This window comes from Micromonospora sp. NPDC051141, from assembly GCF_044455765.1.
Classification (GTDB): Bacteria; Actinomycetota; Actinomycetes; order Mycobacteriales; family Micromonosporaceae; genus Micromonospora.
This window is the reverse complement of record NZ_JBITFD010000011.1, coordinates 56778-167696: the sequence shown is the minus strand read 5'-3', so window position 1 is coordinate 167696 and position 110919 is coordinate 56778. Positions and strand designations below refer to the sequence as shown.

At 74.3% G+C, this 110919-nt stretch carries 105 protein-coding genes, 3 tRNA genes, 2 pseudogenes and 1 riboswitch (2 of these 111 running past the window's edge); of the genes and pseudogenes, 60 read left to right on the top strand and 50 right to left on the bottom strand.

All coding sequences use genetic code 11. The features are described from left to right. The 12 genes from ACIA6B_RS21555 to ACIA6B_RS21500 all read left to right on the top strand — a co-directional run. Positions 1 to 1037 carry the 3' portion of a Gfo/Idh/MocA family protein gene (locus tag ACIA6B_RS21555; protein ID WP_396775898.1) on the top strand. 160 nt of this gene lie to the left of the window's left edge, so the window shows 1037 of its 1197 coding nt (coding positions 161–1197); its start codon lies off the left edge, out of view; the stop codon is at positions 1035 to 1037. 215 nt (positions 1038 to 1252) lie between these two features. Beyond that, complete coding sequence (locus tag ACIA6B_RS21550; RefSeq protein WP_396775721.1) at positions 1253 to 2389, top strand: inositol-3-phosphate synthase; 1137 nt, start codon at positions 1253 to 1255, stop codon at positions 2387 to 2389. Then, the gene (locus tag ACIA6B_RS21545) at positions 2386 to 3390 is read left to right on the top strand and encodes an SCO3242 family prenyltransferase (RefSeq protein WP_396775719.1); all 1005 of its coding nucleotides are present in this window, start codon (positions 2386 to 2388) and stop codon (positions 3388 to 3390) included. Before ACIA6B_RS21550 ends, ACIA6B_RS21545 begins: the two co-directional genes overlap by 4 nt. Further along, a complete protein-coding gene (locus tag ACIA6B_RS21540; RefSeq protein ID WP_396775717.1) occupies positions 3387 to 4325 on the top strand; it encodes a sugar phosphate isomerase/epimerase family protein in 939 nt (312 codons plus the stop codon). Before ACIA6B_RS21545 ends, ACIA6B_RS21540 begins: the two co-directional genes overlap by 4 nt. Positions 4326 to 4363: 38 nt before the next feature. Next, positions 4364 to 4969 (top strand): EboA domain-containing protein, encoded by a 606-nt coding sequence (locus ACIA6B_RS21535; RefSeq protein ID WP_396775715.1) that lies wholly within the window; start codon positions 4364 to 4366, stop codon positions 4967 to 4969. Between the two features lies 1 nt (position 4970). After that, a complete protein-coding gene (locus tag ACIA6B_RS21530; RefSeq protein WP_396775713.1) occupies positions 4971 to 5822 on the top strand; it encodes a TatD family hydrolase in 852 nt (283 codons plus the stop codon). Further along, positions 5822 to 7009, top strand: a complete 1188-nt coding sequence (gene eboE / locus ACIA6B_RS21525) for a metabolite traffic protein EboE (protein ID WP_396775711.1) — start codon at positions 5822 to 5824, stop codon at positions 7007 to 7009. The genes ACIA6B_RS21530 and eboE overlap by 1 nt, the downstream gene beginning before the upstream one ends. After that, complete coding sequence (locus ACIA6B_RS21520; protein WP_396775709.1) at positions 7006 to 8400, top strand: nucleotide pyrophosphatase/phosphodiesterase family protein; 1395 nt, start codon at positions 7006 to 7008, stop codon at positions 8398 to 8400. The genes eboE and ACIA6B_RS21520 overlap by 4 nt, the downstream gene beginning before the upstream one ends. After that, on the top strand, positions 8397 to 9464 hold the full coding sequence (locus ACIA6B_RS21515) for a polyprenyl synthetase family protein (protein ID WP_396775707.1): 1068 nt from the start codon (positions 8397 to 8399) through the stop codon (positions 9462 to 9464). The genes ACIA6B_RS21520 and ACIA6B_RS21515 overlap by 4 nt, the downstream gene beginning before the upstream one ends. 168 nt (positions 9465 to 9632) lie before the next feature. Beyond that, complete coding sequence (locus tag ACIA6B_RS21510) at positions 9633 to 12479, top strand: RICIN domain-containing protein (protein ID WP_396775705.1); 2847 nt, start codon at positions 9633 to 9635, stop codon at positions 12477 to 12479. 20 nt (positions 12480 to 12499) lie between these two features. Further along, the gene (locus ACIA6B_RS21505) at positions 12500 to 14596 is read left to right on the top strand and encodes a ThuA domain-containing protein (RefSeq protein WP_396775703.1); all 2097 of its coding nucleotides are present in this window, start codon (positions 12500 to 12502) and stop codon (positions 14594 to 14596) included. A 172-nt stretch (positions 14597 to 14768) separates the two neighbouring features. Continuing rightward, complete coding sequence (locus tag ACIA6B_RS21500; protein ID WP_396775701.1) at positions 14769 to 15776, top strand: sugar phosphate isomerase/epimerase family protein; 1008 nt, start codon at positions 14769 to 14771, stop codon at positions 15774 to 15776. Positions 15777 to 16517: 741 nt separating this feature from the next. On the opposite strand, the gene ACIA6B_RS21495 is transcribed toward ACIA6B_RS21500, so the two are convergent. After that, complete coding sequence (locus ACIA6B_RS21495; RefSeq protein ID WP_396775699.1) at positions 16518 to 17702, bottom strand: ROK family transcriptional regulator; 1185 nt, start codon at positions 17700 to 17702, stop codon at positions 16518 to 16520. A 125-nt stretch (positions 17703 to 17827) separates the two neighbouring features. Beyond that, a complete protein-coding gene (locus ACIA6B_RS21490; RefSeq protein ID WP_396775698.1) occupies positions 17828 to 18220 on the bottom strand; it encodes a hypothetical protein in 393 nt (130 codons plus the stop codon). A 196-nt stretch (positions 18221 to 18416) separates the two neighbouring features. Here ACIA6B_RS21490 and ACIA6B_RS21485 point away from each other — a divergent pair. The 4 genes from ACIA6B_RS21485 (at position 18417) to ACIA6B_RS21470 (ending at position 22210) form a co-directional block, all read left to right on the top strand. Beyond that, positions 18417 to 18489 (top strand) — tRNA-Asn (locus ACIA6B_RS21485). Positions 18490 to 18658: 169 nt separating this feature from the next. Beyond that, the gene (locus ACIA6B_RS21480; RefSeq protein ID WP_396775696.1) at positions 18659 to 20794 is read left to right on the top strand and encodes an MMPL family transporter; all 2136 of its coding nucleotides are present in this window, start codon (positions 18659 to 18661) and stop codon (positions 20792 to 20794) included. Beyond that, positions 20787 to 22019, top strand: a complete 1233-nt coding sequence (locus ACIA6B_RS21475) for an NAD(P)/FAD-dependent oxidoreductase (RefSeq protein ID WP_396775694.1) — start codon at positions 20787 to 20789, stop codon at positions 22017 to 22019. The genes ACIA6B_RS21480 and ACIA6B_RS21475 overlap by 8 nt, the downstream gene beginning before the upstream one ends. A gap of 114 nt (positions 22020 to 22133) precedes the next feature. Continuing rightward, positions 22134 to 22210: transfer RNA gene (locus tag ACIA6B_RS21470), tRNA-Ile, on the top strand. 77 nt (positions 22211 to 22287) lie between these two features. On the opposite strand, the gene ACIA6B_RS21465 is transcribed toward ACIA6B_RS21470, so the two are convergent. After that, positions 22288 to 23037, bottom strand: coding sequence for an ALF repeat-containing protein (locus ACIA6B_RS21465; protein ID WP_396775692.1), 750 nt, complete (start codon positions 23035 to 23037; stop codon positions 22288 to 22290). 170 nt (positions 23038 to 23207) lie between these two features. Continuing rightward, positions 23208 to 23471: a hypothetical protein gene (locus tag ACIA6B_RS21460; protein ID WP_396775691.1), complete on the bottom strand. Its 264-nt coding sequence runs from the start codon at positions 23469 to 23471 to the stop codon at positions 23208 to 23210. 69 nt (positions 23472 to 23540) lie between these two features. Here ACIA6B_RS21460 and ACIA6B_RS21455 point away from each other — a divergent pair, with 69 nt between their 5' ends. After that, positions 23541 to 24131, top strand: coding sequence for a DinB family protein (locus ACIA6B_RS21455; protein ID WP_396775689.1), 591 nt, complete (start codon positions 23541 to 23543; stop codon positions 24129 to 24131). Positions 24132 to 24333: 202 nt separating this feature from the next. Here ACIA6B_RS21455 and ACIA6B_RS21450 read toward each other — a convergent pair whose 3' ends face one another. Then, a complete protein-coding gene (locus ACIA6B_RS21450; RefSeq protein ID WP_396775687.1) occupies positions 24334 to 24957 on the bottom strand; it encodes an NAD(P)-dependent oxidoreductase in 624 nt (207 codons plus the stop codon). Positions 24958 to 25059: 102 nt separating this feature from the next. Here ACIA6B_RS21450 and ACIA6B_RS21445 point away from each other — a divergent pair, with 102 nt between their 5' ends. After that, a complete protein-coding gene (locus ACIA6B_RS21445) occupies positions 25060 to 25449 on the top strand; it encodes a winged helix-turn-helix transcriptional regulator (RefSeq protein WP_396775685.1) in 390 nt (129 codons plus the stop codon). A 205-nt stretch (positions 25450 to 25654) separates the two neighbouring features. Further along, positions 25655 to 26029, top strand: a complete 375-nt coding sequence (locus ACIA6B_RS21440; protein WP_396775684.1) for a VOC family protein — start codon at positions 25655 to 25657, stop codon at positions 26027 to 26029. Between the two features lie 50 nt (positions 26030 to 26079). Here ACIA6B_RS21440 and ACIA6B_RS21435 read toward each other — a convergent pair whose 3' ends face one another. Then, positions 26080 to 26547: an SRPBCC family protein gene (locus ACIA6B_RS21435; protein WP_396775682.1), complete on the bottom strand. Its 468-nt coding sequence runs from the start codon at positions 26545 to 26547 to the stop codon at positions 26080 to 26082. A gap of 39 nt (positions 26548 to 26586) precedes the next feature. Here ACIA6B_RS21435 and ACIA6B_RS21430 point away from each other — a divergent pair, with 39 nt between their 5' ends. Both ACIA6B_RS21430 and ACIA6B_RS21425 read left to right on the top strand, forming a co-directional pair. Continuing rightward, entirely contained in the window at positions 26587 to 27171 is a 585-nt protein-coding gene (locus tag ACIA6B_RS21430) for a GNAT family N-acetyltransferase (RefSeq protein WP_396775681.1), read from the top strand. Positions 27172 to 27239: 68 nt separating this feature from the next. Next, complete coding sequence (locus ACIA6B_RS21425; RefSeq protein WP_396775679.1) at positions 27240 to 30398, top strand: BTAD domain-containing putative transcriptional regulator; 3159 nt, start codon at positions 27240 to 27242, stop codon at positions 30396 to 30398. A 138-nt stretch (positions 30399 to 30536) separates the two neighbouring features. Here ACIA6B_RS21425 and ACIA6B_RS21420 read toward each other — a convergent pair whose 3' ends face one another. Together ACIA6B_RS21420 and ACIA6B_RS21415 are read right to left on the bottom strand one after the other, a co-directional pair. After that, positions 30537 to 31361, bottom strand: coding sequence for an ABC transporter permease (locus ACIA6B_RS21420; RefSeq protein ID WP_396775677.1), 825 nt, complete (start codon positions 31359 to 31361; stop codon positions 30537 to 30539). Next, a complete protein-coding gene (locus ACIA6B_RS21415) occupies positions 31358 to 32314 on the bottom strand; it encodes an ATP-binding cassette domain-containing protein (protein WP_396775676.1) in 957 nt (318 codons plus the stop codon). The genes ACIA6B_RS21420 and ACIA6B_RS21415 overlap by 4 nt, the downstream gene beginning before the upstream one ends. 110 nt (positions 32315 to 32424) lie before the next feature. On the opposite strand from ACIA6B_RS21415, the gene ACIA6B_RS21410 reads away from it, so the two are divergent. Then, on the top strand, positions 32425 to 32982 hold the full coding sequence (locus ACIA6B_RS21410) for a Uma2 family endonuclease (RefSeq protein ID WP_396775674.1): 558 nt from the start codon (positions 32425 to 32427) through the stop codon (positions 32980 to 32982). Between the two features lie 61 nt (positions 32983 to 33043). Further along, positions 33044 to 33637, top strand: a complete 594-nt coding sequence (locus tag ACIA6B_RS21405) for a biliverdin-producing heme oxygenase (protein WP_396775673.1) — start codon at positions 33044 to 33046, stop codon at positions 33635 to 33637. Positions 33638 to 33640: 3 nt separating this feature from the next. Here ACIA6B_RS21405 and ACIA6B_RS21400 read toward each other — a convergent pair whose 3' ends face one another. After that, a complete protein-coding gene (locus ACIA6B_RS21400) occupies positions 33641 to 34171 on the bottom strand; it encodes an SRPBCC family protein (protein WP_396775671.1) in 531 nt (176 codons plus the stop codon). Between the two features lie 2 nt (positions 34172 to 34173). Further along, positions 34174 to 34482 (bottom strand): ArsR/SmtB family transcription factor, encoded by a 309-nt coding sequence (locus ACIA6B_RS21395; RefSeq protein ID WP_396775670.1) that lies wholly within the window; start codon positions 34480 to 34482, stop codon positions 34174 to 34176. A gap of 65 nt (positions 34483 to 34547) precedes the next feature. On the opposite strand from ACIA6B_RS21395, the gene ACIA6B_RS21390 reads away from it, so the two are divergent. Further along, positions 34548 to 35477 (top strand): LLM class F420-dependent oxidoreductase, encoded by a 930-nt coding sequence (locus ACIA6B_RS21390; RefSeq protein WP_396775668.1) that lies wholly within the window; start codon positions 34548 to 34550, stop codon positions 35475 to 35477. A gap of 31 nt (positions 35478 to 35508) precedes the next feature. On the opposite strand, the gene ACIA6B_RS21385 is transcribed toward ACIA6B_RS21390, so the two are convergent. After that, entirely contained in the window at positions 35509 to 35874 is a 366-nt protein-coding gene (locus tag ACIA6B_RS21385) for a hypothetical protein (RefSeq protein ID WP_396775667.1), read from the bottom strand. Positions 35875 to 35941: 67 nt separating this feature from the next. On the opposite strand from ACIA6B_RS21385, the gene ACIA6B_RS21380 reads away from it, so the two are divergent. Beyond that, positions 35942 to 37168: an FAD-binding protein gene (locus ACIA6B_RS21380; RefSeq protein WP_396775666.1), complete on the top strand. Its 1227-nt coding sequence runs from the start codon at positions 35942 to 35944 to the stop codon at positions 37166 to 37168. A gap of 18 nt (positions 37169 to 37186) precedes the next feature. On the opposite strand, the gene ACIA6B_RS21375 is transcribed toward ACIA6B_RS21380, so the two are convergent. Next, positions 37187 to 38326, bottom strand: coding sequence for a site-2 protease family protein (locus ACIA6B_RS21375; RefSeq protein WP_396775664.1), 1140 nt, complete (start codon positions 38324 to 38326; stop codon positions 37187 to 37189). Between the two features lie 61 nt (positions 38327 to 38387). Between ACIA6B_RS21375 and ACIA6B_RS21370 the strand changes: the two genes are divergently transcribed. Together ACIA6B_RS21370 and ACIA6B_RS21365 are read left to right on the top strand one after the other, a co-directional pair. Next, complete coding sequence (locus ACIA6B_RS21370) at positions 38388 to 38672, top strand: hypothetical protein (protein WP_396775662.1); 285 nt, start codon at positions 38388 to 38390, stop codon at positions 38670 to 38672. Further along, positions 38669 to 39082, top strand: a complete 414-nt coding sequence (locus tag ACIA6B_RS21365) for a PIN domain-containing protein (protein WP_396775660.1) — start codon at positions 38669 to 38671, stop codon at positions 39080 to 39082. The genes ACIA6B_RS21370 and ACIA6B_RS21365 overlap by 4 nt, the downstream gene beginning before the upstream one ends. On the opposite strand, the gene ACIA6B_RS21360 is transcribed toward ACIA6B_RS21365, so the two are convergent. The 4 genes from ACIA6B_RS21360 to ACIA6B_RS21345 all read right to left on the bottom strand — a co-directional run bounded on the left by ACIA6B_RS21360 (position 39079) and on the right by ACIA6B_RS21345 (position 41088). Further along, positions 39079 to 39492 (bottom strand): VOC family protein, encoded by a 414-nt coding sequence (locus ACIA6B_RS21360; RefSeq protein WP_396775659.1) that lies wholly within the window; start codon positions 39490 to 39492, stop codon positions 39079 to 39081. The genes ACIA6B_RS21365 and ACIA6B_RS21360 overlap by 4 nt on opposite strands. A 39-nt stretch (positions 39493 to 39531) precedes the next feature. Then, positions 39532 to 40392: an alpha/beta hydrolase gene (locus tag ACIA6B_RS21355; protein ID WP_396775657.1), complete on the bottom strand. Its 861-nt coding sequence runs from the start codon at positions 40390 to 40392 to the stop codon at positions 39532 to 39534. A 70-nt stretch (positions 40393 to 40462) separates the two neighbouring features. Continuing rightward, positions 40463 to 40882 carry a PIN domain nuclease gene (locus ACIA6B_RS21350; RefSeq protein ID WP_396775656.1) on the bottom strand — a complete coding sequence of 140 codons (420 nt, stop codon included), beginning with the start codon at positions 40880 to 40882 and terminating at the stop codon, positions 40463 to 40465. Further along, a complete protein-coding gene (locus tag ACIA6B_RS21345; RefSeq protein ID WP_396775654.1) occupies positions 40879 to 41088 on the bottom strand; it encodes a type II toxin-antitoxin system VapB family antitoxin in 210 nt (69 codons plus the stop codon). Before ACIA6B_RS21345 ends, ACIA6B_RS21350 begins: the two co-directional genes overlap by 4 nt. A gap of 139 nt (positions 41089 to 41227) precedes the next feature. Here ACIA6B_RS21345 and ACIA6B_RS21340 point away from each other — a divergent pair, with 139 nt between their 5' ends. The 4 genes from ACIA6B_RS21340 to ACIA6B_RS21325 are packed head-to-tail and all read left to right on the top strand — an operon-like array spanning position 41228 to position 44734. Next, on the top strand, positions 41228 to 42115 hold the full coding sequence (locus tag ACIA6B_RS21340; RefSeq protein ID WP_396775652.1) for an ABC transporter ATP-binding protein: 888 nt from the start codon (positions 41228 to 41230) through the stop codon (positions 42113 to 42115). A gap of 18 nt (positions 42116 to 42133) precedes the next feature. Further along, positions 42134 to 42940, top strand: coding sequence for an ABC transporter permease (locus ACIA6B_RS21335; RefSeq protein WP_396775650.1), 807 nt, complete (start codon positions 42134 to 42136; stop codon positions 42938 to 42940). Positions 42941 to 42968: 28 nt separating this feature from the next. Continuing rightward, positions 42969 to 44117, top strand: coding sequence for a sensor histidine kinase (locus ACIA6B_RS21330; protein WP_396775649.1), 1149 nt, complete (start codon positions 42969 to 42971; stop codon positions 44115 to 44117). Beyond that, positions 44114 to 44734 (top strand): response regulator, encoded by a 621-nt coding sequence (locus ACIA6B_RS21325; protein WP_396775647.1) that lies wholly within the window; start codon positions 44114 to 44116, stop codon positions 44732 to 44734. Before ACIA6B_RS21330 ends, ACIA6B_RS21325 begins: the two co-directional genes overlap by 4 nt. Before the next feature lie 47 nt (positions 44735 to 44781). Here ACIA6B_RS21325 and ACIA6B_RS21320 read toward each other — a convergent pair whose 3' ends face one another. Both ACIA6B_RS21320 and ACIA6B_RS21315 read right to left on the bottom strand, forming a co-directional pair. Next, positions 44782 to 45669 carry a L,D-transpeptidase gene (locus ACIA6B_RS21320; protein ID WP_396775645.1) on the bottom strand — a complete coding sequence of 296 codons (888 nt, stop codon included), beginning with the start codon at positions 45667 to 45669 and terminating at the stop codon, positions 44782 to 44784. Between the two features lie 78 nt (positions 45670 to 45747). Beyond that, positions 45748 to 47193, bottom strand: coding sequence for an alpha-amylase family protein (locus ACIA6B_RS21315; RefSeq protein WP_396775644.1), 1446 nt, complete (start codon positions 47191 to 47193; stop codon positions 45748 to 45750). 241 nt (positions 47194 to 47434) lie between these two features. Here ACIA6B_RS21315 and ACIA6B_RS21310 point away from each other — a divergent pair, with 241 nt between their 5' ends. From ACIA6B_RS21310 to ACIA6B_RS21295, 4 genes are read left to right on the top strand one after another with little or no spacing between them, the layout of a single operon-like run. Beyond that, a complete protein-coding gene (locus tag ACIA6B_RS21310) occupies positions 47435 to 49225 on the top strand; it encodes a hypothetical protein (RefSeq protein ID WP_396775643.1) in 1791 nt (596 codons plus the stop codon). After that, positions 49222 to 50688, top strand: coding sequence for an NADH-ubiquinone oxidoreductase-F iron-sulfur binding region domain-containing protein (locus ACIA6B_RS21305; RefSeq protein WP_396775641.1), 1467 nt, complete (start codon positions 49222 to 49224; stop codon positions 50686 to 50688). The genes ACIA6B_RS21310 and ACIA6B_RS21305 overlap by 4 nt, the downstream gene beginning before the upstream one ends. Positions 50689 to 50710: 22 nt before the next feature. Then, a complete protein-coding gene (locus tag ACIA6B_RS21300; protein ID WP_396775639.1) occupies positions 50711 to 51340 on the top strand; it encodes a redoxin domain-containing protein in 630 nt (209 codons plus the stop codon). Next, positions 51337 to 52353: a cytochrome c biogenesis CcdA family protein gene (locus ACIA6B_RS21295; RefSeq protein ID WP_396775637.1), complete on the top strand. Its 1017-nt coding sequence runs from the start codon at positions 51337 to 51339 to the stop codon at positions 52351 to 52353. Before ACIA6B_RS21300 ends, ACIA6B_RS21295 begins: the two co-directional genes overlap by 4 nt. Here ACIA6B_RS21295 and serS read toward each other — a convergent pair. From serS to ACIA6B_RS21270, 5 genes are all read right to left on the bottom strand, one after another. Then, a complete protein-coding gene (serS, locus tag ACIA6B_RS21290; protein ID WP_396775636.1) occupies positions 52337 to 53623 on the bottom strand; it encodes a serine--tRNA ligase in 1287 nt (428 codons plus the stop codon). The two genes, ACIA6B_RS21295 and serS, sit on opposite strands and share 17 nt — an antisense overlap. A 119-nt stretch (positions 53624 to 53742) precedes the next feature. Beyond that, positions 53743 to 54831: a MerR family DNA-binding transcriptional regulator gene (locus tag ACIA6B_RS21285; RefSeq protein ID WP_396775634.1), complete on the bottom strand. Its 1089-nt coding sequence runs from the start codon at positions 54829 to 54831 to the stop codon at positions 53743 to 53745. Between the two features lie 90 nt (positions 54832 to 54921). Next, positions 54922 to 56097, bottom strand: coding sequence for a saccharopine dehydrogenase family protein (locus ACIA6B_RS21280; protein WP_396775632.1), 1176 nt, complete (start codon positions 56095 to 56097; stop codon positions 54922 to 54924). A gap of 29 nt (positions 56098 to 56126) precedes the next feature. Further along, entirely contained in the window at positions 56127 to 57263 is a 1137-nt protein-coding gene (locus tag ACIA6B_RS21275; protein ID WP_396775630.1) for an alcohol dehydrogenase catalytic domain-containing protein, read from the bottom strand. After that, positions 57260 to 57706 (bottom strand): hypothetical protein, encoded by a 447-nt coding sequence (locus ACIA6B_RS21270; RefSeq protein ID WP_396775629.1) that lies wholly within the window; start codon positions 57704 to 57706, stop codon positions 57260 to 57262. The genes ACIA6B_RS21275 and ACIA6B_RS21270 overlap by 4 nt, the downstream gene beginning before the upstream one ends. Before the next feature lie 161 nt (positions 57707 to 57867). Between ACIA6B_RS21270 and ACIA6B_RS21265 the strand changes: the two genes are divergently transcribed. Then, the gene (locus ACIA6B_RS21265) at positions 57868 to 60780 is read left to right on the top strand and encodes a LuxR C-terminal-related transcriptional regulator (RefSeq protein ID WP_396775626.1); all 2913 of its coding nucleotides are present in this window, start codon (positions 57868 to 57870) and stop codon (positions 60778 to 60780) included. Positions 60781 to 60805: 25 nt separating this feature from the next. On the opposite strand, the gene ACIA6B_RS21260 is transcribed toward ACIA6B_RS21265, so the two are convergent. The 3 genes and pseudogenes from ACIA6B_RS21260 to ACIA6B_RS21250 form a co-directional block, all read right to left on the bottom strand. Next, positions 60806 to 61357 (bottom strand): DsbA family protein, encoded by a 552-nt coding sequence (locus ACIA6B_RS21260; protein ID WP_396775623.1) that lies wholly within the window; start codon positions 61355 to 61357, stop codon positions 60806 to 60808. Further along, positions 61354 to 61851 (bottom strand): redoxin domain-containing protein, encoded by a 498-nt coding sequence (locus ACIA6B_RS21255; RefSeq protein WP_396775621.1) that lies wholly within the window; start codon positions 61849 to 61851, stop codon positions 61354 to 61356. The genes ACIA6B_RS21260 and ACIA6B_RS21255 overlap by 4 nt, the downstream gene beginning before the upstream one ends. Before the next feature lie 65 nt (positions 61852 to 61916). Then, positions 61917 to 62372 (bottom strand): annotated as a pseudogene (locus tag ACIA6B_RS21250) (BON domain-containing protein); the annotation flags it as partial. Positions 62373 to 62629: 257 nt separating this feature from the next. On the opposite strand from ACIA6B_RS21250, the gene ACIA6B_RS21245 reads away from it, so the two are divergent. Then, a complete protein-coding gene (locus tag ACIA6B_RS21245; RefSeq protein WP_396775619.1) occupies positions 62630 to 65386 on the top strand; it encodes a cellulose binding domain-containing protein in 2757 nt (918 codons plus the stop codon). A gap of 137 nt (positions 65387 to 65523) precedes the next feature. On the opposite strand, the gene ACIA6B_RS21240 is transcribed toward ACIA6B_RS21245, so the two are convergent. Next, positions 65524 to 65928, bottom strand: a complete 405-nt coding sequence (locus ACIA6B_RS21240; RefSeq protein ID WP_396775617.1) for a hypothetical protein — start codon at positions 65926 to 65928, stop codon at positions 65524 to 65526. A gap of 440 nt (positions 65929 to 66368) precedes the next feature. On the opposite strand from ACIA6B_RS21240, the gene ACIA6B_RS21235 reads away from it, so the two are divergent. Together ACIA6B_RS21235 and ACIA6B_RS21230 are read left to right on the top strand one after the other, a co-directional pair. Further along, a complete protein-coding gene (locus tag ACIA6B_RS21235) occupies positions 66369 to 66728 on the top strand; it encodes an STAS domain-containing protein (protein ID WP_107155819.1) in 360 nt (119 codons plus the stop codon). A gap of 64 nt (positions 66729 to 66792) precedes the next feature. Next, the gene (locus ACIA6B_RS21230; RefSeq protein WP_281937002.1) at positions 66793 to 67305 is read left to right on the top strand and encodes an SRPBCC family protein; all 513 of its coding nucleotides are present in this window, start codon (positions 66793 to 66795) and stop codon (positions 67303 to 67305) included. On the opposite strand, the gene ACIA6B_RS21225 is transcribed toward ACIA6B_RS21230, so the two are convergent. The 5 genes from ACIA6B_RS21225 to ACIA6B_RS21205 all read right to left on the bottom strand — a co-directional run bounded on the left by ACIA6B_RS21225 (position 67199) and on the right by ACIA6B_RS21205 (position 73442). Beyond that, a complete protein-coding gene (locus ACIA6B_RS21225) occupies positions 67199 to 67759 on the bottom strand; it encodes a hypothetical protein (RefSeq protein ID WP_396775615.1) in 561 nt (186 codons plus the stop codon). The two genes, ACIA6B_RS21230 and ACIA6B_RS21225, sit on opposite strands and share 107 nt — an antisense overlap. Positions 67760 to 67936: 177 nt before the next feature. Further along, positions 67937 to 69013, bottom strand: coding sequence for a coiled-coil domain-containing protein (locus ACIA6B_RS21220; protein ID WP_396775613.1), 1077 nt, complete (start codon positions 69011 to 69013; stop codon positions 67937 to 67939). 4 nt (positions 69014 to 69017) lie between these two features. After that, positions 69018 to 69148, bottom strand: a riboswitch (cyclic di-AMP (ydaO/yuaA leader). A 142-nt stretch (positions 69149 to 69290) separates the two neighbouring features. Next, a complete protein-coding gene (locus ACIA6B_RS21215) occupies positions 69291 to 70205 on the bottom strand; it encodes a cation diffusion facilitator family transporter (RefSeq protein ID WP_281936996.1) in 915 nt (304 codons plus the stop codon). 77 nt (positions 70206 to 70282) lie between these two features. After that, complete coding sequence (locus ACIA6B_RS21210; protein WP_396775611.1) at positions 70283 to 72400, bottom strand: HelD family protein; 2118 nt, start codon at positions 72398 to 72400, stop codon at positions 70283 to 70285. 115 nt (positions 72401 to 72515) lie between these two features. Continuing rightward, entirely contained in the window at positions 72516 to 73442 is a 927-nt protein-coding gene (locus ACIA6B_RS21205) for an alpha/beta fold hydrolase (RefSeq protein ID WP_396775609.1), read from the bottom strand. A gap of 153 nt (positions 73443 to 73595) precedes the next feature. On the opposite strand from ACIA6B_RS21205, the gene ACIA6B_RS21200 reads away from it, so the two are divergent. Continuing rightward, entirely contained in the window at positions 73596 to 74231 is a 636-nt protein-coding gene (locus tag ACIA6B_RS21200) for a carbonic anhydrase (protein WP_396775607.1), read from the top strand. 39 nt (positions 74232 to 74270) lie between these two features. On the opposite strand, the gene ACIA6B_RS21195 is transcribed toward ACIA6B_RS21200, so the two are convergent. Then, complete coding sequence (locus ACIA6B_RS21195; protein WP_281936990.1) at positions 74271 to 74600, bottom strand: hypothetical protein; 330 nt, start codon at positions 74598 to 74600, stop codon at positions 74271 to 74273. A gap of 328 nt (positions 74601 to 74928) precedes the next feature. On the opposite strand from ACIA6B_RS21195, the gene ACIA6B_RS21190 reads away from it, so the two are divergent. Both ACIA6B_RS21190 and ACIA6B_RS21185 read left to right on the top strand, forming a co-directional pair. After that, positions 74929 to 75420, top strand: a complete 492-nt coding sequence (locus ACIA6B_RS21190; RefSeq protein ID WP_107155828.1) for a DUF3145 domain-containing protein — start codon at positions 74929 to 74931, stop codon at positions 75418 to 75420. Positions 75421 to 75453: 33 nt separating this feature from the next. Next, on the top strand, positions 75454 to 77184 hold the full coding sequence (locus ACIA6B_RS21185; RefSeq protein WP_396775604.1) for a glycoside hydrolase family 3 protein: 1731 nt from the start codon (positions 75454 to 75456) through the stop codon (positions 77182 to 77184). An 89-nt stretch (positions 77185 to 77273) separates the two neighbouring features. Here ACIA6B_RS21185 and fabF read toward each other — a convergent pair whose 3' ends face one another. The 5 genes from fabF to ACIA6B_RS21160 form a co-directional block, all read right to left on the bottom strand. Beyond that, a complete protein-coding gene (gene fabF / locus ACIA6B_RS21180; RefSeq protein ID WP_396775603.1) occupies positions 77274 to 78500 on the bottom strand; it encodes a beta-ketoacyl-ACP synthase II in 1227 nt (408 codons plus the stop codon). 2 nt (positions 78501 to 78502) lie between these two features. Beyond that, on the bottom strand, positions 78503 to 78742 hold the full coding sequence (locus tag ACIA6B_RS21175; protein ID WP_013735281.1) for an acyl carrier protein: 240 nt from the start codon (positions 78740 to 78742) through the stop codon (positions 78503 to 78505). A gap of 87 nt (positions 78743 to 78829) precedes the next feature. After that, a complete protein-coding gene (locus ACIA6B_RS21170) occupies positions 78830 to 79774 on the bottom strand; it encodes a beta-ketoacyl-ACP synthase III (protein ID WP_396775600.1) in 945 nt (314 codons plus the stop codon). Next, positions 79775 to 80947, bottom strand: coding sequence for an acyltransferase domain-containing protein (locus tag ACIA6B_RS21165; protein WP_396775598.1), 1173 nt, complete (start codon positions 80945 to 80947; stop codon positions 79775 to 79777). Between the two features lie 78 nt (positions 80948 to 81025). Further along, positions 81026 to 82330: a helix-turn-helix domain-containing protein gene (locus tag ACIA6B_RS21160; RefSeq protein ID WP_308447825.1), complete on the bottom strand. Its 1305-nt coding sequence runs from the start codon at positions 82328 to 82330 to the stop codon at positions 81026 to 81028. 140 nt (positions 82331 to 82470) lie between these two features. Between ACIA6B_RS21160 and ACIA6B_RS21155 the strand changes: the two genes are divergently transcribed. Then, positions 82471 to 82782, top strand: a complete 312-nt coding sequence (locus tag ACIA6B_RS21155; RefSeq protein WP_396775597.1) for a hypothetical protein — start codon at positions 82471 to 82473, stop codon at positions 82780 to 82782. Positions 82783 to 82827: 45 nt separating this feature from the next. Further along, complete coding sequence (locus ACIA6B_RS21150; RefSeq protein WP_396775595.1) at positions 82828 to 83745, top strand: NADP-dependent oxidoreductase; 918 nt, start codon at positions 82828 to 82830, stop codon at positions 83743 to 83745. Between the two features lie 62 nt (positions 83746 to 83807). Here the strand turns inward: ACIA6B_RS21150 and ACIA6B_RS21145 are convergent, their stop codons facing one another. Then, positions 83808 to 84467, bottom strand: coding sequence for a hypothetical protein (locus ACIA6B_RS21145; protein ID WP_396775594.1), 660 nt, complete (start codon positions 84465 to 84467; stop codon positions 83808 to 83810). A 190-nt stretch (positions 84468 to 84657) separates the two neighbouring features. On the opposite strand from ACIA6B_RS21145, the gene ACIA6B_RS21140 reads away from it, so the two are divergent. Continuing rightward, the gene (locus tag ACIA6B_RS21140) at positions 84658 to 85278 is read left to right on the top strand and encodes a copper resistance protein CopC (RefSeq protein ID WP_396775592.1); all 621 of its coding nucleotides are present in this window, start codon (positions 84658 to 84660) and stop codon (positions 85276 to 85278) included. A gap of 277 nt (positions 85279 to 85555) precedes the next feature. Here ACIA6B_RS21140 and gltX read toward each other — a convergent pair whose 3' ends face one another. The 3 genes from gltX to ACIA6B_RS21125 are packed head-to-tail and all read right to left on the bottom strand — an operon-like array spanning position 85556 to position 89602. Beyond that, a complete protein-coding gene (gene gltX / locus ACIA6B_RS21135) occupies positions 85556 to 86965 on the bottom strand; it encodes a glutamate--tRNA ligase (RefSeq protein WP_396775591.1) in 1410 nt (469 codons plus the stop codon). Positions 86966 to 87014: 49 nt separating this feature from the next. Next, positions 87015 to 88292, bottom strand: a complete 1278-nt coding sequence (locus ACIA6B_RS21130; RefSeq protein ID WP_396775590.1) for an MFS transporter — start codon at positions 88290 to 88292, stop codon at positions 87015 to 87017. Further along, positions 88289 to 89602 carry a GH1 family beta-glucosidase gene (locus ACIA6B_RS21125; protein ID WP_396775897.1) on the bottom strand — a complete coding sequence of 438 codons (1314 nt, stop codon included), beginning with the start codon at positions 89600 to 89602 and terminating at the stop codon, positions 88289 to 88291. Before ACIA6B_RS21125 ends, ACIA6B_RS21130 begins: the two co-directional genes overlap by 4 nt. A gap of 203 nt (positions 89603 to 89805) precedes the next feature. On the opposite strand from ACIA6B_RS21125, the gene ACIA6B_RS21120 reads away from it, so the two are divergent. Further along, the gene (locus ACIA6B_RS21120) at positions 89806 to 90252 is read left to right on the top strand and encodes an SRPBCC family protein (protein ID WP_396775588.1); all 447 of its coding nucleotides are present in this window, start codon (positions 89806 to 89808) and stop codon (positions 90250 to 90252) included. A gap of 138 nt (positions 90253 to 90390) precedes the next feature. On the opposite strand, the gene aceE is transcribed toward ACIA6B_RS21120, so the two are convergent. Beyond that, positions 90391 to 93135, bottom strand: coding sequence for a pyruvate dehydrogenase (acetyl-transferring), homodimeric type (aceE, locus tag ACIA6B_RS21115; RefSeq protein WP_396775586.1), 2745 nt, complete (start codon positions 93133 to 93135; stop codon positions 90391 to 90393). Between the two features lie 183 nt (positions 93136 to 93318). On the opposite strand from aceE, the gene ACIA6B_RS21110 reads away from it, so the two are divergent. The 7 genes from ACIA6B_RS21110 to ACIA6B_RS21080 all read left to right on the top strand — a co-directional run bounded on the left by ACIA6B_RS21110 (position 93319) and on the right by ACIA6B_RS21080 (position 98675). Further along, positions 93319 to 93660: a hypothetical protein gene (locus tag ACIA6B_RS21110; RefSeq protein WP_396775585.1), complete on the top strand. Its 342-nt coding sequence runs from the start codon at positions 93319 to 93321 to the stop codon at positions 93658 to 93660. Positions 93661 to 93683: 23 nt separating this feature from the next. Then, positions 93684 to 94088: a YjbQ family protein gene (locus ACIA6B_RS21105; RefSeq protein WP_396775584.1), complete on the top strand. Its 405-nt coding sequence runs from the start codon at positions 93684 to 93686 to the stop codon at positions 94086 to 94088. A gap of 211 nt (positions 94089 to 94299) precedes the next feature. Further along, positions 94300 to 94782, top strand: a complete 483-nt coding sequence (locus ACIA6B_RS21100; protein ID WP_396775582.1) for a MarR family winged helix-turn-helix transcriptional regulator — start codon at positions 94300 to 94302, stop codon at positions 94780 to 94782. A 247-nt stretch (positions 94783 to 95029) separates the two neighbouring features. Continuing rightward, positions 95030 to 97498 carry a transketolase C-terminal domain-containing protein gene (locus ACIA6B_RS21095; protein ID WP_396775896.1) on the top strand — a complete coding sequence of 823 codons (2469 nt, stop codon included), beginning with the start codon at positions 95030 to 95032 and terminating at the stop codon, positions 97496 to 97498. A 111-nt stretch (positions 97499 to 97609) separates the two neighbouring features. Continuing rightward, on the top strand, positions 97610 to 98047 hold the full coding sequence (locus ACIA6B_RS21090; RefSeq protein WP_107155847.1) for a DUF3052 domain-containing protein: 438 nt from the start codon (positions 97610 to 97612) through the stop codon (positions 98045 to 98047). Positions 98048 to 98055: 8 nt separating this feature from the next. Next, positions 98056 to 98523: a peroxiredoxin gene (locus tag ACIA6B_RS21085; protein WP_281936959.1), complete on the top strand. Its 468-nt coding sequence runs from the start codon at positions 98056 to 98058 to the stop codon at positions 98521 to 98523. Positions 98524 to 98600: 77 nt separating this feature from the next. Continuing rightward, positions 98601 to 98675 (top strand) — tRNA-Val (locus tag ACIA6B_RS21080). On the opposite strand, the gene ACIA6B_RS21075 is transcribed toward ACIA6B_RS21080, so the two are convergent. The 3 genes from ACIA6B_RS21075 to ACIA6B_RS21065 form a co-directional block, all read right to left on the bottom strand. Then, a complete protein-coding gene (locus ACIA6B_RS21075; RefSeq protein ID WP_396775894.1) occupies positions 98632 to 99063 on the bottom strand; it encodes an NUDIX domain-containing protein in 432 nt (143 codons plus the stop codon). The genes ACIA6B_RS21080 and ACIA6B_RS21075 overlap by 44 nt on opposite strands. Before the next feature lie 173 nt (positions 99064 to 99236). After that, entirely contained in the window at positions 99237 to 101084 is a 1848-nt protein-coding gene (locus tag ACIA6B_RS21070) for a glycoside hydrolase family 15 protein (RefSeq protein WP_396775579.1), read from the bottom strand. 54 nt (positions 101085 to 101138) lie between these two features. Then, the gene (locus tag ACIA6B_RS21065) at positions 101139 to 102119 is read right to left on the bottom strand and encodes an NAD(P)/FAD-dependent oxidoreductase (RefSeq protein WP_396775578.1); all 981 of its coding nucleotides are present in this window, start codon (positions 102117 to 102119) and stop codon (positions 101139 to 101141) included. Positions 102120 to 102198: 79 nt separating this feature from the next. On the opposite strand from ACIA6B_RS21065, the gene ACIA6B_RS21060 reads away from it, so the two are divergent. The 3 genes from ACIA6B_RS21060 to ACIA6B_RS21050 all read left to right on the top strand — a co-directional run bounded on the left by ACIA6B_RS21060 (position 102199) and on the right by ACIA6B_RS21050 (position 105017). After that, positions 102199 to 102783 carry a helix-turn-helix domain-containing protein gene (locus tag ACIA6B_RS21060; RefSeq protein ID WP_396775576.1) on the top strand — a complete coding sequence of 195 codons (585 nt, stop codon included), beginning with the start codon at positions 102199 to 102201 and terminating at the stop codon, positions 102781 to 102783. 40 nt (positions 102784 to 102823) lie between these two features. Further along, complete coding sequence (locus ACIA6B_RS21055) at positions 102824 to 103621, top strand: alpha/beta fold hydrolase (protein ID WP_396775575.1); 798 nt, start codon at positions 102824 to 102826, stop codon at positions 103619 to 103621. Between the two features lie 184 nt (positions 103622 to 103805). Next, positions 103806 to 105017, top strand: coding sequence for an ROK family protein (locus tag ACIA6B_RS21050; RefSeq protein ID WP_396775892.1), 1212 nt, complete (start codon positions 103806 to 103808; stop codon positions 105015 to 105017). A gap of 111 nt (positions 105018 to 105128) precedes the next feature. Here the strand turns inward: ACIA6B_RS21050 and ACIA6B_RS21045 are convergent, their stop codons facing one another. Together ACIA6B_RS21045 and ACIA6B_RS21040 are read right to left on the bottom strand one after the other, a co-directional pair. Further along, positions 105129 to 106067, bottom strand: a complete 939-nt coding sequence (locus ACIA6B_RS21045; RefSeq protein WP_396775573.1) for a phosphotransferase family protein — start codon at positions 106065 to 106067, stop codon at positions 105129 to 105131. Between the two features lie 122 nt (positions 106068 to 106189). Continuing rightward, complete coding sequence (locus ACIA6B_RS21040; RefSeq protein ID WP_396775572.1) at positions 106190 to 106786, bottom strand: dihydrofolate reductase family protein; 597 nt, start codon at positions 106784 to 106786, stop codon at positions 106190 to 106192. A 64-nt stretch (positions 106787 to 106850) separates the two neighbouring features. On the opposite strand from ACIA6B_RS21040, the gene ACIA6B_RS21035 reads away from it, so the two are divergent. Both ACIA6B_RS21035 and ACIA6B_RS21030 read left to right on the top strand, forming a co-directional pair. After that, positions 106851 to 107435 (top strand): TetR/AcrR family transcriptional regulator, encoded by a 585-nt coding sequence (locus ACIA6B_RS21035; RefSeq protein ID WP_396775570.1) that lies wholly within the window; start codon positions 106851 to 106853, stop codon positions 107433 to 107435. 105 nt (positions 107436 to 107540) lie between these two features. Next, positions 107541 to 108686 (top strand): polysaccharide pyruvyl transferase family protein, encoded by a 1146-nt coding sequence (locus tag ACIA6B_RS21030; RefSeq protein WP_396775568.1) that lies wholly within the window; start codon positions 107541 to 107543, stop codon positions 108684 to 108686. Positions 108687 to 108696: 10 nt separating this feature from the next. Here ACIA6B_RS21030 and ACIA6B_RS21025 read toward each other — a convergent pair whose 3' ends face one another. Further along, entirely contained in the window at positions 108697 to 108903 is a 207-nt protein-coding gene (locus ACIA6B_RS21025; protein WP_281936934.1) for a hypothetical protein, read from the bottom strand. A gap of 82 nt (positions 108904 to 108985) precedes the next feature. Between ACIA6B_RS21025 and ACIA6B_RS21020 the strand changes: the two genes are divergently transcribed. Continuing rightward, a complete protein-coding gene (locus tag ACIA6B_RS21020) occupies positions 108986 to 109507 on the top strand; it encodes a DinB family protein (RefSeq protein ID WP_396775566.1) in 522 nt (173 codons plus the stop codon). A 161-nt stretch (positions 109508 to 109668) separates the two neighbouring features. Here ACIA6B_RS21020 and ACIA6B_RS21015 read toward each other — a convergent pair whose 3' ends face one another. Next, positions 109669 to 110532: a carbohydrate kinase family protein gene (locus ACIA6B_RS21015; RefSeq protein WP_396775564.1), complete on the bottom strand. Its 864-nt coding sequence runs from the start codon at positions 110530 to 110532 to the stop codon at positions 109669 to 109671. A gap of 63 nt (positions 110533 to 110595) precedes the next feature. Here ACIA6B_RS21015 and ACIA6B_RS21010 point away from each other — a divergent pair. Beyond that, positions 110596 to 110919, top strand: a pseudogene (locus ACIA6B_RS21010) (ATP-dependent helicase) (its annotated part continues 123 nt past the right edge of the window); the annotation flags it as partial.

The window sequence follows — 110919 nt, the reverse complement described above, 5'->3', positions numbered from 1 at the left end:
CCACCGACTGGCGGCGACTCGTCGAGTCCGACGAGATCGACGTGGTGGACATCTGCACGCCGGGGGACAGCCACGGCGAGATCGCCCTCGCCGCGTTGGCCGCGGGCAAGCACGTGCTGTGCGAGAAGCCGCTGGCCAACACCGTCGCCGAGGCGCGGGAGATGACCGCCGCCGCGGCCCGGGCCCGGGCGTCCGGGGTCCGCGCGATGTGCGGCTTCAACTACCGGCGGGTGCCCGCGGTCGCCCTGATGCGGCAGCTCGTCGCCGACGGGCGGCTCGGCGAGATCCGGCACGTCCGGGCGGTCTACCTCCAGGACTGGATCGTCGACCCGCAGTTCCCGCTGGTGTGGCGGTTGCAGAAGGACCGGGCGGGCTCCGGCGCGCTGGGCGACATCGGCGCGCACATCATCGACCTCACCCAGTACGTCACCGGGCAGCTCGTCACCGGCGTCAGCGCGCTCACCGAGACGTTCGTCAGGCAGCGGCCGTTGCCGGCCGGGTCGAGCGGCCTGGCCGCGCAGGCCGACGGCAACGGCCGGGGCATGGGCGAGGTCACCGTGGACGACGCGGCGGTCTTCGTGGCCCGGCTCGACGGCGGCGCGCTCGCCACGTACGAGGCGACCCGCTTCGCCACCGGTCGCAAGAACGCGCTGCGGGTCGAGGTCAACGGCTCCCGTGGCAGCGTGGTGTTCGACCTGGAACGCCTCAACGAACTGGAGTTCCTGGACGCCACCCGGCCCGCCGCCGAGCAGGGGTTCAGCCGGATCCTGGTGACCGAGCCGGAGCATCCGTACCTGGACGCGTGGTGGCCGCCCGGCCACATCATCGGCTACGAGCACTCCTTCACGCACCAGATGCGCGACTTCGTCGAGGCGGTCGCCACCGGCGCCGACCCGACGCCGTCGTTCGCCGACGCGTTGCAGGTGCAACTCGTGCTGGACGCGGTGGAGCGGTCCGCCGCCGACGCCGCCTTCACGGAGGTGGCGAAGGAAGGGGCCCCGCTTAACGCCTCCGGTGGAGGAGGGGGCCCGGCCTAACACCCCGTGCGGCGCGGGAGCGCCGCCGACACCCTTCCGGCGCCGGCCGGCGAGGGCCCACCGCGGTTGCGCCCCGCGGCGGGCACGAGGCCGGCGTCGGGGAGCGTGCCGCCGGAGTCCTCCGGAGGGCACGACCAGCACGGCCCTCCGGTGCGGCCGGACCGGGATTCCCCGGCCGCACCGGTGGACCGGCACCGACCTGGGGAGGTAACGCGATGCGTACGGGTGTCTGGCTGGTGGGAGCACGTGGTTCGGTCGCGACCACAAGCGTGGTCGGGGCGCTCGCCCTGCGGGCCGGGCTCACCGCGCCGACCGGCTGCGTCACCGAACTGCCCGACCTGCGGGGTCCCGCGCTGCCAGGGCTCGCCGATCTCGTCTTCGGCGGCCACGACGTGGTCGCCACCCCGCTGACCAAACGCGCCGAGGCGCTCGCCGCCGCCGGCGTGCTGCCCGGCCGGCTCGCCGACGCGGTCGCGCCGGAGCTGGCCGACGTCGAGGCGGCGCTGCGACCCGCGCCGACCGAGGGCGACCCGGCCACGCGGATCGCCGCCGTGGTCGACGACCTGACCGACTTCCGCCGCCGGTACGACCTGGACCGGGTGGTGGTGGTCAACGTGGCCGCCACCGAGCCGGCACCCGCCCCGCACCCGGCCCACCACGACCTGACCGCGCTGCGCGCCGCGCTCGACGTGCTGCCGGCCAGCTCCCGGTACGCGTACGCGGCGTTCACCGCCGGCTGCCCGTACGTCGACTTCACCCCGTCCACCGGGGCCCGGCTGCCGGCGCTGGCCGCGTTGGCCGACGAGCGCGGCCTGCCGTACGCCGGGCACGACGGCAAGACCGGCGAGACGCTGCTCAAGTCGGTGCTCGCGCCGATGTTCGCGATGCGGCACCTGGCGGTGCGGTCCTGGTCCGGGACGAACCTGCTCGGCGGCGGCGACGGCGCGACGCTCGCCGAGCCGGCCGCCAACGCCGCCAAGGTAGGCAGCAAGCAGCGGGTGCTCGCGGAGACGCTCGGCTACCTGCCGCAGGGCAGCACCCGGATCGACTATGTCGAGGAGCTGGGCGACTTCAAGACCGCCTGGGACCTGGTCACGTTCGCCGGCTTCCTGGGCACCGGGATGCGGATGGAGTTCACCTGGCACGGCTGCGACTCGGCGCTGGCCGCCCCGCTGGTGCTGGACCTGGCCCGGCTGACCGCCGCCGCGCACGCCGCCGGCCGCCAAGGCCCCCTCGCCGAGCTGGCGTTCTTCTTCAAGGACCCGCTCGGCGACACCGGCCACGCGCTCGGTGAGCAGTGGGCGGTGCTGTGCGACTTCGTGGCCGGCCTGCACGCGGAGGCGGCCCGGTGACCCGGCTCGCCGACCTGGCCGAGCTGGTCCGCGCGCCGGCCGCGCTCTCCGTGCCCGGGGACGTGCTGGCCGGCGCCGCGTCGGCCGGGACGCTCGGCCGGCGTACGCCCGCGTTGGCCGGCGCGTCGGTGCTGCTCTACTGGGCCGGGATGGCCGCCAACGACTGGGCGGACCGGCGGCTCGACGCGGTGGAGCGCCCGGAGCGGCCGATCCCGTCCGGCCGGGTCCGCCCCGCCGTCGCGCTCGGCCTGGCCGGCGGCCTGACCGCCGCCGGCCTCGCCGTCGCCACCGCCGCCGGGGGCGCCCGCGCGGCGGCCGTCGCGGTCCCGCTCGCGGCCACCATCTGGGGGTACGACCTAAGCGCCAAGGACACCGCCGCCGGTCCCGCCGTGATGGCCGCCTGCCGAGGGCTGGACGTGCTGCTCGGCGCGACCACGACCACGACCGCCCGGGGATGCGCCGCAGGCGGCGACCGGTGGCCCGGCACCGGCTGCGGCCGGGGTGCCGGCGGGTCGGGCGGGAGCGTCGGACCGGCGTTGCTACGGGCGTTGCCGGCGGCGCTTACCGTCGCCGCGCACACCTGGACCGTCACCGCGCTGTCCCGCCGCGAGGTGACCGGCGTGCCCGACCGGCGGTTGTCCGGCCGCACGCTCGCCGGCACCGCGCTGATCGCGCTCGCCGCCCCGGGCCGGCCGACCGTGTTGAGCGGGGCCCCCTCCTCCACCGAATGCGTTAAGAGGGGGCCCCTCCTTCGGTTCGGGGACCTGGTGCCGGCGGTGCTCGCCGCCGGCTACGCCGCCCGCTACGGCCGGGCGCAGGCCCGGATGCTCGCCGACCCGTCGCCGGCCCGGGTCCGCGCCGCCGTCGGCGCCGGCATCACCGGGCTGCCCGCGTTGCAGGGCGCGCTGACCGCCCGCGCCGGGGCCCGGCTGCTCGGCCTCGCCGTGGCCGGCGCCGCCCCGCTCGGCCGCCGGCTGGCCCGACTGATCGCCCCGACATGACCACCGGGACGCCGTCCGCCGCGCCGGCCACCCCCGCCGCCTGCGACCCGTCGGCCGGCCTGCCGCCCCGCCGGTCACCGCCCGAGCCGGGTCGGCTGCGCCTCGGGTACGGCACCAACGGCTTCGCCAACCACCGGCTCGACGACGCGCTCGCGGTGCTCGCCGACCTCGGGTACGAGGGAGTGGCGCTCACCCTGGACCACGACCACCTGGACCCGTTCGCCCCCGGGCTGGCCGGCCGGGTCGCCGCCGTGCGCCGCCGGCTGGACGCGCTGGGGTTGGCCGTGGTGGTCGAGACCGGCGCCCGCTACCTGCTCGACCCGTGGCACAAGCACGCCCCGACGCTGCTGCACGACGAGCCGGCCCGCCGCGTCGAGTTCCTCCGCCGGGCGGTCCGGATCGGCGCCGACCTGGGCGCGGAGGCGGTCTCCTACTGGGCCGGCGTACGCCCGCCCGAGGTGCCGCCACCGGTCGCGTGGGAACGCCTGGTCGCCGGCTGCGCCACGGTCTGCGCCGAGGCGGCGGCGGCCGGCGTGCCGCTCGGCTTCGAACCCGAGCCGGGCATGCTGGTCGAGGACATCGCCGGCTGGCGGCGGCTGCGCGATGCGCTCGACGCGCCGCCCGGCTTCGGCCTCACGCTCGACATCGGGCACTGCCGCTGCCTGGAGCCGCTGCCGGTGCCCGACTGCGTGGCGGCGGTCGCCGAGCACCTGGTCAACGTGCAGATCGACGACATGCGCCGGGGCGTGCACGAACACCTGGAGTTCGGCACCGGGGAGATCGACTTCCCGCCGGTGCTGGCCGCGCTGGCCGACGCCGACTACCGAGGGCTGGTCGCGGTGGAACTGCCCCGGCACTCGCACGCCGCCCCGACCGTCGCCGCCCGCTCACTCGACTTCCTGCGCGCCGCCGCCCGGCGCGGCGAGGGGCGGTGAGGCGACCACCATCCACCACCCGGCAGAGGGGAGACGGCATGACACCCGACCGACTGCGCGCCGCGCTGCGGGGCGTACCCGATCCGCAGTGGCTGGACGCGGCGCTGCGCCGCGTCGCGACCGAACCCGCGGCGATCCCGCGCTACTTCGCCGCCGCCGCCCGGCGGTGCGGGCGCGGGCCGGTGCCCGACCCGCCCGGCTGGACGGTCGACGAGGCGGCCCGCGCGTTGCTGCTCACCGCGTTGCCCACCGGGCACGCCGGCGTGGCCGAGACGCTCTACCGGGAGGGCGACGCGGCCGAGAAACGGGCCGTGCTGCGGGCGCTGCCGCTGCTGCCGATCGGGGCGGAGTGCGTGCCGCTGCTGCACGACGCGATCCGCACCAACGACACCCGGCTGGTCGCCGCCGCGCTCGGCCCCTACGCCCGGCACCTGGAACAGCCGGCCTGGCGGCAGGCGGTGCTCAAGTGCGTGTTCACCGGCGTGCCGCTGGCCGTGGTCGACAGCCTGACCGACCGGGCCGACGGCGAGCTGGCGCAGATGCTGGCCGGGTACGCCGCCGAGCGGCACGCCGCCGGCCGGAGCATGCCCGCCGACGCCGCCGACCTGCTGGACCGGCTCACCATCCCCACCACGGAGGCGTGACATGCGCATCTTCGACCCGCACATCCACATGACGTCCCGGACCACCGACGACTACGAGCGGATGGCCGCCGCCGGGGTGCGCGCGGTGGTCGAGCCGGCGTTCTGGCTGGGCCAGCCGCGTACCAGCGTGGACAGTTTCGTCGACTACTTCGACTCGCTGGTCGGCTGGGAGCCGTTCCGGGCCGGGCAGTTCGGCGTCCGGCACCACGCCACCGTGGCGCTGAACCCGAAGGAGGCCAACGATCCGCGCTGCCGGCCGGTGCTCGACGTGCTGCCGCGCTACCTGGACAAGGACGGCGTGGTCGCGGTCGGCGAGATCGGCTACGACGCGATGACTCCGGCCGAGGACGCCGCGTTCGCCGGTCAGCTCGCGCTGGCCGTCGCGCACGACCTGCCCGCGCTGGTGCACACCCCGCACCGGGACAAGGCCCGCGGCGTCGCACGCACGCTCGCGGTGGTCGCCGAGTCGGGCATCGCGCCGGGGCGGGTGCTGATCGACCACCTCAACGAGGTGACCGTGAAGCTGGTCCGGGACACGGGCTGCTGGCTGGGCTTCTCGATCTACCCGGAGACGAAGATGTCGCCGCCGCGGATGGTCGAGCTGCTGAAGACGTACGGGACGGAGCGGATGCTCGTCAACTCCGCCGCCGACTGGGGGCGTTCCGACCCGCTGCTCACCCGGGACACCGGGGAGGCGATGCTGGCCGCCGGGTTCGACGCCGACGACGTGGACCGGGTGCTGTGGCGCAACCCGGTGGAGTTCTACGGCCAGTCCGGCCGGCTCGACCTCAGCGACGTCGACGCGCCCGCGCCCACGTTCGCCGGCAACTCCATCCTGCGTGGGGGCGAGTGATGCGGCTGCGGCACGCCGACGGCAGCACCGTCCATCTCGGCTACTGCACCAACGTGCACCCCGCCGAGGACCTGCCGGGCATCCTCGCCCAGCTCGACACGTACGCGGTCGCGGTACGTCGCCGCCTCGCCGCCGACCTGCTCGGGCTGGGACTGTGGCTGGCCGCCCCGGCCGCCGCCGCGCTCGCCGCCGACCCGGCCGCCCGCCGCCGGCTGCGTCACGAGCTGACCGTACGCGGGCTGGAGGTGGTCACGCTCAACGGTTTCCCGTACGCGGCGTTCCAGGCCCCGGTGGTCAAGGGCGCGGTGTACCAGCCGGACTGGACCACGCCGGCCCGGCTGGCGTACACGCTGGACCTGGCCCGGGTGCTGGCCGACCTGCTGCCCGACGACGCGGCCCGCGGCTCGGTCTCCACGCTGCCGGTGGCCTGGCGGACGCCGTGGGACGCCGGCCGGGCCGAGTCGGCGCGGCGGATGCTCGACGCGCTCGCCGCCGGGCTGGCCGACGTGCAGCGGGACACCGGCCGGGTGGTCCGGGTCGGCTTCGAGCCGGAACCGGGGTGTCTGGTGGAGTCCACCGGACAGGCCCGCGCGGTATTGTCAGCCATGGATACCGAGCGGCTCGGGATCTGCCTGGACCTGGCGCACCTGGCGTGCGCCTGGGAGGCGCCGGCCGACGCGCTGGCCCGGCTGCGCGACGCCGGCCTGCCGGTGGTCAAGGTGCAGGTCTCCGCCGCCGTCGAGGCCCCCGACCCGGCCGGCGCGACCGGTGCGCTGCGCCGCTTCGTCGAGCCACGGTTCCTGCACCAGACCCGCGCGGCGGGCTGCGCCGGCGCCACCGATCCGGCCGACCCGGCGTACGCCGCCGACGACCTGGACGCGGCACTCGACGCGCGGCTGCCCGGGGCGTGGCGGGTGCACTACCACGTGCCGCTGCACGCCCCACCCGAGCCGCCACTGCGCTCCACGGTGCCGGTGCTGCGGGCCGCGCTCGCCGCGCTGTTCGCCGGCCCGGCCGCCGGCTGCGACCACCTCGACGTGGAGACGTACACCTGGGGGGTGCTGCCGGCGGCACGTCGGCCGCGCGGCGACGCGGAGCTGGCCGCCGGCATCGCCGCCGAACTGGCCTTCGCCCGCGACGAGCTGACCGGCCTGGGGCTGGCCACGGCGGCGGGGGTGCCCTCGTGAGTCGGCGGCTGGTGGTGCTCGACGTGGTCGGGTTGACGCCGCGCCTGCTGGCGCACATGCCCCGGCTGCGCGCGGTGGCCCAGGCCGGCTTCGTCGCCGAGCTGGGCACCGTGCTGCCGGCGGTGACCTGTTCGGCGCAGGCCACGTTCCTGACCGGTGAGCCGCCCGCCGGGCACGGCGTGGTGGGCAACGGCTGGTATTTCCGGGACCTCGGCGAGGTGCTGCTCTGGCGGCAGCACCACGCGCTGGTCGGCGGCGAGAAGGTGTGGCAGGCCGCGCGCCGGGTCGAGCCGGGCTACCGGGTCGCCAACGTCTGCTGGTGGTACGCCATGGGCGCGGACGTCGACTGGACGGTCACGCCGCGCCCGGTCTACCACGCCGACGGGCGCAAGGAGCCGGACTGCTGGACCGACCCGCCGGAGCTGCACGACACGCTGACCGACGCGCTCGGCACGTTCCCGCTGTTCAGCTACTGGGGGCCGGGCGCGGGGCTGCCGTCGTCGGCGTGGATCAGCCGGGCCGCGCAGCGGATCCTGGCCGATCACGCCCCCGACCTGACCCTGGTCTACCTGCCGCACCTCGACTACGACCTGCAACGCTTCGGGCCGTCCGCGCCGCGGGCCGCCGCCGCGGCGGCGGAGCTGGACGCGGTGCTCGGGCCGCTGCTGGACGCGGCGCGGGAGCGCGACGCGACAGTGGTGGCGCTCTCCGAGTACGGCATCACCGACGTCTCCCGCCCGGTGGACGTCAACCGGATGCTGCGCGCCGAGGGGCTGCTGCGCGTCTACACGCAGGCCGGCATGGAATACCTCGACCCGTGGACGTCCCGGGCCTTCGCGGTGGCCGACCACCAGGTGGCGCACGTCTACGTGCGGGACCCGGCGGACGTGCCGGCGGTGGCGAAGCGCTGCGCCGCGCTGCCCGGCGTCGCCGAGGTGCTCGACGCGGCCGGGCAGGCCGGGTACGGGTTGGCCCATCCCCGTGCCGGTGAGCTGGTGCTGGTGGCCGAGCCGGACGCCTGGTTCACCTACTACTACTGGCTGGACGACGCGCGGGCGCCCGACTTCGCCCGGCTGGTCGAGATCCACCGCAAGCCCGGCTACGACCCGGCGGAGCTGTTCTTCGACCCGGCCGCCCCGGGTGCCGCGAAGCGCCGGGCGGCGGTGGCGCTGGCCCGCAAGAAGCTGGGGATGCGCTACCTGATGAGCGTGGTCGGGCTGGACGCCGGGGCGCGGGCGGTGCGCGGCTCGCACGGCCGGCTGCCCGCCGACCCGGCGGACGGGCCGGTGCTGCTCTGCTCCGACCCGGCCGCGGCCCGCTCCCGGGTCGCGGCGACCGACGTCAAGGCGTTGCTGCTCCAGCTCGCCGGACTGGCCCGGGAGGCGCCATGACCGGCACCGTCGACCGGACCGACCCGGCCCTGCTGCGGGGCCGCTTCGACGCCGCGCTCGCCGCGTTCCTGGACGCGCGGCGGCCGGGTCGGCCGGACGACGGTACGGGGGCCGTCCACACCGCGTTGCGCCGCTTCGTCCTGGCCGGCGGCAAGCGGCTGCGCCCGCTGTTCTGCTACTGGGGCTGGCGGGGCTTCGGCGGCCCGGACGGGCGGCCGATCGTGGTCGCCGCGTCGGCGCTGGAGCTGTTCCACGCGTTCGCGTTGATCCACGACGACATCCTGGACCGCAGCGACCGGCGGCGCGGCGAGCCGACGCTGCACCGGCACTTCGCCGGGCTGCACGCCGGCGCGGGCTGGCCGGGCGACCCGGCGGCGTACGGGCGGGCGGCGGCGTTGCTCTGCGGCGACCTCTGCGCCACCTGGTCGGCGCAGATGTTCCACGGCTGCGGGTTGCCGGCCGGGCGGCTGCGCCGGGGGCATCCGTTGCTGGCCCGGATGCGGACCGAGGTGATCGCGGGGGAGTACCTGGACGTGGTGGCGGGCACCGGTGACGGCTCGGTGGCGAGCGCGCTCACCGTGGTGCGGCTGAAGACGGCCCGTTACACGGTGACCCGGCCGGTCCAGGTGGGGGCCGCGCTGGCCGGCGCGACGCCGGAGGTGGTGGCCGCGCTGGCCGGCTTCGGTGATCCGCTGGGGGACGCGTTCCAGCTCCGCGACGACCTGCTCGGCGTGTTCGGGGACCCGGCGGTGACCGGCAAGTCCACCCTGGACGACCTGCGGGAGGGCAAGCCGACGGTGTTGCTGGCGCTGGCCCGGGCGGCGGTCGGTCCGGCCGGCGCGGTCCGGCTGCGGGCGCTGGTCGGCGATCCGGCCCTGGACCAGGCGGGGGCCGCCGAGGTCCGCGCGCTCATCGAGGCGTCGGGGGCGCGGGACACGGTGGAGCGGATGATCCGCACGCGGGCGGACGCGGCGCTCGTCGCGCTGGACGCGCTGCCGCTGGCGGCGTCGGCGCGGCGGGCGTTGGCCACGCTCGCGGAACACGCCGTCGAGCGCCGCGCCTGACCCGACTTTTGTCGTCGCGCGTCAAAAGTCAAAGCTGATCGATCAGAAGCTATGGACAGGTCGATCGAAAGGTCCTAATGTCGGGGCCAGCACAACGCTCCCCCCTTTCGGCATCCGGCGCGACGCGCGCCCGGTCCTGGCTGCGCGCGTCAGGAAGGACAGCACGGCATGTCCAGCCACCCCCACCACCACCCCCACCCTCCGGCCCGGCGACGGCTCGCCGCCGGCGCGGCGCTGCTGCTCGCGGTCACCGCCGGCACCGTCACGCTGGCCACGACGCCCGTCCCGGCGTCCGCCCACCCCATCTCGGCGAGCGACTTCCAACAGGTCGAACTCGCCCGCGGCGTCGCCGAGACCGGCGAGCCGATCTCCCTCGCGGTGCTGCCCGACCGGTCGGTCCTGCACACCGCCCGCAACGGCACGCTGCGCCGCACCGACGCGGCCGGCGCCACCACCGTCATCGGCACGCTGCCGGTCTACACCCATGACGAGGAGGGGTTGCAGGGCGTCGGCGTCGACCCCGGCTTCACCTCGAACCGGCACATCTACCTCTACTACGCGCCGCCGCTGTCCACCCCGGCCGGGGACGCGCCGGCCACCGGCACCGACTTCTCCGCCTGGCAGGGGGTCAACCGGCTCTCCCGGTTCACGCTCAACGCCGACTTCACGCTCAACCAGGCCAGCAAGGTCGACGTGCTCGACGTGCCGGCCGACCGCGGCCTCTGCTGCCACGTCGGCGGCGACATCGACTTCGACGCCGCCGGCAACCTCTACCTCTCCACCGGTGACGACACCAACCCGTTCGACTCCGCCGGCTACGCCCCGATCGACGAGCGGACCAACCGCAACCCCGGGTACGACGCGCAACGCAGCGCCGGCAACACCAACGACCTGCGCGGCAAGATCCTCCGCATCAAGGTCAACGCCAACGGCACGTACTCGATCCCGAGCGGCAACCTCTTCGCGCCCGGCACCGCGAAGACCCGCCCGGAGATCTACGCCATGGGCTTCCGCAACCCGTTCCGGATGAGCGTCGACAAGGCCACCGGCGTCGTCTACGTCGGCGACTACGGGCCGGACGCCGGCACCACCTCGGCGCGCGGCCCGTCCGGGCAGGTCGAGTTCGACCGGGTCACCGGGCCGGGCAACTACGGCTGGCCGTACTGCACCGGCACCAACACGGCCACCGAGACGTACGCCGAGTGGGACTTCGCCACCGGCACCGCCGGCGCGAAGTTCAACTGCACCGGCGGCCCGACCAACAACTCGTTCCGCAACACCGGCCTGACCACGCTGCCGGCCGCCAAGCCGGCCTGGATCCGCTACGCCGGTGACGCGGGCAGCCCGCCCGAGTTCGGCGGCGGCTCCGAGTCGCCGATGGGCGGCCCGGTCTACCGGTACGACGCGGCGAACCCGTCCACCACCAAGTTCCCGCAGTCCTTCGACGGGCAGTTCTTCGCCACCGAGTTCGGCCGCGGCTGGATCAAGCCGATCCACGTCAACGCGGACGGCTCACCCGGCACCATCGACGCGTTCCCGTGGACCGGCAAGCAGGTGATGGACTCCGCGTTCGGCCCGGACGGCGCCTACTACGTGCTCGACTACGGCACCGGCTACTTCAACGGGGACGCCAACTCGGCGTTGTACCGCTTCGACTACCTGGGCGGCGGCAACCGCGCCCCGGTGGCCCGCGCCGCCGCCGACAAGACCTCCGGCGCCGCGCCGCTGACCGTGGCGTTCTCCTCGGCCGGCTCGTCCGACCCGGAGAGCGGCGCGCTGACGTACGCCTGGGCGTTCGGTGACGGCGGCACCTCCACGGCGTCCAACCCGTCGCACACCTACACCGCCAACGGCCGTTACACCGCCACGCTGACCGTCCGCGACCCGCAGGGCGCCACCGGCACCGCCAGCGTCACGATCACCGTCGGCAACACCGCGCCGACAGTGGTCATCGAGACGCCCGGCAACGGCAAGCTGTTCTCCTTCGGCGACACGGTGCCGTTCCGGATCACCGTCACCGACCCGGAGGACGGCACGATCGACTGCGCCAAGGTCAAGATGACCTACGTGCTCGGGCACGACCAGCACGGCCACCAGATCACCTCGGCCACCGGCTGCACCGGCACGATCGCCATCCCGGTCGACGGCGAGCACGACGACGCGGCGAACATCTTCGCCATCTTCGACGCCGAGTACACCGACGCCGGCGGCCTCACCACGCACACCCAGCACACGCTCCAGCCCCGGCACCGGCAGGCCGAGCACTTCAAGACCTCGTCCGGGATCAACACGTTCGACAAGGGCACCGCCGAGGGCGGCAAGACCGTCGGCGACATCAACAACGGCGACTGGATCGCGTTCCAGCCGTACCTGCTCGCCGACGCCACGGGCTTCACCGCCCGGGTCTCCTCGGCCGGCGCGGGCGGCACGCTCCAGGTGCGGGCCGGCTCCGCCACCGGCACCGTGCTCGGCTCGGCCACCGTCCCGGTCACCGGCGCCTGGGACTCGTTCACCACCGTCACCGGCACCATCACCAACCCGCCGGCCGGCACCACCACGCTCTACCTCACGTTCGCCGGCGGCACCGGGGCGCTCTACGACCTGGACGCGTTCACGCTCACCACGTCGAGCGTGCGCACCGGTCCGGTGAAGGGCCTGGCCGGCAAGTGCCTCGACGTGCGCAACGCGGCCACCGCCGACGGCACCCAGATCCAGATCTACACCTGCAACGGCACCGCCGCGCAGTCCTGGACCGTCACGCCGAACTCGACGGTCAAGGCGTACGGCAAGTGCCTGGACGTCTCCGGCGGCGCCAGCGCCGACGGCACGAAGATCCAGCTCTACACGTGCAACGGCAGCGGCGCGCAGAACTGGTCGGCGCAGGCCGACGGCACGGTCCGCAACCCGCAGTCCGGCAAGTGCCTGGACGTGTCCGGCAACAACTCGGCCGACAGCACGCCGGTGCACCTGTGGACCTGCACCGGGGCCGCCAACCAGAAGTGGACGCTGCCGTGAGGATGGCAAGGAGAACACCGATGAGACTCCTCCGTACCGCGCTGGTGGCGGTGACCGCCATCGCCGCCACCGTCGCCGGCACCCCGGCGAGCGCCGCCGACGCCCCCTACGACGTGCTGGTCTTCTCCAAGACCGCCGGCTTCCGGCACGACTCCATCGCGGTCGGCACGCAGACCGTCCGCGACCTGGGCGCGGCGAACAACTTCACGGTCACCGCGACCGAGGACGCCACTCAGTTCACCACCGCCAACCTGGCCCGCTTCGAGGCGGTGATCTTCCTCAACACCACCGGCGACGTGCTCAACGCGACCCAGCAGGCCGCGTTCGAGTCGTACATCGGCGGTGGCGGCGGGTACGTCGGTGTGCACTCCGCCGCCGACACCGAGTACGACTGGCCGTTCTACGGCAACCTGGTCGGCGCCTGGTTCGCGTCCCACCCGGCGATCCAGCCGGCCACCGTCAAGGTGGAGGACCGGGCGCACGCCGCCACCGCGCACCTGCCGCAGCGGTGGAACCGCACCGACGAGTGGTACGACTACCGCACCAACGCCCGCTCCACCGCGCACGTGCTGGCCAGCCTCGACGAGTCCACGTACAGCGGCGGCTCGATGGGCGGCGACCACCCGCACGCCTGGTGCAAGACGTACAGCGGCGGCCGGTCGTTCTACACCGGCGGCGGGCACACCCAGGCGTCGTACGCCGAGCCCGCGTTCCGCGCCCACCTGCTCGGCGGCATCCGCTACGCCGCCGGCCGCACGAAGGCCGACTGCCGCCCGGAGACCGGCTACACCGCGCTCTACGACGGCGGCACCACCGGCTGGTCGCAGGCCGGGCCGGGCAGCTTCACCAACAGCGACGCCACGCTCACCTCGGTCGGCGGGATGGGCCTCTACTGGTACAGCGCGAAGCAGTTCACCAACTACTCGCTCAAGCTGGACTGGCGGCTGGCCGGCGACGACAACTCCGGGGTGTTCGTCGGCTTCCCGCCGTCGAGCGACCCGAACTCGGCGGTGAACAACGGCTACGAGGTGCAGATCGACCCCACCGACTCGGCGGACAAGACCACCGGCGCGATCTACGGCTTCAAGTCCGCCGACCTGGCCGCCCGGGACGCGGCGCTGAACCCGGCGGGGGAGTGGAACACCTACGAGATCCTGGTCGAGGGCGAGCGGTTGCAGGTCTTCCTCAACGGCGTGCGCGTCAACGACTTCACCAACACCGACCCGGTCCGGTCGCTCGCCGGGCACATCGGCATCCAGAACCACGGCACCGGCGACGACGCGTCGTTCCGCAACATCCGGATCAAGGAACTGGGCGGCACCCCGCCGCCGACCGGCAACACCACCGTGCCGGCCGAGGCGTTCAGCTCGGCCAGCGGCGTCAGCGCGTTCGCCAAGGCCGGCGCCAACGGCGGGCAGACCCTGGGGTACGTCGACCCGGGCGACTGGGCCGCGTACCAGAACCTGGACCTGACCGGCGTGACGTCGCTGCGGGCCCGGGTGGTCTCCGGCGGGCCCGGCGGCACCATCGGCGTGCGCACCGGCTCGCCGACCGGCACGTTGCTCGGCCAGGTGGCGGTGCCGAACACCGGGAGCTGGACCACGTTCGCCGACGTCACCACCGCGTTGAGCGGCGTGCCGTCGGGGACCCGAACGGTGTACCTGACGTTCACCGGCAGCGGGTCCGGGCTGTTCGACGTGGACGACTTCACGCTGGTGCGGGGCGGCGGCACGGCCGGCACCGGCCCGGTGAAGGGCCTGGCCGGCAAGTGCCTCGACGTGCGCAACGCGGCCACCGCCGACGGCACCCAGATCCAGCTCTACACCTGCAACGGGTCCACGGCCCAGACGTGGACGGTGACCCCGAACGGGCCGGTGAAGGCGTTGGGCAAGTGCCTGGACGTCTCCGGCGGCGGCAGCGCCGACGGCACGAAGATCCAGCTCTACACGTGCAACGGCAGCGGCGCGCAGAACTGGTCGGCGCAGGCCGACGGCACGGTCCGCAACCCGCAGTCCGGCAAGTGCCTGGACGTGTCCGGCAACAACTCGGCCGACGGCACGCCGGTGCACCTGTGGACCTGCACCGGGGCCGCCAACCAGCGCTGGACCCTGCCGTGAGGTAGGCCATAGAGTGGGGACGGCGACCGCGAGGTGGCCGGTGGCTCGTCGGGAGGCGCAAACCCGTCGGGCGCAGACGCTCCCGCGTCCACCGGTGCCGGCCGTCGCCGTCCCCGGTCGCCCTCGCCCCGGCCCGCAACGGAATCCCCCATCACGACAGGGGAGAACGACAATGGCGCGACCCATCACGCTCTTCACCGGCCAGTGGGCCGACCTTCCGTTCGACGAGGTCTGCCGGCTCGCCGCCGAGTGGGGCTACGACGGCCTGGAGATCGCCTGCTGGGGTGACCACTTCGAGGTCGACAAGGCGCTCGCCGACGACTCGTACGTCGAGCGGAAGCGGGACACGCTCGCCAAGCACAACCTCCAGGTCTTCACCATCTCCAACCACCTGGTCGGGCAGGCGGTCTGCGACCACCCGATCGACGAGCGGCACCAGGACATCCTGCCGGCCCGGATCTGGGGCGACGGCGAGCCGGAAGGGGTGCGGCAGCGCGCCGCCGAGGAGATGAAGGACACCGCGCGGGCCGCGGCGAAGCTCGGCGTACGCACCGTGGTCGGCTTCACCGGCTCGTCCATCTGGCACACGCTGGCGATGTTCCCGCCGGTGCCGCCCGCCATGATCGAGCGCGGCTACCAGGACTTCGCCGACCGGTGGAACCCGATCCTGGACGTCTTCGACGAGGTGGGCGTGCGCTTCGCGCACGAGGTGCACCCCAGCGAGATCGCGTACGACTACTGGACCACGAAGCGCACGCTGGAGGCGATCGGGCACCGGCCGGCGTTCGGGCTCAACTGGGACCCGTCGCACTTCGTCTGGCAGGAACTGGACCCGGTGAACTTCATCTTCGACTTCGCCGACCGGATCTACCACGTGGACTGCAAGGACGCGAAGGTCCGCACCGGCGACGGCCGACGTGGCCGGCTCGCCTCCCACCTGCCCTGGGCCGACCTGCGCCGCGGCTGGGACTTCGTCTCCACCGGCCACGGCGACGTCCCGTGGGAGGACTGCTTCCGGGCGTTGAACGCGATCGGCTACGACGGCCCGATCTCGATCGAGTGGGAGGACGCCGGCATGGACCGCCTGGTCGGCGCGCCGGAGGCGCTCCAGTTCGTCCGCCGCCTCGCCTTCGACGCACCGTCCGCCGCCTTCGACGCCGCCTTCAGCAGCCGCGACTGACACCCTGGGCCGGGCCGACGTGCCCCTCCGGCACGTCGGCCGCGGCAGTCCGGGCGCGGCCCTCGGGGCATTCCTCGCGGCGCCTACAAACTTGATGGCACAGACGAGTCGCCAACCGCCACGCCCTACCCGCCCGCCGCCCTGTGCCCACCCGCCCGGCGGTTGCCGTAACTCCATGATTCGGTGATTGCCCCGTTGCCCCGTTGCCCCATTGCCCCATTGCCCCGTTGCCCCATTGCCTCGTTGGCCCGTTGGCCCGTTGGCCCGTTGGCCCGTTGCCCCGTTGCCTCGTTGCCCCGTTGCCCCATTGCCTCGTTGGCCCGTTGGCCCGTTGGCCCGTTGGCCTGGTTGGTCCGTTGGCCTGGTTGGTCCGTTGGCCCGTTGGTCCGTTGGCCTGGTTGGTCCGTTGGCCTGGTTGGTCCGTTGGCCTGGTTGGTCCGTTGGCCTGGCTGGCCCGGTGGCCCCGGCTGGTCCGCTGGCCGGCTGGTCCCGCTGGTCCGCTGGCCGCCCCGGTCTTGCTGGTCCAGCCGCTGCCGTTGCCCCCGGCCATGCCCTGTCGTCGTGACCCACCTGCGCCATCAAGTTCGTAGGACGCGAGAGGCAAACGAACGGCGTCGCGCCACTGTTCGCGCCAGCGGGCCGACGCAGGGGAGAGGCTGCCGCAACGTGCCGCTGGTCAGGTCGGGAGCTGAGGTAGGGCGGCGACAAGCGCGGGCGGGGCAGGCATGGTGGCGCTCGGGGTCAACGGGTGGTGAAGACCTGGTCGCTGATCAGGCGGGCGGCGCCGACCAGGGCGGCGCGGTCGTCGAGGTCGGACAGGACGATCGGCATGCTGCCGGTGGCCAGCGGCGTGGAGCGCCGGTAGACCACGCCCCGGATCTCGGCGAGCAGGACCGGCCCGATGCCGGGCGCCGCGCCGCCGATGATGACGATGGCCGGGTTGACGAAGCTGACCAGCCCGACCAGCACCTGCCCGAGCCGGCGGCCGGCGTCCCGGACCAGCGTCTGCGCCGCCGGATCGCCCTCGGTCGCCGCCGCGGCCACGTCCGCCACCGTCAGCGCGCCGGCCGTCGCGAGCCGCTCCGCCAGCACCGTCGAGCGCCCGGCCCGCGCGGCCGTCACCGCCTCCCGGACCAGGGCGGCGTCCCCGCAGTACGCCTCGACGCAGCCGGTGTTGCCGCAGCCGCAGAGCGGCCCGTCCTCGGTCAGCTGGAGGTGCCCGATGTCGCCGGCGCCGCTCGTCGCGCCCCGGTGGAGCGAGCCGCCGAGCATCAGCCCGCAGCCGATCGCGTCGCCGAGCTTGACGTACAGGAAGTCGTCGAACGGGCGGCCGGTGCCGGCGTGCGACTCGCCGAGCGCCATCGCGTTCGCGTCATTGTCGACGTGCACCGGGCAGCCCAGCTCGGCGGCGAGCGTGTCGCGTACCGGGAACCGGTGCCAGCCCGGTAGCGCGGGCGGGGAGACGGGCGTGCCGTCGCTGACCGCCACCGGCGCGGGCAGCGCCACCCCGACGCCGGTCAGCCGGGTCAGCCCCGCCTCGGCCCGCAGCTTACCGAGCAGCTCGACCGCCCGGCCGACCACCACCTCGGGGCCGAGCCGCACGTCGACGGGCTCGTCGATCCGGGTGAGCGGGTTCAGCTCACCGTCGGTGAGTGCGACCCGCAGCCGGCCGTCGCCGACGAGCACCGCGCCGAAGCGCACCTGCGCGCCGACCCGCAGCAGCGACGAGCGGCGCCCACCCCGGGATGCGGCCGGCCCGGCGGTCTCCACCAGGCCCTGCGCGGCCAGCCGGTCCGCCTCGGCGGCGAACCGTGCCCGGGGCAGGCCGAGGACGTCGACCAGTTCGACCCGGGACCGGGGGCCGTCGTCGCGCAGCAGTCGCAGCAGCCGCGCCTGATCCGCGGTCTCCGGTCCGACCATCGTCATGTGATCGTCCACCTCCCCACCGGAGAATGTGCCACACCGGCGTCACGGCGGCGTGACGTGCGGGGGGAGGACACACGGGAGCGGGCCGGTCACCCGAGGGTGAGCCGGCCCGCTGTCCGTCTGTGTCAGAGGTTGCTGCTCGTGCCGTTGGGCTTGGTGCTCGTGCCGGTCGTGGTCGAACCGGTCACGCCGGTCGAGCCCGTACCGGTGGTGCCGGCCTTGCTGCCCACCGCGGCCGGCGTGCCGGCGAACGGCTTGTCGGCGTCGCTCAGCCCCGGCTTGCTGCCGTTGCCGGTCGAGATCTTCTCGCCGATCTTGGTCTGGCCGAGCTTGTCCTTGCCCTCGGAGTAGAGCCGGGTCGCCTGAGCCTGCGCGACGCCGGCCGCCTCCTGGACGGTCGGGTGGTCGAGCACCTTACGCCCGCGGACCACCAGCTCCTCGTACTTCTCCCGGCCGGCACGGGCGCCCAGGACGAACCCCGCTGCCAGCCCGCCAAGAAACATGATCTTTCCGCGCATGGCGGCTCCTTCCGTCCCTGAACTCTGTTGGTGGCTAACTACCCATCCTGCTCGCTGCTCATGCCTGCCTGTGCCGAGATGACGATTTGTCCCGATTCTGCGCCGCCGGCAAACCCCCTGGCGCGCCACCCCCCGATGTCCTGTATTCTTTTCCCGTCGCACGGCGCGGGGAAGATCCGAGCCGCGCGGTGCACGGTCCCCTGTAGCTCAATTGGCAGAGCAGCCGGCTGTTAACCGGCAGGTTATTGGTTCGAGTCCAATCGGGGGAGCTTCGCTCCACCTCACGCCCGTCGGCCACGCCGACGGGCGTTTCTCATTGCCGGCTTCCGTACGGCCGCCCGGTTTTCGCCCGTGAACGCCGCTTCGGACGGCAGGATGGTCGGGGTCGACTTAGACTCCCGCTGCGTCGATTGTTGCGTCGATCCGAGGGTGGTGGAGATGGCCGCAGGACGCAGCCGCTGGACCGCGACGCTGGTCGCGGTGGCGGTGGTGCTCGGCTGGCTGATCGTCGGCGGCATCGCCGGCCCGTACGCCGGCAAGCTCGGCGACGTCGCCACCAACGACAACGCGTCCTTCCTCCCGGCCGACGCCGAGGCCACCCGCGCCCAGGACCTCGCCGCCGGCTTCGTCGACCGGGAGACCACCCCGGCCCTGGTCGTCTACGAGCGCACCAGCGGCATCACCGCCGCCGACCAGCAGCGCATCCAGGCCGACGCGGCCCGCTTCGCCCAGGTGCCCGGCGTGGTCGGCCCACTGCCACCGCCGGTCGTCAGCCAGGACAAGCAGGCCGCCCAGGTGATCGTCCCGATCGACAGCGCCGAGGGCGAGCAGATCCGCAGCGTGGTCGACCAGTTGCGGGCCATCACCGGCCCGGACCGCGACGGGCTCTCCGTCGACGTGGCCGGCCCGGCCGGCCTGCTCGGCGACCTGATCGAGGTGTTCTCCGCCATCGACGGGCCACTGCTGCTGGTCACCCTGGTCGTGGTGCTGATCATCCTGCTGATCGTCTACCGCAGCCCGGTGCTCTGGGTCTTCCCGCTGCTGGCCGCCGGGATGTCGTACTCGCTGGCCGCCGTGGCCGTCTACCAGCTCGCCAAGCACGACGTGGTGAAGCTCAACGGGCAGGCGCAGGGCATCCTCACCGTGCTCGTCTTCGGCGCCGGCACCGACTACGCGCTGCTGCTCATCGCCCGCTACCGGGAGGAACTGCACCGGCACGAACGACCCTGGGACGCGATGAAGGCCGCCTGGAAGGGGGCCGCCCCGGCCATCATCGCCTCCGGCGCAACCGTCATCGTCAGCCTGCTCTGCCTGCTGCTGTCCAGCCTCAACTCCAACCGGGCGCTCGGCCCGGTCAGCGCCGTCGGCATCGCCGCCACGCTGCTGGTGATGCTGACGTTCCTGCCCGCCCTGCTGGTGCTCGGCGGCCGGTGGGCGTTCTGGCCCCGGCGACCCCGGCACGACGACGCCGACCCGCGTACCGAGCACGGTCTCTGGGGGCGGATCGCCGGCTTCGTGGCACGCCGCGCGCGTACCGTCTGGATCGTCACCGCCGTGGTGCTGGCGGCCCTCGCGATCGGGGTGACCCAGCTCGGCGCCACCACGCTCGGCCAGTCCCAGCTCTTCACCCAGCGCACCGACTCGGTGGCCGGCCAGGAGGTCATCGACAGGCACTTCCCGGCCGGCACCGGCAGCCCGGCCACCATCTTCACCGAGCAGGCCGCCGCGCAGCGGGTCGCCCAGGTGGCCCAGGGCGTCAAGGGCGTCGCCTCGGTGCTGCCGCTCGGCCAGCAGGGCCAGAACGCGCCGCCCGATCCGAACGCCCCGCCCAAGGTGGTCGACGGCCGGGTGCAGCTCAACGTGACGCTCGCCGACCCGCCCGACAGCAACGGCGCCGAACAGACCATCCGGGACCTGCGCGAGGCCGTGCACGCGGTGCCCGGCGCGGACGCCGTGGTCGGCGGCTTCACCGCCATCAACGTGGACACCGCCGACGCCTCCGTCCGGGACCGCAACGTGATCATCCCGGTGGTGCTGCTGGTCATCGCGATCATCCTGGCGCTGCTGCTGCGCGCCCTGGTCGCCCCGGTGCTGCTGATCGCCACCGTGGTGCTGTCGTTCCTGGCCACGCTCGGCCTCTGCGCCCTGCTGTTCACGTACGTCTTCGACTTCCCCGGCGTCGACCAGTCCTTCCCGCTCTTCGCCTTCGTGTTCCTGGTCGCGCTCGGCATCGACTACAACATCTTCCTGATGAGCCGCGTCCGCGAGGAGTCGGTACGACGCGGCACCCGCGCCGGGGTGCTGGCCGGCCTGGCGGTCACCGGTGGCGTCATCACCTCCGCCGGCATCGTGCTCGCCGCCACGTTCTCCGCGCTCGCCGTGCTGCCACTCGTCGTGCTGGTGGAGCTGGGCGTGGCGGTCGCCGTCGGGGTGCTGCTCGACACCATCGTGGTCCGCTCACTGCTGGTGCCCGCGCTCGCGTACGACATCGGGCCGAAAGTCTGGTGGCCCAGCCGCCTGTCCCGGTCGCACCGCGACGGCGACCGGGCCGGAGCGGGGGTGGACCGTGCCTGACACCGACGTGGTGATCATCGGCGGCGGCCTGGCCGGTCTCGCCGCCGCCCGCCGGCTGCACCGCGCCGGCGTGTCGTGGCGACTGCTGGAGGCCGGCGACCGGCTCGGTGGCCGGGTCGCCACCGACGAGGTCGACGGCTTCCTGCTGGACCGCGGCTTCCAGGTGCTCAACACCGCCTACCCCCGGCTCGGCACGCTGCTCGACCTCGACGCGCTCGACCTGGGCTGGTTCACCTCCGGCGTGCTGGTACGCCGCGGCGACCGGCTGGCCCGGCTGGTCAACCCGCTGCGCGAGCCCACCGGCGCGCCCGGCGCGCTGACCGCCGGCGTCGGGTCGCTGCGCGACCGGCTGCGCCTGGCCGCGCTCGCCGCCGGCTGCGCCACGCTGCCCGTCGGGCGGCTGCTCGCCGCCGCGGAGACCAGCACCGAGACGGCGCTACGCCGGGCCGGGCTCTCCGACGCGATCATCGAGGAACTGGTCCGGCCGTTCCTGGCCGGCGTGCTGCTCGACCGCGAGCTGGCCACCTCCAGCCACGTGTTCGCGGTCATCCTGCGCTCGTTCGCCAGGGGCCGGATCGGCCTGCCCGCGCGGGGGATGGGCGCGCTGCCCCGAGCCGTCGCCGCGCCGCTGCCCGCCGAGCAGATCACGCTGCGCGCGCCGGTCACCGCAGTCGCGCCCGGCCGGGTTCGCACCGAGGCCGGCGAGATCACCTGCCGCGCCGTCGTGGTCACCGCCGACCCGCCGGCGGCGGCCACGCTGCTGCCGGCCGTCGAGCGGGTACGCATGCACGCGTACACCACCTACTACCACCGCACCGACGCGCCGCCGCTGGCCGAGCCGATCCTGCTGCTCGACGGCGACCGCCGGGAACTTGTCGTCAACACGGTGGTGATCAGCAACGCCGCCCCCACGTACGCGCCGGCCGGCCAGCACCTGGTGGCCACGTCGGTGGTCGGCCCGCAGCCCCCGCCCGAGCCGGTGATCCGCCGCGAGCTGGACCGCCTCTACGGCCGCTCCACCGCCGACTGGACCCACCTCACCACCGTCTCGGTGCCCGACGCGCTGCCGGCCGCTCCACCGCCGCAGGGCCGGCTGCGCAAGCCGGTGGCGCTCGGCGACGGCCTGTTCGTGGCCGGCGACCACCGCGACAGCCCGTCCATCCAGGGCGCGTTGGCCAGCGGGTGGCGCACCGCCGGCGCGGTGCTCGACGAGTTGCGGGGTTGATTCGGCGCTCCGCTGCGCGCTGTTATCCTCACGTTGCTCGTCGTGGGCATGGCGGCGGCGTACGCCGCCATGGCCGGTGATCGATCGGCAGGTTACGATCCGACGCGCGGTGACGGGGCGGTAGCTCAGCCGGTTAGAGCAGGGGACTCATAATCCCTCGGTCGCGGGTTCGAACCCCGCCCGCCCCACCACGCCGAACCCCAGGTCAATGACGCTGACGCTGGTCGCGCCCGGCCCGACGAGGTGCCGGGCCGGGCGTGCCCATGAGCTATGCCACGAAGCGGGCGCGGCGCCGGCGCCCGATCACGTAGCCCACGCCACCGAGGAGCAGCAGCGTGCCGCCGATGCCGGCCACGGTCGCGGTGTCGGAACCGGTTACCGGCAGCCCGCCGCCCTCGCCGCCCTCTCCACCGGGGGCACCCGGGCTGACGGAGGGGGCAGCGGTCGGCACGACCGTCGTCGAGGCGCTGGGCGTGGCGCTCGCCGTCGGCGTGGGCTGAGCCGTCGCCGTCGCCGTCGGAGTCGCTGTCGGCTGCGCCGCGCAGTCGAGCGCACGGGCGTCGTACAGGCCGGTGTTCAGGAAGGCCAGGAGAACGTCGACGGACCCGTCTTCGAGGGCCCTCTGCGTCGCGGCCCGCACGTTGGGGCCGGCGCCGGTCAAGGTTTGGACCGTCTTGACCCGCAGGTCCGTCTGCCAGGCATTTCGCACGCCCGACTTGAGGAACGCGCGCAGATCATCCGCGGTGCCGTTCAGCCGGTCCTCGATGGCCTTGGGCAGCACGGGCAACGATTCGGCTTGGGCCTCGGCCAGAAGCCGGTAGGCCAGCAACCGCAACTCGGCGTTGGTGGCGGTGTTCAGATCTATGGTGATGAGCTCGCGGAAGTCCTTGTAGACCTTGCGCTCCACCGTCTGGCAGGCCGGATCCAACCCGGACACCTGAGCCTGAGCCGCCGCCGGCGCCGCTGGAATCAGAAAAGCCAGCGCCACCAGGACGCCGGCCGACAACTTCCATCGCACGTGGATGGTCCTCCCCGTTGTAGACAAAACACGGAGATGCTACCGACAGCGGGCGGGCCGCACTGCCCCGCTCGAAGCGCGGTGAGGGAGGGCTCTGGGTGCGTTTGTGGTCGCGGGGACGACAACAGATGCACCCACATGCCGATCCTTCCGGCGGGAGGAGACGGGCGTCAGCGGTCAGCCGGACGGGGGCGCTCAGACCTGCCATCCTGCCGTCCCGGGCCCTCTGCCGGCGGCAGTGGCGCCATGCGTTCCTCGTACACCTGGATCTCGGCTCGGAAGCGGTGCGCGGCCGGATGCCAGATCTCCTCGAACGGCCCCATCACGTTGTCGCCGACACCCCGGCGGCGGACCCGGGCCGCCAGCCACGCGAGAGAGCCCAGGACGGCCGCCAGGACACCGACGACCAGCACGATCGCCAGCAGCTCCGCCACCGACCCACCATAGCGCCGATCGTCGGGGCAGGGCTGCGCCGCCAGGGTGGATGTCGCATGCTGTGCGCCATGGCGATCGTCGACCCCAAGGCCGACCTGCTCGACTACCTGCGCGGGGCGCGCAGCGTGCTGGTGTGGAAGCTCGACGGGCTGGGCGAGTACGACATCCGCCGCCCGCTGACGCCCACCCGCACGAACCTGCTGGGCCTGGTCAAGCACTCGGCCCGAGGCGAGTTCGGCTACTTCGGTGAGACCTTCGGTCGGCCGAGTGACGCCGTTCCACAGTGGCCGGCGGGCGAGGAGACGTGGCAGGCGTGGGCCCTGCCGACCGAGTCGCGCGAGTCCGTCATCGAGCTGTACCGACGCTCCTGGGCGCACGCGGACGCCACGATCGAGGCGTTGCCGCTGGACGCGGTGGGCCGGGTGCCGTGGTGGGGCGACGGCGGCGAGGTGACGCTGCACCACGTCCTGGTGCACGTGACCGCCGAGACGCAGCGCCATGCCGGCCACGCCGACATCGTCCGGGAACTGATCGACGGCATGGTCGGTCTGCTCCCCACCGTGACGAACGTGCCGGACCTGGACCCGGCGGCCATGGCTGAGCATCGGGACATGGTGGAGCGGAACGCGCGGGAGGCCGCCGGCGTCGAGGGGGACTGACTCAGGGTCGCCGGGGCTTGCGGCGGGGTGTCACCGTCCGGTGCGCGACCCGCCACCCGGCATCCGTTCGGCGGACGACGTCCTCGTACACGACGCTGCCGACGACCCGCCGGCGTGGATGCCGATCCCCTTCGACACCGCGCGAACCGTGCCGTCCACGTACTCTTCGAGGGGGACCGGACGGAGCCGGCCGGCTCGGGCGTCACGCCTCCCGGACGCTCGCGGTGCCCCGAGCGTGGCGGGGCGCCTCGATCTCGTCGAGCAGCGCGATCGCGAAGTCCGGGTAGCTGATCCGGCTGGCCGGATCGCCGTGCGCGGCGAACGCGTAGCGGCCGGTGCGGGCGCCGTCGTGGTCGAAGTCGCCGGCGGGCGCCACGTACGACCAGTCGAGGTCGCAGCGTCGCAACTCGGCGAGGCCGGCCGCGTGGCCGAGGAAGAACGGGCGGTACTCGCCCGGGTAGCCGGGCTCGTCCATCAGGGGCGCGCCGGACGGTCCGGGCAGGATCGGGGCGAGACCGACCACCACCAGGCGGCGTACGCCCGCCTCGGTCAGCCCGGCGGCCAGTGCGCGCGACGACGCGGGGAAGAAGTCCTGTGGTGGCACGGTCAGGTCCGCCGCCGCGCTGATCGCCGCGTCCTGGCCGGCGGCGGCCCGCGCCACGCTGGCCGGGTCGGTGACGTCGCCGGCCACCAGCGGCGCGTCGATCGGGTCGCGGTGGCGGGCGGGGTCGCGTACCACCGCCGTGACCTGGTGGCCGCGCCGCCGCGCCTCGGCCACGGCCCGGCGTCCGGCGCGACCGCCGGCGCCGAAGATCACGATGTTCATGAGAAGACACCTCTCACCAGGGCCGGAGCCCTGTGCCCGGCCGGTGCGCCGACGGTATCGACGGGCCTGGTTACCTCGGGGATACCGGCTATCGTGAGCCGCATGAGGCAACCGTTGCCCGCCGACATGTTCGACGAGCTGTGCCCGTCCTCGCTCAACCCGATCCGGTTCGGTGACAAGTGGGCGGCGCTCATCATCCGCTGCCTCGAAGGCGGCCCCCGGCGCTTCTCCGAGCTGCGGGTGCCGCTGCGCCGCGTCACCCCGAAGGTGCTCACCGGCTCGCTGCGCGCCCTGGAACGCGACGGTCTGGTGACGCGCACCGTCCACGCCGGACGCGCCGTCGAGTACGAGCTGACGCCGGTGGGCCGCAGCATGCTCGAACCGATCGCGGTGGCGTGCGCCTGGACCGAACGGCACTGGGACGAGCTGCTCGACGCACGCGAGTCGTACGACGCCGCGGCGTCTCCCGGCCGGCGGGCCCGGCCGGCGTGACGATTGCGACAGCCGACCGGGCCGACTAGCGTCAGCGTTCGTGAACACCGGACCGGCCCGAGGCCATGCACGGATTGGTGATCCGGTGGAGGTCTGACCGCGCCACGGGTGCGCCACGGGCACCCGCCAGGTCGGGCCCGCGGACCTCCCCGCCGCTCGCGCACCGATGGTTCCCATTCGTGTCGAGCACCGTGAGGCCAGTCAGATGACAGTTTCGTTCAACCACACCATCGTCGCCGCCCGGGACCGCCACGCGTCGGCCCGGTTCTTCCGGGAGCTGCTGGAGCTGCCGGAGGCGCCGTCCTGGGGTCCGTTCACCAACGTGCAGCTTTCCGACGGCGTGCTGCTCCAGTTCGCCGAGCCGCCGGTGGAGATCCAGATGCAGCACTACGCGTTCCTGATCGACGACGACCTGTTCGATCGGGCGTACCAGCGGCTGTGCGACCAGGGCGTCGAGCACTGGGCCGATCCGCAGATGCGTCGGCCCGGTGAGACCAACAACGAGCACGGCGGCCGGGGTGTCTACTTCAAGGACCCCGGAGGCCACGCCATCGAGCTGATCACCCGCCCGTACCTGTAGTTCGGCCGGTAGTGCCGGCCGGACGCCGAAACCGGTGCCCGGCCGGCACGTCAGCGTGCCGACTCGACGTACGCGGCCAGGTTGGCCAGCGAGGACGCGATGCCCTCCTCGTGCACCGCCTGGTCGATGCCGGGTGGCACGCCGGTCGCGGTGACGGTCACCTCGGTCGCGTCGCCGACCGCGGCCAGGTGCCAGGTCAGGGTCATGGTCCCCGCGTACGCCGGGTCGTCGGCCTCGAACACCGCGGTCTGCACCACCCGTTCCGACCGGACCAGGTCGGCGAACCCGACGTCGACGACGTCCGTCGCGTCCGACGTCTTGCCCGGGCTGCCGGTCGGGTCGAGGTAGGTGAGCGCCATCCGGAAGCCGCCACCGGGGCGGGGGTCCCACCGCTCGATCCGCCCGCGCATGCCGTCCGGCGGCAGCCACGCCTCCAGCGCCTCCCGGTGCAGAAGCGCGTCGTAGACCGTCGCCGGCGTCGCGGCGATCGTCCTGCGCGCCCGATCGATCCTGCTCACCACTCGATTCTAGGAGCCGGCCGAGTGGAGGATGGGCGGGTGAGATTTCCCCTCTCGACGCCGCCCGCCATTCCGGCCGGCACGCTCGCGTCAGGTCCGCAGCCGACGCTCACCGTCGGCGACGACCTCGTCCTGCGGCCCTGGCAGGCGTCCGACGCGTCGGCGTTCCTCGCCGCCTACCAGGATCCCGAGATCCGCCGCTGGCACACCCGCCGACCCGACTCCGAGGAGCAGGTCCGCGAGTGGTTCGCGTACTACCGCCAGGCGTGGCGTCAGGAGACGGCGGCGAGCTGGGCGATGACGTACGGCGGCGGAGAGCCGCTGGGGCGCATGGTGCTGGGCGCCATGGACCTCGCGGACGGGGTGGCGGTGTGCGCGTACTGGGTGGTGCCGGCCGCCCGCGGCGCGGGCGTGGCCTCCCGGTCGTTGCGGGCGGTGGGTGACTGGGCGCTCGGCGCCGGCTTCCACCGTCTCGAACTCGACCACTCGACCCGCAACCAGGCGTCCTGCCGGGTCGCCGACAAGGCCGGATTCCGGGCCGAGGGCACCAGGCGCAACGCGGCCGTCCACCCGGACGGACGGCACGACATGCACCTGCACGCCCGCGTCCGCGGCGACGCGTAGTCGAGCCGGACAGAGGCTGCCACGGGCGTGCCGCGCTCGGCTGGTCGCGTGGATGAGAGAGTGACGGCGTGCGGGTGGGGATCCTCGGGCCGCTGGAGGTCCGCGACGGCGAACAGACCGTCGACGTCGCCGGTGCCCGGCTGCGGGCGCTGCTGATCCGTCTCGCCCTGGACCCGGGCCGCCCGGTGAGCGTGCCGGCGCTGGCCGAGGCGCTCTGGGCGGACGCGCCGCCCGCCGACACCGCGAACGCCGTGCAGACGCTGGTGTCCCGGCTGCGCCGCGCGGTGCCCGGGCTCGGGGTACGCAGCGGCCCGACCGGGTACCGGCTCGACCTGGCCCCGGACGACGTGGACGCGGAGCGGTTCGCGCGGCTGGCCCGCCAGGGTCGGGAGGCGCTGCGCGACGGCGACCCGCAGCGGGCGCTCGGGTCACTGCGGGACGCGCTGGGACTGTGGCGCGGCCCCGCGCTGGCCGAGGTCGCGGACGCCCCGTACGCGGACGCCGCCGTGGCGCGCCTGGCGGAGCTGCGGCTCACCGCCCAGGAGGACCGGATCGAGGCGGAGCTGCGGATCGGCCGGCCGGAACTGCTGGTGGCCGAGCTGGACGAGCTGACCGCCGCGCACCCGCTGCGGGAGCGGCTGGCCGCGCTGCGCCTGCGGGCGTTGGCCGCCGCCGGTCGGCCGGCCGAGGCGCTGGCCGCGTACGAGCGGATCCGGGAGCGGCTCGCCGAGGAGTTGGGGGTGGACCCCTCGCCCGAGCTGCGGGCCGCGCACCTGGCGTTGTTGCGGGGCGAGGCGGCCCCACCACCGGCGCCCGCCGGGCGGCGGGGGAACCTGCGCGCCGCGCTCACCACGTTCGTCGGGCGGGACGACGACCTGCGTCGGCTCACCGGGCTGCTCGCCGGCAACCGGCTGGTCACGCTGCTCGGGCCGGGCGGCGCCGGCAAGACCCGGCTGGCGAGCGTGGCGGCCGGCCGGCTGGCGGACCGCGTACCGGGTGGGGCCTGGCTGGTCGAGCTGGCCCCGATCACCGACCCGGCGGACGTGCCCCGCGCCGTGCTCGACACGCTGGGTCGCCGGGAGCGGGCGCTGGAACCGGCCCGGACCCCGATCCGCGACACGCTCGGCCGGCTGGTCGACGCGCTCGCCGCCGACGAGACGCTGATCGTGCTGGACAACTGCGAGCACGTCGTCGAGGCCGCCGCCCGGCTCGCCGAGGAGCTGCTCGGCCGCTGCCCGGGGCTGCGTGTGCTGGCCACGTCCCGCGAGCCGCTCGGCATCGTCGGCGAGGCGCTGGATCCCGTACCGCCGCTGCGCCTGCCGCCGGCGGACGTGTCGCCGGCCGACGCGGTCGCGTACCCCTCGGTGCAGTTGCTGCGGGACCGGGCCGGGGCCGTGCGGGCCGGGTTCACGGTGACCGACGACAACGTCGCCGACGTGGTGGAGATCTGCCGCCGCCTGGACGGCCTGCCGCTCGCCATCGAACTGGCCGCGGCGCGGCTGCGGACGCTGTCGCCGCGGCAGGTCGCCGCCGGCCTGGACGACCGGTTCCGGCTGCTGACCGGCGGCAGCCGGACCGCGCTGCCCCGGCACCGGACGCTGCGTGCGGTGGTGGACTGGAGCTGGGGGTTGCTCACCGGCGACGAGCGCCGGCTCGCCGAACGGCTCGCCGTGTTCCCGGCCTCGGTCACCGCCGAGTCGGCGGCCGGCGTCGCCGGCCCGGCCGCCGCCGCGCTGCTCGACGCGCTCGTCGACAAGTCGCTGCTCCAGGTGGTCGGCGACGGGCGGTTCCGGATGCTGGAGACCATCCGGGAGTACGGCCTGGAGCGGCTCGTCGCGGCCGGCGGCGCCGCCGAGGCGCGGGCCGCGCACGCCGCGTACTTCCGGGACCTGGTGGTGACCGCGGAGCCGCACCTGCGCACCGCCGGCCAGCTCCCCTGGCTGCGGATGCTGGCGGCGGAGCGGGAGAACATCGTCGGCGCGCTGCACTTCGCCTGCGACGCCGGGGACGCCGACACCGCGCTGCGGATCGGCGCCGGGCTGGCGCTGCCGCTGATCATCTGGGGTGACGACGGCGGGATCGGCGGCGACGTGCTGGCCCGCGCGCTCGCGCTGCCCGGCCCGGCGCCGGCGGCGGAGCGGGCCGTGGTGCTCGCCATCCGCATGATCACGGAGATGTTCCACAGCGCCCGTGAGCCCACGCCGGAGCGGATCGCGGAGCTGACCGACGCGGTCCGTGCCGCGCAGGGGACCGGGCATCCGCTGGTGGCGCTGCTCGAACCGGCCCTGTCGATGTTCACCGACGACACCGCCGCCGGGATCGCGGCGGTGGACCGCGCCCGTGGGCACCCCGACCCGTGGACCGACGGCACGCTGCTCACCATGCGCGGCCAGATCCGGGAGAACGACGGCGACGCCGAGGGCATGCTGCGCGACCTGACCGGGGCGGTCGCGGAGCTGCGGGTGGTCGGCGAACGCTGGAGCCTGTCGATGGTGCTGAGCCAGTACGCCGACGCGCTGACCAAGCGCGGTGACTTCCCGGCGGCCACGGCCGCGCTGGAGGAGTCGGCGCGGCTGGTCCGCGAACTGAACCCGAGCGCCGAGCCGGGCTTCCAGTTGATCTGGCTGGCCGCCATCCGGGCCCGGTCCGGGGACGTGGCCGGCGCCAAGGCGGAACTGCGCCGGTTCGTGGCCGACCGGGAGGCCGACCGGGAGGGCCGGGACGCCGCGTTCGCGTTGATGATGCTCGGCGACATCGCCCGGATCGAGGGTTCCCTCGACGAGGCGGCGCAGTGTTTCGCGGAGGCGATGCGCCGCCAGGACGAGGCGCCGCTCGTCGCGCCGCAGTTCCGGGGGCTGCTGTTGGCCGCGATGGCGAACCTCGCGCTCGCCCGGGGCGACGTGCCGGGTGCGCGTCGCTGCCTGTCCGAGGCCACCGCCCGAGGGCTCGCCGCCCGGGACATGCCGGTGGTCGCGATCATCGCGGTCGGCTGGGTGGCGGTCGCCGCGGCGGAGGGCCGGTACGAGCGGGCCGCCGAACTGCTCGGCACGTCCGACTCGCTGCGCGGCTGGCCGGACCGGTCCAACCCGGACGCGCAGCGGCTCGCCGAGCGGCTGCGCGCCGAGCTGGGCGACGACGGGTACGCCGCCGCGTACGCCCGGGGGCACGGCCTGAGCCGGGCCGCCGCCCTGGCGTCCGTGAGCGGCGACCCGGCCCGGACGGCCTGAGCCGGCCGCCGCCCCGGTGAGCGGCGACCCGGCTCGGTGAGACGGCCGCCGCCCCGGCGTTCGCGGGGCGGCGACCCGACTCGGTGTGGCCGGTCGGGCCCCGACCCGTGGGACGGCGGCCCGACCCGGCGCGGCCGGTCAGGCGCGGCGTCGGTAGGCCCGCACGGCCAGCGGCGCGCAGACCGCGATGATCGCCACGGTCCAGATCAGTGACCGGGTCACCGGCCCGGCGACCGGACCACCGAGGATCAGGCCCCGCGCCGCGGTCATCACGTCGGCCACCGGGTTCACGCCGACCCACCACTGCAACCAGCCGGGCATCGTGTCGGCCGGCGCCATCATGTTGGTGCCGAACGTCAGCGGGAACATCACCAGGAACGCGGTCCCCTGCACCGCGCTCGGGCTGCGCATCAGCACGCCGAGCAGCACCCCGACCCAGCTCACCGCGAACGCGAACGCGATGGTCAGCAGGCACGCCGCCAGCGTGGACAGCGGATCGGTGCCGATCCGGAAGCCGATGGCGTAGCCGAACGTGAACAGCACCACGATCGAGACCACGAACCGCACCAGGTCGCCGACCACCGAGCCGACGAGCGGCGCGGACCGGGCGATGGGCAGGCTGCGGAACCTGTCGAAGACGCCCTTCTCGATGTCGGTGTTGAGGCTGACGCCGGTCGCGACGGACGCGAACAGCACGGTCTGCACCATGATCGCCGGGAGCAGGAACTCCAGGTACGCGTGCTGCGAGCCGGAGATCGCGCCGCCCAACAGGTAGACGAAGATCAGCACGAAGACGATCGGTTGCAGCGTCACGTCGAGGAGTTGCTCCGGCGTGCGGAGCGTCTTGATCAGGCTGCGGCCGGCGAGCGCGAGGCTGTGCCGGACCAGCCCGAACGGGCGGGCGCCGGGCCGGGGCGCACGGGTCCGGGGCGGCGTCGCCGCCGGGTGCGTGGTCGTGGTCATGCCGCCACCTCCGTGGGCTGTTCGGCGCCGTGGCCGGTCAACGTGAAGAACACCTCGTCCAGGCTGGGCAGCCGGAGCGCCAGCTCGACCACCCCGATGCCGGCGTCGTCGAGCCGGCGCACCACCGCGGTGAACGCCGCGTCGCCCTCCACCGGCACGGTGAGCAGGCCGGGCCGGGGGAGTTCGGGTTCGGCGCCGGTGCCGGCGCGCAGGATGTCGGCGACCTCGCCGATCCGCTCCGGCTCGGTCGGCCGGACCACGATGGTCTGGCTGCCGGCGATGCGCTTCAGCTCGGCCGGTGTGCCGTGGGCGATCACCCGGCCGTGGTCGATCACCGAGATCTCGTCGGCCAGCGCGTCCGCCTCGTCCAGGTACTGCGTGGTGAGCAGCACCGTCGAGCCGTCGTCGACGAGCGAGCGGACCACCCCCCACATCTCCTCGCGCTTGGCCGGGTCCAGGCCGGTCGTCGGCTCGTCCAGGTAGATCACCTCCGGCCGGCCGACCAGGCTCGCGGCCAGGTCCAGCCGGCGGCGCATGCCACCGGAGTACGTCTTGGCCGGCCGTCCGGCGGCGGCGGTCAGGTCGAACCAGGCGAGCAGTTCGGCCGCCCGCGCCCGGGCGTCGCGCCGGCTCAGGTCCAGCAGTCGGCCGATCAGCACCAGGTTCTGCGTACCGGTCAGGTCCTCGTCGACCGACGCGTACTGCCCGGTCAGCCCGATCAGCCGCCGGACCCGGGCGGCGTCGGCGACCACGTCGTGGCCGCCGACGGTGGCCCGCCCCCCGTCCGGGCGCAGCAGCGTGGCGAGGATGCGTACCGCGGTGGTCTTGCCGGCGCCGTTCGGCCCCAGCACCCCCAGCACGGTCCCCCGTCGTGCGGCGAGGTCGATCCCGGCCAGCGCGGTCGTCGAACCGAACCGCTTGACCAGGCCCTCCGCCTCGAATGCGTAACTCATGGCACCGACCATGGCGGGCGTCGCTGGCAGCGCGCGCACACGACGCTGACACCGGTACGCACACCGCGCCGCCGACCGCCAGGAGGCGCTCGCTCGCCTAGGATGGCGGCATGAGCGCTGAGGCTGTCGGCATGCACATGCCCGCCGTCGTGACGCTCGACGACGTGGCGTCGATGAACGCCGCCGACCCGAACGGTCACCGCTACGAGACCAGCCCCGAGGGGGTCCTGTCGGTCATGCCGCCGTCCGACTCGGAGCACGCGATCATCGCGAGCCGCCTCTTCGCCTGGCTGATCATGGCCGGCTGGCCCGCCGAGCAGGTGCTTCAGGCGGTCGGCGTCCGGGTTCCCGGGCCGAACGGGGACGGCGGCCGAATTCCCGACCTGACGGTGTGGCGGAAGCCGCCCGGCCGTGGCATCTGGTCACCCGTGACCGACCTCGTGCTGGCGGTGGAGATCGTCTCGCCCGGCTCGGAGGCGATGGATTCGGTGACCAAGGTCCGGGAGTACGCCTCGGCCGGCATCCCGCGCTACTGGGTGGTCGAACGGGACGGCCCGCAGACCGTCACGCTCCACGAGCTGACCGGCGACGGCCGGTACGCCGAACACGCCCGGATGCCGCTGGCCTGGCTGTTGCAGACCATACCCGCCGACCACCTGGACCGGTGAACGGCCGACCCGGTGACGGTGGCGATGTGCGCCGCCCGGCCCGACTGGGCATACTCGCCGGATGTCCGATCAGTCGCGACGCCCGGCGGCGTCGCCGATGCTGGCCGCGCTGCGCGACGGCACCCGCGACCACCACGCCGCGGTGGAACGGCGGCTCGGCCTGCCCGACCGGATCCGCACTCGAAGTGATCTGGCCGCCGCGCTGGTCGGGCTGCTCGCCGCCTGGTCGCCGCTGGAGCGGGAGCTCGCCGCCGCCGACTGGTCCGGGCTCCCGCTCGACCCCCGGTTGGGCGCGGCCATCGCGCTGCTCCGCGCCGACCTGACCGCCCTCGGCGTCGCGCCGGACCGGCCGGTCGCCGGTTCGTCGGGCCTCCGCTTCGACACCCTCGCCCGGGCGGTCGGCGGCCGGTACGTCCTGCTCGGCAGCGCCCTGGGCGGCAGCGTCATCGCGCCGGAGGTGGAGCGCCGGCTGGGGCTGGCCGAGGGGGAGGCGACCCGGTTCTTCCGCCGCAGCGGTGGCTCGCCGGGGCGCGACTGGCGGGACTTCCGGCGCGCGCTGGCCGGGCGGGAGTGGGCGGCAGCGGAGCTGCGGGACGCCGCCGAGGCGGCCCGGCGGACCTTCGACGTGGTGGGCGACGCCGCTCGCGCGGCCTGAGCCTCAGGGGCGGTCCAGGCGCTCGGCGTACGCGTCGCGCAGCGCCGCCCAGTCGAACTCCTTCGCCTCCGCCCCGCGGATCGGGCCGACCGGGTCGCCGTCGAGCAGGTGCCCGGCGACGTCCAGGCAGAGGTGCCAGCCGGCGGCCACCATCGGGGCCAGGTCGGGTCGGTCGATCCGGTGCCGCAGCGTGAGCGTGGTGCCGGCGTCGGTCGGGGTCAGCTCCCAGCGGAGCAGGGCGGTGCCCCAGGTGTACTCCAGCACGTGCGGGCGGTCCGCGCGCAGGATCGTGGCCGGCGCCGGGTGCGCCCGGTCGCCGTCGACCGTGCGGAGCGTGGTCTCGCCGGGGCTGCCCAGATCGCGGTCGGCCAGGAACGGGGCCCACTCGGCGAGCTGCGCCGGGTCGGTCAGCGCGGCCCAGACCCGCTCGGGCGGGTGCCGCAGGCCGCGGACGAGGACCAGGTCCCACCGGTCGTCGACCGGCACCCGGTCGACGTCGGCGAGCGGGCCGGGGCGGAAGCTGTCACGCTGCATCGTCACTCCTGACGGTCGAGATGGCGCTCCAGGGCGTCGAGGTGTTCGGTCCACATCAGCCGGTACGGCCCGAGCCAGTCGTCCACCGCTCGCAGCGGCCCGGTGTCGACCCGGTAGATCCGCCGTTGGGCCGCGCTGCGGCAGGTGACCAGGCCCGCCTCGCGCAGCACCCGGAGGTGTTTGGAGACGGTCGGCTGGCTCATGCCCAGCGCGTCCACCAGGTCGCCGACGCTGCTCTCCGCCCGGCGCAGCCGGTCGAGGATGCGGCGGCGGGCGGGCTCGGCCAGTACGGCGAAGGTGTCCCCGGGCATCCACCCAATATGCCACACCGGTTATATGTCTGTGGGGGCATGAAGGGTGTCCCTATGCTCGGGTCATGGAACTGCGGATCTTCACCGAACCCCAGCAGGGGGCCAGCTACGACCGGTTGCTCGTCGTGGCGCGACGCGCGGAGGAGACCGGCTTCGCCGCGTTCTTCCGCTCCGACCACTACCTGAAAATGGGCTCGGTGAGCGGCGATCCCGGACCGACCGACGCCTGGACCACGCTCGCCGGCCTGGCCCGGGACACCACCCGGATCCGGCTCGGCACGCTGATGAGCGCCGCCACGTTCCGGCTGCCCGGCCCGCTCGCCATCACCGTGGCGCAGGTCGACCAGATGAGCGGCGGCCGGGTCGAGCTGGGCATCGGCGCCGGCTGGTACGCCGAGGAGCACGCCGCGTACGGCATCCCGTTCCCGCCGGTGGGCGAGCGGTTCGACCGACTGGAGGAGCAACTCGCGGTCATCACCGGACTCTGGTCCACCCCGGCCGGCGCGACGTTCGACTTCCCCGGCACGTACTACCCGGTCACCGACTCGCCGGCGCTGCCCAAGCCGGTGCAGCGGCCCCGCCCACCGGTCCTGCTCGGCGGTCGCGGCCCGAAGCGCACGCCCGGCCTGGCCGCCCGGTACGCCGACGAGTTCAACATGCCGTTCGCCTCGGTCGACGACACGACGGCCCAGTTCCGGCGGGTGCGGGACGCCTGCGCCGAGATCGACCGGGACCCGGCCACGATGACCTGGTCCAACGCGCTGGTGCTCTGCTGCGGCCGGAACGACGCCGAGGTGGCCCGGCGTGCCGAGGCGATCGGCCGGGAGCCCGCCGAACTGCGCGCGAACGGCGCCGCGGGCACGCCCGCCGAGGTGGTCGACACGCTCGGCCGGTACGCCGAGGTGGGCAGCAGCCGGATCTACCTCCAGGTGCTCGACCTGGCCGACCTGGACCACCTGGAACTGGTCGCCGCCGAGGTGATGCCGCAGCTCTGAGCGGGGACCCGCGACCCGGGCCCGGGGGCGGTCAGCCCGTCGGCGCCCGCCGGATCGTGTCGAGCCGGCCGTCACGGTCGCTGTCCAGGTACGTCAGGTCCGGGACGCCGTCGCCGTCCAGGTCGACCTGCACCACGTCGGCCACGCCGTCGCCGTCCAGGTCGATGACCACCTCGACGGAGCCGTCCAGATGCCGGGTCACGATCGACCGGCCCGGCCCCTCGCGCGGCGGCGGCCCCGGGTGGGGCACCGGGTCCGGCTCGGGTTCCGGCGTCGGCGCCGGCGCGGTCAGGCCCGGTCCGGCCTCGGTCAGGTCGGGGCCGACGCCGGTCGGGTCGATCTCCTCCTCCGACGGGTACACGTCGCCGCGGAGGCTCGGGTCGCGGTAGCTGCTCATCCGTCCAGGGTTCCCGCTGCGACCCCGAAGCAACCCTGCCCGCGCCGGATGGCGGATGATGCAGCGCATGACCGACACCAACTGGGCCGGCAACGTCCGTTGGTCGGCCCGGACCCGGCACCGGCCGACCTCCCTCGACGAACTGCGCCGGCTGGTCGCCGGGGCGGACCGGATTCGGGCCGTCGGCACCGGCCACTCGTTCAACCGGCTCGGCGACACCACGGGCGTCCAGGTCGCGCTGGACGGGTTGCCGCCCACCGTCGCGCTCGACCCCGACCGCGGCACCGTCACGGTCGCCGCCGGCCTGCGCCACGGCGACCTGGCCACCACCCTGCACGCCCAGGGGTACGCGCTGGCGAACCTCGCCTCGCTGCCGCACATCTCGGTGGCCGGCTCGGTCGCCACCGCCACCCACGGCTCCGGCGTCGCCAACCGCAACCTGGCCGCCGCCGTCGCCGCGGTGGAACTGGTCACCGCCGACGGTGACCTGCTCACCGTCGACCGGACCGACAGCCGGTTCGCCGGCCTGGTGGTCAACCTCGGCGCGCTGGGCGTGGTCACCCGGCTCACGCTCGACGTGGTCCCCACCTTCACGATCCGGCAGTACGTCCGGCTCGGCCTGCCCCGCGCCGCGCTCGACGAGGCGCTGGACGCCGCGTACAGCGTCAGCGTCTTCACCGGCTGGCGGTCGGCGCGCTTCGACCAGGTGTGGGTCAAGCAGCGTGCCGACCAGGTGCCGCCGCCGGCCGACTGGCTGGACACCGAGGCGGCCGAGACACCGCAGCACCCGGTGCCGGGCATGTCACCCGAGCACTGCACCGCCCAGTTCGGCGAGCCCGGGCCGTGGCACGAGCGGCTGCCGCACTTCCGGCTCGGCTTCACCCCGAGCAGCGGCGACGAGTTGCAGTCCGAGTGGCACGTGGCCCGCGCCGACGCGGCGGCGGCGCTCGCCGCGCTCGACCCGGTCGCCGAGCGGATCGCCGCCGTGCTCCAGATCTGCGAGCTGCGTACGGTGGCCGCCGACGAGCTGTGGCTGAGCCCGAACTTCCGCCGGGACACGCTGGCGCTGCACTTCACCTGGATCGGCGACCCGGCGGCGGTCGCGCCGGTGCTGACCGAGGTGGAGCAGCGGCTCGCCCCGTTCGCGCCGCGCCCGCACTGGGGCAAGCTGTTCGACCGGGACCCGGCCGCCGCGTACCCCCGGCACGCCGACTTCGTCGCGCTGCTGCGCGAGTTCGACCCGGCCGGGAAGTTCCGCACCGCGGAGCTGGACCGCTACTTCCCCCGCGACTGACGGCCCACCGCGCGGCGGTCAGCGACCGGCGGACGTCTGCTGGCGCAGGCTGCCGCGCTGCACCGCGCGGCTGATGTCGCTGGGCGAGACGATCCCGACCAACTGGTCGTCGATCACCACAAGCGCCCGGCCGTCGGTGCACTCGTTGAGCCGGGGGAGCAGGTCGGTGAGCTGTTCCTCCGGGCGGGCGAGCACCATCTCGTCGGCCCGGCAGGACACCTCGGCCAGCGTGGTGGACGCGCGGCGGTCCGGCGCGGTGCCGCGTACCCGGTCGAGGGTGACCAGGCCGACCGGCCGGCCGTCGGCGGTCAGCGGCAGCGCCGAGTGCCGGTACGCGAACAGGTAGTGGTCGACGAAGTCGGCCACGGTCAGGTCGCCGGACGCGGTCTGCGGCTGCGGCGTCATGACGTCGCCGACCCGGACGCCGCGCAACGCGTCGCCGACGCGCGCCTGCCGCTCCTCCTGCCCGGCCGCGCCGATCAGGAACCAACCGATAAGCGCCAGCCAGAGCCCGCCGAACCCGGCGCCGCTGAGGAACCGCCACAGCCCGAGCCCGATCAGCACGATGCCCAGCACCCGGCCGGCGCCGGCGGCCACCACCGAGGCGCGGGTCCGGTCGCCGGTGGCCTTCCACACCGCCGCCCGCAGCAACCGGCCACCGTCCAGCGGCGCGGCCGGCAGCACGTTGAAGAGCGCCAGCAGCACGTTGATGCCGGCCAGCCAGGAGAGCGCGCCGAGCAGCAGACCGTGCCCGCCGGCCACCGCGACGGCCACCGCGATCGCGCCGAACACCACACCGATGATCAGGCTGACCAGCGGCCCGACGCCGGCGATCCGCAGCTCGGCGCCGGGATCCCTCGCCTCGCCCTTCAGCTCGGCGACACCGCCGAAGAGCCAGAGCGTGATGCCCTCGACCTCGATGCCGTTGCGCTTGGCCACCACCGCGTGCGACACCTCGTGGGCGAGCAGCCCGAGGAAGAAGACCACCGCGGCGGCCAGGCCGGCCGCGACGTAGGCGATCGTGGAGTGGCCGGGGTACGAGCGCGGGAACAGGCTGGCCGAGAGCGTCCAGGCGATCAGCACGAAGATGACCAGGACACTCCAGTTGACGCCGACGGGAACGCCCGCGACCCGGCCGAGCCGGAAACTCGCCCTCATCGCTCCGTCTTACCCAGCGCGCCGCTCCGGTAACGGAGTATGCGCCGACTATGCTGAGAGTATGACGCGGCGTATCACCATCAGCCTTCCCGACGACGTCGCCGAGTACGTCGAGCGCTCACACGGCACGACGTCCGGCTTCATCGCGGACGTCCTGCGGCGGAAGATGCGGGCGGACGGGCTGCGGGCGCGTTGGGCTGAGCACGGATACGTGGTCACCGACGAAGACGTCGAACGCGCGCGCCGCCGGTTGGCGGAGCGACCGCCGATCACCGACGAGCAACACGACCGGAACATGCGGTGGCTCCGCCAGTTCGGCGACGACGAGGGCTCGGCGGCGGCGTGAACGGGCTCGTCCTGGACACCTCCGCCCTGCTCGCGTACGCGTCGGGGGACAGTGTCGAGCCCGGTGCGCTGCTGACCCTCGCCCAGGAGGACCCGGAGCAGGAGGTCTGGATCCCGGCGCTCTGCCTGGGCCAGGCGCAGCTCCAACTGGCCGGAACGCCGGCCACCGACCTGCTCGACCTGCTCCTCGACGCCGACCGGGACATCCGGGTCGCGGTGTACGACGGCCCGACCAGTCGGCGGGTGGCCCGGATCGCGGCGAGCGGCAAGGTGCCCCTCGACGTGGCCCACGCCGTCGCCACCGCTGTCCTCTACCGCTGTTACCTGGTGACTCGGGACGCCTCGACGGTGGCTGCGGTGGCCCCACCCGACCTGGAACTCCTCGACATTTCCGACTCCTGGGAGTCCTAGCGGTGGCAGACCGCCTCCAGGTTGATGCCGTGCGGGTCCCGCACGAAGGCGCCGTAGTAGTCGTCGTGGTATTCGGGATGCACGGCGGGCGTCAGCAGTGACGTGGCACCGGCGTCGAGCGCGGCGCGGTGGAAGGTGGCGACGTCCTCGCGGGTGTCGACGGTGAAGGCCAGGTGCATGTTCGTGCCGACCGTGCCGCCGTCGATCAGCCAGAAGTACGGCTTCACCCCGGCCAGCCCGAAGCCGGTCATCGCCGTCGGCTGGTTCGGGGTGGCGTTCGGCGGGATCTGGAGCATCTTGGTGATCCCGATACTGGCCAGCACGGGCTCGTAGAAGGCCACCGCGGCGGCGAGGTCGGGCACGGCGACGTTGAGGTGGTCGATTCTGGACCCGGAGCGATCAAGACTCATGGCCCGAGCTTGCCCCGGGTGGCGGCCACCTGGTGACCGCTACCCGGCCCGGTTGCGTCGGGGCGCCTCACCGACCACGGTCGGGGAGAACTCGTTGGCCGCCTCGACCGCCCACTCCAGCGCGTGGTCGGCCTCCTCCTCCCAGCCCGGCTCGCCGCCGACGAAGTGCGACCGGCCGGGAAACTCCCGGTAGCCGGTGATCGCGGTGGAGCCGCGGTAGAGGTTGGCGAGACTGCTGGCCAGCGACGGCGGGATCACATGGTCCTCGCCACCGGCGGTGATCAGCAGCGGTGCCCGGTCACTGCGCCTCTTGTCGATCTCGGTGGCCGAGTCCGGGTCCAGGTTGGCGAACGAGCCCTCGAACAGCACGTGCCCGGCGCCGGGTACGGCGTACCGCTGCCAGGCGGCGTCGGACTCCGCCCGGGTGAGCGTGTTGCCGAAGGCGTACCGGAAGTCCTCGGCGGTGAACGGGACCGCGCGGTGCCGGTTGGCCGGGTTGTGCAGGATGGAGAACCCGGAGCGCAACGTGCTCAGCGGCAGCTTGAGCACACCCCTGACCGGCGCGGGGTGTACGCCGACGACGGCGGCGCCGAGCCGACGGTCCAGCAGCAGTTGGGCGATCAGACCGCCGAACGAGTGCCCCATGACGATCGGCGGTCGGGGTAGCTCCCGGATGACCGTCGCGTAGTGGTCGACGATGGTGGCGATCCGCTGGCCGGCGATCGGCGTGGGGTCGGCCCGCAGGTCTTCGACCTCGCGGTCCATGCCGGGCCAGGCCGGGGTGAGCACCCGGAAGCCGCGCGCCGTGTAGCGGTCGGCCCAGCGCTCCCAACTTCGCGACGTCATCCAGAGCCCGTGGATGAGCACGATCGTGTCGACGCGTCCGGTCGGTACGCCCATGTCGCGGCTTACCCGGCCCGGCGCCCCTCACTCCCGGTCAGCGTCTTCGCGGCCAACGCCTGCGAGCGGCTCAGTCAGCGGTGCCGGGTGGAACCACCCAAGTCGTGGGCTGGCCGGTGATCGACGTGATCAGGTCGAAGTCTCCGTCGTAATGCAGCACAGTGAGGTCATGCCGTTCGGCGGTGGCCGCGATCAGCAGGTCGGCCATCGAAAGTGCCCGGTGGTTGCCCTTGTGCAGCGCTTTCACCTGCACGTCAATCGCGCGATCCCAGACCTCGTCCGGCATGGAAAGCCAATCGAAGTAGCGAAGCAGCCACCGGACCCGCTGGGCATCCTCGGCCGAGAGAGCGCTGTGTACGACCTCGATTTCGACCGCGCCGCACACCGCCAGCAGTCCGCGGTCGGACAGCTCGTCGAGGACGGGCGCCACGGTGGCCTTCGGCCACCTGGCCAATGCTGACTTGTCGAGGAGGTAGCGCTCGCGAGTCATGCCGCTTCGGGCTTGGACGCCGACTGTGGGTCGGTGAGGTCTGGTAGGCCGCCACTCTTGAGCCAGTCGGCGAACTCGCGACGCCTCTCCCGACTGACCACGGCTTGCAGAGCTGCGTTGACCGTGGCCTTCTTGGTGCCGGTGCCGAGGATCTCGGCAGCCTCCGCGAGGAGTTCGTCGTCCACATCAAGAATGGTGCGCGACACTGGGCCTCCTCGTCCGCCTCACGACCTGACGATGATATCAACTTTGCCCGGCGGAGATATACAGCCCTGACAAATGTCACGGGCGGAAGGTGACGGCCGCTCCGGGGATCCGGACGTCGCGGGTCGGAGCATTCTTGGCATGACCGACACCGCACCGGCCGTGGAACTGGCCGGACTCACCAAGACCTACGGCCCGGTGACCGCCGTGGACGGGCTCAGCCTGCGGATCGCTCCCGGTGAGGTGGTGGCCTTCCTCGGCCCCAACGGCGCCGGCAAGACCACCACCGTGGACATGCTGCTCGGGCTGGCCCGGCCGGACGCCGGCACGGTCCGGCTCTTCGGCGGCAGCCCGACCGACGCCGTCCGGCACGGCCGGGTCGCCGCCGTGATGCAGACCGGCGGGCTGCTCAAGGACCTCACCGTCGCCGAGACGGTACGGATGACCGCGCACTTCTACGGCCACACCCGGCCGGTGGCCGAGGTGCTGGAGCGCGCCGGCATCGCCGAGATCGCCGACCGGCCGGTGGGCAGATGCTCCGGCGGCCAGCAGCAGCGGCTGCGCTTCGCCCTGGCGTTGCTGCCCGACCCGGACCTGATGGTGCTGGACGAGCCGACCACCGGCATGGACGTCGAGGGCCGGCGCGACTTCTGGCAGGCGATCCGGGCCGACGCCCGCTCCGGCCGGACCGTCCTGTTCGCCACCCACTACCTGGACGAGGCCGACGCGTACGCGGACCGGATCGTGCTGGTCCGGGCCGGCCGGGTGGTTGCCGACGGCACCACCGCCGAGATCAAGAACCTGGCCGCCGGCCGGGTGGTCCGGGCCACGCTGCCCGGCGCCGACCAGGCCGCGCTCGCCGCGCTGCCCGGTGTCCGCTCCGTCGAGGTACGCGGCGACGCGATCCTCGTGCACAGCGAGGACTCCGACGTCGTCGCCCGGCACCTGCTGACCCGCACCGACGCCCGGGACCTGGAGATCACCGCACGCAACCTCGAGGACGCGTTCCTCGCCCTGACCGCCGCCTGACCTGCCCGGGAGCCTCGCATGACCGCCACCACCTCACCCGACACCACCACCGGCCCGCGCCCGGCCGACCGCCGGCCGCCCGCCCTGGGTGGCTTCTCCGCCGCCGTGCTCGCCATCGAGATCCGCCGGGTCCTGCGCAACCGTCGGACGCTGATGTTCATCCTGGTCATGCCGGCGGTCTTCTTCCTCCTGTTCGGACTGCCGTCGCGCGGCGACACGCTCGACAACGGCCTGCCGGTCACCGGCTGGATCATGATCAGCCTGGCCGTGTACGCGGCCATGGTGGCCACCACCAGCGCCGGCGCGGCCGTCGCCACCGAGCGTGCGTTGGGCTGGAGCCGGCAGTTGCGGCTGACCCCGCTGCGCCCGGCCGCGTACGTGGCGACGAAGGTGGCCACCGCGATGGTGCTCGGGCTGCTCGGCGTGCTCGTCGAGTTCGGCGTCGGCGCCGCCTCCGGGGTGCGGTTGCCGGCCCACGTGTGGCTGGAGTCCGGCCTGACCGCGTGGATCGGCTCGCTGGTCTTCGCCGCGCTCGGCCTCTTCGTCGGCTACCTCGCCCCGGCCGAGAACGTCATGCAGTTCATGGGCCCGGCGCTGGCCATCCTGGCCATGCTGGGCGGCCTGTTCGTTCCACTCGATCTGCTGCCCGACGTGATGCGGCAGATCGCCACGTTCACCCCGGTGTACGGGGTCGGTCAGCTCGCTCGCGCGCCGCTGACCGGCACCGGGGTGGACTGGGCGGCGGTCGGCAACGTGGCCGCCTGGACCGCGTTCTTCGGTCTCGGCGCGGCCCGCCTGTTCCGCCGCGACACCACCCGGGTCTGACCGGGCGGCGAGCACTAGCGTGGTGGGCGTGACGTCGCCGACCGTACCGGCCCGGCCGGTGAACCGCCGCCACTGGCGGTTCACCGGCTGGCTGCTGGCGGCGGTCTGGCTGTTCTTCCTCAACATCCCGTTCGTCACCGCCCTGCACCAGCCGGAGCTGTGGCGGCGGCTGCTCGGGCTCGCCTCGGTGATCGCGTTCGCCGTGGCGTACGTGCTGATCTTCGAGTGGGGTCGGGCCCGCCGGCAGCAGCACCGCCCGATCCCGGCGGACCGGGCCCGGCTGCTGATCGCGGTGCTGCTCGCGCTCGGTCTGGCCGGCATCCCGGGCACCGGCGGCGACTGGCTGACCACACTGGTCTTCGTGGCCGCCGCCGCGGTGTTCCTGCTGCCGTCGGCGGAGGCGCTGGTCGTGGTGGTGCTGGCCGCGGTGACCCCGCCGGTCACGTCACGCCTGGTGCCCGGCTGGGAGTCAGAGAGCACTGTCGTGTTCGCGGTGCTGCTCGCCTCGTTCGCCATGTTCGGGGTGAGCCGGCTGGCTCAGCGCAACGGCGAACTCCAGGCCGCGCAGGCCGAGATCCGCCGGCTCGCGGTGGCCGAGGAGCGCGCCCGCACCGCCCGCGACCTGCACGACATCCTCGGTCACTCGCTGACCGTGGTGGCGGTGAAGGCCGAGCTGGCCGGCCGGCTGCTGGAGCTGGACCCGGCGCGGGCGGCCGTCGAGATCGCCGACGTGGAGCGGCTGGCCCGGGAGGCGCTGGCCGACGTGCGGGGCACCGTGGGGGCGTACCGCGGGGTGGATCTGGCGTCCGAGGTGGCCGGCGCCCGGTCGGCGCTGGCCGCCGCGGGCATCGTCGCGGAGCTGCCGACGACGGTGCCGGAGCTGCCGGCGGACCGGGACGAGCTGTTCGGCTGGGCGGTCCGCGAAGGGGTGACGAACGTGGTGCGCCACAGCGGCGCGCGGCGCTGCGTGATCCGGGTGGGCCCGGCGTGGGTGGAGGTCCGCGACGACGGCCGGGGACCGGCCGGCGGGTCGGCGGGGGCCGGGCACGGGCTGGTCGGGCTGCGGGAGCGGGCGGCCCGGTTGGAGGCCACCGTGACGGTGGCCCGGGTGCCCGGCGGGCGTGGTTTCCTGCTCCGCGTCACGGTGCCGGACCCCGACGGAAGGACGCCCGGATGACCACGCCGATCAGACTGCTGCTCGCCGACGACCAGGCGCTGGTCCGGGGCGCGCTGGCCGCGCTGCTGTCGCTGGAACCGGACCTGACCGTGGTGGCGGAGGTGAGCCGCGGTGACGAGGTGGTGCCGGAGGCGTTGCGCTGCCACCCGGACGTGGCGCTGCTCGACGTGGAGATGCCCGGCCTGGACGGGGTGGCCGCCGCGGCGGCGCTGCGGGCGGCGGTGCCCGGATGCCGGGTGCTGGTGGTGACCACGTTCGGTCGCCCCGGCTACCTGCGCCGGGCGATGGAGGCGGGCGCGAACGGCTTCGTGGTCAAGGACACCCCGGCCCGCCAGCTCGCCGACGCGGTCCGCCGGGTGCACGCCGGCCTGCGGGTGGTCGACCCGACGCTGGCCGCCGAGACGCTGGCCACCGGCGCGAGCCCGCTCACCGAGCGGGAGACCGAGGTGCTGCGCACGGCCCGGGGCGGCGGCACGGTGGCCGAGCTGGCGGCGACGCTGCACCTGTCCGAGGGCACCGTCCGTAACCATCTCTCGTCCGCCATCGGCAAGACCGGCGCCCGCAACCGCGCCGACGCGGTCCGCCTGGCCGAAGCCAACGGTTGGCTGCTGGGGTGAAAGGCGGGGGCCCCGCCTAACAAGCGGGCAAGCGGGCGGCGGGGCGGTCAGGGGAGGCGGTCGACGACGACGAGGGCGGTGCCGGGGGACAGTTCGGCGAGGAGCTGGCGTTGGGCGGCACGGGTCAGCCGGATGCAGCCGTTGGTGACGTTCTTGCCCAGCGTGTCGTCGTTGTACCAGGTGTGCAGCCCGATGTGCGCGCCGCGCAGGCCGGTCGGCACCGCGTCCGGGTCGTCGGGGATCGCGCCGAGCGCGAAGATGTCGACGCCGCCATAGACGTCCTGCGGCGGCGGGGTGCGGCCCAGGATGAACGTGCGGCCGAGCGGGGTGAGCTGTCCGGGCATGCCGAGGCTGACCGGCCAGGTGTGCACCGCGCGCCCGTCCCGCAGCCAGGTGAGCCGGTGCGTGCGGCGTTCCACCACGATCTGGTCGCGCAGCGCGACCGTGGTCCAGCCGCCTTCCGGCAGCCAGGCGACGGTGCGGTTCGCGGAGGGGAGCAGCACCGCGGTCCACCCGGCGCGGCGCTCGACGATCGGCACGGTCAGCGGGACGTCGTTGATCGTCGGCGCGAGGAAGGCCCGGGGACGGCCGCCGGGCGCGTCGTACGCGGGGATCTTCCGGTCCGGCCGCGCCCCCTCGCGGAGCTGCCGGGTGTCGGTCGGCGTCGGGTCGGCGGGGAAGCCGCGCGGTGCCGGGTCGTAGGTGACCACCGGCAGGCCGGCGGGCGCGGGCGCGGCGGGCGGCACGGACTCCACAGGCGACGGCCGCGGTGACGCCGGCCCGGTCGGCGCCGGTCCGGCGCCGACCGGGGTGGGCGCCGGCGTGTCGGTGAGCGCGTGACCGACCAGCAGCGCGGTGGCCAACAGCAGCGGTACGCCGAGCGCGGCGAACAGCCAGCCGGGAATCCGCCGCCCGGTGACATGGGCATAATGCACGAAATCGACTCTAACCGAGACGAAGCCCCCGCGCCGGGAACTGCCGGCACGGGGGCTTCACCCGGGGGTACGGCGAGGTCAGCTCACCTTCGCTCCGACATGGATGGCGATGGCGTCGTGCGCGTTGACGGTCGCGGCGAACCAACCCGACGAGTCCACGGTGAGCACCGGGCCGCTGCACGACCCGTTGCTGAACGTGCCGTGGATGACGTCGCAGTAGCGGCCGGCCGGCAGCCCGGTGTAGTAGGACCGGCCGCTCACCGCGAAGTCCTCGTCGTTGATCGTCAGGTAGCCCTTGCCGGCCCGGCTGAACGCGATGTGCTGGTAGCCGTTGTCGTACCAGTTGGCGACCGCGGCGCCCTCGGTGGCGTTGCGGAAGCCGACCATGTTGGCGATGACCGGCCAGCGGTGCTCGCACTCCCAGCCCGAGTAGCAGGTGGTGTTGGTGATCTTGTTGCTGCCGTCCGAGGGCGGGGCCTGGTCCTTGTTGCTGAACGTGAAGCTCGACATCACCGCCGGGGTGCCGTACGGCCAGGCCAGCATGAACGCGTTGGCGAGCGCGTACTCGCCGCGGTCGCGGTAGGTGAGCACGCCGCCGTCGCGCTGGGTGTCGTGGTTGTCGGTGAAGACCACCGCCGAGCCGCCCGGCAGGTAACCCCAGGACTCGCCGAAGTTCTTCAGGTACGCCAGCCGCTCGTTGTTGAACATCCGGGCCAGGTCCTTGCCGTACCGGAACTCGTGCACGTCGCCGTTGCCGGTGTACTCGGTCGGCTGGACCGGCTCACCCGCGCCGTAGATGACCTCCTGCACGAGGTACGCCGGCCGGGACAGCTTGGCCTTGATCGCGGCGATGTCGGCGGCCGGCATGTGCTTGCTGCCGTCCAGCCGGAACCCGTCCACGCCGAGCGAAAGCAGGTCGTTGAGGTACGTCGCGAGCCGGGTGCGGACGTAGTCCGACTCGGTCTTGAGGTCGGCCAGGTTGACCAGCTCGCAGTTCTGCACCTCGTACCGGTCGTTGTAGTTGGCGATGTCGTTGTTGCCGTTGCGACCGCAGTAGTGGAAGTCCGCCGAGGAGTAGGTGCCCGGGTAGTTGTAGTGGCCGTACGACGTGCCGGCCCAACCGGTGCCGCCGTTCTCCTGGCCGGACATGTGGTTGACCACCGCGTCGACGATCACCTTGACGCCGGCGTTGTGGCAGGTGTTCACCATGGACTGGAACTGGGCGCGGGTGCCCTTGCGGGACTCGATCCGGTAGCTGACCGGCTGGTAGGACACCCACCAGGGGCTGTTGTTGACGTGCTCCTGCGGCGGGGACACCTGGACGTAGCCGTAGCCCTTCGGGCCGAGCGTGCTGGTGCACTCGCTCGCCACCGACGTCCAGTTCCACTCGAAGAGCTGGACGATGACCTTCTTGCTGCCGGGCGTGGCGGCGGCGGCCGGGGGTGCCGCCACCGTGGTCGGGACGAGCAGGCTGGCGGCGAGGCCGAGGACGAGCGCCGCGGCGCGGCGTCGACGTCGTTGCATCAGGACTCCTACGGGACGGGGGATGTGGGGGAGTGGAGCCTGGGGAGGCTTCAGTGCCGGCTTCTTGCAGCCGGTGCTGAAATTTTCCGCAAGGTTACGAGCATGTTGCAAGAAATGTCAACGCATGGGCATCCGTCGTTGCGTGCACCGCTACACGCGCGTCCGACCGGGACGGTTCGAGGAACCGGTCGAGAAATTCGCCACCGGAGGTGATCCGCCCGGGCCGGCGCTCCGTACCTGAGTGGGGAGCAGGGTCGGCCGGTGGGGGCGCCGCCGCGAGACGATCGAGGAGCAGATGGCCCGGGCACAGCAGAACGAGAAGGCGACGACCGTCCGGACCACCACCAGCAGCCGTGGTGTCCGGACCGTGTCGAAGTCCGCGATGGTGGCACTCACCGCCTCCGCACTCGGCCTCGCGTGGGCGGGTGTGGAGCTGGCCGGCGCCGGCGGCGCCGTGTACGCGTACGGATTCTTCTTCACCGAGTTCTTCGCCGGGGTGGTCACCCTGGTCTCGCTCAGCCTCACCGTGATGCTGGGGCTGCTCGCCACCGACCGGCTGGTGCTGCTCATCCGGCACCGGGTGCTGCTCCAGTCCGCGCACCGCGCCACCGGCGTGCTCGGCGTGGTCGGGCTGGTCTTCCACGTCATCACCAAGATCGCCATCGGTCGGGCCGGGCCGACCGACGCGGTGGTGCCGTTCCTCGGCGGCAGCGGCCTCTACGTCGGGCTGGGCACCGTCGCCGCGCTGCTCATGGTGGGCGTGCTCTGGACCGGGCTGATCCGGGTCCGGTTCGCCGGCGTCGGTCCCCGGTGGTTCTGGCGCGCGCTGCACTCGATGGCGTACGTGTCCTGGCCGTTCGCGCTGTTCCACGGCCTCAACGCCGGCCGGACCGCGAAGGGCTGGGTGGTGCTCAGCTACCTCGCCTGCGTGCTGCTCGTGGTGATGGCGCTGCTGGTGCGCCTCTCCGTCCACCTCGGCAAGCGCAGCCGCGAGCAGCACCAGGCCGCCGCCCTGAACAAGGCGATGGCCGGCAGGGGCGAGGAACGTACCGGCGTGTTCGCGGCGCTGTCCCGCAAGAAGACCGCGGACAAGGACGAGAGCGCCGCCGGCCGGGGTCGGGGCGGGCGCTGGGCCGAGGCCACCACCACCTGGACCGCGCCCGCCGGCACCGCCCGGCAGCGGGACCCCGAGCGGTTCGCCGTACCGGTGGTGCCGGAGCCCGGCTCGCTGCGGGAGCCGGTCCGCGCCGCCGCCGCCCGGCGACGCGCCGAGGAGCCGGCCGAGCCGGCACGGCGCGCCCGCACGCAGGAGGCGCCGGCCGCCCGGCGTTCCACCCGGAGCCGGGACACCGAGCGGGAGACCACCTCCACCCGGGTCCGGGACTCCGCGGGCGAACCGGTGCGCCGGAGCCGGGACGAGGAGCTGGAGCCGGTCGCCGGCCGGCGCGAGGGGGAACGGTCCCGCCGGCGCCGCCGGGACACCGAGGAGCGGGTCAGTCGCCGGTCCCGGGTCGACGAGGAGGTCGCCGCCCCGTACTCCGCGCCGCCGGAGACCGGCGGCCGGCACTCCGCGCCGCCGGACACCGGGGGTCGGCACTCCGCGCCGCCGGACAGCGGCCGGTACGCCACGCCCGCCGAGGTGGCCCGCTACTCTGCCCCGCCGCGCCCGACCGACGAGGCCGAGGAGCCGTGGGACAGCCCGCGCCGCTGGGAGAGCCGGCCGGTCTCCGGTGAGCCGATCTCCGCCGGCCCGATCTCCGGCACCCCGCTCTCGGCGGAGCCGCGCAGCGGGACCGGGCGACGCTACCGGGACGAGGAGGACGTGCCGGAGGAGCCCGACTACTGGCGTCCGCCGGCCCGGTACACCGCCGAGGACGACGCGTTCGTCGACGACACGCCCACGCTTGTCGACCTCGCCTCCCGCCGGGCGATGCGGGCCACCAAGGACAGCCGCCCCAGTCGCCGGCGCAAGGCCGACGCGGACGCGGTCGACGGGGCGTACTGGGCCGGGCTGCGGGGTGAGGCGCGGTGAAGCGGACGACCGTCCCCCCGGTCGCCTGCGTCGGGGAGCCCCGGCTCACTGCCGGGTTCGCCGAGTTCGGCCGGCTCGACCTGCTCGCCCACGAGGAGGTGCACGGCCCGATCGGCCCGATGGAGCCGGCCGCGTTGCTCCGGCTCGCCGAGGCGATCGACCTCAAGGGCAAGGGCGGGGCGGGCTTCCCGTTCGCCCGCAAGATGCGCGCCGTGCTGGAGTCCGCCGAACGGCAGGACCTCGCCACCGTGGTGGTGGTCAACGCCACCGAGGGCGAGCCGGCGAGTTGGAAGGACAAGGTGCTGCTCACCCGGGCCCCGCACCTCGTCCTGGACGGCGCCGCGCTCGCCGCGTTCGCGCTGGACGCCGAGGAGATCGTGATCGGGGTGGCCGACGACGACGTGGGCCGGCCCGCACTGACCGAGGCGTTGCAGGAACGGCGGATGCCGGTGCCGACCACCATCGTGACCGTGCCGCACCGGTTCATCTCCGGCGAGGGCGGCGCGTTGGTCAACGGCATCAACGGGCTGCCGCACATCCCCCCCGGCACCAAGAAGCGGTCCAGCGACTCCGGCGTCAACGGGCTGCCCACCCTGCTCTCCAACGCCGAGACGTACGCCCAACTCGCGGTCGCCGCCCGGATCGGCCCGTACGAGTACGCGGCGCTCGGCACCGACGACGAGCCGGGCACCGTGCTGCTCACCGTCACCGGGTCGGCGAAGCGACCGGCCGTGGTGGAGTGCGCCGCCGGCACCCCGCTGCGCGAGATCCTCGACCTGTGCGAGGTGCCCCCCGGACCGGGCATCCTGATGGGCGGCTACCACGGCAAGTGGATCACCGCCGAGGCGGCGGAGCGGGCCGAGGTCTCCCGCAAGGGGCTGGCCGCGGTCGGCGGCACGCTCGGCGCCGGCATCATCGTGCCGCTCGGCACCGACACCTGCCCGCTCGGCGAGGCCGCCCAGGTGGTCCGCTACCTGGCCGGGGAGTCCGCCGGCCAGTGCGGCCCGTGCAAGATGGGCCTGCCCGACCTGGCCCGCTCCGTCGACCTCGCGGTCGCCGGCAGCGCGCCGATCGAGCTGGTCCGCGCCGCGGCCGGCGACGTGAAGGGACGCGGCGCGTGCAGCCACCCGGACGGCACCGCCCGGTTCGCGCTGTCCGCGATGGAGGTGTTCGCCGACGACCTGCGGCTGCACGCCACCGGGGAGGGCTGCGGCAAACGCGTCAAGGGGACCATGGGCCTGCCCGGCGCGCCCGACGGCAACCCGCAGAAACTCACCCTGGACTGGTCCCGCTGCGACGGGCACGGGCTCTGCGCGCACGTGGTGCCGGACTTCATCCGGCTCGACGGCAACGGCTACCCGGCCTTCCCGCCCACCCCGGTGCCGACCTGGCTGCGCGAGGGCGCGCTCAAGGCGGTCAAGGTCTGCCCCGAACTCGCGCTCCGGCTGGTCAAGGCCGAGTAGCCGGCCCGCCCAGGAGGCGCCGATGCCACCCCGTACCGTCCACCGTCTCGGTGTCGCCGCCGTGCTGGCCGCCACGCTCGCCGGCTCGACCGCCTGCGCGGTCGGGTCCGAGCGGGCCACGCCGGCCGGCGCGGCGACCGCCGGGGCGACCACCGCCCCGGCCGCGTCCGCCCCGGCCTCGTCCGCCCCGGCCGCGTCCGCCCCGGCCGCGTCCGCCGGTGCGCCGTCGACGCCGCCGGCCCGGGTGCCGCAGACGCTGGCGTTCACCGCGAAGACGCTCGACGGTACGACGTTCTCCGCCGCCGCCCTCGCCGGGCGGCCGGTCGTGCTGTGGTTCTGGGCGCCCTGGTGCGCCACCTGCGCCAGCCAGGCGTGGACGGTCGCCGAGATCGCCCCGGCCTACCGGGACACCGTGCCGATCGTCGGCGTCGCCGGCCTCGGCCAGCAACGGGCCATGACGGACTTCGTCACCGAGTTCGACCTGGCCGGCACGCCGCAGCTCGACGACCGCGCCGGCATCCTGTGGCGCCGGTTCAAGGTGACCGAGCAGAGCACGTTCGTCATCGTCGACCGGGACGGCACGGTGGTCCACCAGGGCTTCCTCGACGGCGAGGCGTTGACCCGGCAGGTCGAGACGCTGGCCCGGGGATGACCGGCGCGCTGCTGCTCGCGCTGACCGCCGGCATGCTCGGCGCGGTCAACCCGTGCGGCTTCGCGATGCTGCCCGCGTACCTGTCGGTGCTGGTAGCCGGCCCCGGCGACGGGCGCGGCGCGGTCGGCCGCGCGCTCACCGCGACGGCCGGGCTGACGCTCGGGTACGCGGCCGTCTTCGGCGCGTTCGGGCTGGCCGTGGCGCCGGCGGCGGACTGGCTGCGCCCCCGGCTGCCCTGGCTGACCGTGACGCTCGGCGTGCTGCTGGCGCTGGCCGGCCTGTGGCTGCTCGCCGGCCGGCGGCTGCCCACGCCCGGCCCGTGGCGCACCGCGCCCCGGCTCGTACGCACCTGGCCGTCCATGGCGTTGTTCGGCGCGGCGTACGCGCTCACGTCGTTGACCTGCGCGATCGCGCCGTTCCTGGCGATCGTGGTGACCAGCCTGCGGGCCGGTTCGCCGCTGCGCGGGCTGGCGCTGTTCGGCGCGTACGCGCTCGGCATGGCGTTGGTGGTCGGCGTGGCCGCGCTCGCCGTGGCGCTGCTGCGCGGGCGGGTGGTGGCCGGGCTGCGCGGCGCCGGCGCGTGGGTGTCCCGGCTCAGCGGCCTGGTGCTGCTGGTCGCCGGCGGCTACGTCGCCTGGTACGGCTGGTACGAGGTGCGGCTGGCGCTGGGCCGCCACGACGCGTTCGGCGACCCGGTGGTGACCGCCGCCGCCCGCGTCCAGCAGACCCTGGTGCGCACCCTGGACGGCGCCGGCCCCGCCCTGCTCGCCGCCCTCGCCCTCACCCTGCTCCTCCTACCCCGCATGGCCCGCCCCCGCCCCCGCCCTCGCCCCCGCGATCTTGCAGTTGTGGCCCCGGCGGAAGCGGCAAGCCGGACATCTCGCGGGCCGGAAGTGCAAGATCGCGGGAGCGGGAGCGGGAGCGGGAGCGGGAGCGGGAGCGGGGGAGGGGGCGGGGGCGGGAGCGGGGGAGGGGGCGGGGGCGGGGCGGGAGTGGTCAGCGGGTCGGGGTGAGGCGGTCGGTGCCGAGTTTGGTGCGCAGCACCTCGGGGACCACCACCGAGCCGTCGGGCTGCTGGCACTGCTCCAGGATGGCCGGGAACAGCCGGCTGGTGGCCAGCGCCGACCCGTTGAGCGTGTGCACGAAGCGGGTCTGCTTGCCGCCCGGCTCCCGGTAACGGATGGCCGCGCGGCGGGCCTGGTAGTCGCCGGCCCAGGAGACCGACGACACCTCCTTGTACTTCCCGGTGCTCGGCATCCAGACCTCGATGTCGAGCGTCCTCTTCATCGAGGCGCTGGCGTCGCCGGCGGCGAGCAGGCTGGTCTGGAAGTGCAGGCCGAGCTGCTCGACCAGCCCCTCGACGTGGCCCACCATCGCCTGGAGCGCGGCGTCGGCCTGCTCCGGCAGCGTGAACTGGAAGATCTCCACCTTGTTGAACTGGTGGCCGCGCACCGTGCCACGCTCGTCGGAGTGTGAGCCGGCCGCCTCGCGCCGGTAGCACGGCGTGTAGGCGAACGCCCTCAGCGGCAGCTTCGACGTCTCCAGGATCTCGTCCTGGTAGGCGCCGAGGATCGCCGTCTCCGCGGTGGGCAGCAGGAACTGGCCGCGCGGGGCGGACTGCTTGTCCATGCGGTAGACGTCGTCGTAGAACTTCGGAAACTGCCCGGACGCGAAGCCGGCGGTGTCCAGCAGCAGGTGCGGCGGGAGCAGGAACTCGTAGCCGGCCTCGATGTTCCGCTCGATCAGCCAGTTGACAAGCGCCCACTCCAACCGGGCGCCCAGACCGGTGTACATCCAGAAGCCGGAGCCGCCCAGCTTCACGCCCCGCTCGTGGTCGACCAGACCCAGCGCGCGGCTCAGCTCCACGTGGTCGCGGACCTGCTCGATGGCCGGCGCCTCGCCGAACGTCCGCACCACCCGGTTGGCCTCCTTGCCACCGGCGACCACGTCGTCGGCGGGCAGGTTGGGCAGCTCGCTCATCGCCGAGCGCAGCCGGGACTGCACGTCGTCGAGCTGGGACTCCAGCTCCGCGAGCTGCTTGCGCTCGGCCTCCGGCGCGGTGGGCTGCGGCGTGGCGCCGGAGCGCTTCGCCTCCGCGTACGCGCGCGCCTCGGCCTTGCGGCGCTGCCGCTCGGCATCGATCTCCGTGATCAGGGCGCGCCGCTCCTGGTCGAGTCGCTGGATGCCGTCCAGCGCCCGGGTGACCTCGGCGGGATCCAGACGCTTCGCCAGCGCGGTCGCCACCGCCTCGCGATCCTTCCGGATCAACTCCATGTCGAGCATGCTGCTCGTACGCCTTTCGTCCGGGCCGTCAGGTGGAACCCACAGATGCTACCGTCGCGGCCCCGCCGGCCCGGCCCGGGCTCTCCCGCCCGGACCGGCCGCCGGGCGCGACGAAGCGGTCAGAGCCGTACCGGCATGAGGACCGAGAACGCGTGCGCGTCGTCCGTCCGGCGCACCGCCAGCGGGGTGATCGGGCCGTCCAGCTCCAGCACGAGCTGGTTGCCGCCGGCGTCCAGCGCGTCGAGCAGGTACTCCCGGTTCAACCCGACCCGCAGCCCACCGTCCGGGTCCCCGACGGCGGCCGGGTCGACCAGCCGCAGCTCGCCACCGTGGTCCAGGCCGAGCGCGACCACCGGATGCTCGACGCCGTCGTGCGTCTGGTGGCACACCCGCACGTCGTCGGCGGTGAGCGCCGCGCGCAGCGCCGCGCCGTTCACCGGGATCCGGTACGCGGGCGCGGCCCCGAGCTTCGCGCCCAGCAGCCGGCGGTGGTCCGGGAAGTCGTACGGCAGCGGGGCGGTGGTCAGCGTGCGCCCGGCCACCGCGACGGTGACCCGGTCCGCGGCGACGACCACCTCCGCGCTCGCCCCGTCGCCGTCGAGCAGCGCGCGCAGCTCGTCGACCGCCGCCACCGGCACCAGCGCGCGTACCGGCGGGCCGTCGACGGTGGCGTCGACCCGGGCCACCGCCAGCCGGTGCCGGTCGGTGGCGACCAGGTGTACGCCGGCCGCCTCGACCTCCAGCAGCACGCCGGACAGGACCGGCAGGTCCGGGTCGGCGCCGACGGCGAAGCGTACGGCGTCCACGGCGGCGGCGAGGTCGGTGCGGGACAGCAGCAGTCGGGTGGTCACGGTGGTCTCCTCCGGGTCGATCAGGCTACGGATCCGGGAGAGTTCACGGCGCGCGTCGGCGAGGCCGTCCTCCAGCCGGCGCAGGTGCGCGTCCAGCAGGCGGTGCACCTCGGCCGGGTGACGCCGGTGCCGCAGCGCCTCGGCGATGCCGGCCAGCGGCGTCACCCGGCGCAGGCCGGCGACCAGGCGGGCCGGGCCCACCTGGTCGTCGGCGTACCAGCGGTAGCCGGTCACCGGGTCCACCCGGGTCGGCGTCAGCACGCCGGTGCGGTCGTAGAACCGCAACGCGCTGACCGTCAACCCGCTGGCCCGGGCCAGCTCACCGATGCTGCGAAGCTCGCTCTCCACGGCCGTCATCCTGTGCCCTCCACCGGGTCGAGGGTCAACGCCCCGGGGTTGTTGAGAGGGGCCCCGCCGCTACCGAAAGCGTTGAGAGGGGGCCCCGCCTTACGCCTTCAGCGTGCGGAAGGTGATGCCGGCGCGGACCAGGCGGTCCAGCAGCGCGTCGCCCATCGCGGCCACCGGGGTGAGCTGGCCGGCGGTCTCCGGCAGCTCGTCGAAGGCCAGGCAGAGCGCCGACTCGGCGAGCATCTTGGCGGTCTCGTCGTAGCCGGGGTCGCCGCCGGCCACCTCGGTGACCACCCGCCGGCCGCCACCGGCGCCCACGAACCGCACCCGGAACCAGGACTTCGCCCGCTGCGCGGCGCTCGGCCCCTGACCGGAGGCGAGCCGGCCGAGCAGCCAGCGCCGGGTCGGCGGCACCTTCACCAGCCCGACCACGCCGGCCAGGCCCACGCCGGCGACCAGCACGGTGGGCAGCCGCTTCAGTGCGGCGAAGTGCCGGTACCGGAAGTCCTGGCCGTACTCGGGGCGGGCCGCCGCCGACCGGCGGACGATCTGCGGGTCGATGGTGGGCAGCGGCACCGCCCACTGGCCGAACTCGCGGATCCGACCGACCCGGCCGGGCACCGCCCGCACCCGCCGCCCGTCCGGTCGGGGCTCGACCGCCCGCCGGGCCTTCGCCGCCCGGCTCGTCTCACCGGTACGGGAGAACGCGGTCAGCGCCGAGTGGTACGTCCCGGCGGAGAACCGGCCGCCGGCCCGTACGTAGCCGTCCACGGTGACCGGCCCGTCCGTGGGGAGCTGCTTGACGGTGTACCAGACACCGAGGTCGTGCGGGATCGAGTCGAAGCCGCACGCGTGCACCAGACGCGCCCCGGTGCGCACCGCCTCGGCGTGGTGCCGCACGTACATCAGGTCGACGAACTCCGGCTCCCCGGTGATGTCCAGGTAGTCGGTGCCGGCGGCGGCGCACGCGGCCACCAGCGGCTCGCCGTGGTGCACGTACGGGCCGACGGTGGAGGCGACCACCCGGGCGCTCTCCGCCACGGCCCGCAGCGATGCCGCGTCGGTGACGTCGGCGGTGAGCAGGGGCAGCTCGGCCAGGCCGGGATCGATGGCGGCCAGCCGGTCGCGGACGGCCGCCAGCTTGGCCGGGTTGCGGCCGGCGAGTGCCCAGCGCAGCCGGTCCGGCGCGTGCCGGGCCAGGTACTCGGCGGTGAGGCCGCCGGTGAAGCCGGTGGCGCCGAACAGGACGAGGTCGTACGCGCGGTCTGCGGGCATCCGCCGAGTGTGCCACCCGCCGGCCGGACTCACGGCGTGAAGACCGCCCGGACGCAGCCGTCCGCCCGGTCCCGGAACAACGCGTACCCCTCGGCGGCCCGGTCCAGCGGCAGCCGGTGGGTGGCGAGGTGTTCGGTGACCAGCTCGTCCCGGGCCATCCGGTCCAGCAGCGCCGGGATGGCGTCCGGGCCGACCCGGGCGCCGCCGCGTACCGCCAGCCCCTTCTCGGTGACCGCGCCGAGCGGGAACCGGTCCACGAACGTCGCCCCGCCGGCGAGCACCACCACCGTGCCGCCCTTGCGGCAGGCGTGCACCGCCTCGCGCAGCGCCACCCCGGCGTCCGGGCCGGCGGCCGGCCAGCGGGTCGGACCGGTCGGCGGGCCGGCCGCGTCCACGCACACGTCCGGCCCCCGGCCGCCGCTGCGTTCCCGCAGCTCGGCGAGGACGTCGACGGACCGGTGGTCGAGTGGCTCGGCGCCGGCGTGCCGGGCCGCCATCCGCAGCCGGTCGGCGTGCTCGTCCACCACGATCACCCGGGCCGCGCCGCGGGCCACGGCCGCCGCCGCGGTGAGCTGTCCCACCGCGCCCGCGCCCCAGACCGCCACCACGTCTCCGGGGGCGACACCGGCCAGCTCGACGCCGTGCCAGCCGGCCGGCGCGGCGTCCGCGGCGAAGACCGCCCGGTCGTCGTCGACCCCCTCCGGTACGGCGAACGCGCCCACGTCGGCGTACGGCACCCGGACGAACTCGGCGTGGCCGCCGGCGAAACCACCGAGGCGGGCCGGCCGGCCGAAGCACCCGGCGGCGGGCGACCCCCACTCCGGCTCGGTGGCCGCGTCGCTGGTCCCGTTGTCGCAGCAGGCCAGCAGCCCCTGCCGGCAGAACCAGCAGGCCCCGCAGGCGATCGCCGCGCCGACCACCACCCGGTCCGCGACCCGGTGCCGGCGTACCTCCGGACCGACCTCGACCACCTCGCCGACGAACTCGTGCCCGAGCACCTCACCGGTGGCCGCCTCGGGCACCCGGCCGGCCAGCAGCGGCAGGTCACCGCCGCAGGTGGCGCTGCGTCGCACCCGGACGATGATGTCCCGGGCGTTGCGCAGCTCCGGGTCGGGGACCTGGCGCACCGCGAGCGCGTCGGTGCCCTCCCAGCACAGGGCCCTCACCCGGTCGCCTCCGGTCCGGGTCGGCGGGTCCGCCGCGCCGCTGGGCGGTCCAGCGGCGAGCGGTCCGCCCGCAGCACCTCGCCGGTCTCCAGGAGCTGCCGGGTCTGCCGGAGCACCTGCCGCAGGTACCGGCCGGGATCGTCACCGACCAGGTGAGCGGCGAATCCGGCCAGCGCCGGTGTCCCGCCCAGCGGGCGTACCGCCAGCTCGGTGCCGCGCCCGCCGGGCGCCGGGCGGGCCCAGACCTCCACCGCGCCGTCGAGCCGGCGCAGCGGCTCGGGCCACCGCCCGCCCGGGAGCACCTCTTCGGGCCGCCCGGTCACGGTCACCACCTGCCAGCGCCCAGGCCGGGGGTCGGTCGCGACCCGCCGTCGGCGCACCAGCGCCAGTGCGCCGGCCGCCAGGGCGCGTACGCTGTCGGCCAGCCGTCCGGTCCGGGTCACAGGCCCTCCCGAGGTCGCGGTCACCCGGGCGGCCGGCGGTGCGCGGCCGGCCGTCCGCGTGTCCCCAGCGTGGCGGCGGTCCGGGTGACGCGGGTTCGCCCGGAAGGGGTGAACCGGCCCGGTCCGGGTAACCGCCCCCCGCACCGACGGGGGAGGAACGCATGCCGGAGCAGGTCGACCCGGTCCGGTTCGCCGCCGCGCCGACCGACGCGGACGCGCGGCCGGCCGTCGGGACGCCGGAACGGCTCACCGCCGCCGCGCCGACCGACGCGGACGCGCCGACGGCCGTCGGGACGCCGGAACCGCTCACCGCCGACGCCGGTCCGCCGCGGCGGCCGGGGCCGCCGTTGCTGGCGTCCCGGCTGGCGCCGCCCGCGCCGCCCGAGCCGCTGCTGCGGCGTCCCCGGCTGCGGGACCGGCTGGAGCGGGGCGCGGGGGCGGGACCTGTCACGTTGCTTCTCGCCCCGGCCGGGTGGGGCAAGACGACGCTGCTGTCCGACTGGGCGCGGGCGGAACGGGCGCGTCCGGCGCCGGTCTGGGTCTCCGTGGCGGAGGGCGACACCACCGAACGGCTGTGGGCGTACCTGGCCGCGGCGTTGCGCACCGCCGTCGCCGGTGACCCGGGGGCGGACCCGCCGGTCCCGGTGGATCCGCCCCGGCCGGCGCAGCTCGAAGCGCTCGCCGCCGCGCTGGCCGCCCGCGAGCACCCGGTGCTGCTGGTCCTGGACGACCTGCACCGGGTGACCGACGCGCAGGCGTTGGCCGGGCTGGAGTTCCTGCTCCGGCACAGCGACGGGCGGCTCCGGCTGGTGGCCGGCGCACGCCGGGAACCGCCGCTGGCCCTGCACCGGTGGCGGTTGGCCGGTGAGCTGACCGTGCTCGGCCCGGACGCGCTGGCGTTCACCGCCGACGAGGTGGCCGACCTGCTGGTCGCGTACGGCGTGCCGGTGCCGGCCGAGGCGGTGCCCCGGCTCGCCGAGCGGACCGCCGGCTGGCCGGCCGGGCTGCGCCTCGCCACCCTGGCGTTGGGCGCCGACCCGGCGCGGGCCGTGGCGCACGTCGCCGGCGACCAGCCGGACATCGCCGCGTACCTGCGGGACGAGGTGCTCGCGCCGCTGGACCCGGCGGTGGTTGACGTCCTGCGCCGGAGCGCGGTGGCGGTCGCGGTCCGCGCCGACCTGGCCGCGGCGGTGACCGGGCGGGCCGACGCCGGGCGCCTGCTGGCCGAGGCGGCCCGGGAGGGCGGCTTCGTCCAGCAGGACGGGGGCAGCCCGCCCTGGTACCGGCCGCACCCGCTGCTGGCCGACCTGCTCCGCGACGAGTTGGCCCGGCTGCCCGCCGGCGAGCTGGGCGAACTGCACCGGCGGGCGGCCGACTGGCTCGCCGCGCACGACCGGCCGGCCGAGGCGCTGCGGCACGCGCTGGCGGCCGGCGAGTGGGCGGACGCCACCGAGCTGCTGGTCACCCGCTGGCCGGAACTGGCCCCGGACGAGCCGGCCCGCCCCGCCCCGCCGGCGCCGCCCGAGCCCCCGGCCGAGGCGGTACGCCGGGACCCGGAGCTGGCGTTGGCCGCGGCGGCCGAACGGGCGTACGCCGGGGATCCGGCCGCCGCCGAGGCGCTGCTGCGCCGCGCGGTCGGGCACGCGACGGACCTGCCGGCACCGCGCCGCGACCGGTTCCGCCGGCTGGCCACCGCGGTCGAGCTGAGCCTGGCCCGGCTCGCCGGGGACCACGCGGAGGTACGCGCCGCCGCCGACCGCCTGCTCGCCACCGCCCCGCACGACGACCCCGCCGGCCCGGACGGCGACCGGCCCGCGCGCCGGCGCCCCGGTGAGCCGGTCCACGGCGGGGCGGGGGTCGTCCACGCCGCCGCCGCCGACCCCGACGCCGATCCCGGTACCCGGGCCGCCGGCGTCGACGACGTGCGGGCGGTGGCCGGGGCCGCGCACGGGCTGGTCGCGCTCGCCGAGGGGGACCTGCGGGAGGCGGGCGGACGGTTCTCCGCGGCGCTCGTCGCGGCGCGTCGGGCCGGTCGGCCCCGCGTCGAGCTGCTCTGCGCCAGCCGGTCGGCGCTGCTGGAGGCGGCCCGGGGCGCGCTGCGTACCGCCGAGGAGCGCGCCCGGGCGGCCCTGTCGATGCCGCCCTGTCAGGGCTGGTCGTCGCGGTTGGACTGCGGCTACGCGTACCTGGCGTTGGCGTTGGTGGCCTGGCACCGGGACCGGCCGGCGGAGGCGGCGGCGCAGCTCGCGCTCGCCGGTCCGGCCGGCGCGGAGCCGGGCGGGGCGGCGCTGGCGGCGCTCTGCCGGGCCGGGCTGCTGGCCGACGGTGGGGAACCGGCCGCCGGGCTGCACACGCTGGCCGCGGCCCGGCCGGTCGCGCCGGGGCCCGAGTTGGGCGCGTGGCTGACCGCCGGCGAGGCCCAGCTCCGCGCCGCGGTGGGCGACCCGGGCGGGGCCCGCGCGCTGCTGGACGCGGCCGGCGACGACTCCGCCGATCCGGCGCTCGCCCTGGTCTCGGCCCGGCTGTGGCTGCGGGCCGGCGACGTCCGGGCGGCCGAGCGGGCGCTGCCGGACTGGACCGGGCCGGACGCCCAGCGCTGGCCGCTGCCGGTCCGGCTGGGCGCGGGACTGCTGGACGCCGCGCTGGCCGGGGCGGCCGGCGACGGGCGGCGGGCCGGGCGGCTGCTGGAGGAGACGCTGGCGTTGGCCGAGCCGGACGGCTGCCGGCGCGTGTTCACCCGGGCCGAGCCGGGGGTACGTGACCTGCTCGCCGCCCACCTGGACTCCGGCACCGCGTACTGGGCGACCGTCAGCGACCTGGTCCGGGGCGTCGACGCGTCCGGGGCCGAGGGGGCACCGGACGGGCCGGCGCGGGCGTTGGACGAGCCGCTCACCGAACGGGAGCTGACCATCCTGCGGTATCTCCAGAGCATCCTGACCAATGTGGAGATCGCCGCCGAGCTGTCGCTCTCGGTCAACACGGTGAAGACGCACGTGCGCAACGTCTACCGCAAGCTCGACGCGACCCGCCGGCGGGAGGCGGTCCGGCGGGCGCGCGAGCTGCGGCTGATCTGACCGGTCGCGGGCGGGCCCGGTCCGGTCAGCCGGGCGCGACGGCGTCCACCACGGCCAGCAGCTCGGCCAGGTCGTAGCCGCCGTCGTGGCGGATGTCGTTGACGAAGAGCGTCGGCGTGCCGTTGACGCCGCTGCGGATGCCGCCCACGAAGTCCTGCCGGACCCGGTCGGCGTGGGTCTGCCGGGCCGCCTCCGCGCCGAGTTCGTCCGGCGGCAGCCCGATCTGCTCGACGCCGAGCGACAGGTGCACCGGGTCGAGCTGGTCCTGGTGCTCGTAGAGCCAGTCGTGCATCTCCCAGAACCGGCCCCGCGCGCCGGCCGCCTCGGCGGTCTCCGCCGCGTTCTCCGCGTACGGGTGGACGTTGGTGATGGGGAAGTGGCGGTACACCAACCGCACCACGTCGGCCCGTTGGCGCAGCACCTCGGCCAGGTTCGGGTAGGCGGCGCCGCAGAACCGGCACTGGAAGTCGCCGTACTCGACGACGGTGACCGGGGCGTCGGCCGGACCGCGGACGTGGTCCCGGTCGGTGACCGGGACCCGCAGCCGGGCGGTGGTGACCTGCAACGGGGTGGTCATCGCGTGCTCACCCGCCGATCGGCGCCGAGCTGCTCCAGGGCGTCGAGGATGCCGTCCACGCCCGGGTTCACCTCGGGCGGGGAGAGGTGGCTCCAGGCCACCCGCCCGTCCGCGTCGATCACCACGAGCGCCCGGTCCGACTGCCCGCGCGGGGCGTACGCGCCGTAGCGGCGGGACACCTCGCCCTTCGGTTCGAAGTCGGCGAGCAGCGGGAACCGGATGCCCCGGCTCTGCGCGAACGCCCGATGCGAGTCGACACTGTCCACCGAGATGCCCAGCAGCACCGCGTCGTACCGTTCCAGCTCGGGCAGCGCCGCCTGGTAGAGCGCCATCTGGTCACCGCACACCGGCGTCCAGTCGGCCGGGTAGAACGCCAGCACCACCGGCCGGCCACGGAACTGCCCGGGGCCCACCTCCCGCGCGTCGGGCGACGCCGGCAGCGTGAACCCGGGCGCGGTCTGCCCGGGCGTGATCAGCCCGTTCGGATCACTCATACCGTCCACCCTGCCGGGCGTCCGGGTGAGCCGGGCTCACCCGGGCCGGGTGGTTCGGTTCACGACCGCACCGTGAGCCCGTTGCTCAGTCCGCGTACGCCGGGGAGCCGGGCGACCGACCGCTCGGCGGCCCGCCGCTGGTACTCCCACTCGACCTCGCCGTGCAGCGTGACCCAGCCGTCGGCGACGGTCACCCGCAGCGCCGCGACCGGCAGGAACGCGTCCCACTCCAACGCCCGGACGGCCGCGAGCGCGAGCCCCGCGTCGTCCCGGCCGGCGCCGGTCGGGACGGTCGGGACGGTCGGGACGGCGAGGTCGTCGGCGACCGCGCGGACCCGGGCCACCCGGTGCGTGGCCCGTTCGGCGGCCCACCGCGCGGCGGGGTCGGCCACCGGGCCGGTCAGCGTCACCACGCCGCCGTCGACGGTCACCCCGATGTCGTCGAGGCCCGCCCGGGCCAGTTCGTCGCGTACGGCGGACCGGATCTCCCGGTCGGTACGCGTCGTCGTGCCGGTGGTCATCCGGTTCTCCCTCCGGTGGGTGGTCGACGCGCGGGGAGGTCCCGCACCCTGCGATCCTGCGCGCGACCGGGTGATCCGACCGCACCCGGAACGGGTGATATGGGAGCGCTTCCATGACGCGGTCGATCGGCGTACGCTGAGGGTCCCTCGGCTGCGGGAGCCAGTACGCCGACGGGGAGCCCGGGCAGCTCCCCTCCTCGAAGCGCCACCCCCTGCTCCCGTTCCCCGCCCCCGGGCAACCGAGAGGATCCCGCCCCATGCGCAGAAAACTCGCCGGCCTGGCGGCCGTCGCGCTGGCCGCCACCGTGGCGACCGTCGCCGTGCCGCTCGTCGCCACCGGCGTACCCCCGGCCGCCGCCGCGGCCGTCGAGCCGTACACCTGGAAGAACGTCCGGATCGACGGCGGCGGCTTCGTCCCCGGCATCGTCTTCAACCCGACCGAGAAGAACCTGATCTACGCGCGGACCGACATCGGCGGCGCGTACCGCTGGGAGCAGGCCACCCGGTCGTGGACGCCGCTGCTGGACTGGGTCGGCGCGGACCGGTGGGGCTGGAACGGGGTGGTCAGCCTCGCCACCGACCCGGTGCAGACCAACCGGGTGTACGCGGCGGTCGGGATGTACACCAACGACTGGGACCCGAACCACGGGGCGATCCTGCGCTCGACCGACAAGGGGGCCACCTGGCAGGCCACCGAGCTGCCGTTCAAGAACGGCGGCAACATGCCCGGCCGGGGCATGGGGGAGCGGCTGGCGGTCGACCCGAACCGCAACAGCGTGCTCTACTACGGCGCCGAGGGCGGCAACGGCCTGTGGCGCAGCACCGACTTCGGTGCGACCTGGGCGAAGGTCGCCAACTTCCCGAACGTGGGCAACTACCGGGCCGACCCGAACGACAGCAGCGGCTACCAGAGCCAGAACCAGGGCCTCACCTGGGTCAGCTTCGACAAGGGCACCGGCACGGCCGGCACCGCCACGAAGACCATCTACGTCGGGGTGGCGGACAAGCAGAACCCGGTCTACCGCAGCACCGACGCCGGCGCGACCTGGGAACGGATCCCCGGCCAGCCCACCGGCTACCTCGCGCACAAGGGCGTGGTCGACCCGGTCGGCGGCTTCCTCTACCTCGCCACCAGCGACACCGGCGGCCCGTACGACGGCGGCAAGGGCGACGTGTGGAAGTTCAACCGGGCCACCGGCGCGTGGACGCAGATCAGCCCGGTGCCGTCGTCGAGCGGCGACGCGTACTTCGGCTACTCCGGGCTGACCATCGACCGTCAGCACCCGAACACGCTGATGGTCGCCACCCAGGTTTCCTGGTGGCCGGACGCGATCTTCTGGCGCAGCACCGACGGCGGCGCGACCTGGACCCGGATCTGGGAATTCACCAGCTATCCGAACCGGAGCAAGAAGTACACGATGGACGTCAGCTCGGTGCCGTGGCTGACGTTCGGCACCAATCCGGCGCCGCCGGAGGAGACGCCGAAACTGGGCTGGATGAACGAGTCGCTGGAGATCGACCCGTTCGACAGCGACCGGATGATGTACGGCACCGGCGCGACGATCTACGGCACCACCGGCCTGACGAAGTGGGACACCGGCGGCACGTTCACCATCACGCCGATGGTGAAGGGGCTGGAGGAGACCGCCGTGCTCGACCTGGTCAGCCCGCCGTCCGGCGCGCCGCTGGTCAGCGGTCTCGGCGACATCGGCGGGTTCCGTCACACCGACCTCGCGGCGGTGCCGCCGATGATGTTCACCCAGCCGGTCTTCACCAGCACCACCAGCCTCGACTACGCGGAGACCAAGCCGGCGGTCATGGTTCGGGCCGGCAACTTCACCGACGCCGACCGGCCCAACGACAGCCACGTGGCGTTCTCCACCGACGGCGGCGCGAACTGGTTCCAGGGCACCGAGCCCGGCGGGATCAACAACGGCGGCACGGTGGCCGCGTCCGCCGACGGCAGCCAGTTCGTCTGGTCGCCCGGCGATGCCGGCCAGCAGGTGGTCCGTTCGGTCGGCTTCGGCAACTCGTGGACCGCCGCCACCGGCATCCCGGCCAACGCCGTCGTCGAGTCCGACCGGGTCAACCCGAACAAGTTCTACGGGGTCAGCGCCGGGAAGTTCTACGTCAGCACCAACGGTGGGGCGGCGTTCACCGCCACCGCGGCGACCGGCCTGCCCACCACCGGCGTCAAGTTCAAGGCGCTACCCGGCGTCGAGGGCGACATCTGGCTGGCCGGCGAGGGTGGCCTCTGGCACTCCACCAACTCCGGCGCGAGTTTCACCAAGGTCACCGGCGTGTCCACGGCGGTGAACGTCGGCTTCGGCAAGGCGGCGCCCGGGAAGACGTACCCGGCGTTGTTCACCGTCGGCACGGTGGACGGCACGCACGGGGTCTTCCGTTCCGACGACGCGGGCGCGACCTGGGTCCGGATCAACGACGACCAGCACCAGTACGGCAACGCGGGCGAGGCGCTCACCGGCGACCCGCGCGTCTGGGGCCGGGTCTACCTGGGCACCAACGGCCGGGGCATCCTGGTCGCGGACCGCCTCGGCGGCACGCCCACGCCCACGCCGACGTCGGCGAGCCCCACCCCGACCGGCCCGTCGCCCACCCCGACGAGCCCGTCGCCGTCGCCGACCAGTCCGACTCCGACGCCGACGGGGCCGTCGCCGACGCCGACGTCACCGACCCCGACGCCGACCGGACGCGGCTGCGCCGCCACCTACGCGGTGACGAACTCCTGGCCCGGCGGCTTCCAGGGCGAGGTGACGGTGCGCAACTCCGGCACCACGCCGATCGCCGGCTGGACGCTGACCTGGACCTATCCGGACGGTCAGCGGATCGCCCAGCTCTGGAGCGGGACGTACACCCAGACCGGGTCGGCGGTCACGGTGACCGACGCCGGCTGGAACGGCAACCTCGGCGTCGGCGCGTCGACCACCGTCGGCTTCACCGGCACCGCCCCCAACGGCAACCGGGCGCCGACCGTCTCCTGCGCCGCGCGCTGACCGGCTCTGTGGGACGACCATGAGGTTGACGGGCGAAAGTCCGGTCAACCTCATGGTCACCGAAGCCCGCTGACGCAACGGTGGCCGTCCCCTCGTCGGGGACGGCCACCGTTCGTCGTGTGCGGGTGCGGGTGCGGTCAGCCGTCCAGACCGGCGGGGGAGTTGGGGCGGTCGACGTCGACGAACTCGATCTCGTCGGTGGCACGCTCCCGGCTGCCGGCGGCGCGGGCGGCGGTGCCGGCGGCCCAGCCGATCGCCGCGCCGGCCAGGGCCGCCGCGATCAGCAGCGTCCACGGCAGTGCGGGCCGCCGGCCGGCGAGCGCGTCGAAGGCGAGGCCGGCCCGGCGGCGCGCCTCGTCGGCGGCGGAGCCGACCAGGTCGGTGGCCTCGTCGGCCAGGCCGGAGGAGCTGCGGCGCGCGACGCGGGTGGCGTCCCGCACGCTGTCACCGGCGGTTCCGACCGCGTCGAGCAGGTGCTGCCAGGCCTGGTCCGCGACCCGCTCGGGCTTGCTGCGGCGGTCCAACAGGCTGGATCCGAACATCGTTCTACCTCCTCGGGTGCCGAAGCCCGGCGGCCACGTCGGACTCCGGTGGTCATCCGGCGCGTCACGGTTCACTTCCCGGGGCAGTGCCCCGCCCGCTCCCGCGCCAAACCCCGGCCGCTCCGCCGGTCGAGCGACGGGGAACCGGACGGGGTGGGCGGAATCACCCGTACGCGCCGGGGACCGGGTGTGCCTGCGGGATGCGCGGGCCCGCTACCCTGGGTCGGCGGATCGGCCGACCCGGTCCGGTCGTTCGGCCGGTCGCTGGTCCGCGTCGAAGGGGAAATCGGAACCCGGAGGTGCGGTTTGGGCTCACCCAGGTGTGCCCAGTCCGCGAATTGCTCATCCCGGGGGGTGGCGACCGGGGCCGTTGGAGGAATACTCTCGGTCGCGGCCCGCGTACTGATGAGGCGCCCGTTGGGGCGAGTGGAGGTGCTCGCGTGAGCCTGTCGATCGTGAAATCGGTGCGTCCGGGTGGTGTCGTCCAGATCGCGCCCCGTGGGGAGATCGACGTCGACACCGCGTACGAGGTGCGGGAAGCGATCGCCGAGGTGCTGGCCAAGGCGCGTCCCGTCCGGATCGAGCTGAACATGCGGCTCGTCACGTTCATCGACTCGGTCGGCATCAGCGCGATGGTCGCCGGCTTCCAGACCTGCGAGGTCAGCGGCGTCAAGCTCGTGGTCACCGAGCCGAGCCGGTTCGTGCACCGGCAGCTCTGGGTGACCGGCCTGCTCGGTCTCTTCGGCGCGCCGGAGCCCTGGTTCGCCGATGAGGCTCCCGAGGTGCTCCCCGGCGCCTGAGCGCCACCCGCCCACGCACCGATCCTGCGTCCGGCCCCTCGCCGGCCGGGGGACCTTCGACCCGTTGCCAGGCCGGCCCCGGTACGGGACGATCGTCCGGACCCACGACGGCGAGGGGGACCGGTTGCAGAGCAGCGACAGCTTCAGCTACACCGTGCAGGCCCGGTGCAGCCGGGCGGACGCGGTGGCCCTGCTCGGCGACCTGAGCCGGCAGGGCGAGCTGCATCCGCTGATCGTGCGGGTCCGGCAGTTGCCGCCCCGGCCGGGCGCGCTGGCCAGCTTCGCGATCACCGACCGGCTGGAGCTCGGTCCGCTGCACTTCCCGGTCACCTACCAGGCGGACGTGCTGGTCGCCACCGAGGACGAGGTGGTCACCGTCGCCCGGCAGCAGCCGGCCACGACGGTGCGTAACCACACCCGGCTGCGCGACGAGCCCGACGGCGTGGTGCGGATCGACGTGGAGATCACGCTCACCGCGCCGGCACCGCTGTTCGGTTACGCGTTCCGCCAGGCACGGGCCGCTCACCTGGGCCTCGCCGCCCGCCTCGGCGCGACGCTGGAGGGCCGGCCCGCCTGATCCGCCCCCACGGCTTCCAGACGGACAGCACGGTGGCGATCAGCAGCAGCGTGGTGGAGACGGCCGGCGGCACCACCAGGTCGACCCGCAGGTGCGCGTCGGCTGCCCCGGCGAGCGCGCCGAGGTGCCGGATCCGGGGGGTCAGCAGGAGCAGCACCAGGCCGAGCATGACGGTGGTGAGCGCGATCTTCACCAGCACCCATCGCCAGCGCAGCAGGCCCCACGGAGTGAGCAGGGCGCTGGCGGTCCCGATCAGCCAGACCGCCACGCTCAGCGGTGCGAACAGCCAGGTGACCACCAGCGCCGCCGCCGGGTAGACCACGTCGGGATCGGCGCCCCGCAGCCCGGCGACGCCGAGCGCGAGCAGCGTCAGGTCGGTGCCGAGCCAGCCGAGCGAGGTGGCCAGGTGCGCGGTGAGCAGCGCCTTGCGGCCGGCGGGGGAGAGTCGTCTCATGTCCCGATCGTCGCCCCGGGGGGGGGGGGGGGGGGGGGGGGGGGGGGGGGGGGGGGGCCGGCGCGCGGCGGGGGGGGCCCCCCCCCCCCCCCCCCCCCCCCCCCCCCCCCCCCCCCCCCCCCCCCCCCCCCCCCCCCCCCCCCCCCGACACCCGGTGTACGTCGTGGGGCGTAGTGCTCAGTAGACCGACAGGTGCACGTGGTTGGTGTGGTCGCTGGACGGGTCGCCGTTGCCCCCGCTGTACGACTTCCAGCCGCTGCTGGGCAGCCAGATCTGCTTGAACCAGATCACGTAGAGCACGGCGAGCGGGTCGGCGTTGCGCACGAAGTACGCGGCCAGGTTGTTGCCGTACGTCCGGTCGCCGCCGCTGGCCACGCCGCCGAAGCCGCTCTTCTGGGCCGCGAAGTCGCAGGCCCGACCCTTCGGGTGCTCGCCGGAGCCGCTGGGTCGGTGGCAGGAGACGTACCTGGTGAAGCCGGCGGCCTGGGCCTGTTGCAGCGCGTGCAGCGTACGCGGGGTGATGCAGCCGCTGGCCGGCGTCGGGTCGTTGACGCTGCACGACTCGGCCGGCCAGGAGCCGTCGGAGTTGCGCTTGGCCGGCTTCGCGTTCGCGGTGGAGGTGCCCCGGATCCCGGTGCCGCCGCCGCTGCTGGCGGACGGCCGGTTGTTGGCCTCCTCCAGCGCCTGCTCGGCCTGCTCCTTGCGCTTGGCCATCACCGTGACCTGCTTGCGTTGCTCGCGGACCTCGCCGTCGAGCGCGGTACGGGTGCGGAGCGCCTCGTCGCGGGTGATGATCAGCTCGCGCAGCGTCCGGTCCTCGTGCGCGGCGACCGTCTCCAGGGCGGCGGCCCGGTCCATGAAGCCTTCCGGGCTGGTGCTGCCGAGCAGCGCCGCGGCGGTGCCCATCCGGCCGGTGCGGTACGCCACCTCGGCGATCTCACCGACCTTGGCGTTGCGCTCGACCAGCTCCGCGTCGATCGTCACGAGTCGTTCGTTGAGCTGCTTCTGCCGGGTCACCGACCGGGTCAGCGCGGCCTTGGCCTCCAGCCAGCCCTTGCTGGCGGCGTCGAGCTTGGCGCGCAGCGCCGGTGTGCCGCCCTCGTCGTCGTCACCGGGCGCGGCGGCGAGCCGGCCAGTCGGGGGCGCCGCCGAGGCGGGGGAGACCGGCGCCGTCACGAGGCCGAGGGCCAGCATCGCGACGAGCATGGCCGCCATCCGGGCGGCCGTCCGTCGTACAGGTGCCACTGGGGGCATTCACGTGTCCTTCCGTCAACCGCCGACCGGGTTAGCTGACGGGTTCGGGACGGAAGATCCCTACCGCTGACGCGGATGCACCCCACGTACGTGGTTCCCCGGCTCGCCCCGCGGGCGATTAGGCGACGGCCGCTCCGTCGGCGCCGGATGACGCCTGCGGGTCGGCCGCGACCGAGCCTACCGGCGTTGCCCGGGGTCGGCTCCGCCACCCGGAACCGAATACCGGGCAAAACCGGCATAAGCCAACAATAGCCACTCGAATTTAAGTCTGTCCTAACTACCAGCCGGTCGGGCCGCAGGCGCCGGCGGACGCTCCGGGTTCGATCTGCAACGTGGCGTGATCGATCGAGAAGTCCTCGTGCAGCGCGGCCCGGGCGGCGGCCAGCACGGTGGCGACCTCCGCGCCCGGATCGGTGGTCAGGTGCGCCGAGGCCACGTCCATGCCGGAGGTGAGCGTCCAGACGTGCAGGTCGTGCACCTCGGCCACGCCGGGCACGGCGGTCAGCCGGTCGTGCACGGCGGTCACCTGGAGGTGTTCCGGCGCGGCCTGCACCAGGATCCGCACCGCGGCCCGGCCGAGCCGCCAGGTGCGCGGCAGGATGAACAGGCCGATCGCCACCGCGACCAGCGGATCGGCCCACCACCAGTCGGTGACCGCGATGACCAGCGCGGCGCCGATCACGCCGAGCGAGCCGAGCAGGTCGCCCAGCACCTCCAGGTACGCGCCACGCAGGTTGATGCTCTCCTGGGCGCCGGAGCGCAGCAGCGCGAACGCGGCGATGTTGGCGAGCAGGCCGAGCACGGCCACCACCAGCATCGGCCCGGCGAGCACCTCCGGCGGCTCGCCGAACCGGCGTACCGCCTCGATCAGGACGTAGACCGCGACGGCGCCGAGCAGCACCGCGTTGGCCAGCGCGGCGAGCACCTCCAGCCGGTAGAGCCCGAACGTGCGTTGCGGGTCGGTCCGGGCGCGCCGGGTGGCGGTGATCGCCGCGAGCGCCATGCCGATGCCGAGCACGTCGGTGAACATGTGGCCGGCGTCGGAGAGCAGCGCGAGCGAACCGGTCGTGACGGCGGCCACCGCCTCGACCACCATCAACACGGCGAGCAGCGCGAACGCCGCCCAGAGCCGACCGGAGTGCCGGTGCGCCGCGTTGGCCACCGCGGCGCTGTGGTCATGACCTGCGCCCACGCACACACCCTCCCGCCCCGGGTCCCGGACGGACCCAATCTATGCTCACATCGCTATGTGTGCAAGTGACTGGGGCGTCAGCCCACCGGATCGAGCGTGGTCAGGCGCTGGGTGGCCCGGGACAGCGCGACGTAGAGCGTGCGGACACCCGAACCCGGGTCGGCCCGGATCTCGCTCGGCGCGACCAGCACCACCCCGTCGTACTCCATGCCCTTGGCCTGGAGGCTGGTGACCACCTGGAGCCGGCCCGCGTCGAGGTCGCCCAGCCAGCCGGCCACCTCGTCCCGGCGCGGCACCGGCGTGATCACGCCGACCGTGCCCTCCACCTCGGCCAGCAGCACCTGGACCGCCTCGACCGTGGCCGCCGGCAGCTCGGCCGCGGCCACCGTCCGCTCCACCGGTGGCACACCGGTGGAGCGCACCGCGACGGGCAGCGCCAGGTCCGGATACCGCCGGCGGATCTCCGCCGCCGCCACCGCGAAGATCTCCGCCGAGTTGCGGTAGTTGGTGGTCAGCTCGAAGCGACGCCGGGGCCGCCGCCCCAGCGCCTGGTCACGCGCCCGGTCCAGCTCCTGCGGATCGCCGGTCCAGGCGGTCTGCGCCGGATCGCCGACCACGGTCCACGAGGCCAGCCGGCCGCGCCGACCGACCATCCGCCACTGCATCGGCGAGACGTCCTGCGACTCGTCCACCACCACGTGGGCGAAGTCGCGGTAGTCCACCGGGCGCTCCCGGGCGGCGGCCCGGGCCGCGCGCTGCCGATCGGCGTACGTGCTCAGCTCGCGCACGCCGCCGGCCAACTGGTACGGGTCCCGCTTCGGCTTCGCCCGCCGCACCGGCGTGCCGAGCAGCGCGTCCAGCTCGTCCAGCAGCGCGACGTCGGCGACGGTCAACCCGTCGGTGTCCAGCGTCCGGTACGCGTCGGTGAGCAGCCGGATCTCGGCCGCGGAAAGGACCCCGCCGGCGTACCGGCGCAGCCGCTCGGGCCGGGCCAGCCAGCCCAGCACGTGACGCGGGTGCAGCCGGGGCCACCAGGCCTTGAGGAACTCGCGGAACTCCGGCCGCTCGATGATCTCGTCCTCGAACGCGGGCTGCTCCGGCAGCCGGCCCACCCGCAGCGTCCGGGCCTGCGCGTAGAGCGCGGCGAGCACGGCGTCGAACGCGGCCCGACGCACCTCGTTGCGACGCGCGCCCCGGGTCAGCGTGCGGTCCCGCACCGTGTCCAGCGCCGGCCGGTCCAGCCGCAGCAGCTCACCGCGGTAGAGCAGGCGCAGCTCGGCCGGCGAGTCCGGCACCGCGTCCCGCGCGGCGCGTTCCAGCACCCTCCGCATCCGCAGCGAACCCTTCACGGCCGCCACCTCCGGCGGGTCGGTCCGGGTCGCCGACAGGCCCGGGAACAGCGACCCGAGCGAGTGCAGCGTGGCGGTCTCCTCGCCGAGCGAGGGCAGCACCGAGGCGATGTACTCGACGAACACGCCGGACGGGCCGATCACCAGGATGCCGCCGCCGGCGTACCGGGCCCGGTCGGAGTAGAGCAGGTACGCGGCCCGGTGCAGCGCCACCGCCGTCTTGCCGGTGCCCGGGCCGCCGGAGACGATCGTGACGCCGCTGCCGGGGGACCGGATCGCCTCGTCCTGCTCCCGCTGGATGGTGGCGACGATGTCCCGCATCCCGCGACCGGTGGCCCGGGACAACGTGGCCAGCAGCGCGCCGTCCCCGACCACCGCCATGTCCGCCGGCGCGGCCTCCGGGTCCAGCAGGTCGTCCTCGATCCGGGTGACCCGCTCGGCGGCCGACTGGATCGTGCGCCGGCGCACCACGCCGCGCGGCTCGGCGGGCGTGGCCTGGTAGAACGCGGCGGCGGCGGGCGCCCGCCAGTCCACCACCAGCGTCTCCGCGTCGTCGGCGCGCACCCCGAGCCGGCCCACGTGCAGCACCTGCCCGGTGCGCAGGTCCAGCCGCCCGAAGACCAGCCCCTCGTGCTCGGCGTCCAGCACGTGCCGGCGCTGCGCGGCGTGGAAGACCATCGCGTCCCGCTCGACCAGCGCGCCGAACGTGCCGACCCGGGCCAGCCGGTAGCCCTCCCGCTCGGCGTCGGCCGCGGACCGGCGCAGTTCGGCCAGCCGGGCGTACACCCGGTCGAGATGCCGCTGCTCGGCGGCGATCTCCCGGTCCAGCGTGGTCTGGTCGGTCAACGGGGTGCTCCTGTGGTCGGACGGCACGACGGGCTGAATGAGGGTACGGGCCGCCGGCAAGCCGCACGTCGGGGCCTGCCTCCGCGCCGGCCCGGACCGGCGCCGGGACCGTCCGTCAGGCCGCGGCCGGGCCCGGCACCGCGATGCCGGCCAGCACCCGGCGCAGCACCCCGGCCACGGCGGCGTTCACCACGTCGGGCCGTTCCATCATCAGCATGTGACCCGCGCCGGGGCAGACGGTCAGCTCCGCGGTGGGCAGTGCCGCCGCGATCGACTCGGCGCAGGGCGGCGGCGTGAGCCGGTCCCGGTCGCCGACCAGCGCGGCGGCCGGCAACCCGCCCAACGCGGCCAACGTCTCCAGCCGGTGCTGGGCGCCGATCGAGGCGCGGAACCCACCGATCGAGCGCAGCGTGGCGCGCGCCACCGCGGAGGTGACCAGCCGGATGTCCGCCGGGTCGCAGCGGTCGCCGAACAACATCCAGCGGATGCTCGGCCGCAGCGCGCGCAGCAACGCGTACGGCGGACGCCAGCCGCCGCAGCGGGCCAGCACCCCGGCGCCGGTGGTCTCGGCCAGCCGGATCAGCCGGGCGATCCGGGGCGAGAGCCCGTAGACGGTGTGCGTGTGCCCCTCGGCGGTGGTCGAGACGAAGACCAGGCCGGCGGCGCGCTCGGCGAACCGGTCGGGGTGGCGGTGCGCGTACTCCATCACCGTCATGCCGCCCATCGAGTGCCCGACCAGCACCACCGGGCCGGACGCGGCGAACTCGTCGACCACCGCGGCCAGGTCGTCGCCGAGCTGGGCCAGCGTCGCGTCGCGCAGCGTCAGGCAGCTCGACCGACCGTGACCACGCGCGTCGTAGGCGACCACCCGGACCCGCTCGCCGAAGCGGTCCCGCAGGTCGGCGAGCTGCCGGTGCCAGCTCCGCCCGTCCAGCGTCCAGCCGTGCAGCATGACCACTGTGACGTCGGCGTCGGCCGGCCCCGTCACCGTGACGTGCAGGCGTACGTCGTCGGAAAGCCGCAGCTCCTGGTGCTCCGACATGGTCCACCTCCCCCGGGCCGCCCGGTGTCCGGCCACCGGGGCGTTACCCGGTGGTGACACCGGCGTTACCCGCCATGACACCACGGCAACCGGGCCGGTGAGAAGATTCGCCGTCCGCTCCCGTGCGGTCCGATCGGTGCGCAGGCTGGAGGCATGCCGTCCCCGCCCGCCGCCCGGAGCCCCCGGGCCGCCCTGGCCGAGCTGCTCACCGGCAACCGCCGCTTCGTCAGCGGCCAACCGCTGCACGGCCACGACGTGACCGCCGCCGCGGCGGTGGCCTCCGGCGACCAGCAGCCCTACGCGGTGGTGCTGGGCTGCATCGACTCCCGGGTGCCGCTGGAGGCGATCTTCGACCAGACGTTCGGCTCGATCTGCGTGATCCGCACCGGCGCGCACGTGCTCGACCGCGCGGTCTGCGGCTCGATCGAGTACGTGGTGGGCCAGCTCGGCGTACGCCTGGTGATGGTGCTCGGCCACGAGCGCTGCGGCGCGGTGGGCTCGACCGTCGACGCGGTGCGCACCGGGCGGCGGCCCGGCGGCGCGCTGGGGTACGTGGTGGACCGGATCACCCCGGCGGTGCGGGAGGTCGGCGTGGCGGACCCGGCCGTCCACCCGCTGGCGATCCGCCGGCACGTGCGGCGCACGGTGGCCGCGCTGCGCGCCGACGACCTGCTCGCCGGCCGGGTCGCCACCGGTGAGCTGGCCGTGGTGGGCGCGCTCTACGACCTGGCCACCGGTGAGGTCACGCTGCTGCCGGCGGAGGAGACACGGAACCGCCCGCCGGGGTGATCCCCGACGGGCGGTCGCGGTGGTGCGGGTGAGGGCGGCTCAGCCCTCGAAGACACCGGCCTCGACGAGACGCTTCTCGGTCGCGTCCCAGCCGTGGTCCGGGTAGGACGCGGCCAGGCCGTTGATCTCGGCGCGGATCTTGGCGGCGTGGCCGGCGGCGGCCAGCGTCCGGATCTCCTCGACGAAGGCGTCGGAGTCGGTGCGCAGGTGCGCGGTCTTGCCGTTGGTCAGGTTGCGCACGTACGCGTGCTTGCCGCCGTTGAGCGGGATCAGGTACTTGAACTCGCCCAGCACGCTGAGGGCGCCACCCTGGCCAGCCTGGCCGGCCCGGACTGACGCGCGCGCGGTCTTAGAGGTGTTGCTCGCCACGGAGGTACTCCTTGCAGACGTACGGTGGGGACGGGAACCGTCCGGGGGCTGTGCGAGTGACGCCCGGGTTTGAGCGCCGGCCCGCGAAGACGTGCGGCGGCACAGAACCGCCCAGAGAACTGTACACGAACGCGACGCCTGGCTGGTGGTCGCGCCGTCACCGGGACACAACCGGGTCGCCCACCCGGGTATTTCCGGCCGGCCGACCGCGGCGAATTTTCCGATTCGCTGGCGCACCACCTGTCACAGCGGTCATCATGTGTGCCAGGGGCCACTCGGGTGACGAGGTCGTAGGGGAAGACGCACCTCGGCTCACCGGGAGGTCACCGTGCCAACGCGTGGCGTCGTATACGTCCACTCGACCCCGCTCGCCGTGTGCTCGCACGTCGAGTGGGCGATCGCGCGCGTCCTCGCCGCGCCGGTCAACCTGCACTGGACGGGGCAGCCCGTCGACCCCGGCGCGCGGCGCGCCGAGTGCGGCTGGACCGGCAGCCCGGGGACGGGCGCCGAGCTGGCCGCTGCCCTCCGGCAGTGGCCCATGATCCGTTTCGAGGTGACCGAAGAGCCCAGTCCCGGCGCCGACGGCGAGCGCTTCATGTACGTCCCCGGCCGGGGCCTGTTCCGGGCCACCGTCGGCGCGGCCGGCGACATCCAGCTCGGCGAGGACCGGCTGCGTACCCTGATGGCCGCCGCCCGCGCCCCGGAGGCCCTCGCGCACGCCCTCGACAAGGCGCTCGGCACCGCCTGGGACGCCGAGCTGGAGCCCTACCGGTACGCCGGCGACGGCGCGCCGGTGACGCTGCTCACCCGGGTGGGGTGACGTCGGTCGAGTTGCCCCGATACGGTGGGGCCCGTGTCGATTCCCCCGCGACGTTCCGCCGTCGCGCTCGCCGCACTGACCGCGCTGGTCCTCACCGGCTGCTCGGACGGGCCGGACCGGCCCCGGCCGACGCCGTCGACAGCGACGCCGTCGGCGGGCGCGAGCGCGTCGGGGTCCACCGACCCGGCCGCCGTCGACCCGGCCGCCCGGGCCGCCGCGCTCGTCGCCACGCTCTCCGACGAGGACCTGGTCGGCCAGGTGCTGATGCCGTACGCGTACGGCAGCTCGGCCACCCAGGTCTCCGCCGGCTCGGCCGCCGGCAACCGGGCGCTGGCCGGTGTCGACACCCCCGCCGAGATGGTGGCGAAGTACCGCCTCGGCGGCGTGATCCTGGTCGGCTTCAGCGCCGACGACCCGACCTCGGGCAACCAGGAGACCACCAACGTCGACAACCCGAAGCAGGTCCGCACGCTGACCGACGGGCTGCGCGCCGCCGCCGGCAAGCTGCCCGCCGGCGCCGCGCCGTTCCTGGTCGGCACCGACCAGGAGTACGGCGTGGTCACCCGGATCACCGACGGGGTGACCCAACTGCCCAGCCCGCTCGCCGCCGGCGCGGCCGGCAACCCGGCGCTGACCGAGGCCGCCTGGCGGGCCGCCGGGGCCGAGCTGGCCGCGATGGGGATCAACCTGGACTTCGCGCCGGTCGCCGACGTGCTGGCCACCCGCAGCACGGTGATCGGCTCCCGGTCCTTCGGCGCCACCCCGGCCACCGCGTCGCCCCAGGTGGCCGGCGCGGTCCGCGGCCTCCAGGCCGAGGGCGTCGGCGCGGCGGTCAAGCACTTCCCCGGGCACGGCCTGAGCGCCGCCGACTCGCACACCGAACTGCCGGTGGTCGGGCAGTCCCGGGCCGTGCTGGACCGCACCGCGTTCCCGCCGTTCCGCGCCGGGATCGACGCCGGCGCCATGGCGGTGATGTCCGCCCACCTGAACGTCACGGCGGTCGACCCGGGCACCCCGGCCACGTTCTCCCGCAAGCTGCTCACCGACGTGCTCCGCGGCCAGCTCGGCTTCCGGGGGGTGGTGATCACCGACGGGATGAACATGGCGCCGGCGAAGAAGTGGTCGCCCGGCGAGGCGGCGGTCCGCGCGCTCAACGCCGGCAACGACCTCATCCTGATGACCCCGAACGTGGGCCAGGCGTACGACGGGCTGCGCGCCGCGCTGACGGACGGCTCGCTGCCCCGCACCCGCCTGGTCGAGGCGGTCACCCGGGTGCTCACCATGAAGTTCCGGCTGGCCGGGCACCCGCAGCCGGCGCTGTCGACGCTGGACGCCCCCGAGCACCGCAAGGCCGCCGCCGACCTGGCCGCCGCCGCGGTGACCGTGCTGCGCGGCACGTGCGGCGGTGCGGTGACCGGGCCGGTCCGGGTCACCTCCTCCGGCGGCCGGGACCGCACCCGGGCCCTGCTGACCGAGGCGCTCACCGCCGCCGGGGTCAAGGTGGTGTCCTCCGGCGGCACCGTCGTGCACCTCGTCGGGTACGGCGACGGCACGAAGGACCTGAGCGCCGACGCGGCGGTGACGGTGGCGATGGACACGCCGTACGTGCTGGCCGGAGCGAAGTCGCCGACGGTGCTGGCGACCTACTCGTCTACCCGGGCCTCGATGACCGCGTTGGCCGCGGTGCTCGCCGGCAAGGCCCGCCCCACCGGCCGCGCCCCGGTCCCGGTCCCCGGCCTGCCCGCCACCACCTGCAAGGTGTAAGGAGGGACCCCCGGTTGACTCCTGCGGTAGAGAAGGGGCCCCCTCTCACACTCACGTGTTGAGAAGGGGCCCTTCCTTGCAGACCTGGTTCAGGGGCGGGTGAAGACCAGCGCCACGTTGTGCCCGCCGAAGCCGAACGCGTTGTTCAGCGCGGCCGGGATCTCCAGGTGCCGGGCCTTGTGCGCGGCCACCTCCAGGCTGAGACCGTCGTCCGGGTCGTCCAGGTTGACCGTGGGCGGCACGACCCCGTCCCGGATGGCCAGGATGGTGGCGATCGACTCCAACGCGCCGGCCGCGCCGAGCAGGTGCCCGGTCATCGACTTGGTGGCGGTGAGCAGCGGGTGGTCGCCGATCGCCTCGCGCAGCGCGCCGATCTCCAGCATGTCGCCGACCGGCGTGGAGGTGGCGTGCGCGTTGACGTGCACGATGTCCCGTCCGGCCATGTCCGCGTCGGCGAGCGCCCGGGTGATGGCCCGGATCGCGCCCTCGCCCTCCGGGTGCGGCTGCACCATGTCGTACGCGTCGGAGGTGACCCCGGCGCCGGCCAGGCGCGCGTAGACGCGGGCGCCGCGGGCGGCGGCGTGGTCGGCGCGCTCCAGCACCAGCACGCCCGCGCCCTCGCCGAGCACGAAGCCGTCCCGGGACTTGTCCCACGGTCGGGACGCCTTCTCCGGCTCGTCGTTGCGGGTCGACATGGCCCGCATCGAGGCGAAGCCGGCGATCGGCAGCGGGTGGATGACCGCCTCGGTGCCGCCGACCACCACCACGTCGGCGCGGCCGGCACGGATGATGTCCAGCCCCAGCGAGATCGCCTCCGCGCCGGTCGCGCAGGCGCTGGCCACCGAGTGCACCCCGGCCTTGGCGCCCAGTTCCAGCCCGACCCAGGCGGCCGGGCCGTTCGGCATCAGCATCGGCACCGTGTGCGGGGAGACCCGTCGCGGTCCGGACGCCTCCAGGATGTCGTCCTGGGCGAGCAGGGTGGTGGCGCCGCCGATGCCCGAGCCGACGCTGACGGCCAGCCGTTCCGGGTCCGGCCCGGCGTCGGCCAGCCCGGCGTCCGCCCAGGCCTCCCGCGCGGCGATGAGGGCGATCGCCTGGGAGCGGTCCAGCCGGCGCAGCTTCACGCGGTCCAGCACCTCGGCCGGGTCCACGGCCAGTTGGGCGGCGATCCGGACGGGCAGTTGCCCGGCCCACTCCTGGGTGAGCGCACTCACCCCGGAGCGGCCGGTCAGCATGGCGTCCCAGGTCGACGCGACGTCCCCGCCGAGCGGGGTCGTCGCGCCGAGCCCGGTGACGACGACGTCGGGGCGACTCATGATCAGGACTGCGCCTCGATGTAGCTGACCGCGTCCCCGACGGTCTTCAGGTTCTGCACCTCGTTGTCCGGGATCTTGACGCCGAACTTCTCCTCGGCCGCCACCACGACCTCCACCATGGAGAGCGAGTCGACGTCGAGGTCGTCGGTGAAGGACTTCCCCTCGGCCACGTCGTCCGGGCTCACCCCGGCAACCTCTTCGAGGATCTCGGCGAGGCCGGCGGTGATCTCGTCACGGGTCATTGCGGTTGGTTCCTCTCATCGGGGTTTTCTCGGCGGCCGGCGACGCCGGTCACCGCACCTGGAGCGCGTTCGCGCCCGAGGGGGTCATCAGGGGCAGCGCACGACCTGACCGGCGTAGGTCAGGCCGCCGCCGAAGCCGAACAGCAGCACCGGGGCGCCCGCGGGCACCTCGCGTCGCTCGACCAGCTTCGACAGGGCCAGCGGAATGCTCGCCGCCGACGTGTTGCCGGACTCGACGATGTCCTTGGCGATGATCGCGTCCGGGATGTTCAGCCGCTTGGCGATGCCGTCGATGATCCGCGCGTTGGCCTGGTGCGGCACGAACGCGGCCAGCTCCGACGGGGCCACCCCGGCCCGCTCGCAGGCCTGGAGCGCCAGCGGGGCCAGCGCGGTGGTGGCCCAGCGGAACACCGACTGCCCCTCCTGCGCGATGTACGGACGCCAGCCCTCGATCCGCACCGCGTCGCTCTTCTCCGGCGCGGAGCCCCACACCACCGGCCCGATCCCGGTCGGCTCGTCGTCGGCGGTCGCGGTGACCACCGCCGCGCCGGCCCCGTCGCCGAAGATGATGCAGGTCGACCGGTCGGTCCAGTCGGTCACGTCGGAGAGCTTCTCCGCGCCGATCACCAGCGCGTTGCGCGCCGCGCCGGCCCGGATCGCGTGGTCCACCGTGCCGAGCGCGTACGCGAAACCGGAGCAGGCCGTGTTGAGGTCGTACGCCGCCGGCGCGTTGACGCCCAGCTTCGCGGCGACCCGGCAGGCCACGTTCGGGCTGCGGTCCACCGACGTGCAGGTCGCCACCACGACGAGGTCGATGTCGGCGGCGGTGAGGCCGGAGCTGGCCAGCGCCTTGCCGGCGGCGGCGGTGGCCATGTCGGCCACGGTCTCCTCACCGGCGATCCGCCGGGTGGCGATGCCGACCCGGTCCCGGATCCACTCGTCGTTGGTGTCGACGAACTGTGCGAGCTCGTCGTTGGTGACCACGCGGGAGGGCTGGTAGTGCCCCATCGCGGCGATCCGGCTGCCGGCCATTTAGTGCGATCCTCCGATGCGGACGAGGGGCTGGCCCGGGGCGACCGGGTCGTCGTGGTGCGCGAGCCACTCGGTGAGCAGCCCGCTGTCGTGCGCGGTCACCTCGACCCGCCCCTGCCGGGCGGCGACGTGGCCGACGACCTGGCCGGCGTGCACACCGGCGCCCTCGGTCAGCTCGGTCACCGGCGTGAAGACGCCGGCGGCGGGGGAGACCACCACCCGGAAACCGGACGCCGGCGGGCGGGCGACGCCGCCACCGCCGTGCCGGGCGATCAGGCTCCGGGCGGCGGGCAGGTCGTCGGGCGTGTTCAGGGTGACGATCTCCGGTGCCCCGTCCCCCTTCAGCTCCCGCTTGACCAGGCCGGCCAGCGTGCCGGCCGGCGGCAGTTCGACCACGCCGGTGACGCCGAGGTCGACCAGGGAGCGCATGCACAGGTCCCAGCGGACCGGGGCGGTCACCTGCCGGACCAGCCGCTGCACCGCCTCCCGGCCGTACCCGACCGGGGCGCCGTCGAGGTTGGACAGCAGGACGCGGGCCGGGTCGGCCACGGTGACGCCGCCGGCCACGGCGGCCAGCGCGGTCTCGGCCGGGGCCATGTACGGGGTGTGGAACGCGCCGGCCACCTTGAGCCGGATGACCCGCGCCCGGGTCGGCGGTTCGACGGCGAGCTTCTCCAGCCCGGCGATCGCACCGGCGGCGACGATCTGGCCGGCGCCGTTGCGGTTGGCCGGGTGCAGGCCGTGCGTCTCCAGCGCGGCGAGCACCTCGTCCGGGTCGCCGCCGAGCACGGCGGCCATGCCGGTCGGCTCCAGCGCGCAGGCGGCGGCCATCTCCCGGCCGCGGACGCCGGCGAGCGTCACGGCCGCCTCGGCGGGCAGCACGCCGGCCAGCGCGGCGGCGCCCAGCTCGCCGACGCTGTGCCCGGCGACCACCCGGACGTCGTGCATCGGCAGGTGCTCGGCGGCGAGCAGCGCGGCGGCGACCAGCAGCGGCTGGGTGCGGGCGGTGTCCTTGATCTCGTCCGCGTCCGCCTCGGTGCCGAGGTGGATCAGGTCGACCCCGGCCAGCGCCGACCACCAGCGCAGGCGCGCCTCGGCGCCGGCGAGGTCGAGCCATGGGTTCAGGAAACCGGGCTTCTGTGAACCCTGTCCGGGGGAGAGTACGGCGAGCACGTGTACGACTCTGACGGATACTCGCGGGTCGCGCTGTAACGCACGGCACCAAACCGCACTAGAAGCTTTAGAGGAAACCTACAAAGATCGGCGCCGGTCGTCGCCGCTCTGGGCCACTTTCCGACCGGCTGGGCTCGCTGTCTGGTTCGGGACCGGCGTGACGGCCGGGACCACCGGGTCGAGCCGACCGACTGTCAACGCGACCTGGAGCGCGAAGGCGTCCCGCGGGGCGAGCGGCGAGAAGCCGGTCACCTCGGCGATCCGCTTCAGCCGGTAACGCACCGTGTTCGGGTGCACGAACAGCGCCCGCGCCGCGCTCTCCAGCGTGCCGCCGGCGGCGAAGAACGCGTCGAGCGTCTCCAGCAGTTCGCCGCCGCCGGCGCGGGCCAGCGCCGCGTACACGTCGTGGCGCAGCCGGCGGCGCGCCTCGGCGTCGCCGGCCAGCGCCCGCTCGGGCAGCAGTTCGCCGGCGGCGACCGGGCACGGCGCGGTCGGCCAGGCCGGCGCGGCCCGGAACCCGGCGAGCGCCGCCCGCGCGGACTCGGTCGCCTCGTCCAGGCTGGGCACCGCCGGACCGACCACCACCGGCCCGTCGCCGAACGCGGTACGCAGCTTCCCGGTGGCCGCCAGCGGATCGGCCGCCCCGCCCAGCACGATCACCAGGCGGTCGCCGTGCACGCCGCCGATCACCTCGACGCCGATCCGGCGGGCCTGCCGGTAGACGGTGTGCAGGACGGCCGACACCTCGCCGCCGGGGGAGCGGCCCACCGCCACCGCCACCGGCGGCGCGTCCGACCAGCCCAGCGCGGCGGCGCGACTGGCCAGCACGTCCGGCGAGTCGCCGCGCAGCAGCGCGTCCACCAGCAACGCCTGCAACCGGGCGTCCCAGGAGCCCCGGGTCTCGGCGGCCCGGGCGTACACCCGGGCGGCGGCGAACGCGATCTCCCGGGAGAACCGCAGCACCGCCTCCCGCAGCGACTGTTCCTCGCCCGGCACGGCCAGCTCGGAGACCTGCTCCTCGACGACCTCGATGGTCACCTTGATCAGCGCCACGGTCTGCTGGAGGCTGATCGAGCGGGCGAGCGCCACCGGTGCGGCGGCGAAGACCTCGTCCGACACCTCCTGGGTGCGGTCGGTCGCGCCGCCGCCCTGGCGCAGCCACTGCACCAGTGACCGCACGCCGGCCTGGGCCACCAGCATCACCCAGGAACGCTGGTCGGCCGGCAGCTCGCGGAACCACAGCAGACTCTCGTCCATCCGGGCCACGCTGGCGGTGGCCAGGCTCCCCGCGGCCCGCTCGATGCGGCGCAGCGTGGCCGACGTCTCGGTACCGCCCGGTTCACTCACCGCACCAGCCTGACATGGCCTGACCAGCGGATCCACTCCGAGTCCACAGCGACGCCGCCGACGGGCGACCCGCACCGGTACGCGCTGACGATCTCGTCGGGCCGGGCCAGTACGGTGTCAGAGCGCGTCGGGGCGTTCCGTCCGACGGGCGAGGGCGAAGGGTGAGGGGGACCGGGATGGCGCACGGGGAGGCCGAACACGGCTGCGCCCAGCACGAGCACTGCCGGCCGGGCCACGACCAGCCGCGCCGGGCGGGTCTGACCCATCCGGGTGAGCCGGCCGCCGGGCGGTCGCCGGAGCGCGCCGACGACGAGCCGGCGGCGCCGCGTCAGCGGGTCGTCGAGCCGGCCGGCCCCACGGTCGACCCGGCGCCGACCCAGGGCTGCCGCAGCGACCAGGCCGGCTGGGCGGGTGGCCACCGGCACGGCGCGGTGCGCCCCGGCAACCGTACGAGCCGCCGGGAACGGCCGCCGCGCCGCTGGTGCTGACCACGTAGGGCCCGTCCGGCGGTTAGCGTGGGTGGGGTGAAGGCGATGGCGATCGACGAGTACGGGCCGGCCGACCTGCTCACCGTTCGTGAGCTGCCCACCCCGCCGGTCGGTCCGGACACGGTCCTGGTGCGGGTGCGGGCCGCCGGGGTCAACCCGGTCGACTGGAAGGTCCGGGCGGGGCACCTGGCCGGCGCGTTCCCGACCCACTTCCCGCTGGTGCCGGGGTGGGACGCCGCCGGCGTGGTGGAGGCGGTCGGTCCGGCGGTGTCCGGGTTCGCCGTCGGTGACGAGGTGATCGGCTACGTCCGTCGCGACGACGTGCAGCACGGCACGTACGCGGAACTGGTCCCGGCCCCGGAGCGGTGCCTGGCCGACAAGCCGGTGCGGGCGTCCTGGCCGCAGGCGGCCGGCCTGCCGCTGGCCGGGCTCACCGCCTACCAGGCGTTGCAACTGGCCCGCACCGGCGCCGGTGACACCGTGCTGGTGCACGGTGCGGCCGGCGGGGTGGGACACCTCGCGGTGCAGGTGGCCCGCGCGCTCGGCGCCGACCGGGTGATCGGCACGGCGAGTGAGGCGAACCACGACTTCGTCCGGTCGCTGGGCGCGGAGCCGGTCAGCTACGGCGACGGCCTGCCGGACCGGGTCCGCGCGGTCGCGCCGGACGGCGTCGATGTCGTGCTGGACCTGTTCGGGGGCGACGCGCTGGACGCCTCCGCCGAGCTGATCGGCCGGCCGGGGCGGCTGGTCTCCACCGCCGACCCGGAGCACGTGACCCGCCTCGGCGGCACGTACGTCTTCGTCAAGCCGTCGTCGGCCGACCTGGGGGTGCTCGCCGGGCTGGTCGACGCCGGCCGGCTCACCGTGCACGTGGCCCGGACGTTCCCGCTCGCCGAGGCCGCCGAGGCGCAGCGGTTGGTGGAGGCGGGGCATGTCCGGGGAAAGGTCGTGCTGACTATCTGAGCATGGGCGACCGCACCGAGCGAAGCGAGGGCCGGGAGCGCATGCCCGGCCGGCAGCGGGGCTCAGCGGGTGCGGCGGCGCACCAGGAGCGCGATGCCGGCCAGCCCGACGGTGATGACCAGCACCACGCCGATGTTGAGCAGCAGCAGCCGCTGCAACTCGCCGAGCGCGGTGTCGAGGCCATCCGCCGGGTCGAGCGCCTCCTCCGGCAGGACGCGCTCGCCGCCGCCGATGCCGCCGGAGAGCGTGTCGAACCGGGGCGCCAGCGGCACCCCGACGGCGCGCAGCGTCTCGGACATGTTGAGGCGCCCGAAGAACCAGCCGGCCCGGGGGTGGCTCAGGTCGGGCTGCTTGGCCGGCCGGTAGACCCGGGGGCCGCCCTTGGCCAGCGGGAAGAGGTCGTACGTGTGCTGCGGGCTGCCGGCGGCGAGCACCACCACCGTGTACTTCGGACCGAGGTCCTTGGCCGCCGGGCCGCGGAGCTGACCGGTCGTCCCCAGCCACTTGACCTGGTCGACGATCATGGTGACCTCGGCCGGTTTGGTGTCGGCCCGCAGCTGCAACGGCTGGTCGAGCTGGTCGCCGGTGATGTCCACCCCGGCCGGGGCGAGCTTCGGCTTCGGCGCGGCCTGGGCCGCCGTCGTGCCGGTGAGGGCCAGCGAGCACGCCAGCACCGCCGCCCCGGCCACGACGGTCAGCAGCCGCCTCACCTTCCGGACCATCGCCGCCTCCTCGCCCCGTTCGATGGCTGGCTTCCGCTGCCGGTCACACTGGACCCGCCCACCCAAAAGACTCCGCAGAACGTCGCGTGGTTGCAGTAGGTGGAAGAGTATTTGGAACTATCTGCGAGCTGAGACCGACCAATGAACGGTCGAAGATCAGCGGCCGGATCTTACCCGGACGGAGGGGCTCATGGGGGGCAGGGTTGCCCGTACGACACGTACCTGGCTGGCGGTGCTCGGGTTGGCGGCGGGGGTGTCGCTGCTGTTGCCGGCCGTGCCGGCCGCCGCACACAACTCGTTGACCGGCAGCGACCCGGCCAACGGGGCCCGGGTGGCCGCCGCGCCGAAGCGCATCGAGCTGCGGTTCCTGGCCACGCCGAAGGAGGCCGGCACGACTGTCACCGTCACCGGGCCGGACAACGTGGTCGCCGCGGGTGGACCGCCGACCTTCTCCGGGAAGCGGGTGAGCGTGCCGTTCAGGCCCGCCGCGGCCGGGCTCTACATCGTGGCCTACCAGCTCGCGTCCGACGACGGACATCCGATCAAGGGCGAGATCCGGTTCACGCTGACCACCGGCACCCCGGCCGAGACGCCGTCGACGCCCACCAGCACCGCGCCGACCACCGCGACGCCGCCCACGAGCGCCGCGCCGCCCACCAGCGCCGCGCCGTCGCCGGCGAGCCCGACGCCCGCGGCCGCCGCCGCGGACGACGACGGGGGTACGGGTTGGCTCTGGGCGGCCGGCGCGGTCGTGGTGCTGGCCGCGTTGGGCGGCGGCCTGCTGCTGCGTCGCCGCGCCGCCCGCGGCTGACCGGGCCGGGCACTCGACGGCTGACCGGGCCGGGCACTCGGCGGCTGAGCGGCCCGGTCACCCGGCGGCTGAGCGGGCCGGTCACCCGGCGGCAGGCCGGATCCGCAGCGGGGATCCGCTCGCCCGGTCACCGTGCGTGACCCGCCGGGAGAGACCTCTACCGCATCTCGTTATGCCTCCTGGTCATAAATATGACCAGGAGGCATAACGCCCGAGAGGAAATCGCTTCCGGCGCGCGACACGCCCGGACGACACGCCGGGGGCGTCACCCGCGGGTTCAGACCAGGCGTACCCGGGCGGCGCGCAGCCGGGTCAGCGTTCGGTCGCGGCCGAGCACCTCGAGCGACTCGAACAGCGGCAGCCCGACGGTGCGGCCGGTGACCGCCACCCGGACCGGCGCCTGCGCCTTGCCCAGCTTCAGCCCGCGCTCCGCGCCGACCGCCTCCAGCGTGGCCTTCAGCGACTCGGCGTCCCAGGTCTCCAGCGTGTCGAACGCGGCGATCGCGGCGTCCAACAGCTCGGCGGCGCCCTCCTTCATCGCCTTCGCCCAGGCCGCCTCGTCGATCAGCGGGTCGGCCAGGAAGAGGAAGTCGACGTTCGGCACGATCTCGCTGAGCACCGCGATCCGGGTCTGCGCCAGCGGGGCCACCGCCGCGAACGCGGCCGGGTCGAACTCGGCCGGCTGCCACGGCGGCGGGGCGATCGTGTCGGTGCCGGTGAGCCACGGCTGGCACGCGGCGACGAACTCCGCCACCGGCAGGGCGCGAATGTACTCCCCGTTGAAGGCGCGCAGCTTCTTCTCGTCGAAGAAGGCGGGGGAGGGGTTGACCTCGTCGAGCCGGAACTCGTCCTCGATCACCGACCAGGGCACGATCTCCCGGTCACCCGACGGCGCCCAGCCGAGCAGCATCAGGTAGTTCCGCATCGCGTCGGCGAGGTAGCCCTCGTCCCGGTACGCCTCCAGGGCGACCTTGTCCCGCCGCTTGGACAGCTTCTGCCGCTTCTCGTTGACCACCACCGGCACGTGCGCCCAGACCGGCGGCTTGACGCCGAGCGCGTCCCAGAGCAGCTGCTGCTTCGGGGTGTTCGGCAGGTGCTCCTCGGCCCGGATCACGTGGGTGATCCCCATGGTCATGTCGTCGACCACGTTGGCCAGCAGGAAGACCGGCGAGCCGTCGCCCCGGGCGATGACGAAGTCCTCGATCAGCTTGTTCTCGAACGTCGGCTCGCCCCGGATCAGGTCGACCACCACGGTCTCGCCCTCGTCCGGGGTGCGGAAGCGCAGCGCCCGCCCCTCGCCGGCGGACAGGCCCCGGTCGCGGCAGAAGCCGTCGTAGCCCCGGTGCTGTGAGCCGGTACGCGCCTGCACGTCGTCGCGGGTGCAGTCGCAGTAGTACGCCCGGCCGGCCTCGTACAGCCGCTGCGCGGCGGCGCGGTGCTCGCCCGCGTACGAGGACTGGAAGTAGGGGCCCTCGTAGCTGCCGCGGGTGATGCCGATCCAGTCGAGCGCGGAGAGGATGCCCTCGGTCCACTCGGGCCGGTTGCGGGCCGCGTCGGTGTCCTCGACGCGGAGCACGAACACCCCGCCCTGCTGCTTGGCGAAGATCCAGTTCTGCAACGCCGAGCGGGCGCCGCCGACGTGGAACATTCCGGTCGGGGAGGGGGCGAAGCGTACACGTACCGTCACGTCCCCCAGCCTACGGCGGGCCGCGACCGCTTTCCGGCAGGGGGCCCGGTCAGGGCACCGCCCTGATCTTCACGACGAGCGCGCTGCCGAGCAGCGTGACGGCCGCGGTCACCGCGTAGAGCGCCGGGTAGCCGCCCAGGTGCACCACGATCGGGGCGGAGAGCGCCGGCCCCAGCACCTGCGGCGCGGAGTTGGCGATGTTGATCACCCCGAGGTCCTTCGCCCGGTCGGTGGCGGCCGGCAGCACCTGGGTGATCAACGCGGCGTCCACCGCCAGGTAGACGCCGTAACCGGCGCCGAGCAGCAGCGCGGCGACGATCGCCATCGACCAGACCGGCGCCACCGCGAGCAGCGTCGCCGCCACCGCCATGATCAGCCCGGACACGATCACGAAGACCTTGCGCCGGCCGGAACGGTCGGAGAGCCGCCCGGCCACCACGGCGGTGAGCATCATGCCCACCGTGTAGAGCAGGATCAGCACCAGCAGCGAGCCCTCGGGGTCGGTCACCCGCACCCCGTCGGTGAGGAAATAGAGCAGATAGAGCGTGCCGAGCGCGTTGCCCAACTGCACCAGGAACCGGGTGAACCAGGCCCAGGCGAAGTCGGGGTGGCGACGCGGGCTGATCCACATCGAGGCGAGCAGGGCGCGTGCCCGCAGCGGCGGCCGGTGCGCCCGGGGCAGCGGGTCGTCCTGGGTGAGCAGCGCGAACGGCAGCGACAGCAGCAGCACGGCGAGCGCGATCGCGGCGTACCCGGCGGCGTTGCCGGTGACCACGGCGGTGACCAGCACCGCGCCGAGCACCAGGCCCAGCGCCTGCGGGATGCCCACCCAGCCGGAGACGCCGCCGCGCTGCGCCACCGGCACCCGGTCCGGGATCGCGGCGGTGAGGCTGGCCAGCATGGCGTTGAAACAGACCTGCGCGGCCACCCAGGCCACCGCCACGCCGGCGATGCTGTCCTGTCGGGCCAGCAGCACCAGCGCGAACGCGCCGACCACCGCGCCGGTCGCGGTCCAGACGTGCCGGCGGCCGAAGTGCCGGTTCGCCAGCCGCAGCGAGGTCCGGTCGGACAACGCCCCGGCCAGCGGGTTGGCCAGCACCGCGGCGAGCGCGCCGAGGCCGGTGACCACCGCCAGCATGGCCTCCTTGTCGCCCGGTGCGATACGTTCCACCTGCTGCGGCAGCAGCACCTGGATCGGCGTGAAGAACGCCATCCAGACGCCCAGGTTGGCGGCGAAGATCAGCGCGATCCAGCTCCGCCGGACCGGCACGGTCGGCTCGGCGAGCGCCGCCGGCAGCGAGGCCGGCGTCGGGTTCACCGTGGTCATCGCCGGGCCAGGTCCCGGAACCAGGCGTACGACGACTTCGGGGTACGCCGCTGCGTGGGGTAGTCGACGTGCACCAGGCCGAACCGCTTGGTGAACCCCTCGGCCCACTCCCAGTTGTCCAGCAGCGACCAGACGAAGTACCCGGTCACCGGCACCACCGCGGTGATCGCCTCGTGCACCGCGCGCACGTGCCCGTCCAGGTACGCGATCCGGTCCGGGTCGTCCACCCGGCCCTGCGCGTCCGGCACGTCGTCGTACGCGCAGCCGCTCTCGGTGACCTGGATCGGCGGCAACGCGTCGCCGTACCGGTCGTAAAGCTGGAGCAGCAGCTCGCGCAGCCCGTCCGGGGCCACCGGCCAGTCGAACGCGGTGCGCGGGTACCCGTCCAGCGGCACCATCTCGAACGGCAGCGGCGAGCCCTCCTCGGGGGCCCGGATGCCGGTCGGGTTGTAGTAGTTCACGCCCAGCACGTCGATCGGGGCGGCCAGCACGTCCAGGTCGCCGTCATGGATCACGGCCGGGTCGAGGCCGGGCGCGTCGGGGTAGCCGCGGCCGAGCAGCGGGTCGGTGAAGAGCAGGTTGTGCAGCGCGTCGTACGCCCGCGCGGCGGCCCGGTCGGCGTCGGTGTCCCCGACCTGCCGCACCGGCGAGTAGTTGTTGGCGATCGCCACCGGGCTCGTGGTGCGGGCGCGCAGCGCGGCCACCGCCAGGCCGTGCCCGAGGAGCTGGTGGTGGGCCACCGGGAAGGCGTCGAAGAGCAGCATCCGGCCGGGCGCGTGGGTGCCGATGCCGTGCCCGAGGCTCATGTGGATGAACGGCTCGTTGAGCGTGATCCAGAGTTTCACCCGGTCGCCGAGGCGGGCCGCGGTCAGGTCGGCGTACTCGGCGAAGCGGGCGGCGGTGTCCCGGTTCAGCCAGCCGCCGGCGTCCTCCAGCGCCTGCGGCAGGTCCCAGTGGAAGAGCGTGGCGACCGGGTCGACGCCGGCCGCGAGCAGGCCGTCCACCAACCGGTCGTAGAAGTCCAGCCCGGCCGCGTGCGCCGGGCCGGCGCCGGTGGGCTGGACGCGGGGCCAGGCGACCGAGAACCGGTACGCGGACACGCCCAGCCCGGCCAGCAGCGCGGTGTCCTCGGCGTGCCGGTGGTAGTGGTCGCACGCCTCGTCGCCGGTGCTGCCGTCGACGATCCGGCCCGGCTCGTGGGCGAACGTGTCCCAGATGGACGGTCCCCGGCCGTCGACCGTGGTCGCGCCCTCGATCTGGTACGCGGAGGTGGACACCCCCCAGCGGAAGCCGGCGGGGAAGTCGGGCATCGGCACGGTCGTCAATTCGCCCTCCCAATACGTGAAGCGTGTTCGCGACTCTAGGGCTCGGGAGAACGCCACGCCATAGGCCGGGACGGCGGGTAACGCCAGGGCGTTTCGGCGTGTCTTCGCCGATACCGTCCGCTTAAGTCCGATTTACACATAGAGTGCCGAATATCGCGGATGTAGTTTTAAGTGGGGGAAAGACGCTCATGATCCTCGTGGAACGCAGCGCACACGTGGCGGCGCCGGTGGAAGTGGTCTGGGACGTCGTGCAGCGCGCCGAGCAGCTGCCGGCCTGGCTGGCGGGGGTCCGTGCGGCCGAGGTCCTCTCCGGGGAGGGGTTCGGTCGGCGGCAGCTCGTCCAGGCCGGACGCGGCGCCGCGCACGAGGCCGAAGTGATCGCCTACCAGGAGCCGACGCTGATCGGCTGGCGCGAACGGGCCAAGGGCGCCGGCGCCCGGGCCGAGGCGCGTACCGAGATCTACGTCCAGCTCACCGCGGACGAGGACGCCGGCGGCACCATGGTCCGGCTGATCGTCGTCCGATGGCCCGCCGGGCCGGTCAAGGCCGCACTGCTGCGGCTCGGCCTGCGCCGGGTGGGCGCCGACCTGGAGGACTCGCTGGCCCGGCTGACCGACCTGGCCGCCGTCGGCTGACCGGGTCGTCGTCCCGGCGTCGCCCGCAACGACGATGGTCCGGCATCCCAACCAGGGACGCCGGACCATCGTCGTCGGCGGTGAGAAGGGGCCCCTTCTCCGCCGGAGGCGTTGAGCAGGGGCCCTTCCTTTCACCTGCTAGCTGTCGCCGCCGGTCTCGCCGACCGGGGCGGCGTTCACGTCGTCAAGCGCGTACTTGCGGGCGGCGTCGGCCGGCACGTGGGCCGGGACCGCGCCCCGCAGCGCGAGCTGCCGCAGCGTGGCGACCGCGACCGACTCGGCGTCCACGTGGAAGTGGCGGCGCAACGCGTGCCGGGTGTCCGACATGCCGAAGCCGTCGGTGCCGAGCGAGGTGTAGTCGCCCGGTACCCAGCGCGCGATCAGGTCCGGTACCGCGCGCATCCAGTCGCTGACCGCGACCTTCGGGCCCTCGGCGTCGGCCAGCTTGCGCTGGATGTACGGCACCCGCTGCTCCTCACCCGGGTTGAGCAGGTTGTGCTCCTCGCACTCCACCGCGTCGCGGCGCAGCTCGGTCCAGGACGTCACCGACCACACGTCGGCGGCCACGCCCCAGTCCTCGGCGAGCAGTTGCTGGGCCTTGAGCGCCCACTGCATGCCGGTGCCGGAGGCCAGCACGTTCGCCTTCGGCGCGTCCGCGCCCACCTGCGGCGCCGGCGAGTAGCGGTAGATGCCCCTGATGATGCCCTCGGTGTCCACGCCCTCCGGCTCGGCCGGCTGGAAGATCGGCTCGTTGTAGACGGTGAGGTAGTAGAAGACGTTCTCCTGCGCCTCGCCGTACATCCGGTGCAGGCCGTTCTCCAGGATGTGCGCCAGCTCGAACGCGAACGCCGCGTCGTACGCGACCACCGCCGGGTTGGTGGCGGCGAGCAGCAGCGAGTGCCCGTCCTCGTGCTGGAGACCCTCGCCGTTGAGCGTGGTTCGGCCGGCGGTCGCGCCGAGCACGAAGCCCCGGGCCATCTGGTCGGCCGCCGCCCAGAACCCGTCGCCGGTGCGCTGGAAGCCGAACATCGAGTAGAAGATGTACATCGGGATCATCGGCTCGCCGTGCGTGGCGTACGACGTGCCGGCGGCGGTGAACGAGGCGACCGAACCGGCCTCGTTGATCCCCTCGTGCAGGATCTGCCCGGTCGTCGACTCCTTGTACGACAGGAACAGCTCCCGGTCGACCGAGGTGTAACGCTGGCCGTGCGGCGAGTAGATCTTCTGGGTCGGGAAGAGCGAGTCCATGCCGAACGTGCGGGCCTCGTCCGGGATGATCGGCACCCAGCGCTTGCCGAACTCCTTGTCCTTCATCACGTCCTTGAGCAGGCGGACGAAGGCCATCGTGGTGGCCACCTTCTGCTTGCCCGACCCGCGCTTGACGTCGGCGAACCGCTCGCTGCCCGGGATCGCCAGCGTCCTCGGCGCGGTGGTACGCGACGGGAGGAAGCCGCCGAGCTGGCGACGCCGCTCCCGCAGGTACTCCATCTCGTCCGACTTCTCGTCCGGCGTGTAGTACGGCGGGAGGTAGGGGTTCTCCTCGAGCTGCTTGTCCGGGATGTCGAGGTAGAGCCGGTCGCGGAACAGCTTCAGGTCGTCGAGCGTCAGCTTCTTCATCTGGTGCGTGGCGTTGCGGCCCTCGAAGTGCGAGCCCAGCGTCCAGCCCTTGATGGTCTTGGCGAGGATCACCGTCGGCTGACCGGTGTGCTCCATCGCCGCCTTGTAGGCCGCGTAGAGCTTGCGGTAGTCGTGGCCACCCCGCTTGAGGTTCCAGATCTCGTCGTCGCTCAGGTGCTCGACCATCTTGCGGGTCCGCGCGTCGCGGCCGAAGAAGTGCTCCCGGACGTACGCCCCGGACTCCGCCTTGTAGGTCTGGTAGTCACCGTCGGGCGTGGTGTTCATCAGGTTGACCAGCGCGCCGTCGGTGTCCGCCGCGAGCAGCGGGTCCCACTCCCGGCCCCAGACCACCTTGATCACGTTCCAGCCGGCGCCCCGGAAGAACGCCTCCAGCTCCTGCATGACCTTGCCGTTGCCGCGGACCGGACCGTCCAGACGCTGGAGGTTGCAGTTGATCACGAAGGTGAGGTTGTCCAGCTCCTCGCGTGCGGCCACGCCGATCGCGCCGAGCGACTCGACCTCGTCCATCTCGCCGTCGCCCAGGAACGCCCAGACATGCTGCTGGGAGGTGTCCTTGATGCCCCGGTGCTGCAGGTAGCGGTTGAACCGCGCCTGGTAGATGGCGTTCAGCGGGCCGAGACCCATGGAGACGGTGGGGAACTCCCAGAAGTCCGGCATCAACCGCGGATGCGGGTACGAGGGCAGCGAGCCGGCGCGGTGCGACAGCTCCTGCCGGAAGCCGTCGAGCTGGTCGGCGCTCAGCCGGCCCTCCAGGAACGCCCGCGCGTACATGCCGGGGGAGGCGTGACCCTGGTAGTAGATCTGGTCGCCGCCGCCCGGGTGCTCCTTGCCCCGGAAGAAGTGGTTGAAGCCCACCTCGTAGAGGGACGCCGAACTGGCGAACGTGGAGATGTGACCGCCCACGCCGATCTCCGGGCGCTGGGCCCGGTGCACCAGCATGGCGGCGTTCCACCTGATGTACGCCCGCAGCCGCCGCTCGATGTGCTCGTCGCCGGGGAACCACGGTTCCCGCTCCGGCGGGATGGTGTTGATGTAGTCGGTGGTGGTCAGCGACGGCACCCCGACCTGGCGCTCGCGGGCCCGCTCCAGCAGGCGCAGCATGACGTACCGGGCGCGCTTGGTTCCGCGCTCGTCGATGACACCGTCGAGTGACTCGACCCATTCGCTGGTCTCTTCAGGGTCGATGTCCGGAAGCTGGCTCGGCAGACCAGCGGTGATCACCGGGCGCTTGCGTTCCGTAGCCACAGGCGTTCCCTCGGTTCTGTGTGGGATAGGTCTCTAGCGCCATCCTGCCCCCTCGTGGCGCTCGTCGTCACCTCCGGCTCCCCCAGACGCGATGCTGAACACAGGTACCCGCCGGTAACTTTGTGCGATCACGAAGCCGTGCCGTCGGGCCCGCCGCTGGCCGCCTCCGGCTACCCTGCCGCCATGCGGAGGCGGCCGGTCCGGATGGGTGGTGTGCTGGTGGCGGCGGGCGCGCTTGTCGCGTCCGGCTCGGCGGTCGCGCTGGGCTGGGAGATCGCGCGTACCCCGGAGTGGGGTCCGGGTTGGGCGATCGGCCTCGGCGTCGGCGTGATGCTGGTGCTCGCCGGCCGGGACGAGCTGCGCCATCGGCGCCGGTTCGGGGCCGGCTACCGGGAGGCGGCCGGCGGGGTCGGCGTCCTCCCCCACGTGCCCGGCCCGGAGACCGGCGGCGGCGAGATGCCCACCTACGGCTCGGGGGACGGCGGCGGAGGCGGTACGGACTGCGGTGGCGGAGGCGGGAGCTGACGCGCTGCGGCAGAATGCGCCGTATGCGTAGTGAGGTGATCAGCGTCCGGACCGGGTCCCGGCCGACCGTCCGGGACATCACGGCCGAGGCCGAGCGCTTCGTCGCCGGGTCCGGCGACGGGCTGCTGCACGTCTTCGTGCCGCACGCCACCGCCGGGTTGGCGATCATCGAGACCGGCGCCGGGTCGGACGACGATCTGCTCCGCGCGCTCGACGACCTGCTGCCCACCGACGACCGGTGGCGGCACCGGCACGGCTCGCCCGGACACGGTCGCGATCACGTGCTGCCGGCGTTCGTGCCGCCGTACGCGACGCTGCCGGTGCTCGGCGGGCGGCTCCAGCTCGGCACCTGGCAGTCGATCTGCCTGGTCGACCCGAACGGCGACAACCCGGACCGCCAGGTCCGCTTCTCCTTCCTCCCCGCTTGACCCCACCCCGAGCGGCCCCAGATTCACGGAAAGCGTGGCTGTCCGACGCGGAACAGCCACGCTTTCCGTGAATCTGCGCGCAACGGGGGGCGGTGGTGAACCGCCGCGCTGGTGGTGGCCGGCGCGTTCGCCGCCCGCCGGGCGGGTCCCGTGGCCGCGATCGCAATAGTGGAGGAAGTCAATTGTTGATCTGTCACGTATGCTTGTCGGCATGGCGCACCGCCCGGTCCCCCGTACGCCCGCCCCGGCCGACGACCGGCTCGGGCTGGCCGGGGACGCCGTGCGCCGGATCCAGCACGTCGCCGCCGCGCTGCGGCACCACCAGGACGAGGAGATCGCCGCGTTGGGTCTGACCCCGGCCGCGGCCCGGGCGCTGCACGAGCTGGACCCGGACCACCCGTCGCCGGCCCGCGACCTGGCCGTGCGACTCGGCTGTGACCGCTCCAACGTGACCGGGCTGACCGACAGGCTGGAGCAGGCCGGGCTGGTCGAGCGCCGGGCCGACCCGACCGACCGGCGGCAGCGGGCGCTCGTCGTCACCGCGCGGGGCCGGCAGGTCCGGGAGCGGGTACGCCAGGTGATGTCGGACTCACGGCTGCTCGACGGGTTGACCACGGCGGAGCTGGCCACGCTGCGTGACCTGGTCTGGAAGGTGTCCGACGGCGGCTGCCCGGAGGAGCGCGGCGAGGTCTGAGCCGGGACGGGTGCGAACGTGTCCGACTGGGCGAGGCGGGCCCGATTCGGTAATGCTGTCCGACGTGACCTCCCCGCACGATCTCGACGACCGGCTCCGAGCCGACCTGGCCGCGCTCGACGCGCCCGTCCAGCGGCGTGACCTGCGTGAACCGCTGCCCGACGGTGGCTCGCTCACCGGAGCGCAGGCGCTGGCCCTGTTCGACGCGCAGCTCACCAGCCGGCTGGTCGACCTCGCCGGGCGCTGGCTGCGCGGCTTCGGTGAGGGGTACTACACGATCGGTTCGGCCGGTCACGAGGGCAACGCGGCGGTGGCCGCCGCGCTGCGGCCGACCGACCCGGCGCTGCTGCACTACCGGTCCGGCGCGTTCTACTGCCTGCGCGCCGCCCAGGCGGCCGGCGAGTTCCCACCCGACGCGCCACCCGCGCCCGCCGGCGGGGAGCAGCATTCCGATCCGCGGGACACGGACGGTCCGCGGGACACGGACGGTCCGCGGGACACGGACGGATCCTGGCCCGACTGCGGATCGGCGACCGCACCGGGCGAAGCGAGGGCCGGGAGCGCACGCCCGGCCGGCAGCGACCCCACCGGGGCCGTCTCCCACCGGGATCCCGCTCCGGGTGACTCCGCCAGCGGCGCGGCCGGGCCGGCCGCGCCGGCGGACTCCGGCGACGTCGACCCGGTGCTGCTGCCGGACGGGGCCGGGGTGACCGTGGACGCGGACGGCGACGCGACGGTCGGCGTACCCGGTCTGCCGTCGCCGGCGCTCGACGACGCGTTCGCGGGCGCGGCCCGGGACGTGCTGCGCGGCATGGTCGCCTCCGCCGAGGAGCCGATCGCCGGCGGCCGGCACAAGGTCTTCGGGCGGGCCGACCTCGCCGTCGTGCCGACCACCTCGACCATCGCCTCGCACCTGCCCCGCGCGGTCGGCCTGGGGCTGGCCCTGGAACGGCTCCGGCGGGGCGGACGGCGCGTCGACGGCGACCCGGAGGTGGCGTCCTGGCCGCTTGACGCCGTGGTCGTCTGCTCCTTCGGCGACGCCTCGGTCAACCACGCCACGGCCACCGCCGCGTTCAACACCGCCGGCTGGTACGACCACACCGGCCTGCGGATCCCGGTGCTGTTCGTCTGCGAGGACAACGGGCTGGGCATCAGCGTGCGCTCGCCCGAGGGCTGGGTGGCCGCCATGCTGCGGTCCCGGCCCGGCATCCGCTACTTCGACGCCGACGGCACGGACGTGGTGGCGAGCCACCGGGTGGCGGCGGAGGCGACCGCCTGGGTGCGCCGGCACCGCCGGCCCGCCGTGCTGCACCTGCGTACGGTCCGGCTGATGGGGCACGCCGGCGCGGACGCGGAGACCGCGTACCGGAGCCCGGCGGAGATCGCCGCGGACGTGGCACGGGACCCGCTGCTGGTCACCGCGCGGCGGCTGGTGGCGGGCGGCTACGCGAGCGGCGAGGAGCTGCTCGCCCGGTACGACGAGCGGGGCTGGCAGCTCCGGCGGATCGCCGAGGAGGTGCTGGACGAGCCGAAGCTGGCCACCCCGGTCGAGGTGGTGGCGGAGCTGGCGCCGCGCCGGCCGGTGCGGGTGTCCCGGACGGTCGCCGACGCGGCGGCGCACGCGGCCGGGCCGGGCGCCGGGGCGCGGGCGGAGGCGTTCGGCGGGAAGCCGCCGGAGCTGACCGGGCCGCTGACGTTGGCGCAGAGCATCAACGCGGCGCTGGCCGACGGCATGCTCGACCACCCGCAGATGGCGGTGTTCGGCGAGGACGTGGCCGCCAAGGGCGGGGTGTACGGGGTGACCAAGGGACTGCGGGACCGGTTCGGGGTGGCCCGGGTGTTCGACACGCTGCTCGACGAGACCTCGATCCTCGGGCTCGGGCTCGGCGCCGGCCTGGCCGGCATGCTGCCGGTGCCGGAGATTCAATACCTGGCGTACCTGCACAACGCGGAGGACCAACTCCGCGGCGAGGCGGCCAGCATGCGGTTCTTCTCCCGGGGCGCGTTCCGGAACCCGATGGTGGTGCGGGTGGCCGGCCTGGCGTACCAGGAGGGCTTCGGCGGGCACTTCCACAACGACAACTCGGTGGCGGTGCTGCGGGACGTGCCGGGGCTGGTGATCGCCGTGCCGGCCCGGCCGGACGACGCCGCGCCGATGCTGCGGACCTGCCTGGCGGCGGCCCGGGTGGACGGCGCGGTCTGCGTCTTCCTGGAGCCGATCGCGCTCTACCACACCCGCGACCTCCACGCGGACGGCGACGGCGAGTGGCTGGCCGAGTACGCCGAGCCGGGCGCCTGGGCGGACCGGCACGTGCCGATCGGCCGCGCCCGGGTGTACGGCATCGGCTCCACCGACGATCTCACCATCATCACCTTCGGTAACGGGGTGCGGATGTCGCTGCGGGCCGCGGCCACGCTGGCCGAGGAGGGCGTCGGCACCCGGGTGGTGGACCTGCGCTGGCTCGCCCCGCTGCCGGTGGCCGACATCATCCGGGAGGCGTCGGCGACCGGCCGAGTGCTGGTGGTGGACGAGACGCGGCGCTCCGGCGGGGTGGGCGAGGGAGTGTTGGCGACACTTGTCGACACCGGGTATGTGGGCGCGGCGCGACGGGTAGCCGCTCTTGACTCGTTTGTACCATTAGGTCCGGCTGCTCATCAGGTTCTGGTGTCCGAGGAAGCCATTACCGAGGGTGCCCGTACGCTGCTGGCACGGTAAATTCCGTTCCACCCGGTGCGCCACTTGCGCAGCGAGCCGCAACTGTGTGGACTGGGCGCGGCGGTGTCGCACGACGCCGCCGGCAGGGATGAGACGAGGAGGCACGCGACAGTGAGCGCGACCGCTGGTCAGGCCGCCGACGGGGTACGCAGCCTGGCGGACCGGTTCGGGATCGAGCCGGGCATGGTCGTCATGGAGATGGGCTACGACGACGACGTCGACTCCGATCTCCGGGACGCCCTGACCGACCGCTGTGGAGAACTGGTCGACGAGGACACCGACGAGGTGGTCGACGCGGTTCTGGTCTGGCACCGGGACGGCGACGGTGACCTCTTCGAGCTCCTCGTCGACGCCCTCGGCCCGCTGGCGGACAACGGCGTGGTGTGGCTCCTGACCCCCAAGGCCGGCCGGGACGGCCACGTCGAGCCGAGCGAGGTCGCGGAGAGCGCCCAGACCGCCGGGCTCCAGCAGACCTCCACCATCAACGCGGGCCGCGACTGGAGCGGCGCCCGCCTCGTGCTCCGGCGCGGGTCCAAGAGCAAGAAGTAGGAGCACACATGCCCATCGCGGTTGGCGCCGAGGCGCCGGATTTCCTGCTCAAGGACCAGAACAACCAGGAGGTTCGACTCTCCGACCTGCGCGGTCGCAAGACCGTGCTGCTGGTCTTCTACCCGCTCGCCTTCACCGGCATCTGCCAGGGTGAGCTGTGCGAGGTGCGGGACAACCTCAACGAGTACGTCAACGACGACGTCCAGGTGCTGACCGTCAGCGTCGACTCGGTCTACGCCCACAAGATCTGGGCCGACCGGGAGGGCTACCAGTTCCCGCTGCTGGCCGACTTCTGGCCGCACGGCGCGGTGGCCCAGGCGTACGGCGTCTTCAACGAGGTCGCCGGCATCGCCAACCGGGGCACCTTCGTCATCGACAAGGCCGGCGTGGTCCGCTTCGCCGAGATGAACATGCCCGGCGAGGCGCGCGACCAGCAGGGTTGGCGCAAGGCGCTGGCCGAGGCCGTCGCCGCCTGAGCCACCCGAGCAGGTCGTTCGACCGGGCCGGAGGCGGCAGGTAAGCTTGCCGCTCCGGCCCGCCGTACGGGCGTTCCGGGCGCGTAGCTCAGTGGGAGAGCACTCGCCTTACAAGCGAGGGGTCGCAGGTTCGAAACCTGCCGCGCCCACCACCTTCCGGACCAGCCCCACCACGCCACTGTGCACGAGGGGCAGGCCGCCCAGGTCGCCTGTCGCCACCCAGGCGATGTCGTCATGCTCGTCGGGCGCGCAGTTGGTCGGAGCGCCGATCCAGGCCCCGACGTGCCAGACGGCCACGTGAACGGCGTCCTCGCCGCTGCCGAGGCGCAGGTCGCCCAGGCGCGACGAGGACTCCGCCACGATGTGGACGCCGATCTCCTCGTGCATCTCCCGCGCGAGGGCCTGTCGCTCCGACTCACCCGCCTCGACGTGCCCGCCGGGAAGATCCCAGAGATCCGGGTAGGCCCGCCGGCTCGGACTGCGGTGCACCAGCAGGACCGCGCCGTTCTCCACGAGCGCACCGGTGACGACGACATGCATGGCCGGGATTGGAACACACGGGTGGGACAAAGGTGGCGCCCACCTCGGGCTCGGCCGACGTCGGCGGGTGGGAGCTCGTCGCTGCCCGGATCGGCGGCGGTCGAACCGCGCTACGTCAGCATCGCCCCGGACGGCAACCGGCTCCGGGTCGGCACCGTGCCGACGTGAGTCGCCTACTGGCGGCGTCGGGCGTCCGCCTCGGCGTCGAGCAGGTCGTTCAGCGCCAACGCCGAGTTGATCAGGGAGAGGTGGCTGAAGGCCTGCGGGTAGTTGCCGATCTGCTCACCGGTCGCGGCGATCTCCTCGGCGTACAGGCCGAGGTGGTTGCTGAACGTGAACATCTTCTCGAACGTGAGTCGGGCGTCGTCCAGTCGGCCGGTGCGGGCCAGCGCCTCGACGTACCAGAAGGTGCACATGTTGAACGTGCCCTCGTGACCGGGGAGGCCGTCCGGGGAGTGCTCCGGGTCGTACCGGTGGACCAGGCTGTCGGAGACCAGGTCCCGTTCGATCGACGCCAGCGTGGACTTCCAGAGCGGGTCGCTCGGCGTGATGAAGCCGACCGCCGGCATCGCCAGCAGCGCGGCGTCCAGCACGTTCTCGTCGTACGCCTGCACGAAGCTGCCGCGTTCCCGGTGGAAACCGCGGGCCATGACCTGGTTGTAGATCCGGTTGCGCTGCTCGGTCCAGCAGGACATGTCCCCGGGGCGGCCGGTGCGGGTGGCCAACCGGATGGCCCGGTCCAGCGCCACCCAGGACATCACCCGCCCGAACGTGTAGTTGCGGGGGTGGTGGCGGCTCTCCCAGATGCCGGCGTCGCGCTGGTCCCAGTTGTGGCAGAGCCAGTCGACGAGCCGGACGGTGCTCTTCCAGACCTGGTGCGACACCCGGATGCCCTGCTCGTCGGCGAGGTGCATGGCGTAGAGCGCCTCGCCGTGGATGTCGAGCTGGAGCTGGTCGGCGGCGCCGTTGCCGATCCGCACCGGCCGGGAGCCGCGGTAGCCCTCCAGGTGGTCGAGAACCTCCTCGTGCAGGTCGGAGGAGCCGTCCACCCGATACATGATCTTCAGTGGGTCCTGGTGGTCGCCGGCCTCGCGGATCCGCTCGTCCAGCCAGTCCATGTAGCGGCTGACCTCCTCGGTGAACCCGAGGCCGAGCAGCGCGTGCACCGAGAACGACGTGTCGCGTACCCAGGTGTAGCGGTAGTCCCAGTTGCGGGTGCCGCCGACCAGCTCGGGTAGCGCGGCGGTGGGCGCGGCGATCATCGCGCCGGTCGGCGCGTACGTCATGAGCTTGAGTGTGATGGCGGACCGTTCGACCATCTCCCGCCAGCGGCCGGTGTAGCGGGACCGCTCGACCCAGCGCCGCCAGTAGTCGCGGGTCCACTCGAACATGCCCTGGACCTCTTCCGGCGGGATGATCCGGGGCTCGGCCCCCTCCGTCTCCAGGACCACCCCGCCGGTGTCACCTTCGTTCAGCGTGCCGTACGCGACCAGGTCACCGTCGTCCAGTTGGACGTCGCCGCCCTGGGCGATGAGCCGCCGCACCGGGTCGACCGGGTTGAAGGTGAGCGTCGCCGACCGGCTGCGGAACACGTACCCGTTCTTGTGCCGTTCGAGGGTGTGCGGCTGACGCGCGTAGTCGAACCGGGGACGGCACTCCACCCGGAAGCGCATGCTGCCGCGGACCATGTTGACCATGCGGACCAGGCGGTGCGTCTCGGTCGCCCGCTCACCGGTGACCGGCATGAAGTCCATCACCTCGGCGACGCCGTCCGCGCTGATGAACCGCGTGATCAGGATCGGTGTGCCGGGCAGGTAGAGCTGTTTGGTGACGTACCGGACGTCGTGCGGGGCGATCCGGAAGTAGCCCCCCTTCTCCCGGTCCAGCAGCGCGGCGAAGACGCTCGGCGAGTCGAAGCGCGGCGCGCAGAACCAGTCGATCGTCCCGTCGCAGGTCACCAGCGCGGCGGTCTGCAGGTCGCCGATGAGCCCGTGATCCTCGATCGCCGGATAGCTCTCCACGTCGCCCCCCGGTGTCGACTGCCTCCTGCGCATTCCAACCTAGGGGAAGAATTGTCAGGTTAGGGCCGTTTCGCGGTCCGCCGCCCGCCGACGCGCCTCGACCGCCGTCCGCGTCTCCGCGGCCACCAGATCCGCGTTGATCATCGCGGCTGTCCTGGCGCCGGCCGCCGCCGCGGCTCCGACCTGCGCGGACAGGTCGGTCACGTTCCCCGCCACCCACACCCCGGGAACCTCGGTACGCCCCGCCGGGTCGGCCGGCACGTACTCGCCCGAACCGCTCTCGTGCGGCGCCACGCGCAGCCCCAGCGTCGCCAGGAACCCGGCCCGCGCCACCATCCGGGGCGCGACGGTCAGCACCTCCCGGCTGACCGTGCGACCGTCGCGCAGGCGTACCCCGGTCAACCGGTCCCCGACCACCTCGACGGCCGCGACCTCGCCCTCGACCACCGGCACGCCGCGTGCGGCGAGCTGCTCTGCCTGCTCGTCGGTGAGCGGCGGCGCGGTGTGGCGGAGATAGACCACGTCGTCGCTCCACTGCCGGAACAGCAGCGCCTGGTGCACCGACAGCGGGCCGCTGCCGATCACCCCGATCGGCCGGTCGCGCACCTCCCACCCGTGGCAGTACGGGCAGTGCACGAGGTCCCGGCCCCAGCGCTCGCGCAACCCGGCCACCGGCGGCAGCTCGTCGACCAGTCCGGTGGCCACCAGCACCTGGCCGGCCCGCACCCGACGACCGTCGGCCAGCGCCACGTCGAACCCCTCGCCGTCGCGGGTCACCGCCTCGACCTCGCCGGTGAGCAGGTGACCGCCGTAACGGCGGACCTCGTCGCGTCCGCGTGCCAGCAGCTCGGCCGGCGGCACGCCGTCGAGGCCCAGCAGCGCGTGCACCCCGTCGGCCGGCGCGTTGCGCGGGCTGCCCCCGTCGACCACCAGCACCGACCGGCGTGCCCGGGCCAGCATCAGCGCGCCGCTCAGACCGGCCGCCCCGCCGCCGATCACCACCACCTCGTAGCCGTCCTGTCGTACCTCGGTCATCGTGACCACCTCCGCGCCCAGCGTGCGACGACCCCGGGCGCGGAAGCAAACCTTGTTGCCAATGTGGCAAACTGGCGGGATGGATGACGACCTCGACCAGGCGCTCGACGCGGTCGGCCCCCGCCTGCGCGCGCTGCGCCGCGAGCGGGAGACCACGCTCGCCGACCTCGCCGCCACGACCGGCATCTCGGTGAGCACGCTGTCCCGGCTGGAGTCCGGTGGCCGACGGCCGACGCTGGAGCTGCTGCTTCCGCTGGCCAAGGCGTACGGTGTGGCCCTGGACGAACTGGTCGGCGCGCCACCCACCGGCGACCCGCGGATCCACCTGCGGCCGGTCGCCGCGCACGGGATGACCATGCTGCCGCTCACCCGGCGGCCCGGCGGCATCCAGGCGTACAAGCTGATCATCCCGGCCGGCGGCCGGGCCGAGCCCGAACCGAAGACCCACGAGGGGTACGAGTGGGTCTACGTGCTCAACGGGCGGCTGCGCCTGGTGCTCGGCGAGCACGACCTGGTGCTCGTCCCCGGCGAGGCGGCCGAGTTCGACACCCGCGTCCCGCACTGGTTCGGCCGCGCCGACGCCGACGGCGTGGAGTTCCTCAGCCTCTTCGGCAGCCAGGGCGAGCGGGCCCACCTGCGGGCCCGCCCCCGCGCCCGGGAGTGATCCCGCCCCGAAACGCCGGCCGGGGCGGCACGATCAGCGGGTGAGCTATGCCGACGTGCGCGGGCTGCGGATCTGGTACGAGGTGCGGGGCGCCGGCAAGCCGCTGGTCCTGTTGCACGGCTCCTACGGCTCGACCGGGACGTTCGCCCCGATCCGGTCCGCGCTGGCCGCCCGCCGGCGGCTGATCGCGGTCGACCTGCGGGGCCACGGCCGCACCGCCGGCGTGGACCGGCCCCTGCGGTACGAGTCGATGGCCGACGACGTGGCCGCGCTGCTGCGGCACCTCGACCTGCCCGAGGTCGACCTGCTCGGCTACTCGCTCGGCGGCGGCGTGGCCCTGCGTACCGCGATCCAGCATGCCGCGCTGGTCCGCCGCCTGGTCCTGGTCTCCACGCCGTTCCGGCGCGGCGGCTGGCACCCGCGGGTGCTGGCCGCGATGTCCACGCACGACGAACGCGCCGCCGAGCGGATGCGGGGCACCCCGCCGTTCGAGCGGTACGCGGAGGTCGCGCCCCGGCCGCAGGACTGGCCGGCGCTCTGGGCGCGCAGCGGTGAGCTGCTGCGCCGCGACTACGACTGGTCGGCCGAGGTGGCCGCGCTGCCGATGCCGGTGCTGCTGGTCTTCGCGGACGCCGACGCCATCCCGATGAGTCACGTGACCGAGTTCTTCGGCCTGCTCGGTGGCGGCCACCGGGACCCGGGCGACGACGGATCGGGCCGTCCCGCGTCCCGGTTGGCCGTGCTGCCCGGCCTGACCCACGACGAGGTGGTGGCGTCGCCCGCGCTGCCGGCGGCGGTGCTGCCGTTCCTCACGCACGTGGCGCGCGTGCCCGGCTGAGCACATCCCGTCGATCACGGCGTGAACCGGCTCGTCGCCGGACACCACTTCTGCCGAAACCGGCGGCCGGCATCGCGATCGGCCATCCGCAACGACGCCGCACCGGAATGAACGCCGGCCGACCGGCTGATGGTCGAGGGCTATCCTCGGAGGACAGGCCGTGGGTCAGCTGACGAGGTGGTCGATGCTGGAGGATCTGGCTGCGGATCGGCATGCGCAGGTGGACACCCGTCGCCGCAACCTCGGCGCGCTGCTCCGCCGGGTTCACCTGGGCGGCGCGGTCTCCCGCGTCGAGTTGGCCGACTGGCTGGGCGTCAACCGCAGCACGGTCATGGCGCTCACGGCGGACCTCGCGGCGGCCGGCCTGGTGCGGGAGGTGCCCGCCACGACGAGCGGTCGGGCGGGGCGTCCGTCGTTCGTGGTCCGCCCGGAATCGGCGGCCGTCCACGTCCTCGCCTTCGACATCGCGGTGGACCGGCTCGTGGCCGCCCGGGTCGACCTGGGCGGGACGGTCTCGGCCCGACTCGAGGCGACCCGGGCCCGCGCCGGGGCCGACCTCGACGCGGTGGTGTCCGTGCTCGCCGACTTCGGGCGGGCGCTGCACCACGACGCGCCGCCGACGTCGGTGTGCGTGGGCATCGGCGCGTCCTACTGCGGAATGATCCGGCCCGGGGACGGGATGGTGCGGTTCGGGCCGGACCTGGGGTGGGTGGACCAGGCGTTCGGCGCGGAACTGGCCCGCCGACTGGATCTCGGCCTGCCGGTGCTGGTCGGCAACGAGGCCCACCTGGGCGCGATGGCCGAGCACCGACGCGGCGCCGGCGTCGGCGCGCAGAACCTGATCTACCTGCACGGTGACGTCGGCGTGGGCGGCGGGATCATCGTCGGCGGGGACCTGCTCGACGGTGACGGCGGGTACGGTTCCGAGGTCGGGCACATGCTGGTCAACCCGTACCGGGGGCGGCCCTGTGGCTGCGGCTCGCGCGGGTGCCTGGAAGCCGAGGTGGGTGAGCGGGCGCTGCTCGACGAGGCCGGCCGCCCGGCCGACCACCGGGGGCGCGAGGCGGTGCGCGCCGTGGTCGCCGCCGCCGAGCAGGGGGATGCCGCCGCCCGCGAGGCGCTGCGGCGCATCGGTGACTGGCTGGGCATCGGCGTGGCGAATCTGATCAACCTGTTCAACCCCGGCGTGGTGATCTTCGGCGGGACGCTGCGCGAGGTGTTCCCGGGCACCGCGGCCCAGCAGGTCCGCAACCGTATCGCCGCCAACGTGCTCCCCGTCTCGCGCGACAAGGCCCACCTGCGCGTCTCCGCGCTGGGCTACGACGCCACCCTGATCGGCGCCGCCGAACTCGCCTTCACCCCGCTACTGACCAACCCCCTAGCCCTCCGCCCGTAACCTCTCACCCCACCCGTGCGTCGATCTTGCAGAAGCGGCCCGGGCGGAAGGGGCGTATCGGGCCTTCGAGGGGCCGCAACTGCAAGATCAACGAGGAGGGGGAGGGCGGGGTCAGGGGTTCAGGCGACGGGTGAGCCAGGGGAGCAGGGCGTCGGCCTGGAGTCGCTGGAACGCCCGTACGGTCGGGATGCCGGGCGGCGGCGGTTGACGGGCGCCGTCGAGGAAGAAGCCGGTGAGCCCGGCCAGCACCCCGGTCAGATCGGCCGGGTCGACAGGCGCGGTGAGCGGCCGGGAGGCCAGCAGGGCGTCCGGGTCGTGGCCGCCGTACACCTGCACGTTGACGACGGTGAGCAGGGTGTCGAGCCAGGCCGGCCCGCGACAGGCCCAGGGCCAGTCGACCACGGTGACCCGGCCGTCCGGGCCGAGCAGCAGGTTGTCGGCGCGGACGTCGAGGTGGCAGAGCGTGTCGCCGGTCAGCGCGGCGAGGCCGCGGTCGGCGGCGGCGCACAGCTCGGCCAGGTGGTCGCGGGCCCACGGGTCGAGATCGGCGGGCGGATCGTCGGCGAGGCGTCGCCAGCCGGCGAAGTCGTGGCCGAGCGCCTCGGCCGCGGTGGTGGTCGCGACCGTGGGGGCCGGGGTGAGCGTCGCGGCCATCGTCTCCAGCGTGGACAGCACGGCGGCCAGCTCGCCGTCGTCCCACGGGGTGACCGGGTGCCGGCCCTCGACGTCGGCGTAGACCAGCGCGATCCACTCGCCGTCGTCGTGGCTGCCGAGCAGCCGGGGCGTCGGCGCGGCCGGCGGCAGCGCGGCGGCGATCCGGGCCTCCGCGCGGTGCATGGTCGGCGTGTGCTGGTTCTGCGCGGGGCTGACCGCCTTGACGAAGGCCCGTCCGCCGCGGGCGGTGCGGACCCGGTCGGCGGTGCCGGGGGAGAAGCCGCCCGGCTGCGACTCCGCCGCCACCACCCGGTCGTCGAGGACGGTCTCGACCGCGGCGCGTACGTGGGCCGGCAGCTCGTGCCAGTGGAGTCGGGTCTTCGTCAGGCTGCTCACCCGGTCCACCGTGCGCGCCGTCCCCTCGCCGGGCAACCGAGTTAGCCGGGGCGTTCGCTCGACGTCGAGCTGTCAAGCGGGGCCCCGCCTCCACCGGACGCGTCAACCGGGGGCCCGGCCTTTCACCGCGCGTAGCGCAGCACCACGATGCCGCTGTCGAACGGGCGGGTGGCGGTGAGCGTGAACCGCCTCGGGTCGAAGCCGCGGTCGACCAGCGGGATGCCGCTGCCGGCCACCACCGGGTTGAGCTTGACCACCAGCTCGTCGATCTCGTCGAGGAGTTGGCCGGCGAGGTTGCCGCCGCCGCAGAGCCAGATGTCGCCGCCGGGGCGCGTCCTCAGCTCGCGGACGAACGCCGCCGGCTCGTCGGTCACCACCGAGACGTCCGGATGGTCGGCCGGGTCCAGGGAACGGCTGAAGACGTACTGCTCCAGGTGGGCGTAGGGGCTGGTGACGCCGACCGTCAGGGCCGGCTCGTAGGTGGCGCGACCCATCAGCACGGTGTCGAAGCGGCCGGTGGGTGGCGACGGGACGCCGAGCTGGGCGTGGGCGAACGTGGGCAGCGTCTGCGGCCAGTCGGACACCAGGTAGGGGGCCACGTCCGGCTCCAGCGGGAGGAAGTCGAACGACCCGTCGGGGGCGGCGATGAAGCCGTCGAGCGTGCTGGCGACGAAGTAGACGAGCGTGCGCAAACCGACTCCGATGTCCGGGGTAACCACGACGGCCGTCGTGGTTCGGCGACGAATGTACAACACCTGTCGTGGTTGTTGCTAGGGTGTCCGCGTGGCCAGGAACCCGGAACGCCGTACCCTGCTCGCCGACGCCGGCCTGCGGATCCTCGCCGCCGCCGGCGCGCGGGGGCTGACCCACCGGGCGGTCGACGCCGAGGCGGGCGTGCCCACCGGCACGACCTCCAACTACTTCCGGTCCCGGTCGGCGCTGCTCGCCGGCCTGGCCGAACGGATCTTCGACCGGATGGCGCCCGATCCGGCGGTGGTGGCCGACCTGGGCCGCCGGGAGCCGTCGCTCGCGCTGGTCACCGACTACCTGCGTGACATCGTCGCCCGCACCACCCGCGAGCCCGACCTCACCCGGGCGCTGTGGGAGCTGCGGCTGGAGGCCGGCCGCCGTCCCGAACTGCGGGCCGCGCTCGGCGACGTGCTCCGCCGGGGGTACGCCGACGACGTCGCGTTCCACGTCGCCGCCGGCCTGCCCGGCGGGGCGTACGAGATCGCGCTGCTGCACTACGCGGTCGACGGGCTCCTGCTCGACCTGCTCACCACCTCGATCGACGCCGGGTTCGACCCCGATCAGGTGGTCTCCACCCTGGTCTCCCGTCTGGTCGGTGGCGCGACCCTCGCCCCCTGAGACCGGCCCTCGACCGGGTTACCCCGGCGTGCGCAGCGGGAACGCTGGCCCGGACGCCACGGATCCGGACGCCACGGATCTGGACGCCACGGAAAGGAGCGTCGGATGACCGGAGGCACCGGACTGACCATCGGCGTGCTCGGCTCGTACGGCGGACGCAACCTCGGCGACGAGGCGATCCTCACGGGTCTCCTGGCCGACCTGCGCCAGCACGAGCCGGACGCGCGGATCATCGTGTTCTCCCGCAACCCGGCGCACACCGCGCTGGCCCACCCCGACGTCGAGGCGGTGCCGTGGGAGGGCGTCAGCCGGGTCGACTCGTCCCAGGTGCTCAACCAGCTCGACCTGCTCGTCCTGGGCGGCGGTGGAATCCTCTACGACAAGGAGGCCCGGCGCTACCTGCGGGTGGTCCGGGTCGCCCAGGAGCGGGGCCTGCCGCTGCTCACGTACGCGGTCGGCGTCGGCCCGCTCACCGACGGGGTGGACACCGGCATGGTCCGCGAGACGCTGGCACAGGCCGTCGAGGTGACCGTCCGGGACCAGGAGTCGCGGATGGTGCTGGAGGAGGCCGGCCTGGTCAACCCGATCACCGTCACCGGCGACCCGGCGTTCCTGCTCACCCCCGAGGAGTTCCCCGCGCAGTGGCTGCGCGAGGAGGGCGTGCCGGCCGGTTCGCGACTGGTCGGGCTGAGCGTGCGCGAGCCGGGCCGGGCCGCGGAACGCCTCGACGTGGACGGCTACCACCGGCTGCTCGCCCAGATCGGCGACTTCCTGGTGCACCGCATCGACGCGCACGTGCTCTTCGTCCCGATGGAACGCGACGACATCCGGCACTCGCACGGTGTGCTGTCGCACATGATCGCCGCGGACCGGGGCCGGATCCTGCACGGCGACTACCGTCCGGCGCAGATCCTCGGCCTGATGCGCCACTTCGACCTGGCGGTCGGCATGCGGCTGCACTTCCTGATCTTCGCCGCCATGATGAACACGCCGTTCCTGCCGCTGCCGTACGCCGGCAAGGTCTTCGACCTGGCCCAGCGGCTCGGCGTGCCGGCGCTGCGCGGCATGGAGCGGGAGGTGGAGGGCCCGCTGCTGGCCGAGGTGGACCGGTTGTGGGACGAGCGGGCGGCCCGCGCCGACGAGACCGCCCGCCGGGTGGCCGAGGTCTGCGAGCAGGCGCGCGGCACCTCGCAGGTGACCCGCAGCGTGCTGGACAGCATCCGGGCCCGCGCGCTGACCCCGGTGGCCTGAGCCGGCGCGCTCAGACCGCCGGGCCGCGCCAGGTGTAGACCCAGTCGTGCTCCGGCCGGTCGTCCGACTCCAACTCGTAGATCTGCGCCTCCGCCAGCCCACCCGCCCCGAGGTGGTGGTGGGTCAGCGGCGGACGGCCGTTGCTGTCCAGCTCGACCGTGACGGTCTCGCCGTCGGCCGCGCCGCCGACCAGGGGAATGTGCACCGTGGAAGCCATGCGCCCATCCTGCCCCGGCCGGCGCGCACGCGCAGCGGATAGCGGGGCAGCGGGCGGCCGGTCCGGCGACTAGGGTCCGGACATGGCGACCCCGACGATCGACCCGACACTCGGTCCGGTCCTCGCCCGCACGGGCGACGAACGGGCGATCCTCGACGCGTTCCTCGACTTCCACCGCGCCACCGTGCTGCGCAAGGCGCGCGGCCTCGCCGACACCGATGCCGGCCGACGGCTGGTGCCCTCGCTGACCACGCTGGCCGGGCTGCTCAAGCACCTCGCCCTGGTCGAGGGAAACTGGTTCGCCCGGCTGTTCGCGCCGGAGCCGGGCGACGTCCACCTCACCTCCCAGGCCGACGCCGACGCCAGCTTCACGCTCGGCCCCGACGACACGGTCGAGGCGCTCGCCGCTGCCTACGAGACGGCCTGCGCCCGGTCCCGCGCCGTCGCCGCCCGCTTCGACCTCGACCACGTGGTGCCGCATCCCCAGCTCGGCGAGGTGTCGCTGCGGTGGGTGCTGGTGCACCTGATCGAGGAGACCGCCCGGCACGCCGGGCACGCCGACATCCTGCGCGAGCTGACCGACGGCGAGACCGGCGCGATCTGAGCGTCGGAGCGGCCTCGTCGCGGTCCAGCGGCACGCTCCGGGCGCGGCGGCACCCGTCGGGGCCGCCGGCTCGCCGGTGTCACTCGCGGGCAGCAGCCCGCCGGTGTCACTCACGGGCAGCAGCCTGTCGGCGTCACTCGCGGGGCAACAGCCCGTCGGTGTCACTCGCGGGGCAGCAAGCCGTCCGGATACTCCATCCCGTCGTGGGTGCACGCGGCGGCGGCGACCCGGGTCGCGTAGCGGGCCGCGTCGAGCGGGTCGGCACCCCGCAACCGGGCCGCGATCAGGCCGGCGGCGAAGGCGTCCCCGGCGCCGTTGGTGTCCACCACCGACGCCGGCGGGGTGGCGGCGGGCACGCGCGCCGGCGGCGCGCCCGGGGTGTGCAGGGTCGCGCCGGCCGCCCCGCCGGTGACCAGCACCGTGCGCGGCGCCAGCCCGGCCGCCGCCTTACCGGCCCGCTCGCCCAGCTTCACGTCGCTGACGAACACCAGCCCGGCGGCCTCGGCGAACGGCCGGTGGTAGTCGTTCTCGCCGTCCCAGTCGTGCAGATCGGTGGAGAGGGACGCGGCACCACGCAGCGTCGGCAGCGCGTCCCGCGCCCAATCCATGATCGACACGTGCGTGTGGGCGGCCCCGGCGACCAGCGCGGCCAGCTCCGCCTCGGCGAACGGCGCCGCCGGGCCGGACCACGGGCGCGGGTCGTACAGCGACATCCGCCGGCCGGCCGGGTCGACCAGGTTCACCGACCGGCGGGTGCCGGCCGGCGCGTCCACCAGCACGGTCCGCACCGAGGTACGCGCCAGCGCCGCCCGCACCACGTCGCCGGCCGGATCGGCGCCCAGCACGTCGACGAGCGTCACCCGTAGGCCGAGCGCGTGCGCGGCCAGCGCCACCCCGGCCCCGGTGTTGCCGATCCGCAGCTCGACCGGGGGCACGGTCAGCGAGTCGGCGGCGGGCAGGGGCAGCGCGGGCACCTGGGCGCGTACGTCCACGCCCAGCCCGCCGATCACGAGGAGGTCGGCCATGGCGCCGACGATATCCGCGGTCGAGCCGCCTATCCTGGCCCCGGACGTCGCGAGGGGGAGAGCGTGCTGGTCATCCACGGGCTGTGGCTGCCCGGCGCGGGGCTCGCCCTCTGGGCCGAGGACGGCACGCGGCCGGCCGCCGCGCCGCGCCGGTCCGGCCGTGCGCCCCGGGAACGGCCGCACCCGTTCGCCGCCGACCACGCCACGCTGGCCGCCGCGCTCGACCCGCTGCCGGGTGAGCCGATCTCCGTGCTGCTCGGCCTGCCCACCCGCGCCGGCTCGCCGGTGGACTCGCCGGAACTGGTCCGGGCCGCCGTCGGGGACCCGGTCCGTGGCCAGGTCACCCGCGCCGGTTGGCGGGTCCCCGCGCTGGCGTACGCCCCGGAC

What these genes read in the sequence shown, in the direction of transcription:
- ACIA6B_RS21550 (WP_396775721.1), top strand. Translation starts at nt 1,253, where the DNA reads ATGCGTACGGGTGTCTGGCTGGTGGGAGCACGTGGTTCGGTCGCGACC.
- ACIA6B_RS21540 (WP_396775717.1), top strand. Translation starts at nt 3,387, where the DNA reads ATGACCACCGGGACGCCGTCCGCCGCGCCGGCCACCCCCGCCGCCTGC.
- ACIA6B_RS21535 (WP_396775715.1), top strand. Translation starts at nt 4,364, where the DNA reads ATGACACCCGACCGACTGCGCGCCGCGCTGCGGGGCGTACCCGATCCG.
- ACIA6B_RS21530 (WP_396775713.1), top strand. Translation starts at nt 4,971, where the DNA reads ATGCGCATCTTCGACCCGCACATCCACATGACGTCCCGGACCACCGAC.
- eboE (WP_396775711.1), top strand. Translation starts at nt 5,822, where the DNA reads ATGCGGCTGCGGCACGCCGACGGCAGCACCGTCCATCTCGGCTACTGC.
- ACIA6B_RS21515 (WP_396775707.1), top strand. Translation starts at nt 8,397, where the DNA reads ATGACCGGCACCGTCGACCGGACCGACCCGGCCCTGCTGCGGGGCCGC.
- ACIA6B_RS21510 (WP_396775705.1), top strand. Translation starts at nt 9,633, where the DNA reads ATGTCCAGCCACCCCCACCACCACCCCCACCCTCCGGCCCGGCGACGG.
- ACIA6B_RS21505 (WP_396775703.1), top strand. Translation starts at nt 12,500, where the DNA reads ATGAGACTCCTCCGTACCGCGCTGGTGGCGGTGACCGCCATCGCCGCC.
- ACIA6B_RS21500 (WP_396775701.1), top strand. Translation starts at nt 14,769, where the DNA reads ATGGCGCGACCCATCACGCTCTTCACCGGCCAGTGGGCCGACCTTCCG.
- ACIA6B_RS21495 (WP_396775699.1), bottom strand. Translation starts at nt 17,702, where the DNA reads ATGACGATGGTCGGACCGGAGACCGCGGATCAGGCGCGGCTGCTGCGA.
- ACIA6B_RS21490 (WP_396775698.1), bottom strand. Translation starts at nt 18,220, where the DNA reads ATGCGCGGAAAGATCATGTTTCTTGGCGGGCTGGCAGCGGGGTTCGTC.
- ACIA6B_RS21480 (WP_396775696.1), top strand. Translation starts at nt 18,659, where the DNA reads ATGGCCGCAGGACGCAGCCGCTGGACCGCGACGCTGGTCGCGGTGGCG.
- ACIA6B_RS21455 (WP_396775689.1), top strand. Translation starts at nt 23,541, where the DNA reads ATGGCGATCGTCGACCCCAAGGCCGACCTGCTCGACTACCTGCGCGGG.
- ACIA6B_RS21450 (WP_396775687.1), bottom strand. Translation starts at nt 24,957, where the DNA reads ATGAACATCGTGATCTTCGGCGCCGGCGGTCGCGCCGGACGCCGGGCC.
- ACIA6B_RS21445 (WP_396775685.1), top strand. Translation starts at nt 25,060, where the DNA reads ATGAGGCAACCGTTGCCCGCCGACATGTTCGACGAGCTGTGCCCGTCC.
- ACIA6B_RS21440 (WP_396775684.1), top strand. Translation starts at nt 25,655, where the DNA reads ATGACAGTTTCGTTCAACCACACCATCGTCGCCGCCCGGGACCGCCAC.
- ACIA6B_RS21420 (WP_396775677.1), bottom strand. Translation starts at nt 31,361, where the DNA reads ATGACCACGACCACGCACCCGGCGGCGACGCCGCCCCGGACCCGTGCG.
- ACIA6B_RS21415 (WP_396775676.1), bottom strand. Translation starts at nt 32,314, where the DNA reads ATGAGTTACGCATTCGAGGCGGAGGGCCTGGTCAAGCGGTTCGGTTCG.
- ACIA6B_RS21410 (WP_396775674.1), top strand. Translation starts at nt 32,425, where the DNA reads ATGAGCGCTGAGGCTGTCGGCATGCACATGCCCGCCGTCGTGACGCTC.
- ACIA6B_RS21405 (WP_396775673.1), top strand. Translation starts at nt 33,044, where the DNA reads ATGTCCGATCAGTCGCGACGCCCGGCGGCGTCGCCGATGCTGGCCGCG.
- ACIA6B_RS21400 (WP_396775671.1), bottom strand. Translation starts at nt 34,171, where the DNA reads ATGCAGCGTGACAGCTTCCGCCCCGGCCCGCTCGCCGACGTCGACCGG.
- ACIA6B_RS21395 (WP_396775670.1), bottom strand. Translation starts at nt 34,482, where the DNA reads ATGCCCGGGGACACCTTCGCCGTACTGGCCGAGCCCGCCCGCCGCCGC.
- ACIA6B_RS21390 (WP_396775668.1), top strand. Translation starts at nt 34,548, where the DNA reads ATGGAACTGCGGATCTTCACCGAACCCCAGCAGGGGGCCAGCTACGAC.
- ACIA6B_RS21385 (WP_396775667.1), bottom strand. Translation starts at nt 35,874, where the DNA reads ATGAGCAGCTACCGCGACCCGAGCCTCCGCGGCGACGTGTACCCGTCG.
- ACIA6B_RS21380 (WP_396775666.1), top strand. Translation starts at nt 35,942, where the DNA reads ATGACCGACACCAACTGGGCCGGCAACGTCCGTTGGTCGGCCCGGACC.
- ACIA6B_RS21375 (WP_396775664.1), bottom strand. Translation starts at nt 38,326, where the DNA reads ATGAGGGCGAGTTTCCGGCTCGGCCGGGTCGCGGGCGTTCCCGTCGGC.
- ACIA6B_RS21370 (WP_396775662.1), top strand. Translation starts at nt 38,388, where the DNA reads ATGACGCGGCGTATCACCATCAGCCTTCCCGACGACGTCGCCGAGTAC.
- ACIA6B_RS21360 (WP_396775659.1), bottom strand. Translation starts at nt 39,492, where the DNA reads ATGAGTCTTGATCGCTCCGGGTCCAGAATCGACCACCTCAACGTCGCC.
- ACIA6B_RS21355 (WP_396775657.1), bottom strand. Translation starts at nt 40,392, where the DNA reads ATGGGCGTACCGACCGGACGCGTCGACACGATCGTGCTCATCCACGGG.
- ACIA6B_RS21350 (WP_396775656.1), bottom strand. Translation starts at nt 40,882, where the DNA reads ATGACTCGCGAGCGCTACCTCCTCGACAAGTCAGCATTGGCCAGGTGG.
- ACIA6B_RS21340 (WP_396775652.1), top strand. Translation starts at nt 41,228, where the DNA reads ATGACCGACACCGCACCGGCCGTGGAACTGGCCGGACTCACCAAGACC.
- ACIA6B_RS21335 (WP_396775650.1), top strand. Translation starts at nt 42,134, where the DNA reads ATGACCGCCACCACCTCACCCGACACCACCACCGGCCCGCGCCCGGCC.
- ACIA6B_RS21325 (WP_396775647.1), top strand. Translation starts at nt 44,114, where the DNA reads ATGACCACGCCGATCAGACTGCTGCTCGCCGACGACCAGGCGCTGGTC.
- ACIA6B_RS21315 (WP_396775644.1), bottom strand. Translation starts at nt 47,193, where the DNA reads ATGCAACGACGTCGACGCCGCGCCGCGGCGCTCGTCCTCGGCCTCGCC.
- ACIA6B_RS21300 (WP_396775639.1), top strand. Translation starts at nt 50,711, where the DNA reads ATGCCACCCCGTACCGTCCACCGTCTCGGTGTCGCCGCCGTGCTGGCC.
- ACIA6B_RS21295 (WP_396775637.1), top strand. Translation starts at nt 51,337, where the DNA reads ATGACCGGCGCGCTGCTGCTCGCGCTGACCGCCGGCATGCTCGGCGCG.
- serS (WP_396775636.1), bottom strand. Translation starts at nt 53,623, where the DNA reads ATGCTCGACATGGAGTTGATCCGGAAGGATCGCGAGGCGGTGGCGACC.
- ACIA6B_RS21285 (WP_396775634.1), bottom strand. Translation starts at nt 54,831, where the DNA reads ATGACGGCCGTGGAGAGCGAGCTTCGCAGCATCGGTGAGCTGGCCCGG.
- ACIA6B_RS21280 (WP_396775632.1), bottom strand. Translation starts at nt 56,097, where the DNA reads ATGCCCGCAGACCGCGCGTACGACCTCGTCCTGTTCGGCGCCACCGGC.
- ACIA6B_RS21265 (WP_396775626.1), top strand. Translation starts at nt 57,868, where the DNA reads ATGCCGGAGCAGGTCGACCCGGTCCGGTTCGCCGCCGCGCCGACCGAC.
- ACIA6B_RS21260 (WP_396775623.1), bottom strand. Translation starts at nt 61,357, where the DNA reads ATGACCACCCCGTTGCAGGTCACCACCGCCCGGCTGCGGGTCCCGGTC.
- ACIA6B_RS21255 (WP_396775621.1), bottom strand. Translation starts at nt 61,851, where the DNA reads ATGAGTGATCCGAACGGGCTGATCACGCCCGGGCAGACCGCGCCCGGG.
- ACIA6B_RS21245 (WP_396775619.1), top strand. Translation starts at nt 62,630, where the DNA reads ATGCGCAGAAAACTCGCCGGCCTGGCGGCCGTCGCGCTGGCCGCCACC.
- ACIA6B_RS21240 (WP_396775617.1), bottom strand. Translation starts at nt 65,928, where the DNA reads ATGTTCGGATCCAGCCTGTTGGACCGCCGCAGCAAGCCCGAGCGGGTC.
- ACIA6B_RS21225 (WP_396775615.1), bottom strand. Translation starts at nt 67,759, where the DNA reads ATGAGACGACTCTCCCCCGCCGGCCGCAAGGCGCTGCTCACCGCGCAC.
- ACIA6B_RS21220 (WP_396775613.1), bottom strand. Translation starts at nt 69,013, where the DNA reads ATGCCCCCAGTGGCACCTGTACGACGGACGGCCGCCCGGATGGCGGCC.
- ACIA6B_RS21205 (WP_396775609.1), bottom strand. Translation starts at nt 73,442, where the DNA reads ATGTCGGAGCACCAGGAGCTGCGGCTTTCCGACGACGTACGCCTGCAC.
- ACIA6B_RS21200 (WP_396775607.1), top strand. Translation starts at nt 73,596, where the DNA reads ATGCCGTCCCCGCCCGCCGCCCGGAGCCCCCGGGCCGCCCTGGCCGAG.
- fabF (WP_396775603.1), bottom strand. Translation starts at nt 78,500, where the DNA reads ATGAGTCGCCCCGACGTCGTCGTCACCGGGCTCGGCGCGACGACCCCG.
- ACIA6B_RS21175 (WP_013735281.1), bottom strand. Translation starts at nt 78,742, where the DNA reads ATGACCCGTGACGAGATCACCGCCGGCCTCGCCGAGATCCTCGAAGAG.
- ACIA6B_RS21170 (WP_396775600.1), bottom strand. Translation starts at nt 79,774, where the DNA reads ATGGCCGGCAGCCGGATCGCCGCGATGGGGCACTACCAGCCCTCCCGC.
- ACIA6B_RS21155 (WP_396775597.1), top strand. Translation starts at nt 82,471, where the DNA reads ATGGCGCACGGGGAGGCCGAACACGGCTGCGCCCAGCACGAGCACTGC.
- ACIA6B_RS21150 (WP_396775595.1), top strand. Translation starts at nt 82,828, where the DNA reads ATGGCGATCGACGAGTACGGGCCGGCCGACCTGCTCACCGTTCGTGAG.
- ACIA6B_RS21145 (WP_396775594.1), bottom strand. Translation starts at nt 84,467, where the DNA reads ATGGTCCGGAAGGTGAGGCGGCTGCTGACCGTCGTGGCCGGGGCGGCG.
- ACIA6B_RS21140 (WP_396775592.1), top strand. Translation starts at nt 84,658, where the DNA reads ATGGGGGGCAGGGTTGCCCGTACGACACGTACCTGGCTGGCGGTGCTC.
- ACIA6B_RS21130 (WP_396775590.1), bottom strand. Translation starts at nt 88,292, where the DNA reads ATGACCACGGTGAACCCGACGCCGGCCTCGCTGCCGGCGGCGCTCGCC.
- ACIA6B_RS21125 (WP_396775897.1), bottom strand. Translation starts at nt 89,602, where the DNA reads ATGCCCGACTTCCCCGCCGGCTTCCGCTGGGGGGTGTCCACCTCCGCG.
- ACIA6B_RS21120 (WP_396775588.1), top strand. Translation starts at nt 89,806, where the DNA reads ATGATCCTCGTGGAACGCAGCGCACACGTGGCGGCGCCGGTGGAAGTG.
- ACIA6B_RS21110 (WP_396775585.1), top strand. Translation starts at nt 93,319, where the DNA reads ATGCGGAGGCGGCCGGTCCGGATGGGTGGTGTGCTGGTGGCGGCGGGC.
- ACIA6B_RS21105 (WP_396775584.1), top strand. Translation starts at nt 93,684, where the DNA reads ATGCGTAGTGAGGTGATCAGCGTCCGGACCGGGTCCCGGCCGACCGTC.
- ACIA6B_RS21100 (WP_396775582.1), top strand. Translation starts at nt 94,300, where the DNA reads ATGGCGCACCGCCCGGTCCCCCGTACGCCCGCCCCGGCCGACGACCGG.
- ACIA6B_RS21085 (WP_281936959.1), top strand. Translation starts at nt 98,056, where the DNA reads ATGCCCATCGCGGTTGGCGCCGAGGCGCCGGATTTCCTGCTCAAGGAC.
- ACIA6B_RS21075 (WP_396775894.1), bottom strand. Translation starts at nt 99,063, where the DNA reads ATGCATGTCGTCGTCACCGGTGCGCTCGTGGAGAACGGCGCGGTCCTG.
- ACIA6B_RS21065 (WP_396775578.1), bottom strand. Translation starts at nt 102,119, where the DNA reads ATGACCGAGGTACGACAGGACGGCTACGAGGTGGTGGTGATCGGCGGC.
- ACIA6B_RS21060 (WP_396775576.1), top strand. Translation starts at nt 102,199, where the DNA reads ATGGATGACGACCTCGACCAGGCGCTCGACGCGGTCGGCCCCCGCCTG.
- ACIA6B_RS21050 (WP_396775892.1), top strand. Translation starts at nt 103,806, where the DNA reads ATGCTGGAGGATCTGGCTGCGGATCGGCATGCGCAGGTGGACACCCGT.
- ACIA6B_RS21030 (WP_396775568.1), top strand. Translation starts at nt 107,541, where the DNA reads ATGACCGGAGGCACCGGACTGACCATCGGCGTGCTCGGCTCGTACGGC.
- ACIA6B_RS21025 (WP_281936934.1), bottom strand. Translation starts at nt 108,903, where the DNA reads ATGGCTTCCACGGTGCACATTCCCCTGGTCGGCGGCGCGGCCGACGGC.
- ACIA6B_RS21020 (WP_396775566.1), top strand. Translation starts at nt 108,986, where the DNA reads ATGGCGACCCCGACGATCGACCCGACACTCGGTCCGGTCCTCGCCCGC.
- ACIA6B_RS21015 (WP_396775564.1), bottom strand. Translation starts at nt 110,532, where the DNA reads ATGGCCGACCTCCTCGTGATCGGCGGGCTGGGCGTGGACGTACGCGCC.